The organism is Pseudomonas fluorescens, assembly GCF_000968015.1.
GTDB classification, from domain to species: Bacteria; Pseudomonadota; Gammaproteobacteria; order Pseudomonadales; family Pseudomonadaceae; genus Aquipseudomonas; species Aquipseudomonas fluorescens_W.
Genome location: NZ_LACH01000002.1, coordinates 1 through 110,022, shown reverse-complemented (window position 1 = coordinate 110,022; position 110,022 = coordinate 1). Strand labels below are relative to the sequence as shown.

Below are 110,022 nucleotides of genomic sequence, written 5' to 3'. Positions count from 1 at the left end.
AACCTGTGGGAGCGTGGCTTGTCGGATCGCCGCACCGCCGCGATGGCGTCGGCCCAAACGCAGAAAATCTCAGGGTTTGGCTTCAGCCTTTGCCACCGTCACCCACCACGGCGTGTGCTGTTCGATCTGCACCGGCAGGGTCGGCAGCAGGGCGCTCAGGGCCAGATCGGTGTCGTGCAGCGGGAAGCTGCCGGTGATTCGCAGGTCAGCGATTTCTGGTGCAACGCCAAGATGCCCGCGGCGATAGCGACCGAGTTCATGGACCAGGTCTTCCAGCCGCGCGTTGTCCACCACCAGCATGCCGCGCGTCCAGGCATCGGCGCCGAGGTTGAGCGCGACGATCGGCCCGAGGCCATTGCTGCGCATCATGACTTGCTGGCCTTCACGCAGAATCTGTTCTTCAGGGCTCGACTCAGGATGGGCCGCCACCGCCGATTTCAGCACGCTCAGGCGCGTACCTTCGTCTTCGCGCTTGACCAGGAACCTTGTCCCCAGTGCGCGCATGCTGCCTTCGCGGGTTTCGACGATAAACGGCCGGGCGTCGCCATGACCGGTTTCGACGAGAATTTCCCCTTCCTGGAGGATGATCAGCCGTTGTTTTTCATCGAAACGTACATCCACGGCACTGTGGGTGTTGAGGTTGATCAGCGTGCCGTCGGTCAGGCGCAGGGTGCGTTGCTCACCGGTGGCGGTGCGCTGGTCGGCCAGCCAATAGTCGATTGGCAGATAACGATCACCGGCGAACAGCGCCAACCCGATCACCGCGACGATGCTGGCCACGCCGCTGCCAAGTTTGCGCAAACGCCGGCGAATGCTTTCGCGCGATTGCAGTAAAGCAGTACGAGCCGGGCCGCTGGCAACGCTGAAACGCTGGTCGAGCATGCCCAATTGGCGCCAGGCCCGCGCATGTTCTTCGTGGGCAGCGTGCCATTTGGCGAACTCTTCGCGCTCCACCGGGTTGCCGGAGTCCAGGGACAATTGCCAGGCAATCGCGGCATCCAGCACCTGCACCGAGACGGGTTTGGAACTGACCGGACTCATACCGGCTCACCGTACAACGCGATGTAGCACTGACGAATGCCCTGGGCCAGGTACTGACGCACCCGCGGTACTGACACGCCCAGGCGCTCGGCGATTTCGGCGTGGCCGAGGCCGTCGAGCCGGTTGTAGAGAAAAGCTGCCCGGGCCTTGCTTGAGAGCTTGCCGAGCAGGCGGTCAATGGCTTTGAGGTCCTCGAGGATCAGTTGCTGTTCCTCCACTGACGGTTGTTCACCTGCGGGGATCAGCATCAGTTCGGTGAGGTAGGCCTGTTCCAGCGCGGCGCGGCGGAAATAGTCGAACAGCAGACCCTTGGCAATCGCCACCAGAAACGCGCGCGGTTCACGCGGCTCCTTCAGTTCCTCACGACCCAGCAAACGCACGAAAGTGTCCTGACTCAGGTCTTCGGCTCGTTGCGGACAGGCGACATTGCGTCGCAGCCAGGCCAATAGCCAACCGCGATGGTCGCGATACAACGCACCAACGAGCTCACTTTGAGGGCTTTGGACTGACGACACGTAGCATCACCGATTGGGAAGTATTAACTAACGAGAATTGTTCGCGATTGTGGCAGAGGCGGGGGAGGTAAGCAATTGGCGCTGGTCGGGTGGCCGCCAACGTCGGTGTATTGGCGCAAAAACCCCTGTAGGAGTCTTTTAGAAAGAAGGCGCTTGCTGCCGCCGCTTCCACTGATTCACCCGTTGCTGCAAATTCAACGGGCTATGAATCTGCATCTGTCGCGCCCGGCTGAACAGAATCAACGCCAGTTCAGCGGTGGCCAACGCATCGGCACTGGCATTGTGACGCTCGAATACTTCCAGTTTGAACCAGTCGATCCACTGATCCAGCCCGGCGTCGCGAATGTGCGCCTGAGGGCAAAGCAACGGCGCGATATCAGCCACATCCAGAAATGGATGCTGCAACTTGTAGCCCAGATGATCTTTCAAGGCGCGCCCGAGCATGTGCTGATCGAACGGCGCATGAAATGCCAGCACCGGGCTGTCGCCGACGAACTCCATGAGTTCGACCAGGGCTTGAGCCGGATCACTGCCCGCGGCAATCGCACTCGGCGCCAGGCCATGGATCAACACGCTGGGAGCCAACTTCATATCGGCGCATTGCAACGTGCGTTCGAACTGCTGGCTGAAATCGATCGCCCCGTCCTCGATCACCACCGCGCCGATGGACAACACCCGATCCTTGTTCAGGTTCAGCCCGGTGGTTTCCAGGTCGAGCACCACCCAGCGTTGTTCGCGCAGGCTGCATTCGCCGAGCTCTGCCGCCGGGGGCAAGCGTTGCAGACGTTGTTGGAGTTCGCCGGGAAGGCTCGGACCTGCCGGGCGCAGCCATGAAAACAGGCTCATAGCTGATACCGCAGGGCCAGGCTGCTTTGCAGGCGTTGTGCCTGGCGCAGGGATTCACGCAGGATACGTCGATCCAGATGATTGAGACTGTCCGGATCGACTCGGTTGGAGTAGGGCAAATTCTCTCGGGTCTGTAGCTGATGTTGCTGCATGCGGGCTTGCTGGATGAAGTGATAGGCCTCTTCGTACGCCGCACCGTCCAGCCGTTCGATGACTTCTTTGTCCACCAGTTGGCGAAAGCGATCCAGCGTGTTGTTCGCCTCGATCCCATGGGCCAGCGCGAGCAGTCGGGCACCGTCGACGAAAGGCGCCAGGCCCTGGATTTTCAAGTCCAGAGTGGCTTTCTCGCCATTCTTGCGAGCCAGTACGAACTCACGGAAACGTCCTACGGGCGGACGGTTGCGCAGGGCGTTCTCGGCCATCATCCGTTGGAACAGCCGGTTGTCATTCACCTGGTTGAGAATGCCCTGACGCAGCTGCTCGCAGCCTTGCTCGTCACCCCAGACCACCCGCAAGTCGAAATAAATGCTCGAACCCAGCAGGTTCTCCGGCGTTGCCTCGCGAATAAACGCCGCAAAACGTCGCGACCATTCGGCCCTGGACAGGCACAGCTCCGGGTTGCCGGCCATGATGTTGCCCTTGCACAGGGTAAAACCGCAGAGCGCCAGGCTCTGGTTGATCTGCTGGGCAATGGGCAGCAATTTGCCGCGAATCTCGGCGGCGTGGGCCGCGTCCCGGGCTTCGAACAGAATGCCGTTGTCCTGATCGGTGTGCAGCGTCTGCTCGCGGCGGCCTTCGCTACCGAAGCACAGCCAACTGAACGGAATGCCGGGGTCACCTTTCTCGGCAAGGGTCAGTTCGATCACCCGGCACACGGTGTGGTCGTTGAGCAGGGTGATGATGTGCGTGATCTGGGTGGAAGAGGCGCCGTGGGCCAGCATGCGCTCTATTAGTTGGCCGATTTCGCCGCGCATCGCGACCAGATTTTCCACTTTCTGGGCGCTGCGGATAGTCCGCGCCAGATGAACCAGATCGACCCGTTGCAGGGAAAACAGGTCACGTTCCGAGACCACGCCGCACAGGCGATGATCCTTGACCAGGCAGACGTGGGCGATGTGCCGCTCGGTCATGGCAATCGCCGCATCGAAGGCGCTGTGGTCCGGCGACAGGTAAAACGGCGCCTGGGTCATGTGCCGTTCGATGGCTTCGTTGAAGTCGTTAGTGCCGTCGGCCACCACATGGCGCAGGTCGCGCAGGGTGAAAATCCCCAGCGGCGCTTTATGTTCGTCGACCACCACGATGCTGCCGACTTGCTGCTCATGCATCAGGGTCACGGCTTCACGCAGCGGCGTGGCCGGGCTGCAGGTCACCGGGTGGCGCATGGCCAATTCGCCCAGGCGAGTATTGAGCGAGTACTGGGTGCCGAGGGTTTCCACGGCTTTTTGCTGGACTTGCTGGTTGACCTGATCCAGCAGGCTGCTGACGCCGCGTAGGGCAAAGTCGCGAAACGTGTTGGAAAGTGCGAACAGCTTGATGAACGCCAGCTTGTTCAGCTGTAGGCAAAAGGTGTCTTCGCCGGCCAGGTGCTCGGTGCGGGTCGCGCGCTCACCCAGCAGCGCGGCAAGGGGGAAACACTCGCCAGTGGTGATTTCGAAGGTGGTTTCGGTTCCGCCCTTGGCCGTATGGGGGCGTTCACCCACGACCCGGCCTTGTTTAACGATGTAGAAATGCTCAACCGGGCCGTCGGCGGGCTTGATGATGCTCTCGCCGGGTGCATAAAAACGCAGCTGACACTGCTCGACCAGGTACGCCAAGTGGGCGTGTTCCATTTGATTGAAGGGCGGGAAGCGCTGAAGGAATTGCAAAGTGCCCTGGATGTTCTGCAACACCGCGGTTTTCCCTGCCTGTGTGAAGGCGTCCGCTTTACTCATAACCATTACCGCAGTCTTTTTTGAATTGTTGTTGTCGGATGACTCAGCCATGGTCGGCCCCTGCGCGCGGGGTGCCCATTGGACGTAAGTCTAGGTAGGCAGTGAAGCTGTCGGTATTTGGGAAATGTCTGACGCAACTGTGGGAAAAACCTCCTACATTGGCTATAGGAAACTTTTCCGACGACGTGCACATTGAAGGTCTGCTTAGCGATGTCTGACGGATGTGCTAGGGAATAGAAATGAAAACGTAGAGTAAGCCATGTCCGACCACGATATTTTGAGTGACGCCGAGCGCAAGGCGCTGAGCGACGTCATGCTGGAACCTGACCTGCCGCCGCAGCGGGTGCTGATCGTCGACGACGATAAAGACGCGCGCGAGTTGCTGTCGGAGATTCTGGCGCTGGACGGGGTGCGCTGCATGACTGCCGCCAGTGGCGAAACGGCACTCAAGATGTTGGAGACGATGCCATCGATTGGCCTGGTGATTACCGATCTGCGGATGGGAAATGTCGATGGTCTGGACCTGATCCGGCAGGTCCGTGAATCGGTTCGGGCGGCAATGCCGTTCATCATCGTTTCCGGTGACGCTGACGTAAAAGATGCGATCGCCGCGATGCATTTGAGCGTGGTCGACTTCCTGCTCAAGCCTGTCGATACCGGCAAGCTATTGGCGCTGGTCAAGCATGAGTTGGGAATGGATGTGTAGGAACCGATTTGAAACAAAAAGGCCCTGATCTTTCGATCAGGGCCTTTTTTTGTCCGGCGTCAGCGCTTAGTTACAGGCCATTGGCAGCCTTGAACTCGCGGCGGCGACGGTGCAGAACCGGCTCGGTGTAGCCGTTCGGCTGTTTGGTGCCTTCGACCACCAGTTCGACCGCCGCCTGGAAGGCGATGTTGCTGTCGAAGTTCGGCGCCAATGGACGGTACAGCGAGTCATTGGCGTTCTGACGGTCAACCACTGGCGCCATGCGCTGGAGGCTTTCCATGACCTGATCTTCGGTGACGATGCCGTGACGCAGCCAGTTGGCGATGTGCTGGCTGGAAATCCGCAGCGTCGCACGGTCTTCCATCAGGCCGACGTCGTTGATGTCCGGCACTTTCGAACAGCCCACGCCCTGATCGATCCAGCGCACCACGTAACCGAGAATGCCCTGGGCGTTGTTGTCCAGTTCGTTCTTGATCTGTTCTGCAGTCCACTGCTGGTTCACTGCCAATGGAATGGTCAGGATGTCGTCCACCGAAGCGCGTGCACGTTTGGCCAGTTCGGCCTGACGAGCGAACACATCGACCTTGTGGTAGTGCAGCGCATGCAGCGCGGCAGCGGTCGGCGATGGAACCCACGCAGTGTTGGCGCCGGCCATCGGGTGAGCGATTTTCTGTTCGAGCATCGCTGCCATCAGGTCCGGCATGGCCCACATGCCTTTACCGATCTGCGCGCGACCTTGCAGGCCGGTGCTCAAACCGATATCGACGTTCCAGTTCTCGTAGGCGCCGATCCACTTCTCAGCCTTCATGTCCGCCTTGCGCACCATCGGGCCGGCTTCCATGGAGGTGTGGATTTCATCGCCGGTACGGTCGAGGAAACCGGTGTTGATGAACACTACACGCTCGCTGGCAGCCTTGATGCAGGCCTTGAGGTTGACCGTGGTACGGCGCTCCTCGTCCATGATCCCGACTTTCAGCGTGTTGCGCGGCAGACCGAGTACTTCTTCGATGCGACCGAACAGCTCGTTGGTGAACGCCGCTTCTTCCGGGCCATGCATCTTCGGCTTCACGATGTAGACCGAGCCAGTGCGGCTGTTCTTGCGCGAGTTGTTGCCGTTGAGGCTATGAATTGCCGCGAGGCTGGTGACCAGACCGTCGAGGATGCCTTCCGGCACTTCGTTGCCATCCTTATCCAGGATCGCGTCGATGGTCATCAGGTGACCGACGTTGCGCACGAACAACAGCGAGCGACCGTGCAGGCTCAATTCGCTGCCATCGAGAGCGGTGTAGGTGCGGTCGGCGTTCATGGTGCGGGTAAAGGTCTGACCGCCCTTGGAGACTTCTTCCGACAGATCGCCCTTCATCAGGCCGAGCCAGTTGCGGTAGATCACCACTTTGTCATCGGCATCGACGGCGGCGACGGAGTCTTCGCAGTCCATGATGGTGGTCAGCGCGGCTTCCATCAGGATGTCTTTGAGGCCGGCAGCGTCGGTCTGGCCGACCGGGGTGCTGGCGTCGACCTGGATTTCGAAGTGCAGGCCGTTGTTTTTCAGCAGGATCGCGGTCGGTGCGGCGGCATCGCCGTGGAAACCGATCAGCTGTGCATCGTTGCGCAGGCCGGTATTGCTGCCGCCTTTAAGGGCGACCACCAGTTTGCCCTCAACGATCTTGTAGCCGGTGGAATCGACGTGAGTGCCGGCAGCCAATGGCGCCGCTTCGTCGAGGAAGGCACGGGCGAAGGCGATGACCTTGTCGCCGCGAACCTTGTTGTAGCCTTTGCCTTTTTCCGCGCCGTCAGCTTCGCTGATGGCATCGGTGCCGTAGAGCGCGTCATACAGCGAACCCCAACGGGCGTTCGAGGCATTGAGCGCGAAACGGGCGTTCATCACCGGAACCACAAGTTGTGGGCCGGCCATGCGGGCGATTTCGTCATCGACGTTTTGCGTCGTTGCCTGGAAATCGGCCGCTTCTGGCAGCAGATAACCGATGTCTTGCAAGAAGGCTTTATAAGCCACGGCATCGTGCGCCTGGCCGGCACGGGATTGGTGCCAGCCATCGATACGAGCCTGGAAATCATCGCGTTTGGCGAGTAGGGCTTTGTTCTTCGGCGCCAGGTCATGAATGACCTTATCGGCACCGGCCCAGAACTTATCGGCGGTGAGGCCGGTACCGGGAATGGCTTCGTTGTTCACGAAGTCGAACAGGACTTTGGCGACCTGCAGGCCACCGACTTGAACGTGTTCAGTCATTGCTTGCCTCACTCTGCTCAGCTATTTCGCTTTTCAGCTCTTCAATTTAACAATGAAGCCTCTGGCATTTAAACCACAAACCTCTTGACCAGTACATGCCGTTGCGGGCGGCTGGGTTATGACCAATCAACGGCGTTGAGGCCTTGCTGACGGGGCTTTCGGGTTTGTGGCTGCACCTGCGGCAGACATCGATCCAGCGTTATGTAGTGCGCGCTGCGGCATACTACATGATGAATTGCGCTTGTGAAAATTAGACTAATTACGTCGTTCTGCGACCCCATGACGCATTGCAGTCACGTCGGGGATCGGGATGTTCTCAAAAAACCATTAGATTGTTCCAGTTAAATATCAAAACTTGTACACGATTTGTTTTCGGCAGGTTCATTGGTGGCGGCCCAATCGCGAGCAAGCTCGCTCCCACAAAGGCCTGCACGATCCTTGTGGGAGCGAGCTAGCTCGCGAAGGCTTCAGACGCATCAGCGAAGGCCCAGCCCTTGCCTATACTTGCTTTTCTATAACAAAAGTCATGACAAGAGGGCTGCGCCATGGACCACCTCGTACTCACTGTTTTCGCTCCGGACAAGCCAGGGCAGGTCGAGCGCATTGCCCAATGCATCGCCGAGCACGGCGGCAACTGGCTGGAGAGCCGCATGTCACGCATGGCCGGGCAGTTCGCCGGGATTCTTCGTGTGGGTGTGCCGGCCGAGGCCTACGATGAATTGGTGGATGCCCTACAGGCATTGTCCGCCCATGGCATTCGCGTGCTGATTGCCGAAAGCGGCATCGAGCAATCCTGCACCTGGAAACCGATTGCCATGGAATTGGTGGGCAATGATCGCCCGGGGATCGTACGCGACATCACGCGTCTGCTGAGTGAGCAGGGGGTGAACCTGGAGCGTCTGGTGACCGAAGTACGTCCGGCGCCGATGAGCAGCGAGCCTTTGTTTCACGCTGAAGCGATTCTGGCCGTGCCGCTGACGTTGTCCCTGGACGTGCTGCAATCGCGCCTGGAAACCCTGGCGGATGATTTGATGGTCGAGTTGGTGCTGCGCAGTGAACCCTGAAAAGGTTATCCAAGTTATACGTGCACCTGCCTGTGGATAACCTGTAGAGACAGCCCGCCAGGCCACGTCGGCCGGGGGTCTTCAGGATTTGATCAAAAAACCAGCAGTTTCAGGGACTTGCGCACAAACGCCGGGGATCACGTTGTGGATAACCTTGGGAAGGATCGATGCAGGCCACGTGAGCCGTGGCTTGCAGAGGTTTGTGCGTTTTTTGATCAGCTACGGCGGCGCAGACTTATCCACGCGTCGATGCTGTAAACCGCCAGGCCCGCCCAGATAAAGATGAACGCTACCAGTGTGCTCGACGACAAATGCTCACCAAACAGCAGAACAGCCTGCAACAGCACCAGCGTCGGTGCCAGGTACTGGAGAAATCCTAACGTCGTGTAGGGCAAATGCCGTGCAGCGGCGTTGAAACACACCAGCGGCACCAGCGTTACCGGACCGGCGGCCACCAGCCACCAGGCTTCGGACGTAGTCCAGAACTCGGCTTGAGCGCTGCTCGCGGTGGGGTTGAACAACAACCACGCGACGGCAATCGGCACCAGCATCCAGGTTTCCACCACCAGCCCAGGCAGCGCCTTGACCGGTGCCTGCTTGCGGATCAGTCCGTAGAAACCGAAGGTCAGCGCCAGCACCAGCGACACCCACGGCAGACTGCCGACTTGCCAGACCTGCTGCGCGACGCCGACCGCCGCCAGGCCAACCGCCAGCCATTGCATGCGCCGCAGTCGTTCGCCCAGGATCAGCATGCCCAACAGCACGTTCACCAGCGGGTTGATGTAGTAACCGAGACTGGCTTCGAGCATGCGGCCGTTGTTCACCGACCAGACGTAGGTCAGCCAGTTGGCCGCGATCAGCGTGCCGCTCAGGGCCAGGATCGCCAGGCGTTTGGGGTTATCACGCAACTCTCGCCACCAGCCTGGATGTTTCCACACCATCAGCAGCAAGGCGCCGAACAGCGCGGACCACAGTACTCGGTGGATGATGATCTCCACGGCGGGCACGCTGGCGATGGCTTTGAAGTAGAGCGGGAAAAGTCCCCAGATGATGTAGGCACTCAGGCCCAGAATGTACCCGCGACGCGGGTTGGCGGCTTGCATGCAGAATCCTTGCTTAGGCAGCTAACAAAGAGGGGATTGTAAGGAGATTATTCGGAATATGTCGCGGACCTTGTGGGAGCGAGCCTGCTCGCGATGGCGGTGTATCAGGCAAAAAATCAGCAAATGACAGACCGCTATCGCGAGCAGGGTCGCTCCCACAGGGTTTCGAGGTGAATCAGAAGAGTTTTAGGGGTTCTTCGTTGAGCGCAGCCAATTGTTCACGCAACGCCAACACTTGGTAGCCCCAATACCGTTCACTGCCGAACCACGGAAAACTGTGCGGGAACGCCGGGTCGTCCCAGCGGCGGGCGAGCCAGGCGCTGTAGTGCATCAGGCGCAAGGCGCGCAGCGGTTCGATCAACGCCAGTTCCCGCGGATCGAAGTCGTGGAACTCGCTATAGCCGTCCATCAATTCCGACAACTGACCGAGACATTCCTGACGATCACCCGCCAGCATCATCCAGATGTCCTGCACCGCCGGGCCCATGCGGCAGTCGTCCAGGTCGACGATGTGGAACATCTCGTCGCGGCACATCATGTTGCCGGGGTGGCAGTCGCCGTGCATGCGAATGTTCTTGTGCGGCGTAACGTTGTAGACCTCTTCCACCCGTTTGAGCAGGTCGCGGGCCACGGACTCGTAGGCCGGCAGCAGGCTTTTGGGTACGAAATTGCCTTCGAGCAATGTCGTCAGCGAGTCATGACCGAAGTTTTTCACGCCCAGTGCTTCGCGGTGTTCGAACGGTTTTGTAGTGCCGACGGCGTGCAGACGACCGAGCAGTTGCCCCAGGCGATACAGCTGATCGAGATTGCCGGGCTCCGGCGCACGGCCACCACGGCGGGGGAATAGGGTGAATCGGAAACCGTTGTGTTCGTGCAGGCTGGCACCGTTGTGAATCATCGGTGCGACCACCGGTACATCGCACTCGGCCAGTTCGAAGGTGAATTGGTGCTCTTCGAGAATGGCTTCATTGGTCCAGCGCTGCGGACGATAGAACTTGGCGATCAGCGGTTCGGAGTCTTCGATACCGACCTGATAGACACGGTTCTCGTAGCTGTTGAGCGCCAGAATGCGCGCGTCGCTGAGAAAGCCGATGCTTTCGACGGCATCGAGCACGAGGTCTGGGGTGAGGGTTGCAAACGGGTGGGCCATGCTGACTCCTGCGCGCAGCAGGCTGCCGCGTCCGGCCAAGCATGGTAGCGCAGACGGGGCTTCTTTAGGGGGTGGGCTTGAGTTCAGTGTTGTCTGGGCTGACGCTTTCGCGAGCAGGCTCACTCCTACAGGGATCTTGAGTGTGCACACTATCTGTGTCACCCAGACAATCAACTGTGGGAGTGAGCCTGCTCGCGATAGGGCCTTATCAGGCGCCGACGATCCCACCGTCCTCACGGGAAATCGCCATCACCGAAGACCGCGGCTTGCCATTCGGCAGATGCTCAGGGAACGTCGACCCGCCGTTTTCCCCCGGATGCTGAATCCCGACAAACAAGGTCTTCTGATCCGGCGAAAAGCTGATCCCCGTCACCTCGCAACCCACCGGCCCGACCATGAAGCGACGAATCTCCCCGGTCACCGGATCAGCGCAGAGCATCTGATTGTTGCCCATGCCCGCGAAATCACCGGCATTGCTCGAATCGCCATCGGTGAGAATCCACAACCGCCCAGCTTTGTCGAAACCCAAGCCGTCCGGGCTGTTGAACATGTTCTGCGGCGTGATGTTCGACGAGCCACCCTTCGGCGTGCCGGCGTGGACGCCCGGGTTGCCGGCGACCACAAACAGGTCCCAGGAAAAGCTTTTGGCACCGTGATCGTCACGGTCAGTGCGCCAGCGCAGAATCTGCCCGTAGACGTTCTTCTCGCGTGGGTTCGGCCCGCCCACCGGCTGACCATCCTCGCCACGTTTGGCGTTGTTGGTCAGCGTGCAATAGACCTGACCATCCTTGGGGCTGACGACGATCCATTCCGGGCGGTCCATGCGCGTGGCTTTCACCACACTGGCCGCGAGGCGTGCGTGAATCAGCACTTCGGCCTGATCGGCGAAACCGCTGCTGGCGTCGATGCCGTTTTTGCCGTGGGTCAGTTCGATCCACTCGCCCTGGCCTTTCGGGTGATCGGCATTGCCGTCGCCCGCGTCGAAGCGCGCCACGTACAAGGTGCCGTGGTCCAGCAGGTTGCGGTTGGCCTTGGGGTTTTTGTGGTTGATCTTGTCGCGGCTGACGAATTTGTAGATGAACTCACCGCGCTCATCGTCGCCCATGTACACCACGGCGTGACCGTCACTGGTTTCGGCCAGGGCGGCGTTTTCATGTTTGAAGCGACCCAGCGCAGTGCGTTTGACCGGCGTCGATTGCGGATCGAACGGGTCGATCTCCACGACCCAGCCGTGACGGTTGAGTTCGTTGGGGTTTTTCGCCAGGTCGAAGCGCTCGTCGTGTGGGTGCCAGTTGATCTCTTTGCTGGCCGCCACCGCGCCGTAGCGTTTCTGCGCTGCGTCGAATTTTTGCTCGGCATTGCTGCTGCCGAAGCAGTCAGTGAAGTTTTCTTCGCAGGTCAGGTACGTGCCCCACGGCGTCTTGCCGTTGGCGCAGTTCTGGAAGGTGCCGAGGACATTTTTGCCGTGCGGGTCGGCACTGGTTTTCACCAAGGCGTGGCCGGCGGCCGGGCCGCTCAGGCTGATCGGCGCGTTGCCGTGAATGCGTCGGTTGTAGCGCGAGCCCTGGACGAAATGCCACTGGTCGTTTTTGCGCTGCACCTCGATCACCGACACGCCTTCGCAGGCCAGTGCCTTGCGTACCTCTTCGGCCGACTGCGGCATGCCGCCGTGGGCGTAGAGGTAGCGATAGTTGGTGTATTCGTTATTGATCGCCATCAGCGCCCGGTTGTGGTCACCGGGAAATTCAAACAGGCTCATACCGTCGTTGTTGTCGCCGAACTGGGCTTCCTGATGTTCGGCCGAGCCGTTGCCACTTGGGTCGAACGCCGGGCCGTTGTTCTGCAGGGGTTGGCCCCAGCTAATTAATACCGAAGATTTGTAACCCGGCGGCAGGGTGATGGCGTCGCTGGTGGCGGCGGGAATACTGTCAAAGCCCAACAGTTTGCTGGAGCCGGCGCTGACGCTGGCGGCCAGCACGCTGCGGCTCAGCAGGTTGCCGCCCAGGAACATCGCTGCACCGCAAAGGGCGCCCGCGCTGATGAAGCCACGACGGCTGAGGCCGACCATTTTCTCGAGGTCGGTGGATTGATTGTCTTCTAATAGGCTCACATCAGGCTCCCTGCGGGTTTTTGCAGTCACCTTAATGGTGGTCGATGAAGCTTTTGTTGCAGCCGCCTCGTAGGAGCTGCCGAAGGCTGCGATCTTTTGATCTTAAAATCAGGATCAGAAGATCGCAGCCTTCGGCAGCTCCTACAGCGGTGTGCCGAGCAACACGTTGGACGGCGCGAACTGCACCAATACGGGTTTGTCAGTCGTCAGTCCGAGGGTTCTCAGGTGCAACGGTTCGGCCAGCGCGCAGAGTGTCTGGCCATTGGGCAAGCCGATGCGCACTTCGCTGGGGCCGTCCTCGGCGTCGAGAATTTCTTCGATGATGCCCTTCAGGCAATTATTGCCGGGTGTTGCCACTTGATCGATGCCCAGCAACTCCAGCCAGCCGGCCTTGATCAGTGCGACCACTTCGGTGCCGGTTTCCAGTTCCAGACGCATGGTGCTGTCGTGAGTGATCTGCGCATCGATGCTCAAGCCTTCGGCCAGTTCGAGGCGAATCCGGTCGTTGTGCCCTTGGGTATCAATCGCCACGACCTTGCCATGCAGTTGATTGCGCGCGCTGGTTCTGAGCATCAGTCGGCCGAGCAGGTCGAGATCGCTGGCATCTTCGGCGGCTTCCAGCACCTGAGCCTGCAAGGCTTGCAGCTTTTGATACAGGCGCAATACGCGCTCGCCTTCTCTGGAGAGTTTGGCGCCACCGCCGCCCTTGCCGCCGACACTGCGCTCTACCAACGGCTTTTGCGCGAGGTTGTTCAGCTCATCGATGGCGTCCCACGCAGCTTTGTAACTCAGCCCCGCGCTTTTCGCGGCGCGGGTGATCGAGCCCTGTTCGGCGATGTGTTGCAGCAACGCGATGCGCTGCGGACGGCGGACAATGTGCTGGGACAACAACGTGGGCAGGGACATGGCAAGGTGCTTTGACTGATGACGATGGGAAGACGTTGGCGGCTTGCCGCGAGGGAGTCAAGTCAGGCCGCATTTCTTGTGGGAGCGAGCCTGCTCGCGATGGCGTCGGTATAGCCGACATCGATGCTGAATTTTATGGCCTCATCGCGAGCAGGCTCGCTCCTACAGGTTTCGGTGTTCTTTACTCAAGTGACGTCACCGGGTTTGGGGGTGCGGGCCAGGCAATAGACGTCCACCCGAGCAGCGCCGGCATCCATCAACAGACGAGCCAAGGCTTGCGCCGTGGCGCCGGTGGTCAGTACGTCATCCACTAGTGCCAGGTGACGACCGTTGATGAACGCATCGGGAGTCAGAGCGAAGGCGTTACGCAGGTTCTTTTTGCGGGCCTCGGCATTCAGGTCCTGTTGGGCGCTGGTGTCCTGTGTCCTCAGCAACAGCGTTTCATCGCACTGAATGTCGAGGCTACCGCTGAGCCAGCGGGCGAGCATTGCGGCCTGGTTGAAACCCCGTTTGCGCAGTCGTTTGGAGGCCAGCGGAACCGGGATGAGCGCGTCGGGTCGATTCAGGTCTTCATCGAAGCGATGTTGCAGGAACTGAGCGAGAAGTTCGGCGAGCAGGCGACCAAACGGCCACTTCGCTGAGTGTTTGAAGCGTGTGATCAACGTGTCCACCGGAAAGCTGTAAGTCCAGGGCGTCGCGACCCGTTCAAAGGCTGGCGGTTGTTGCACGCATTGACCGCAGGTCAGGCCTGCAGTGGGCAACGGCAGAGCGCAGGTTTGGCATTGATCGCCCAACCAGGGCAGCTCCGTTTCACAGGCCATGCAGATGGGTGTGCATTCATCGGCGGGTTCTGAACAGAGCAAACAGTGTTGTTCGTTTTTTAACCAGATGTAAACCGGTCCTTCGTATCGTGGTTGACAGCGCATGAGTCTTCCTTAAATATGCCGAACATCCGTGTCGCGTCTGTGGGTATTCCATTCCCCAGCCGCTTGCCAAGCATAAAACAAAGGAAACACCCATGAGCGCCAGCACCACTGCAACCCTGCGTCATGACTGGTCTTTGGCCGAAGTCAAAGCACTCTTCGTTCAGCCATTCAATGACCTGTTGTTTCAGGCGCAGACGGTGCACCGCGCGCATTTCGACGCCAATCGGGTCCAGGTGTCGACGCTGCTGTCGATCAAAACCGGTGCCTGCCCGGAAGATTGCAAATATTGTCCGCAGTCCGGTCACTACAACACCGGCCTGGAAAAAGAAAAGCTGATGGAAGTGCAGAAGGTCCTCGAAGAGGCCGCTCGCGCCAAGGCCATCGGTTCGACCCGTTTCTGCATGGGCGCGGCGTGGAAACATCCGTCGGCCAAAGACATGCCTTACGTGCTGGAAATGGTCAAAGGCGTGAAAGCCATGGGCCTGGAAACCTGCATGACCCTCGGTCGCCTGGATCAGGACCAGACCGTTGCTCTGGCTGACGCCGGCCTCGACTACTACAACCACAACCTCGATACCTCGCCTGAGTTCTACGGCAGCATCATCACCACCCGTACTTACAGCGAGCGTCTGCAGACCCTGGCCTACGTGCGTGAATCGGGGATGAAGATCTGCTCCGGCGGCATCCTCGGCATGGGTGAGTCCCTCGATGACCGCGCCAATCTGCTGATCCAGCTGGCCAACCTGCCAGAGCACCCAGAGTCGGTGCCAATCAACATGTTGGTGAAAGTCGCCGGTACGCCGCTGGAAAATGCTGACGATATCGATCCGTTCGACTTCATCCGCATGCTCGCTGTCGCACGTATCCTGATGCCGCAATCCCACGTGCGCCTGTCCGCCGGCCGCGAAGCGATGAACGAGCAGATGCAGGCCCTGGCTTTCTTCGCCGGTGCCAACTCGATTTTCTACGGCGAAAAACTGCTGACTACCGCCAACCCGCAGGCCGACAAGGACATGCAACTGTTCTCGCGTCTGGGCATCCTGCCGGAAGCGCGTGAAGAGCACGCTGACGAAGTCCATCAGGCCGCGATCGAACAAGCGCTGGTTGAGCAGAAGAGCAGCGAGCAGTTCTATAACGCGGCTGTCTGAAGCCTTCGCCGATTCCTCTGAAGGAATGCAAAACACTGTGGGAGCGAGCTTGCTCGCGATAGCGATCTGTCAGTCGACAGTTATGTCGAATGTGCCACCGCTTTCGCGAGCAGGCTCGCTCCTACAAGGTACAGCGATCGCTTCTGAATTCTGATCCACGAGGTCCGCATGTCTTTCGATCTCAGCGCGCGCCTTGCTGCCCGTCGTGCCGAAAATCTCTACCGCCAACGCCCATTGCTCGAAAGCCCTCAAGGCCCGCAAGTAGTGGTCGATGGTAAGCCGTTGCTGGCGTTCTGTAACAACGACTACCTGGGCCTGGCCAATCACCCGCAAGTGATCGAAGCCTGGCGTGCAGGTGCGGCCCGTTGGGGCGTCGGCGGCGGGGCGTCGCATTTGGTCATCGGTCACAGCAGCCCGCATCACGCGCTGGAAGAGGCCCTGGCCGATTTCACCGGTCGCCCGCGCGCGCTGTTGTTCACCACCGGTTACATGGCCAACCTCGGCGCAGTCACCGCGCTGGTCGGGCAGGGCGATACGGTGCTGGAAGACCGGCTCAATCACGCGTCCTTGCTGGATGCGGGTCTGTTGTCCGGAGCGCGCTTCAATCGCTATCTGCACAACGACGCGGCGAGTCTGGCCAAGCGTCTTGAGAAGGCGACCGGCAATACCCTGGTGGTCACCGACGGTGTGTTCAGCATGGACGGCGACATCGCCGACCTGCCAGCGTTGGCTCGGGAGGCGAAAGCCAAAGGTGCATGGTTGATGGTCGATGACGCTCACGGCTTTGGCCCGCTGGGCGCCAATGGCGGCGGGATCGTCGAGCATTTCGGTCTGAGTCAGGAATATGTGCCGGTTTTAGTCGGCACGCTCGGCAAGGCATTCGGAACGGCCGGGGCTTTTGTCGCCGGCAGCGAAGAGCTGATCGAGAGCCTGATCCAGTTCGCCCGTCCCTACATTTACACCACCAGCCAGCCGCCGGCGCTGGCCTGCGCGACGCTGAAAAGCCTCGAATTGCTGCGCACTGAACACTGGCGTCGTGAGCATCTGAAGACGCTCATTGCCCAATTCCGCCATGGCGCCGAACAAATCGGCCTGGAGTTGATGGACAGCTTCACGCCGATCCAGCCGATCATGATCGGCGATGCCGGGCGTGCGGTTCGACTGTCGCAGATGCTGCGCGAACGCGGTCTGATGGTCACGGCGATCCGTCCACCGACCGTCCCCGCCGGCAGCGCCCGACTGCGTGTAACCCTGACTGCCGCGCACAGCGAGGCACAGGTGCAGCTATTGTTAAATGGACTGGCCGATTGTTTTCAACAACTGGGACCGGAGCCAAGCCATGCGTGATCGTCTGATTCTGCTGCCCGGCTGGGGCCTCGGAATTTCTCCACTGGAGCCCTTGGCGGCGGCGTTACAAGGACTGGATGAACACTTGCGGGTCGAGATCGAGCCGTTGCCGGAGCTGGAATCAAGCGATCTTGAGGAGTGGCTCGATGAGTTGGATTCGACGTTGCCACAGGATGCCTGGCTCGGTGGCTGGTCGCTCGGCGGCATGCTCGCTTCAGAGTTGGCAGCCCGGCGCGGCGATCGCTGCTGCGGCTTGCTGACCCTGGCGAGCAATCCTTCTTTTGTCGCCCATGAGCAATGGCCGAGCGCGATGCCTGCCGAAACCTTCGATGCGTTTTTGGCCGGCTGCAAGGCTGATCCGCGCATGACGTTGAAACGTTTCTCGCTGCTCTGCGCTCAGGGTGCCGAAGACCCGCGCGGGTTGTCTCGGCTGTTGCTCGGTGGCGCGCCACACACTTCGGCAGAGGTGCTAATGAGCGGCCTGGAGTTGCTCGCACAGCTGGATACCCGCCAGGCTTTGCAGGCGTTTCGCGGCCCGCAACTTCATTTGTTCGCCGGCCTCGATGGACTGGTTCCAGCCGAAGCAGCGGGCGACCTGCTGACGTTGTTGCCGGATGTTGAAATCGGTCTGATCGAGCAGGCCAGTCACGCGTTTCTTCTGGAAGACCCTCACGGTGTGGCGGGGGCGATTCAGGCCTTTTTGCATGAGTCCGGTGATGACTGATTTATCCCTTCCCAACCTGCCCGGCGGTTTGCCCGACAAACGCCAGGTGGCGGCATCTTTTTCCCGTGCGGCGGCAAGCTACGACAGCGTGGCCGAATTTCAGCGCGACGTTGGCAGTGAATTATCGAGTCGTTTGCCTGAGGACTTCGTGCCGGGTGTGTGGCTGGATCTGGGCTGCGGAACCGGGCATTTCAGTCGCGCATTGGGCGAGCGATTTCCTGTCAGTCACGGACTGGCACTGGACATCGCCGAAGGCATGCTCAAACACGCCCGGCCGTTGGGTGGCGCAACGCATTTCATCGCCGGCGATGCCGAGCGGTTGCCGTTGCAGGATTCGACCTGCGATCTGATCTTCTCCAGCCTGGCGGTGCAGTGGTGCGCGGACTTCGCTTCGGTGCTCAGTGAAGCCAATCGCGTATTGAAACCTGGCGGAATTTTCGCGTTTGCTAGTCTGTGCGTGGGCACACTGTTAGAGCTGCGTGACAGCTGGCGTCAGGTGGATGGCATGGTGCACGTCAACCGCTTCCGCGAATTCGGGGTTTATAAACAGCTTTGCGCGAACAGTGGGTTGAGCGTCGCGAGTCTGGAAACCCGACCGCACGTGTTGCACTACCCGGATGTGCGCAGCCTGACCCATGAGCTGAAGGCGCTGGGTGCACACAACCTGAACCCCGGTCGGCCGGGTGGTTTGACCGGCAGGGCGCGGATCCTCGGATTGATCGAGGCTTATGAGCAGTTTCGTCAGGCCGAAGGATTGCCGGCGACTTATCAAGTGGTCTACGCCGTGTTGGAGAAACCTTTATGAGCGCAGCCTATTTCATCACTGGCACTGACACCGATGTCGGCAAGACCACCATTGCAGCAGGTTTGTTGCATGCCGCGCGGTCAGCCGGTTTGAGCACGGCGGCAGGCAAACCGGTCGCCTCCGGTTGCGATGTGACGCCCAAGGGTTTGCGCAACGCTGATGCATTGGCGCTGATGGCGCAGTGCTCGTTGCCTTTGACTTATGCGCAGGTCAACCCAGTGGCATTCGAACCACCGATCGCACCGCATCTGGCAGCGCGGGAGGCCGGCGTGGCATTGACGGTGCAATCACTGTTGACGCCCATGCAGGACATTCTCGATATGCAAGCGGACTTCACCTTGATCGAAGGTGCTGGAGGCTGGCGAGTGCCTTTGGCGGATCAGGACAATCTGTCGGACCTGGCGATGGCGCTGGATCTGCCGGTGATCCTGGTGGTGGGTGTGCGTCTGGGTTGCATCAACCATGCGCTGCTGACAGCCGAGGCGATTGCTCAGGACGGTTTGCAGTTGGCGGGGTGGGTGGCCAATATCATCGACCCGAAGACTGCGCGCCTGGAAGAAAACCTTGCAACACTTGCTGAGCGGATCCCGGCACCGTGCCTTGGGCGAGTGCCGAAACTCAAGTTGGTGACGGCTGAAGCGGTGGCGGAGCATCTGCAACTGGACTTGCTGGACTGAGTTTTCTGGCAGTGGTTTTAACTATGACAAGGCACTGTGCCATTAGTGTTTTTGTCGGGTCTTTTGTCAGTGGGTCTGCTTCAATGGCCGCTGTTGATCCTTTGTAGGACGAGTTCTCCCATGGAAATCTCAGGAAACACCGCTTTTTATGCCGGTCTGAGCACTATTCAGACAGGGCAGAACCGTGCCGATCAGGCCTCTGGCCAGATCGCCAACACGACGATCGAGCGTTCGGTGACGAGCCAGTCTTCCGAAGCTCAGGTCGATCGTCTGCGTTCGGTAGATCGCAGTCAGCAGTCGGACCTGGCCAGCAATATGGTCGAGATGTCCCAAGGCAAATTTCAGGTTGAACTGGGTGTCAAAGTCGCCAAGGCATCCGACGAAATGCTCGGTACGCTGATTGATACCTACGCTTGAACCCTCGCTGAACCCGCTCCCTCAACGCCGCGACTATTCGCGGCGTTTTTCTGCGTGAATCCTTCTCCCTCAACTAATCTTTCCTCCACCGCGTATTGCTCAGGCGACGGTGTTGCGTTGCTGTGGGTCTGGTATTTGCCTCATGTGATGACGAACGGCAAAAGATCGGCGCTTGACAAGATTTGGGCGTAAACGTATGTTTCAAACAACTGTTTGACCGTCACAACAAATCAACACGGTCGTTCATTCCCGGTTACATCAGCAGAGGTTTATCGCTATGCCTGACTACAAGGCCCCCTTGCGTGATATTCGCTTCGTTCGTGACGAACTGCTCGGTTACGAAGCGCACTATCAGAGCCTTCCGGCTTGTGCAGACGCAACTCCAGACATGGTTGACGCCATTCTCGAAGAAGGCGCCAAGTTTTGTGAGCAGGTGCTGGCGCCGCTGAACCGCGTGGGTGACACCGAAGGCTGCACCTGGAGCGAGTCCGGCGTTAAAACCCCGACGGGCTTCAAAGAAGCCTACAAACAATTCGTCGAAGGCGGCTGGCCAAGCCTGGCCCATGACGTAGAGCACGGCGGCCAAGGCCTGCCGGAGTCTCTGGGTCTGGCCGTCAGCGAAATGGTTGGCGAAGCCAACTGGTCGTGGGGCATGTACCCTGGCCTGTCCCATGGCGCGATGAACACCATTTCCGAGCACGGCACGCCTGAGCAGCAAGAGGCTTACCTGACCAAGCTGGTTTCCGGCGAATGGACCGGCACCATGTGCCTGACCGAACCGCATTGCGGCACCGACCTGGGCATGTTGCGCACCAAGGCTGAACCTCAGGCCGACGGTTCCTACAAAGTATCCGGCACCAAGATCTTCATCTCGGCCGGCGAACACGACATGGCTGACAACATCGTCCACATCGTGCTGGCACGCCTGCCGGATGCACCGGCTGGCACCAAAGGCATTTCGCTGTTCATCGTGCCCAAGTTCATGCCGAACGAAGACGGTTCGGTCGGCGCACGCAACGCTGTGACCTGTGGTTCCCTGGAACACAAGATGGGCATCCACGGTAACGCCACCTGCGTGATGAACTTCGACTCGGCCACCGGTTACCTGATCGGCCCGGCGAACAAAGGCCTGAACTGTATGTTCACCTTCATGAACACCGCACGTCTGGGCACCGCGCTGCAAGGTCTGGCTCACGCCGAGATCGGCTTCCAGGGCGGTCTGAAATACGCTCGTGATCGTCTGCAAATGCGCTCGCTGACTGGCCCGAAAGCGCCGGAAAAAGCCGCTGACCCGATCATCGTTCACCCTGATGTACGTCGCATGCTGTTGACCATGAAGGCCTTCGCCGAAGGCAACCGTGCGATGGTTTACTTCACGGCCAAGCAAGTCGACATCGTCAAATACGGCGTGGACGAAGAAGAGAAGAAGAAGGCCGACGCACTGTTGGCGTTCATGACGCCGATCGCCAAAGCCTTCATGACTGAAGTCGGCTTCGAATCCGCCAACCACGGCGTGCAAATCTACGGCGGCCACGGCTTCATCGCCGAGTGGGGCATGGAACAGAACGTTCGCGACAGCCGCATTTCGATGCTGTACGAAGGCACCACCGGTATCCAGGCACTCGACTTGCTGGGCCGTAAAGTGCTGATGACTCAAGGCGAGGCCCTGAAAGGCTTCACCAAGATCGTCCACAAGTTCTGCCAGACCAACGAAGGCAACGAAGCGGTCAAAGAGTTCGTCGAGCCGTTGGCTGCGCTGAACAAAGAGTGGGGCGAGCTGACCATGAAGGTCGGTATGGCGGCCATGAAAGATCGCGAAGAAGTCGGCGCGGCGTCGGTGGATTACCTGATGTACTCCGGTTACGCCTGCCTGGCTTACTTCTGGGCTGACATGGCGCGTCTGGCTGCCGAGAAACTGGCTGCCGGCACTACCGAAACGGCGTTCTACACCGCCAAACTGCAGACTGCGCGCTTCTACTTCCAGCGCATCCTGCCGCGTACCCGCACTCACGTTGTCACCATGCTGTCGGGCGCTAACAACCTGATGGACATGAAAGAAGAAGACTTCGCGCTGGGTTACTAAGCCTTAACGCAGTCCTTCGAAATAAACCGCCGCTCCTTCGGGAACGGCGGTTTTTTTTTGCTCCATCCTGACTCGTCAGACCTTACTCACCATGGGGTTGGCTCTAAAGGGCCGACTCCAGTCGGAGTGCTCGTGCCTTCCCCGTTGCGTATGAACGGCAGGTGCCAGAAGTCGTTCGGAACCACTGGATCGCCGGGTTTGACGCCTTCCGGGAAGATGAACTCGAACACCGGTGCCACGTATTGTCCTGCAGTCAAACCGTTGGCTACGGTCAGCCGGCTGGCGTTTTGAATGCAATTGTCCACGGCGGTCTGGGAAAGGGACAATTGTGGAGCGCACATTGAGCGCGCAACGACCCGCAAGGTACGCGTCGGCTGGCTGAGCAGTCCGGCCGGGGCCTTGGCTGCCCGAATCCTGGCACGTTGTGGCTGGGCACCCAGGTTTTGGGTCGTGATGCCGCCCGAGGCTCCCAGGCAACTGGCGGCAAGGCCTGCCGCAGGGTCGCATTCACCCGTCATCTCAAAGGGGGTCACCCAGCGATTGGTCTGGGCGCCCGTCGATGGATTGACATCGATCAGATAAATATCGACCGGGGTCTTGATGTCGGTGGTCGAGGCTTCAAGGAATATCCGGTCCTGCGTTTCCTGGGCTGCGCCACCGATAGCGGTCGCCGCAGGGTCGGCAGTACCCACACCGAATTCTCCGATAGACAGGTAGCTGGGTTGAGTCCCCGGTTGAGTGTAGATCCCGACATTGGCCTCGATGGTGTGCGCTGAGATGAAGTCAGGGCTGCCCGACGTCGCCGATTTGAACAGCGTGCCGGAATAGCTGATGAAGTCGCCGACCTCGAATGGAGCCTGTTGCGTCGGGTCAGGATCGGTCGCGGTGCGCGTCGCATCGCTGAACCGCTTCATGACGAACTGACTGCAAAAGACCTGACCTACCGCCGGTGCTGAAAGCTCTCCGCTGGCCGGCAGTGTCACGCCGGCCTGGCTGAAGTTGCGGCAGTTGTTGGTGGTCGTCGTGGTGACCACCTTAGGCCGGTTTTTCTGCGGGCAGAGGGTGTCGTCCCCGGATATGGTACGCGGCACACACATCGGATAACCGGTGGCGGCATGAATGGTGGGGTTGGCGTCGTCGACGGAGAAGCGCGGGTCGGGGCTTTGCGGGCGGCCAAAACGTCCGTTCGGATCGTTTATCTGGATGATCGTCGGCAGCGAAGGGTTGCCGCTGTCGACTTCGATGTTGCCGTTGGTGTAGTCGATTCGGGAAATGTAGCCATTGCCAGCATTGGCAGATTGCTGCGAGACAAAGATCAGACCGGCAATTTTCTTGTCGGCAATGAAGTTGCCCACCACATGGATCTCGAACGAAGGATAAGCCGGTGGTGTTTTGTTGAGCGCCAATGGGCCGCCATGGACAAAGTCCGCCCAGCTCAGGGTGTTGGCTGGCATCTGCATAATCGTGTTGCAGGGGACGGTTATCGTCACGCCGTTCAGTTGGACGGTGCCCCCATAGCGACCAGGGTCGGTGGTGTTAGGGCAGTTAACGTTGGTGGGGTCCAGAGTCATGTTTTGGATAAATCCGGTGATGTCGAAGCCATGAACCGCATTCGGATTGGCGAATACCGGGTCGGGTAGGGTGGGCGTCGAGAACGGCGGGGTTGCGCCCTTGACGGGTGGTTTGGCCGTCCCGTTTTTAGCCAACGCAGGGTCTGCTGCTCCAAAGGCCAATGCCATGAAAACGGCACAGGCCAGAAGCCCGTGGCGACATGACAAGGCATTGGGTCGCTTGTGGAGCGGCGGTATAGCGAGCGCTTTTGCAAGTGTGGATAAGCTCATGGATCTCTCCAATTTCATGCAGAACCAGTTGCCGGCCTATCGACTTGCAGACCTGCCAATGCGTTGAACCCTGCGCAGAAGAAGCGGGAGGTCGTGTGCGTCGAATTGGGCTCGATCCAGAGAGAAAGTGTCCATGTACAGTGGCTGCACGAATGACACTTACCCTTCAGGTGCTTTCTATCTGCGTTGCGTCGGCCGGTTACGGACGCAAACGCGAGAGACATTTCCTTGAGCCTGAGGCGTACAAAGCAGTTGTCGTGCCGGTTTTGAAACAATTAGACACAAACAATCACCGGCGCACTAAGAATGCGGGCTGCGCGGCCAAGGATGGTATTGCGGATAACACTATCGAATTAATACCCCCGGCACAGGGGGGGACATATACCCAAGTTTGGGAGTGTGTGAAATGACGTGCAGTTACTCACTGGTTGAGTTTGATCCTAAGTGCTGAATGAGAAATATTGTCTATACCTACTCCGGGCGGAACAACATTGCAAGAGAAATGTATTTAGGTGTTGGTCATAAGACTTTTTTGTATTGATGTTAAATAAAATACATAGCTCACGCAGTGTAACTTGTACACGCGTGAAGTGGGGGCTAATCATGTAGGTACTGAGTAAGTGGATCTGGCGTGCCGGGAGATTAAATAGCGGGCGCCCTTTGCTACTGAGTTAGCAATTAATTTGCCGGAGTTTTGCATAGATGATTGTTATACATAAGTGATTGTAAATATTGATATTAATTTGTATTGTTGATTGCATTTAGATAGCCGTTGGGGGATATAACCCAGAAGTGGGGGTGGAAGTACACCAAAATTGAGGGGGGTTAGTCGCACTTGAGAGGGGCTGCTATTAACACAAAATAACTAACACCTGGCCGAAAAAAATATTCGTTTCCGCTTTTGAAATTTTTTGTTACAGCTAGAGTGAAGTTAAGCGCTCTCGTCGGCGCGACAAAAAAAGTGTTTCTATCAAACCTGAGCCAAGAGAGTACTTTGCCAGTTCGGCATCTCCGCGTCGTACCCAACTTAGAGTTGGTGTAATGGCTCGTGCGAGTAGCACGATTTATGGCCGTGAGTTCATCTCGTAACAGGAAAACCCCGGAGCCCGGCTACTCCGTACTGAATCGAGAATGTCATCATGGTAAAACCCTTGAGCATCCTTCGTACTCCCCGCTTGGCCTGCGTGATCGCGGGCAACCTGATCGCAGTCAGTCTGGCTTGCAACAGCGCTTTTGCCGCTTCAGCGCCAGAGGTTGTCACGCCCGCGCCGGATGTGCCCAGCCTGCAGTCGCTGCACGGGATGACACCGCCTGACCCCGCGGGAACAGAGGGCGGGCGCAAAGTCGACTTGATGACCGACTATGTGCTCAATCGCTCGGCGGCGATTCTATTGGGCAAGGCGCTTTTCTGGGACATGGAGATCGGTAGCGATGGCTCGACGGCGTGTGCGTCTTGCCACTTTCACGCAGGGGTCGATCACCGGATCACCAACCAGATCAACCCGGGCCAGGCCAGCACCCATGCAAACGTTGCGTCGATCTTCAACAAGCCGTTCGTAGCCGCCGATATTCCAGGCGATGTCTCTTCCTACGCGACTCTGTCCGCCGGGAAGGGGGGACCGAACTACACGCTCAAGAAAACCGACTTCCCGACTCATGTGCTGGCCGATCCGCTGGATCGCAATTCGCCGATTGTCTACTCGACCGACGATGTGATTGGCTCGCAAGGGGTGTTCGACGCCAACTTCGTCAAACCCAGGCAAGCGCGGTTCGACAAGTGCATTCAGCAACCGGACGGTATCTTCCAGGTGGGTGGCATCAACGTGCGGCGCAGCACGGGACGCAATGCTCCGACGGTGATCAATGCCGCGTTCAACGTTCGCAACTTTTGGGACGGTCGGGCCAATAACGTGTTCAACGGCTTCTCGCCGTTCGGTAATCGCGACCCTGACGCCGGGATTTTCGTCACCAGCGACCGCAGTGGGGTGGCGACCAAGGTTCGGTTGGCGCTCAACGATGCGTCTGCCGCCTCGCAGGCTGTGGGCCCACCCGGCAGCCCGGTTGAAATGTCCTGCGGCGGTCGCACCTTCGCGGACATTGGACGACGCATGCTCGATACGCTGATGCTTAAACAGCAGAGGATTTCATCCACCGATTCGGTGCTCGGCCCCGTTTCCGGTGCCCGCCGGCCCACCTACAGGGAATTGATCAAGGCGGCTTTTTATCCTCGACTGTGGAACGCCACAAAGCAGGTTTCACTCGGCGACGCTCCTTATACCCAGATGGAAGCCAACTTCCCGCTGTTCTTCGGGCTGGCGATTCAGATGTACGAATCCACCCTGATTTCCGACCAGGCACCGCTGGATGCCTACCTGCAAGGCAATCAACAGGCAATGAATGCCCAGCAAGTCCAGGGGATGAATCTGTTCCTTGGCAAAGGCAAGTGCATCAGTTGTCACGGCGGCGCGGAATTGACCAATGCCGCCAGCCGGTTGCTGTTCCATCCCCGTGAGCGGATCGAACGTATGGTGATGGCTGACAGCTTGACCGCACTGTACGACAACGGCTTCTACAACACCGGTGTGCGCCCGACGTCGGAGGACCTGGCACTCGGCGGATCGGACGCGTGGGGCAACCCGCTGTCGTTCACTCGTGAGTACAACACCCAACTGCAGGGCCGCAATGTGCCGGATCCGCTGGACGTTGATGTGTGCACCTTCGAAGCGCTGCTGAGTGCGGGAATCCCCTGCGACTCGACGCTCAAGCCCAATGTGGGCTTCCACGATGCGGTTGATGGTGCATTCAAAACCCCGACCCTGCGCAACATCGCGTTGACCGGGCCTTATTTCCACAATGGCAGCCGCGCGACGCTCAAACAGGTCATGGAGTTCTACAACCGGGGCGGCGACCGGCGCGGCTCGGAGGCGAACAACACCAGCGGATTCGATCATCCGAGTGTGAATCAGCACAACACATCGAACCTCGATCCAGACATGACAGCGCTGAACCTGACTCCCGATGAAGTGGATGCTCTGGTCAAGTTCATGGAGGTCGGGTTGACCGATCCGCGAGTCGCCTGGGAGCAGGCGCCATTCGATCATCCATCGCTGGTCATTCCACAAGGCGAGGTGGGTGACGAAAACTCCGTGACGATACGGCCAGTCAATCCGAAGATAACCACCCGACAGGCGATGGATGCGCTAATAACGCTCAAACCCGTAGGTGCAGAAGGTCGCAAAGTTAAAGAGGGACCGTTGCTGCCGTTCTACAACGATCTTTGATTGAACGACGTGACTGGCCGCGCGGCTTGCGGCCAGCCACGCACCTGCTAAAAAAACCTGACAAATCGCTCAGTAAGCCGGCGTTTCTGCCGTTACAGTAGGTGGGCACAATGCCATCTATTGATATGACGGGTCGGAGCGTTACCCTTGCCGCGTTCTTCCGCTGTACGTTTCAGCCATTTCCTGCCGTCATTACTGCTGTTGCTCGCGGGGCTGGCGGCTGCGTACGTGAAGGATCTGAACGTCTTTTTCACCTCGCTGTTCAACGTACTGCCCACCCTGGTGTTGTTGCTCGGCGGTGCTTACTGCGCGGTTTACCGACGCCAGCGTGAGCTGTTTCTGATGGTCACGGTGTACATCGCCTACTACCTGCTCGACACCCAGACCGACTATTACCGCGACTACGGCAAGGTTCGTGAAGACGCCGCGGTGGTCTTCCATCTGTGTTGCCTGTTGCTGCCGCTGCTATTCGGTGTGTTCGCCGCCTGGCAGGAGCGCACCCACCTGTTCCAGGACATGGTGGCGCGCTTCGCTGTGTTGCTGGCCTTCGGTAGCGTGGCGTTGGGGCTGGAACAAAGTTACCCACAGGCGCTGTTGATGTGGCTGGCGGAGATCCGCTGGCCAGCCTTGCATGGCGCCTGGATGAGCCTGATCCAGCTGTCTTATCCGGTGTTCATCGCCTCGTTTGTATTGCTGGCCTGGCAATACTGGCGCAACCCGAGACCCTTGCATGCTGCCCAATTGGTGGGCCTGCTCGGGTTGTTCTGGATGTTGCCGAAAACCTTCATCCTGCCGTTCACCTTGAACATCATGTGCAGCCAGGTGATGTTGATGATTGCCGCAGCGGTCGCCCATGAGGCCTATCAAATGGCCTTCCGCGACGAGCTTACCGGTCTGCCGGGCCGCCGCGCCCTGAACGAGCGGATGCAGCGGCTCGGCCGCAATTACGTGCTGGCGATGAGCGACGTCGATCACTTCAAGAAATTCAACGACACCCACGGTCACGATGTCGGCGACCAGGTACTGCGACTGGTCGCCAGCAAGCTGTCGAAAATCGGCGGAGGCGGTAGGGCGTATCGCTACGGCGGAGAGGAGTTTGCGTTGGTGTTCGCAGGCAAGACCCTCGAAGAGTGCATGCCGCACCTGGAAGTCATCCGCGAGTCCATCGCCACCTACAACATTCAACTGCGCAATCAGGACAGCCGTCCTCAGGATGACCAGCAAGGTCGTCAACGTCGCGCGGGGGCGGGCGCCTCAAGTGTGTCGGTCACCGTCAGCATCGGCGTGGCCGAACGACTGGAGCAGCGCACCCCCGAAAAAGTGCTCAAGTCCGCTGACGAGGCGCTCTACAGTGCCAAGGGCGCGGGGCGCAACTGTGTGGTGGCGTTCGGTCAAAACCGTCGTGGCGCGGTGCGCATGGACGCCGCTACTGATTGAGTGATGATGGCGCATTCAGCGTCTGGACTGTGATTGTGAGGCCGGGTGCGCAGCAGTAGGTTTGGGGAATCTGCTGCCGGAGAAATGACCATGCCTGAGTACAAAGCTCCCCTGCGCGACATGCGCTTTCTGATCGACCACGTCTTCGATTTTCACAGCAACTACGCCGCGCTGGGCGCCATCGATGCCAGCCCGGACATGGTCAATGCGATCCTCGAAGAAGGTGCAAAATTTTGTGAGAACGTTCTCGCACCGCTGAACCGCAGCGGCGACGAAGAAGGCTGCCATTTCGACAATGGCGTGGTCACGACGCCTACAGGCTTCAAGCAGGCATTCGCACAATACGTTGAAGGCGGCTGGCACGGTCTGGCGGCTGATCCGGCTTACGGTGGCCAGGGTTTACCGAGTTCACTGGGGCTGGTGATCAGCGAAATGGTCGGCTCCAGCAACACCTCCTGGGGCATGTACCCCGGCCTGACTCACGGTGCAATGTCGGCAATCCACGCCCATGGCACTGAAGAACAGAAACAGACTTACCTGAGCAAACTCACCGCTGGCCAATGGACCGGCACCATGTGCCTGACCGAAGCCCATTGCGGCACCGACCTGGGCATCATCAAAACCCGCGCCGTGCCTGCGGCTGACGGCAGCTACGCGATTTCCGGCAGCAAGATCTTCATCTCTGCCGGCGAGCACGACATGAGTGAAAACATCATTCACCTGGTGCTTGCCAAACTGCCGGACGCACCAGCCGGCACCAAAGGTATTTCGCTGTTTATCGTTCCTAAATTCTTACCCAATGACGAGGGTGAGGCGGGCGAACGTAATGGCGTTTCCTGTGGCTCGATCGAACACAAAATGGGCATCAAGGCCTCGGCCACCTGTGTGCTGAACTTCGATGAGGCCAAGGGTTTCTTGATCGGTGAGCCGAACAAGGGTCTGAACTGCATGTTCACCATGATGAACCACGCGCGGCTGGGCACCGGCATGCAGGGTTTGTGTCTGGGGGAGGCGAGCTTTCAGGGCGCGATCAAGTACGCCAACGACCGTCTGCAGATGCGCGCCCTGACCGGCCCGAAAGCACCGGATAAACCTGCCGACCCGATCATCGTTCATCCTGACGTGCGCAGGATGTTACTGACCATGAAGGCCTTCAACGAAGGCAACCGGGCGCTGACCTATTTCACTGCGCAGTTGCTGGACGTGGCACATCTGAGTACGGATGAGACGGCGCGTCAGGATGCCGAAGACCTGCTGGCGTTCCTCACGCCGATCTGCAAAGCCTTCATGACCGATACCGGGCTGGAAGTGACCAACCACGGCATGCAGGTGTTCGGTGGTCACGGATTCATCCGCGAATGGGGCATGGAGCAGTTGGTTCGTGACTGCCGGATCGCACCGATCTACGAAGGCACCAACGGTATTCAGGCGCTGGACTTGCTCGGAAGAAAAGTCCTCGGCAGCCAAGGGAAATTGCTGCGGGGCTTTACCAAAATAGTTCACAAATTCTGTGCGGCGAACGCTGAACATCCGCAACTCGCCAGCTACGTGGCGCAGCTCAACGACCTGAATCAGCAGTGGGGAGAGGTCACCACCAAGGTCGGAATGGCGGCGATGAAAAATCCGGATGAAGTCGGCGCGGCTTCGGTGGATTACCTGATGTACAGCGGTTACATCATCCTCGGCTATCTGTGGCTGCGCATGGCGTTGGTCGCTCAGGCGCAGCTCGATTCGGGCAGTGGCGATGCCGATTACTGCCAGGCAAAACTGGCGACCAACGAGTTTTACTTCAAGCGTTTGCTGCCACGCACGGCGGCTCATCGGGCGGCCATCGAAGCGGGCAGCGATTGTCTGATGAACCTGCCTGCGGAGTTATTCGCACTATAGTGTTTCAAGCCGACGCAAAGGAGCCCGCCTAGTTGCGGGCTTCTTTAATAGTTCGCTTTTCAGTGACTAAAAATAACAAAACGGTCATGAGCTGACCCTATGTGTCGTAAAAGTTGTTGGGTTACACTCAAACCCAACGAAAGCACCACTCCTACGAATCACCTGTTTAGATCTTGCGAGGTTTGCCATGGCTGACTACAAAGCGCCCCTGCGCGATATGCGCTTCGTCCTCAATGAAGTTTTCGAGGTCGCCAAACTCTGGGCCGAGCTGCCAGCGCTGGCCGAGACTGTCGATGCTGAAACGGTCGAAGCCATTCTTGAAGAGGCCGGCAAGGTCACCAGCAAAAGCATCGCGCCCCTGAGTCGTGCGGCTGACGAAGAAGGTTGCCATTGGGCGGACGGTGCCGTCACCACGCCGGCAGGTTTCCCACAGGCTTATCAGACTTACGCTGAAGGCGGTTGGGTCGGTGTCGGCGGCGATCCGACCTACGGCGGCATGGGCATGCCCAAGGCTGTTTCGGCGCAGGTCGAAGAAATGGTCAACTCCGCCAGCCTGTCGTTCGGTCTGTATCCGATGCTGACCGCAGGCGCCTGCCTGTCGATCAACGCCCATGCCAGCGATGAGCTGAAAGCCGCGTACCTGCCGAACATGTACGCCGGCGTCTGGGCCGGCTCCATGTGCCTGACCGAGCCACACGCCGGTACTGACCTGGGGATCATCCGTACCAAGGCCGAACCTCAGGCTGACGGTTCCTACAAAGTCAGCGGTACCAAGATCTTCATCACCGGCGGTGAGCATGACCTGACCGAGAACATCATCCATCTGGTGCTGGCCAAACTGCCAGACGCACCGGCGGGGCCCAAAGGCATTTCGCTGTTCCTGGTGCCCAAGTTCATGGTCAATGCCGATGGCAGCCTGGGCGCACGCAACCCGGCGACCTGCGGCTCGATCGAACACAAGATGGGCATCCAGGCGTCCGCGACCTGCGTGATGAACTTCGATGAGGCCGTGGGTTATCTGATCGGCGAGCCGAACAAAGGCTTGGCCGCGATGTTCACCATGATGAACTACGAGCGTCTGGGTGTGGGTATCCAGGGCCTGGCCAGCGGCGAGCGCTCGTACCAGAACGCCGTCGAATACGCCCGCGACCGTCTGCAAAGTCGTTCGCCGACCGGCGCGCAGAACAAGGACAAGGTCGCTGACCCGATCATCGTCCACCCGGACGTGCGTCGCATGCTGCTGACCATGAAAGCCTCGAACGAAGGTGGTCGTGCCTTCTCGACGTACGTGGCCATGCAACTCGACACCGCCAAGTTCAGCGAGGACGCCACGACCCGCAAACGCGCAGAAGATTTGGTGGCCTTGCTGACCCCGGTGGCCAAGGCGTTCCTGACCGACCTGGGTCTGGAAACCACGATTCACGGCCAGCAGGTTTTCGGCGGCCACGGTTACATCCGTGAGTGGGGCCAGGAGCAACTGGTTCGCGACGTGCGCATCACTCAGATCTACGAAGGCACCAACGGCATTCAGGCGCTGGACCTGGTAGGACGCAAGATCGTCGGTACCGGCGGGGCGTTCTACAATCTGTTTGCCGACGAGATCCGTCATTTCACCGCGACTGCCAGTGCTGATCTGGCCGAGTTCACCAAACCGCTGAACGATGCCGTGACCACCCTCGACGAACTGACCGCCTGGTTGCTGGATCGGGCGAAAAGCAACCCGAACGAAATCGGCGCTGCCTCGGTCGAGTATCTGCAAGCTTTCGGTTACGTGTCGTATGCGTACATGTGGGCACTGATGGCCAAGGCCGCTTTTGGTAAAGAGGCGCAGGACGATTTCTACGCGAGCAAGATGGGCACGGCGCGCTTCTATTTCGCACGTCTGTTGCCGCGCATTCACTCGTTGAGCGCGTCAGTGAAGGCCGGCAGCGAGTCCTTGTTCCTGCTGGACGCAGGACAGTTCTGACACTGTAACGTCATGTAAGCAATCTCTTACATGACGTGCTGCTTTTCTCCCATAGATGCAGATTGGATCCACAGCTAATCTACTTCACATGGACGTCGCGCAGGAAGCGCAAAGCAACAACACGGACACGTAGGATTCTGCCAGGACGGCGGAGTGAAATGGATGTCAGGGAAACAGTCTGCAAAGCCCCGCTTCGGCGGGGTTTTCTTTTGCCTGCAGAAAAGTGCTCAGCTCATCTCATCCAGTGTTGCCGGGTTGATCAAACGCCCCTCCGAGCCATTCATCACTTCTTCCAGCAACGTACGCAATAAGGCCAGCGAAGCCTGTTGCCGCTGCACATCCCGACACACCAAGCCCACTTTCAGCGGCACCCTCGGCTCGCTCAATGGTTTCCACAACAGTTCCTTGTTGCCGTGTGCCTGTTGCGAGCGTCCGGGCAGCACCGTCGCCAGACGCGTGTGCGGCAGGCTGTCGAGAATCCCCGCCATGTTGTTGAGTTCTGCCTGTACCTGCGGACGTCGTCCCAGATTGGCCAGTTGCGCCTGCCAGATCTGTCGCACTTGAAACTCTTCACCCAGCAACAACATTGGCAATTCGGCGGCCTGACTCATCGAGACTTTCTTGAATTCCCGCAACGGGTGATCCGCCGGGATGACCAGGGTCAGCTCGTCTTCGTACAGCATCACGCCGTGCAACCCCGGCTGACGAGGCGGCAGATAGCTGATGCCGATGTCCAGAGAACCGTTGAGCAAGCGCCGCTCGATTTCCAGCCCCGTCAGTTCATAGATCTGCACCACCAAGTGAGGCTGCGCCTTGCGCACGCGTTCGAGCATCTGCGGCACCAGGCTGGTATGGACGGTCTGCAATACACCGATGGCCAATGTACGCAGTGCCTGGCCCTTGAAGTTGCCCAAGGCTTCCCGTGCCCGCTGCAATCCATCCAGCAAGGGCAGGGCATGGTTGTACAACGTATGAGCAGCCAGGGTTGGCAGCAGCCGTTTGCTGCTGCGTTCGAACAGGCTCACATCGAGGTTTTGTTCGAGGTGGCGGATCTGCTGGGACAGTGCCGGTTGGGAGATTGAAAGCCGCTCGGCGGCCCGGCCCACATGACCTTCTTCGTAGACCGCGACGAAATAACGCAGTTGCTTGAAATCCATAAGGTGTGCTTATCGAAAATGCTGGGAAATCGAAATGGCTCAAGGCCTTGCCTGAGCCTAGTCTAACCGCATTGACAAGGCTTACAGGGCCACAGAGCGCGATGAATACCGTTCCCTTCGATGGTGTTTACATAGGTAAGGCAAAAAACCTCACACGAGGTTTGATCAGATGAACCTGTTTAATTTGCGGCGCACTCCTCCGAGTCTTGATGACCTGGCGGTGGGCCCCTACTTGCCGTCCCAAGGCGACAATCTTTCCAGCGAGTGCCTGATGCCCAGTGTCGAGCGACCGAAACAGATATTCGTGCGCGGCCAGGGCTCATGGTTGTGGGACAGCGATGACCGCGCTTATCTGGATTTCTCACAAGGTGGCGGGGCCAATAGCCTCGGACACAGCCCTTCAGTGCTGGTCAACGCCATCGCGGCGCAGGCTCAGTCGCTGATCAACCCCGGTTTCGGCCTGCATAACCGCGGCATGCTCAATCTTGCTGAACGACTGTGTTCCAGCACCGGGAGTGATCAGGCGTACCTGCTCAACAGTGGCAGCGAAGCCTGTGAAGCGGCGATCAAACTGGCACGCAAATGGGGCCAACTGCATCGGGGCGGGGCTTCGCGGATCATCGTTGCCAGCAACGGTTGCCATGGTCGTAGTCTGGGGACGATTTCGGCGTCGGACAGTTCGAATCTGACTAACCGATTCGAACCGTTGCTTCCGGGCTTCAGTCACGTGCCGTTCAATGACCTTCCGGCCTTGCATGCAGCCGTCGATGCCCAGACCGTGGCGATCATGCTCGAACCGATCCAGAGCGAAGCCGGGGTGATACCGGCCACCGAGCATTACCTCAAAGGGGTCGAGCGCCTGTGCCGTGAGCTGGGCATTCTGCTGATCTTCGACGAAGTGCAAACCGGCCTCGGTCGTTGCGGCACTTTGCTCGCCGAACAATCCTACGGCGTGCGGGCAGATATCGTTGTTCTCGGCAAAGGGCTGGGCGGTGGCGTGCCATTGGCGGCATTGCTGGCGCGGGGCAAAGCCTGCTGTTTCGACGTCGGCGAAGTGACGGGAACTCATCATGGCAATGCGCTGATGACGGCTGCCGGGCTTGCCGTGCTCGACAGCGTGCAGGACAAGGGGTTTCTCGATCATGTCAGGGAAACCGGTCAGCACTTGAGCGAAGGTCTGCAGCGTTTATCCCATCGCTATGGTCATGGCGAGTTGCGCGGGCAAGGACTGTTCTGGGGCCTTACCTTGTCCGACGAATCGGCTGACGCCGTCGTCAAAGCGGCGTTGTACGAAGGCTTGCTGCTTAACGCGCCGCAGCCCGATTGCCTGCGCTTTACCCCGGCCCTGACCGTCAGCAAAGCCAACATCGACGAAATGCTCCTGCGCCTGGCCCGCGCCTTCTCCCGCGTGCGCACTGCGCAACTGCAGTGCCGCAAAGGGATTGCCGTCTGATCAGACCTGCCCTACACGAATTCCCGAACCGTCTCGCGGTATAACGCATCGCCCCATGCCTGATTCTTTTGGCGTGGGGCGTTTTTTTGTCTCTGCGTTTTGCCAAATGCATTTCAGTGCTTGAGCCGGATCGGGATCAATGGCTTTTTAGAGGGTATCGGCAAGGAGTGCCGGTGCCAGCGAAACAATATGTTGGTGGACCTGGCTTTGAGTTCTGTACCACTGAGTGGTATGTTTTGAGGAAGGGATGCCAATGTCACCAAGGTTATTCAAGACAAAGCGTTTTACGATGCAGGCCGGTAAGGCCTGGGTCGGTGATGAAGAGCTTCGGGAGGCATTCACTGAAATGCTCGATGGCCAGGCAGACAATCTCGGCGGCGGGGTCTGGAAAAAACGTTTGAATGCGAACCGCCATCGGTCGATTGTTTTGGCCAGAGGTGGCCGTTACTGGATTTATCAGTTTCTGTATGCCAAGAAAGACCAGAGCAATATCAGTCCGAGGCAGTTGGCCGACTTACGCGAGTTAGCCAAGACATATGGAGGGCTAACCGAGATGGATATCCAGCGTTTGTTGGATATGAAGGAGTTTGTGGAGATACCTCATGAGTAAAAAATTCAAAAGTGAAATGTCGGAATCGATACACGAGTCAGCCAGTGCCTTGTTTGCCATCGGTGCAATCAGCAAGGCAACCATGCGCGAATTCGATGAATCATGTCTTGCAACGGTTCCAGACGCGATCCCCGCTGAGCAGATCAAAGCGCTACGCGAACGCAACAACGTAAGCCAGCCAGTGTTCGCGCGTTATCTGAACACTAGCGCCTCGACGGTTAAACAATGGGAAGCGGGAGACAAGCACCCCAGCGGCATGGCGCTGAAGTTGCTGAGCATCGTTCAGAAACACGGGCTTGAGATACTGGCCTGAAGAACCGCACTGAACCCTGACAAACGGCAAAGGTCGATTAGCTGTAGGCTCACACGAGCCAACTTTAATCAGGAGCTGACCCCATGGACTTTATTCGCATCATCATCGCCATTCTGTTGCCGCCACTGGGTGTGTTTCTGCAAGTCGGTTTCGCCGGGGCGTTCTGGCTGAATATTCTGCTGACGTTGTGCGGTTACATCCCCGGGATCGTGCATGCGGTGTATATCATTGCCAAACGCTGAGTTTCGCGGCGTCAGATAGATCGCTTTCGCGAGCAGGTCGAATCGTCGCACCGTCGCTCCCACAGGGATTTCTGTACACCACAGATCCATTGTGGGAGCGAGCCTGCTCGCGAATGGGGCGACACACTTCCTGCACGGCCGCAGACTTCACGCCAACGCCATCACCCTTCGATAAAACACCCACTCCTGCTCCAGCGCATGGGCCTGATTGCCGGCCTTGCGAAAGCCATGGCGTTCGTCAGCGTAGTAATGCGCTTCAACCAGAATGCCATTGTCCTGTAGTGCCGAGACCATGTCGCGGGTCTGTTGCGGCACCACCACTGCGTCCAGTTCACCCTGAAAGAAAATCATCGGAACACTGATGTTGCCCGCGTGCAGCAACGGCGTTCGAGCGGCGTAGCGTTCGGCATCCTGCACCGGATCACCAATCAGCCAATCCAGATAATCGCCTTCGAACTTGTGAGTCGTCCGGCCCAGCGCCGCAGGATCACTGACGCCATACAGGCTGGCGCCAGCGCGAAAGACGTTGTGGAACGCCAATGCGCAAAGAGTGGTGTAGCCACCGGCACTGCCACCGCGAATAAACGCCTGGTTGCCGTCGATCAGTCCGCGATCAGCAAGATGAGCGACGACGGCGCAGGCGTCTTCCACATCCACTTCGCCCCAGCTCAAATGCAACGCTTGCCGATAAGCCCGGCCATAGCCACTGCTGCCGCGGTAGTTGAGGTCGGCCACGGCGAAGCCACGTTGTGCCCAGTACTGGATACGCGGATCGAGCATGGGGTAGCAGGCCGATGTCGGTCCGCCGTGGATAAACACCACCAGAGGCGGTTTCGCGTCACCGGTCATTGCTGGGTAGAAGAAGCCGTGCGCCTCGCCCGAACCGCTCGGGTAGCTCAGAGTTTGCGGGACGCTGATCTGCTCGGCCGGCAACGGTGCAATACCGCCGGCCAGTATTTTGACTTGCCGGGTCTGGCGGTCGATGGCAACGACTGACGATGAACTGACTGGCGAAGCGGCGATGCAGTAAATGAACTGCTCATCCAGTGCGAGAGAGCGGAAGCGGCTGTAATCGCCCGTGAAATCTTCACGGGCGTCACCACAAATACCCAGTTTGCCAAACCCGCCTTCGGTCCAGCTCGCCAGATAGCGGCCTTCGCTCAGTGGCAACCAGGTGCAGCCACCCAGCTGCCACGGCGCTGGCCCATGATCCGCTGCGGCACTCGGCAGCGGGCTCAAACCGTCTGCCGATTCCACCCAAGGCTGCCAGTAGCCACCGCGATCAGTCAGGCAAAACAGACGGCCGCTGGTATCGAACCTCGGTTGTTGCAGCGATTCCTCGGCGTCTCCGCCAGCCACGCAACGCGGCGGAGCAAAACGGCCATCGTTCTGGCGTTCTGCAATCATCAGGCGAGTCGCGGTCCATGGCTGATCCGGGCGGCTCCACTCGATCCACGCCAATCGTTGCGCGTCGGGACTCAACGTCGGCGCGGCATAGAAGTCGGCGCCTTCGGCCAGCAGATGAAGTGCCCCGTCAGCCACATCGATAGCCACCAGACGATGTCGATTGCGGTTTTCTTCCACCGCCAAGACCTGCCCGTTAGCGAACTGCAGATCACCGTATCGGCATTCGCCTGAGCTCAGCAACTCAGGCGTCTCGCCGGCCAGCGACTGCCGATACAGCTGTTGGTCCGCCTCGTTGACGAACACGATCCCGTCATCGGTCAGACAGAACGCGCCGCCGCCGTATTCGTACACCCGACTGCGCACGCTGAAGCCCGCAGGCGTCAGGCAGTGCGCCTGACCGTCACGCCAATGCCAGATTCGGCAGGCGGCGTCCTCGGGGCGGTACTCGTTCCAGAACAAGCCATTTTGGCTGACTTGCAACTCGGCGAAATCGATGCCGGCCGCAACAGCCTTGGCAGCGCTGAAGGGTTCAGCTTTTAGCGATGAGTCGTGAATTTCGTTCATTGCGAAAGGCCAGTTGTTCGATGGTATGGGTCGCGTGCTCGGCTTCTTCGCGAGCCTTGAGGATCACGCCGTGATGTTCCGATTTGCTGCACACCGGGTCGGCGTTGCTCGCGTCACCTGTGAGCATGAACGCCTGGCAGCGACAGCCGCCGAAGTCTTTTTCTTTCTCGTCGCAGGAACGGCACGGCTCGGGCATCCAGTCGTAACCGCGGAAGCGGTTGAAGCCGAACGAGTCGTACCAGATGTGCTGCATGCTGTGGTCGCGCACGTTGGGAAACTGCACCGGCAGCTGTCGGGCGCCGTGACAGGGCAGGGCAGTTCCGTCCGGCGTGACCGTCAGAAAAATACTGCCCCAGCCATTCATGCAGGCTTTCGGGCGCTCTTCGTAATAGTCAGGGGTGACGAAAATCAGCTTGCACGGATGCCCTTCGGCTTCGAGTTTGGCGCGGTATTCATTGGTGATGCGTTCGGCGCGGACCAGTTGCTCCTTGGTCGGCAACAGACCGACCCGGTTGAGCTGCGCCCAACCGTAGAACTGGCACGTGGCGAGTTCCACAAAGTCCGCCTCAAGGGCGATGCACAGCTCGATGATCCGGTCGATCTTGTCGATGTTGTGCCGATGGGTCACGAAGTTCAGCACCATCGGATAGCCATGGGCTTTCACAGCGCGAGCCATTTCCAGCTTCTGGGCGAAGGCCTTTTTCGAGCCGGCCAGCAAGTTGTTCACTTGCTCGTCGCTGGCCTGAAAGCTGATCTGAATGTGGTCCAGGCCGGCCTTCTTGAAGTCGCTGATTTTCTGCTCTGTCAGGCCGATGCCCGAGGTGATCAGGTTGGTGTAGAAACCCAACTTGCGCGCCTCGGCAATCAGCTCGGCGAGGTCCTGACGCACCAGCGGTTCGCCGCCGGAGAAGCCCAACTGCGCCGCGCCCATCTCCCGCGCTTCGCGGAACACTTTGATCCACTGCTCGGTGCTCAGCTCTTTGCCTTGCTCAGCGAAATCCAGCGGATTGGAGCAATACGGGCATTGCAGCGGGCAGCGATAGGTCAGCTCGGCCAGCAGCCACAAGGGCAGGCCGATTTCCGGTTTGGGCGGTAACGTGTCTGACGCGGAATCAGGCAAGTTCGATCCAGTGCTGAGCACGGGCGACCTCCATGAATTGCTCGATGTCGTCACCGAGTTCGGGCACGCCGGGGAACTGCGCGTCCAGTTCGGCGATGATCGCCGCGACGTCACGCTCGCCGTCGATCAAACCGCCGATCAGCGCGGCGCTTTCGTTGAGTTTGATCATGCCTTCCGGGTAGAGCAGCACATGACCTTTCTGCGCCGGTTCGTACTGGAAGCGGTAGCCGGGACGCCAGGTCGGGGTCTTGCTGCGATCAAAACTCATAAGGTGATTCCTTTATGCCAGACCCGTTGCTCGGTCACGCTGTGATACGGCGGGCGTTTCAGTTCGTAGGCCATGCTCATGGCATCGAGCATGCTCCAAAGAATGTCCAGTTTGAACTGGAGAATTTCCAGCATGCGCTCTTGGCCGACCCGCGTCGTGTAGTGCTGCAACGTGATCGCCAAGCCGTGTTCCACGTCGCGGCGTGCCTGACCCAGGCGGGTGCGGAAATATTCGTAACCAGCCGGGTCGATCCAGGGGTAATGCTGCGGCCAGCTGTCCAGGCGCGACTGGTGGATCTGCGGCGCAAACAGTTCGGTCAGCGAGCTGCTGGCCGCTTCCTGCCAACTGGCCCGTCGAGCGAAGTTGACGTAGGCATCGACGGCGAATCGCACGCCGGGCAGTACCAATTCCTGCGAGCGCAACTGATCCGGGTCGAGGCCGACGGCTTGGCCCAGGCGCAGCCAGGCTTCGATGCCACCGTCTTCGCCGGGGGCGCCGTCATGGTCGAGCAGGCGCTGAATCCACTCACGACGTATCTCGCGGTCCGGGCAGTTGGCGAGGATCGCGGCGTCCTTGAGCGGGATGTTCACCTGATAATAGAAACGGTTGGCCACCCAGCCCTGGATCTGCTCGCGCGTTGCCCGGCCTTCATACATCGCCACGTGATACGGGTGATAGATATGGTAATAGGCGCCCTTGGCGCGCAGGGCCGCTTCGAACTCGGCGGGGGACATTGCGGTGTCAGTCATGTCGGTTCTCCGGGAACAACCGGTGGATTCTTTGGTGTCTGTTCGGACGCCATCGCGAGCAAGCTCGCTCCCACAGGGGTATGCGATCAACTGTGGGAGCGAGCTTGCTCGCGATAGACCGCGCAGCGGTCTTGATTTCCTACAGCACAATACTCATGCCGTCGTAAGCCACTTCAACATTGCGCCGAGCCAGTTCTGCGCGCTCCGGCGAATCCTCATCAAGAATCGGGTTGGTGTTGTTGATGTGGATAAGCACTTTGCGCTGTTTGGGCAGTTGTTCCAGCACTTCCAGCATGCCGCCGGGGCCGTTTTGTGCCAGGTGACCCATTTCCCGACCGGTTCGGGTGCCGACGCCACGGCGCTGCATTTCATCGTCATCCCACATCGTGCCGTCCACCAGCAGGCAATCGCTGCCGGCCATGATCTCCAGCAACGGTGCGTCGACCTTGCCCAGGCCCGGGGCGTAGAACAGTTTGCCGCCGGTGTTGAGGTCTTCAACGATCAGGCCGATGTTGTCGCCGGGGTGCGGGTCGAAGCGGTGCGGTGAGTACGGCGGTGCGGCGCTGCGCAGCGGCAGCGGGGTGAAGCGCAGGCTCGGGCAGACCGGGATGGTGAAGCTGCGGTCGAGCTCGATCTGGTTCCAGGTCAGCCCGCCGTTCCAGTGGGTCAGCATGGTGAACAGCGGGAAACCGGTGCTCAGGTCTTCGTGGACCATGTCGGTGCACCAGACCTGGTGCGGGCAACCTTCGCGCAGGCTGAGCAGGCCGGTGGTGTGGTCGATCTGGCTGTCCATCAGGATGATCGCGTTGATGCCGGTATCGCGCAGGGCGCGGCCCGGTTGCATCGGGGCGAAGCTCTGGAGTTGGGCGCGGATGTCCGGCGATGCGTTGCACAACACCCAGTTCACGCCGTTATCGGAAATTGCGATGGACGACTGGGTCCGCGCCTTGGCGTTCAGGCTGCCATCGCGAAAACCGGCGCAGTTCACGCAGTTGCAGTTCCACTGGGGGAAACCACCGCCGGCGGCGGAACCTAGAATCTGGACAAACATGGCCGCTCCATCATTCGAAAACTGAAAATAAAAACGCCTCGGCGAGCCGAGGCGTTGCACTGCGCTACAAAAAGATTAGCGGCTTGCGAAGTACATGGTGACTTCAAAGCCGATACGCAGGTCGGTGTAAGCAGGTTTGGACCAGGACATAGAAGCGCTCCTTCAGGTGATGGGACAGTTGAGATCTATACATATAGTCCACCTCCAGCCGGAGATGTTCAGATAGTTAGGTGGCTATGTTACTCAAAATTTCAGGGCGATTGGCCGGGAATCTTTGAGAAAGCTAATTGCAGCACCGGTAATGATCATTTTGCCGCTTGCCAAGGCGAGGCCGGGCACGGTCCGCTGGCCAGGCAGCGGCAACCGCCTTCGGCCTGATTCAGTCGTTGTGCTGCGGCCAGTAACGTTTCGCGGTCGATCATCAGAATTGCCTGAGGCAGTTGAGTCAGATATTCCGACGAGCGGCCGGCCAGTTTGCCCTGCCAGAGCAGTTCAGCGGCCTGCGCATTGGGTAACGCTGCGCTATCGAATTGATCGGCCAGTGCCTGGCGCTGGTCGATGAAGGTCTCGTCATTGATGTCTTCGATCATCCCGGCCAATCCGCTCAGGAAGTGTTCGATGTGTTCCAGCAGGTCCAGAGGGGCGACGCTCGGGGATTGCACGCCGAACAACAATCCTGACTGCCCATGAATCTGCCGCAGGGCGCTGAACACCGCATAACCGAGCTGCAGTTCTACCCGCAGGCGCTGGTAAAACGGCGTTTGGCAGACGTGAGCCAGCAAGCGCCAGGCGGCTTCGTCAGCGATGTCCGCGGTTGCCGTCGGGCAAAAGAGCAACAACGCGTGTTCGCTGGACCCGGTATCGACCGCGCTCCAGAGATGCTGCGCGTTTATCGGCGAGGGCGGCGTCAGTTGATTGTCCGCAGTGCCGGGTACACGACTCAAGGCAAGGCCCATCGCCGCCTGAGTCTGGGCAGACAGGCCGGTCGCCAGACCATCCCAGCGTGCGCTGGACCAAAGCTGAGCCAGGTCGTCCGAGTCAGCGGTGCGCTCAAGGCAGTGATCGGGCAGCGCTTTAAGCAACTGCCGAATCGGCATCAACGCAACGCTCGGAGGCTCTTCCTGTGAGAAACCGGCATCAGGTGTTGTCAGTTCTTTCAGCGCATGTTCGAGGACGGTCGGCATCGGCTCCTGTAGCCCGGTCATTTTCAGCAGCCATTCATTGCCCGATGCGCTGAAGGAAAAATCGACACCTGCCTGACGAGCGTCTTCACGCAACGGCTGAAGGCGGTTTTCCAGGCTCGCCTGAAGGTTGCTGTGAGGTGCCAAGTCCAGACGCCAGCGCAGGTAAACGGCACCTTCGGCACTGTTATCCGGTAACGCCTGACTGAACTGCATGGGCGAACGTTCACGACGACCGCGTGAGCGATCCTGGGCAAAGGTTCGCAAGCCTCGGTGTTTGCTGGTCTGGCCGCGGATCAGTCCAGCACTCGGGGCCGGAGCCTCGGCGCGTAAAAACGGATTAGGTGTGGGCAGTTGCCATTGGCCGGTGAAGTTATCCACAGCACCGATTTTTTTCAGGACTTCCTTGAGGGCTGCAACGCCCGATTCGGATAACCCTGTTTCACGCTGTTCGCTGTCCAGTCGAGCCAGTTGCAGGGCGCCGCTGACTTGCTGTTGGCGTTGCAGCAGGGCGGCGTATTCTTCGCGCAATCCGGTCCAGGGTTGTTGTGAGGCAAAGAATCCAAGCCAACCCAGTAGCTGTTCGCGGATCCCGTTGGGCGTCGCGTCGGCAGGCAACGTGAATTCGATGTGCAACAAAGCCTGGCCGGCGAACTGATACAACGGCGCAGCTTTCAGGCAGTCAGCCAGCCCGCACTCGCGCAATTGCGCCAGCAGACCGCCAGGTTTCGCGGCGTTCAGCCAATGACACAGAAACGCCAGCGCCTCGGGCGATGAATCGGGCAACGCTTCGAAGGCAAACAGCAGATCCATTCGACGCGCTCCAGCCTGTTGATAACTTTTGTCCGAGGAATCCATCAGCGATGCAGGCGCTTGCTGCGGGACCTTTTCCCCTACGGGAATAGCCGCGCCAAAGCGCTGAGCCATCGCCCTCAACTCATCGAGACTCTGCGAACCGGTCAGGCTCAAGGTCATTTGCCCGGTCTGATAAAACCGCTGATAGAAACCCTGCAAGGCTTGCTGAAACTCAGGTTGCGGCACCGGCAGGCTGTAGCGGTTGCCGGCATGAAACGCCCGCAGTGGGTGCGCCACCGAAAGGCCGTCGAACAGCGCGAATTGCTGCTGAGCGGTCGTGTCCCGAGACCATGCAACAAATTCTGCGTGCAGCACTTCCCGTTCCCGCCGCTGATCGTCCGGATTCATACGCGGATGAGCGAGCATGTCCGACAGACGTTCCAGTCCCCCGGTAAACGCCTGAGGCGGTAACTCGAAAAAGTAATCCGTGGTGCGTTCGCTGGTCCGCGCATTCACCTGACCGCCATGACTCTGGACGTAGGCCATCAGTGCTTGGTCTGCGGGAAAGCGCTCTGTGCCGAGAAACAGCAGGTGTTCAAGAAAGTGCGCCAGCCCGGGCCAGGCCGCCGGCACATCATGGCTGCCCGCCGCGACGCGCAACGCCGCAGCACTGCGCTTCAAATCGGGAACATGACGCAGCGTCACCCGCAGGCCGTTGGCCAGGGTTTCAGTGTGAGGGCGAGGGTGATTCAGCGCAGACATGAGCACTTCCAGAACAGAGAAGTGCCAATGCTAGCGGATAACGATGGATCAGCGCTTGTTCAGCTCGCCATAAAGCTCGGGGCGGCGATCGAGGAAGTAGCGATTAGCGGCACGGGAATTGACCATCAATTGACGATCCAGCTCGCCGACAATCAGTGCTTCATCAAGGCCCGCCTGGGCGATGCGATTGCCATCCGGTGCGGCAATGCTGCTCTGGCCGCAATACTGGATCTCGCCTTCGTTGCCGCAATAGTTGGCGTAAGCCACATAGCACTGGTTTTCGAAGGCCCGGGCGCGGACGGTGACGTCGGCGATGAAGTCGTAAGGAATCATGTTAGCCGTCGGCACCAGAATCAGCTCGGCGCCGGCCAGGGCCAGGCGTCGGGCGTTTTCCGGAAATTCCAGGTCGTAGCAGATCAGGAAACCGAGCTTCCAGCCATTGAGTTCAACCAGCGGAAACTCATCCGGCCCGGCGCTGAACATCGAGTGATCGAGGTCGCCGAACAGGTGAGTTTTTCGGTAGTTGCACAGGCGTTCGCCATTGGCGTCGATCAACTGCACGGCGTTGTAGATCTGACCGTCTTCGGTGCGCTCGGGGTAGCCATACAGAATGGCGATCCCGGCCGTCTTGGCGATGCGCGCGATCTGCTGCGCCGACTCACCGTTGTGCACTTCCGCCAGCACGCTGACGGCATCGAGGCCGATGTTGTAGCCGGTCAAAAACATCTCCGGCAGCACCAGCAAATCCGCGCCCTTGGCCTCCAGCGCCAATTGATGCAGACGTTGCAGATTGCCTGCGACATCCAGGGGCAGCGGTGGACATTGGTAAAGGGCTACGCGCATTTCGGACTCCTCTTACTCGGGCAAGGCGATCGGACCGATCTCGTTGAACACATCTCCTGGACCCGGGTTCTCGGCGTGAGTTTCACCGCCGAAGTGTTTCATGATGCCCCACACCGCATTGAGCGAGGTCTGTACCGCGCCTTCGACCCACGCAGGCGTCCACGAAACGTCGTCGCCGGCGATGAAAATCCCGCGTTGCTCGGCCGGCATGTCAGCCTGCATGAAGTGCGCGTACATGCGCTGGTTGTAGCGGTAATGGCCGGGCAGGGCGCCTTTGAAAGCACCGAGGAAATGCGGATCGGCTTCCCAGGACACGGTGATCGGATCGCCGATGATCCGCGCCGCGATGTCGACTTTCGGGTAGATCTTCTTCAACGCATCCAGCGCCAGTTTCACGCGTTTTTCCACAGGCTGCGGGAGCATTTTCAACGCGTCGCTCATCCACGAGTACGACAGGCAAATCACGCCTGGCTTGTCGTCGCCGTTGTCGAACAGATAGGTGCCGCGGGTCAGGCGATCGGTGAGGGTCATGCTCATCAAGTCGCGGCCGGTTTCCGGATCCTTGTCTTTCCAGAATGGCCGATCGACCATCACGAAAGTTTTCGACGATTGCATGTAGCGGGTGCGGTCGAGGGCCATCCACATCTTTTGCGAGAACAGGGTTTCGTCGCATTCGATCTGGGTGGTCAGCAGCCAGCTCTGGCAGGTGGTCAGCACCGCTGCGTATTCGCGGGTGTCGCCCCAGTTGTCGGTGACGGCAAAGCGCCCGTCTGCCGCGTGGGCAATTTTTTTCACGCCGGTACGCGGTGCGCCGTTGTGCAGGGAGCTGAGGCTGGTGCCTTCCGGCCAGTGCACGCAACGTTCCGGCACATGACGCCAGATCCCCAATGGCACTTGCTCCACGCCACCGACCACCAAATGCTGGTGATCGTCGCAGTTGGTCATGACGACGCGGAAGATTTCCAGCATCGAGTTCGGGAAGTCCGAGTCCCAGCCGCCGGTGCCGAAACCGACCTGACCAAATACTTCGCGGTGATGGAACGAGAGTTTGGCGAAGGCTTTGGAAGTGGCAACGAAGTCGTAGAAGGTGCGGTCGTCCCACAGCGGCACGAGGGTGTTCCACAGCTCTTTGAGGCGCGGCACGTCCCGGTCGCGGATCGCTTGCTGGATGTCAGAGAACTGAGAACCGGCTTCCAGCGCGTCGGCCCAGGCGTCGGCGACTTCCTGGAACAGTGCAGGAAGATCCGCCAGCTTCTGTGCGTAATGGGTCTGGCCTTCGAGGTCGATCACCGTGCTGCCCGAGGCAGGTGTCAGCGGGTTCGGGAAAGGTTTGGTTTCAAGGCCGAGCTTGTCGACGTAGTGATAAAACGCGGTGGACGAGACCGGGAAGCGCATGCCGCCGAGTTCGGCGATGATGCCTTCAGCGCCGTTGAATGCCTGGGAGCGCAGACGGCCGCCCATTTTCGAGGCTTCGTAGACGACGGGCTTGAGGCCCAGTTTCATCAATTCGTACGCGGCCACTAAACCTGCGATACCAGCACCGACGATCGCGACCTCAGTGCCATGATTGTGCGCAGGGATGCTGCCCAGGCCGGCCGGGTGCTCGATCCAGTCGTCGAAGGCGAAGGGAAAGTCCGGACCAAAAATGGTGACTGGTTTTTTACCGTCTGCAGGATGGCGATTGTTCTTGTTCATGGCTGACCTTGCTGGCGACCGGACGCGGAGTGCGCGTCTGAGTATAGGAAAAGATGGCAGCCATTCTAGAGAGCGTAGAACACGTTAATAAGACGCAATGTGTCGTCGTTTTGCTAATTATTTGATCAGAATGACGATGGATTGCTACACACCGTCAATGTGGGAGCCGAGCTTGCTCGCGATGACGCCCTGCCAGACACCAAAGGACTATCGGCAAAAACTCAAACCGGCTGCCCCCGATCAATCTTGCTACTCAAGATGATCGACGTAGTCGTTTTCTCCACCCCATCCACACTGCCGATCTGATCCAGCAACTGATCCAGCTGCTCAGGTGAGTCGGTGCGCAACCACGCCACATAATCAAATTCGCCACTGACCGCGCACAACTGCTGCACCTGAGCCATCGCGCTGAGACGTCGCAACACTTCCTTGCCCGAGCGCGGTTGCACCGTGATCCCGACGTACGCCTGCAAGCCACCATCCACGACGCGTTGACCCAAGCGCACGCCGTAACCGGTGATTACTCTGGCCTTTTCCAGCCGGGCCAGCCGCGAAGTCACGGTGGTGCGAGCAATGCCCAATTGCCGCGCGAGCATGGCCACGCTTTCGCGGGCATTGATCTGCAGGGCTGCAATCAATTGGCGGTCGATTTCGTCAAGAACGGGCGGGCGAGTGTCAGGCAAAGGTCGTCTCCAGCGGCACAGATCAATGAGTTGGCATGTTACAGCACGGCTCGCGCAGCGGATGTTTGATCTGGCCTTCAGTACCGTTCAGGACATTTTTACCTGCGACAAATTGCCATAAGTAACTAGGTAGTACATTATTCCGCGCTTGTCACAAATGGGGAAAATTTCCGACATGAATAATTCTGGGGCTGCCGGCGGCGGCAAATGGTTGCTGTTGGGGCTGGGTGTCCTGATTGCGTTGATCGGGCTCGGCCTGGCCGGTGGCGGCGGCTATCTGGTCTCGCTCGGCGGTAGCTGGTATTTCCTGCTGATGGGCCTGGCGATGCTGGTTTCCGGGTTGATGATCGCTCGCTGTAAACCGCTAGGTGCGTGGCTGTATGGTTTGGCGTTGATCCTGACCGCGATCTGGGCGGTGTGGGATTCCGGTTTGGAATACTGGCCGTTGGTCTCGCGGGTACTGACGTTTGCCGTGATCGGTCTGGTTGTCGCGCTGATCTATCCGACGCTGGTGCGTGCTTCGGGTGCGACCTCGGGCCGTGGCGCTTTCGGCCTGGCCGGTATTCTGGGCGTTGCTGTCGTGGCAACGCTGGCCTACATGTTTGTGCCGACCCATGTGGTCAAGGCCAGCAGTGAGCCTGCGGTGACACCGGTCGCGCCTGGCACCGAGCAGAAAGACTGGGCTCATTGGGGTAATACCACCGCGGGCAACCGCTTTGCCGCGCTGGATCAGATCAACAAAGGCAACATCGACAAGCTGCAAGTCGCCTGGAGCTTTCGCACCGGCGACATCCCGCAAAGTACTGGCGCCGGTGCCGAGGACCAGAACACCCCGCTGCAAATCGGCGACACGGTCTACACCTGCACCGCCTACGGTAAAGTCTTCGCCCTGGATGCCGACACCGGCGCCCAGCGCTGGAAGTTCGACCCGCAAGGCACCGCGCCAAACTGGCAACGCTGCCGGGGTCTGGGTTACTCCGAAACCCCCGCATCTTCGGACAATCAGCCAACCGCTTGTACGAAACGTCTGTTTCTGCCGACCGGCGATGCGCGTCTGATCGCGATCAATGCTGAAACCGGCAAACCCTGCGAGGAGTTTGGCAGCAAAGGCACCGTCGATCTGACAACCGATATGGGCGAAGTAAAGCCGGGCTACTACCAGCAAACCTCGACCCCATTGGTCGCAGGTGACGTGGTAATCGTCGGTGGTCGCGTGGCCGATAACTATTCCACCGGCGAACCGCCAGGTGTGGTCCGCGCCTACGATGTGCGCAGTGGTGAGCTGGTCTGGGCGTGGGATCCGGGCAACCCGAACACCACCAAACGTCCGCCAGCGGGTGAGACCTATACCCGTGGTACGCCGAATGTGTGGTCGGCCATGTCCTACGACGCCAAACTCGGTCTGGTTTACCTGCCAACCGGCAACGCCACCCCGGACTTCTTCGGCGGTCAACGTACGGAATTCGACGACAAGTGGAACTCGTCCATCGTCGCCATCGACGTGAAGACCGGTCAGGTGCGCTGGCATTTCCAGACCACTCACCATGATCTGTGGGACTTCGACCTGCCTGCACAACCGCTGCTGTACGACGTCCCTGACGAGAAGGGTGGAATGCAGCCGGCCTTGGCGCAAGTCACCAAGCAGGGCGAGATCTTCCTGCTCAACCGTGAAACCGGTGTGCCGATTGCGCGCGTCGAAGAGCGCCCGGTGCCTCAGGGCAACGTGCCCGGCGAACGCTACTCGCCGACCCAGCCGTTCTCGGTGGACATGCCGTCAATCGGCAACAAGACACTGACCGAGTCCGACATGTGGGGCGCGACACCGTTCGATCAATTGATGTGCCGCATCCAGTTCAAAGGCATGCGTCACGAAGGCGTCTACACCCCGCCGGGCATGGACCGCGCCTTGCAATTCCCGGGCTCGTTGGGCGGTATGAACTGGGGCAGCGTCTCGGTTGATCCGAACACGAATTACATGTTCGTCAACGACATGCGCCTGGGCCTGGCCAACTACATGATCCCGCGCAACAAGATCGCCGCCGGGGCCAGTGGTATTGAAATGGGCGTCGTGCCTCAGGAAGGCACGCCGTTCGGTGCGATGCGCGAACGCTTTCTTTCGGCGGCGGGCATTCCGTGCCAGAAACCACCGTTCGGCACGATGTCTGCCATCGACCTCAAGACCCACAAATTGATGTGGCAAGTCCCGGTCGGCACCGTGCAAGACACCGGCCCGCTGGGCATCCGCATGCACCTGCCGATCCCGATCGGCATGCCGACCCTCGGCGCTTCCCTGGCCACCCAGTCGGGCCTGCTGTTCTTCGCCGGCACCCAGGACTTCTACCTGCGCGCCTTCGATACCGGCAACGGCAACGAAATCTGGAAGGCCCGCTTGCCCGTCGGTAGTCAGTCTGGCCCGATGACTTACGTTTCTCCCAAGACCGGCAAGCAGTACATCCTGCTCACCGTTGGCGGTGCGCGTCAGTCGACGGATCGGGGGGACTACGTGATTGCCTACGCCTTACCCAAGTAAAGGCTGAATCGCAGGTACGAAAAAGCCGCGCAATTGCGCGGCTTTTTTTGTTGTGCGGATTAACCGCTCCAAACCTCTGCCACCCTCGTCCGACCCTGACTAGGTCGCCAGGATGGACATCAACAGTAACTCATAGTCGAATGCGCAACAGGGCTTTGACACGAGGCGATGGAAATGACGAGGAAGATGCCTTCCGCTGTTCGGGAACATGCATTGCAGATAGCCAATCACGAAATGGCGCACTACGTCATTGCCCGAGCCTTGGGATTTGAAACAGGCGACGTGACCCTGACAGTGACCATGGACTTAAGGCATCAAGGCGGGGCGTCCATTAGCTTGGTGCGGTCAATTTCGTCGATGGAAGCCATGAAGGAACATCTGGAAGCGCGGATGATGGTCCTGTTTGCTGGCGCTATGGGGCAGACATTAGCTTCAAAACATTCGCCCGATAAACACGTCGATAAGTCGAAAGCGACAGCCATCCTCAAAGGAGCGCTTGGTGCGGAACAGGATTACGCAAAAATAAGGGAGTTACGGCACTTGCTGCGCAATATCGCCTACCCCGATACGGATCCTGTGTCGTCTGACCGCATCACGGCTGAGCTGAAAGAGATAACTGACCGCGTGTGGTTTCGGACTCAAAAAGTCGTAGAGGCATTGGCCGATACGATTACCGAGTTGGGAGAGGTGGTGGTAGACGGCATGGTCATCGTGGAGCAGTGGGGTAGGGCGGCGGATACGTATGAGGTCGTGTTGACGGGTGCAATGCTTGAACGACTGCGACCCGTGCAGGCTATTCCGGCGTTAGCTATTGCTTCTAGAAGTTGTAGGTGATCTGCGCGTATGAAGATTGGAAGCCCCGAAAAATCGGGGAGTATTTCAAGGAAGAGCTATCGGTATTCTTCGGACTTCGCCGCAGTCCGGGCAGGTCAACGTGTCAGCACCTTCACCACATCATCAATCACAGCTTTACTCATTGCCGTCAGATAGTGGGCGGCCCACGCATGGCGGTCGGTGTCTTTTGCGTACGCGGCATCCACAGCAAACGCTTTGGCTAAGAAAAGAAAATCAGAAGCCTGTGCCAGCGCGTCGCTGATAGGGACGCCGGCGCGGACATTGAACAGCGCTTGATTCGAGCAAAAAATCAATGGGGTGAAGCCGATGGTTTTTAGTTCTGAAGGTTCGGACTGGTTTGTTTTGCTCATGGTCTAGCTCCTTGACTCGAGGAGCTGCCGCGTTCGTTACCAAACGAATGGGTGGCAGCTGTGCGCAGGTTGGTAAACCGGGAGTCAAGGAAACCGGCACACCCGAAGGCGTCCCACGCGCAGCCGCCATAATTCAAAATTGCAGGGGCAGAAAAACGACTGCAATCATGATGGGGCGCTGTTGCGCCTAACTCGCCGGGTTACCAAGCCCGATCACTGCATTGGCAGCGACGTCCGAAGAGTATCCCGTCGAAGAAAAGCGCAACATGGCAGCAAAGTGCCCAAATGCAATTTTCGGAGTTTGCCTACAAGGTCCTCAGGCGTCATCCGATATTTCGACACCTTAAGTAAACACAACCAAACGCCAGGCACCGAACACCCAGATCCAACCAGAAACCACCGTTAACAATTTCATTGGCAACCAAGGTGGTCGCACGGCCGTTAAAGCCTAGAGTTATTCCCTTGAGATCATATTCCTTGGGTGGCATATTGGTATGGGCTGGGAGATTGAATACACCGATGAATTTGAAGGTTGGTGGGAGGGGTTGGATGCAAGGGAGCAAGCCTCGGTTTCAGCCAGCGTCGATCTGCTGGGGTTTTTCGGGCCGGGTCTGCGTTACCCGCATAGCAGCGATATTAAAGGCTCACGACTGGGCAATCTCCGAGAGTTGCGGGTCCAGCATGCGGGTCGGCCTTATCGTGTGCTCTATGCGTTTGATCCACGCCGATGCGCGTTACTTTTAATCGGAGGGGACAAAACCGGTCGAAACCGTTGGTATGACGAGCATGTCCCGCAGGCGGAAACATTGTATGACGACCATTTGGAAACATTGCGTAAAGAGGGCCGCAACGATGGCTAAAAAATTTGCTGAACTTCAAGCTCGCATGACGCCGGAGTCTCGCGCTAACGCAGAGCGGTTGTTCCAGCAGCACCTGAAAGAAATGCCTCTGCACGAACTGCGTAAGGCCCAAGAGCTGAGTCAGGAAACGCTGGCCAAGACGTTGCACGTCAACCAGGCAGCGATCTCCAGAATGGAGCGGCGCACAGACATGTATATCAGCACCTTGCGAAACTACATCCGCGCCATGGGCGGCGAACTGGAAATTATCGCGACCTTTCCTGAGGGCCAGATCAGAATCGAGAATTTCGCCAACTGAGTGATGTTTCGGCAGGCGCCCGTCGCGATTGAGTATTCCAACAGACACGAAAAAGCCGCGCATTGCGCGGCTTTCTTGTTTGGTGGGCCCACACGGACTTGAACCGTGGACCAAAGGATTATGAGTCCTCTGCTCTAACCAACTGAGCTATAGGCCCTCAGTAGGCCGCGGATTATAGCGACGGTTTCTCGGCTGTGCTATCCGAAAAGTCTGAAATGGCTATACGAAGAAACGTTGCGGCAAACTCTTCCGGTGACAAGGGCAGGCTGACGATGTAGCCCTGGATCTGTTCACAGCCTTCCTCAGCGAGGAATTGCTGCTGCGCGAGGGTTTCGACGCCCTCGGCAATAATGGTGAATTGCATACTGCGGCCCAAGGCGATGATGGCGCGAACGATGGCCGCATCATGGGGATCATCCGGCAGGCCGCGGACGAAAGACTGGTCGATCTTGAGAATATCCAACGGCAGGCGTTTGAGGTAACTCAGGGACGAGTAACCGGTGCCGAAGTCGTCGATCGCCAGTTGCACACCCAGGTGTTTGAGTTGATGCAGCACTGCAAGCGCTTCTTCAGCCTGGCTCATGATGAAGTTTTCAGTAATTTCCAGTTGCAGGAAACCGGGTTTGAGGCGGTTGTCCTTGAGCAATTGTTCGATCCGACCGAGCAGGTTCGGCTGGCGCAATTGAGCCCCCGCGAGGTTGACCGACAGCGGGCCGACGGGTTCGTAAACCTGATTCCACTCGAACATCTGCCGGCAGGCGGTTTCGAGAACCCAATCGCCGATTTGCAGGATCATGCCGTTTTCTTCGGCCAGCGGAATGAAGTGCTCCGGTGGCACATCGCCGAAGGTTGGGTGGCGCCAGCGAATGAGCGCTTCTGCGCCGACCAGGCGATGGTCGACCAGGCTGATCTTCGGTTGGTAATGGAGGTGCAGTTCGTTGCGCTCGATAGCGCGTCGCAGTTCATGTTCCAGTGCGACTCGCTCGCTGGCTTGAGCGGTGAGGTCGCGGGTGTAGCTTTCGACCCGGTTGCGACCCTTGGCCTTTGAGCGGTACATCGCGGCATCGGCGTTCTTGACCAGCGTGGCGACGTCGCAGCCATCCTTTGGATACAGGCTGGTGCCGATACTGGCGCTGATAAAAAACTCATGTTCGCCAGCCTGGAACGGTGCGCTGAAGCAATTGAGCAATTTGGTCGCGATGTTGTCGGCGTCACTGGATTGCTGCAGCCCGGGCAGCAGGATGATGAATTCGTCGCCGCCCAGGCGCGCCACGGTGTCGATGTCGCGCAACTGTTCTTTGAGGCGCACGGCAATGCCCTTGAGCAGCAGGTCGCCGACCGGGTGACCCAGGCTGTCGTTGATGTGTTTGAAACGGTCCAGGTCCAGGAACAGCACCGCGCCCTGGCCGCCGTTTTCCTGTTGGTTGTTGAGCGCAGTCAGCAATCGGCTCTCGAACAGCGTGCGATTTGGCAGCCCGGTCAGCGGGTCGTGGTGTGCCTGGTAATCGAGCTTGGCCTGGGCATGTTTGAGGCTGGAAATGTCCGCGAACACCGCGACAAAATGGGTGACGAATCTGTCTCGGTTGCGCACCGCACTGATGGTCAGCCAACTCGGATAGAGCTCGCCATTCTTGCGCCGGTTGGAAATTTCGCCTTGCCAATGACCTTCGGCGGTCAGTTGATGCCACATGGCGGCATAAAACGCGCTGTCGTGCAGGCCCGAGGCGAGCAGGCGAGGGGTGTGGCCCAATGCTTCGCTCTCGCTGTAGCCGGTAATTTCTGTAAACGCACGGTTGACCGCGCTGATGTGCTGTTGAGTGTCGGTGATCAATACACCTTCGGCGGTGCTCTCGAATACCGTGGCAGCCTGTTGCAGTTTCTCCTGCATCAGGTGTCGCTCGGTGATGTCCCGGGCGATGGTCAGCATGCAATCTTCATCGCCGATCGGCAGCGGACGGCTGGACACCTCGCAGAGGCGGATCTGTCCGTCGCTGCGGCGTATATGGCAACTGAAGTCGCGGACGAAACCGTCCCGGTGGAGCAGATCGAGCATCTGTTTGCGTTCGTTGAGATTGACCCAGATTCCCAGCTCGAGGGCGGAGCGATCCACGGACATCGCGCTGTTGAAACCGGTAATGCGGCTGAAACCTTCGTTGACCTCAATCAGTAAACCGTCGCTCTGCCGTGACAATAGCAAGCCGTCAGGTGAGGCATGGAAGGCCTTGGCGAATTTCTCTTCGGAGGTTTGCAGCTGTTTCTGGGTTTCCTTGAGCTGGCTGATGTCCCGAACGACCACTACCAGCGCAGGGGTTGTATCGAGGTCGAATGGTTCAGCGGAAATCAGGCCGGTAAACACTTGGCCATTGTTGCGGCGAAAGGGCATCTCCAGGTTACGGATGCTGCCGGCCTGCAGCCGTTGCAACAAGCCCGGCCCGACGCCGGGTATGCCCCAGATGTTCAGGTCGGTGGCCGTCTGGCCGATGACGTCTTCGGCCTTGAGACCGATCTGTTCTTCGAACGCTTCATTGACCTCCAGCAGGCAGCCGTCGGAGAGTCGCGCGATGACGAGTATGTCCGGGCATTGCTGGAACACCGAGGCGAACTTCTGTTCCGACAGGCGCAACGCCTCTTCGGTGCGCTTGGCTTCGCTGATGTCGATCATCAGCCCGCGCATCACCGGTTCATGGCCGTGCTCGATCAGGCTGACGATATCTCGCACCCAAATGCAGCGCCCATCGGCGGTGATGACCCGGTAATCGAGGCTGTGATCGCGTCCGGCCAGTACTTCGTGATCGCAGAAAGTCTGGGCGCGGGTCAGGTCGGCCGGGTGAATAATGTTGCGCCAGAAGCCCGGAATCAGCCAATGAGACAAGGGGTAGCCGAGCAGATCCTCGGCATGGGGGGACACATAGCTGTAGGTGAAATCGCTGATCCGCGCTTCCCAGGCGATGGCCGAAAGGCTCTCCACCAGCCCGCGGTAATGGTATTCGCTGCTGCGCAGTTCTTGCTCCAGGTCGACCCGGCGGGAAATTTCTGAACTCAACCGGCGGTTGATCCGGATGACCATCGCCAGCACGATGATCAGCAGCAGCAATCCCGGCAGACCGTAAACCAGCAGGTCGTTCCAGAATGTTCGATGATCGAGGACGTTGCCGACCCAGTGTTCCTGAATCGCATTGATTTCGCTTGGGGTCATGTCCGCCAGGACTTTATCCAGAATGCCGACCAGTATCTTGTTGTCCCGGGGCACGCCCATCGCCAATTGATAGCGATAGGGGGTTTCACCGCTGACGTAGAGCCCGTCGAGCTTGAGCTGGCGCAGGCTCCAGACGCTGGAGGCGAGATCGCCGACCACTGCATCCACTTCATCGGTGGCCAGCGCCTGCAGCGCTGAGCTGACGTTAGGCAGCGCCACCAGGTTGAGGTCGGGATTGTGGGTGCGTAACAGCTCGTGGGGGGCGTAGTTTTCCACCACGGCGACTTTCAGCCCGTACAAGTCTTCGAGTTTGCGTGGTTGGGGGCCTCCGACATGGGCAAGGATGACAATCGGAAAGTCCAGATAGGGGCGGGTGAATGACAGGTAAGTCTGGCGCTCCGGGGTCGACATGATGCCGGGCAACAGGTCCAGCTTGGCTTGTTTGGCCTGTTCCAGGACGACGGTCCAGCTGACAGGCTCGATGGGCGTGAGCTTGATGGCCAGGCGTTGGCGGATCCGGTCGATATAGTCCGCTGCAAGGCCCTGATAGCGGCCGTGATCGTCGCGAAACTCGAAGGGTGGCCATGACGCATCGACACCCAGGCGCAAATCCGGGTGAGCCGCCAGCCAGCCACGTTCTTCGTCGGTCAGAGTCAGCGCGCCAGCCGTTGCGGTCCAGGTCAATAGCGACAGCAAAAAAAGCACGGTCGGCAGTCTGGGCATAACGGTCTCGTTATGGCTCGGGGAATGTTTCGAGTGTAGACGGGCAATTCGGAGGGAGGGAGGTGCGGGGGATTTAATCTGTATAAAAGCAAAACCCCCGGCCTGGGCCGGGGGTTTTGTTATTACTCGTCGAGGAAGGAGCGCAAATGCTCGCTTCTCGTCGGGTGGCGCAGCTTGCGCAGCGCCTTGGCTTCGATCTGACGAATCCGTTCACGGGTCACGTCGAACTGCTTACCAACCTCCTCGAGGGTGTGGTCGGTATTCATGTCGATACCGAAGCGCATGCGCAGAACCTTGGCTTCACGGGCAGTGAGGCCGGACAGAACTTCGCGAGTCGCTTCTTTAAGGCTCTCAACAGTGGCGACATCGATTGGCGACTGCATGGTCGAGTCTTCGATGAAGTCACCCAAATGGGAGTCTTCGTCATCACCGATCGGGGTTTCCATGGAGATCGGCTCTTTAGCGATCTTCAATACCTTGCGGATCTTGTCCTCAGGCATTTCCATGCGTTCGCCCAGCTCTTCCGGGGTCGGTTCGCGACCCATTTCCTGCAACATCTGGCGGGAAATGCGGTTGAGCTTGTTGATCGTCTCGATCATGTGCACCGGAATACGGATGGTGCGGGCCTGGTCGGCGATCGAGCGAGTGATCGCCTGACGGATCCACCAGGTGGCATAAGTCGAGAACTTGTAGCCGCGGCGGTATTCGAACTTGTCTACCGCTTTCATCAAACCGATGTTGCCTTCCTGGATCAGATCGAGGAATTGCAGACCGCGGTTGGTGTACTTCTTGGCGATGGAGATCACCAGACGCAAGTTCGCTTCTACCATCTCTTTCTTCGCGCGGCGGGCCTTGGCCTCACCGATCGACATGCGACGGTTGATGTCCTTGATCTCGGCGATCGTCAAACCGGTTTCGGTTTCCAGCGCGGTCAGCTTCTGCTGGCAACGAATGATGTCCGGTTGCAGGCGACCAATGGCTTCAGCGTATTTGCTTTTGCCTTTGGCCAGTGCGTCGGACCAGCTTTCGTCGACTTCGTTGCCCGGGAACTGGCGCAGGAAGTCGGCACGCGGCATGCGGGCATCACGAACGCAAAGTTGCATGATCGCGCGCTCTTGCTGACGCAGACGATCCAGGGCACTGCGAACACGCTCGACCAGGCCTTCGAATTGCTTCGGAACCAGTTTGATCGGCATGAACAGCTCAGCCAGAAGCACCAGCTCGGCAATTGCCAGCTTGTTGCCACGACCGTGCTTTTTCAGCGCCTTGCGGGTGATTTCCATCTGATCGGAGACAGCGCCAAAGCGCTGAGCTGCGATGACCGGATCCGGACCGCTTTCGGCTTCTTCTTCGTCGTCGGTGCTGGCTTCAGCATCGTCGTCGTCGGTGTCGTCGTCCGCTTTCACGGCTTTCGGGTCGACAGGCGGCGGCACTTCTGCAGCAGGCGGCGCAATGCCGTCGTCCGGGTCGATATAACCGCTCAGGACGTCGGACAGGCGGCCACCTTCGGTGGTGACGCGAGTGTATTCGGACAGAATGTGGTCAACCGTGCCAGGGAAGTGCGCAATTGCGCCCATCACTTCGCGGATGCCCTCTTCAATACGCTTGGCGATTTCAATTTCGCCTTCACGTGTGAGGAGCTCTACCGTACCCATTTCACGCATGTACATGCGCACTGGGTCGGTGGTGCGACCAATGTCGGTCTCGACCGCTGCCAACGCTGCTGCTGCCTCTTCGGCCGCGGCTTCGTCGGTATCGGCGTCGGCCAGCATAAGGGAATCCTTATCTGGCGCAACCTCGAATACGTTGATCCCCATGTCATTGATCATGCGGATGATGTCTTCCACCTGTTCCGGATCTGAAATATCCTCCGGCAGGTGGTCGTTGACCTCCGCGTAAGTCAGGTAACCCTGCTCACGACCAAGTGTGATCAACTCTTTGATACGAGACTGCTGTTGCGCTTTTCCGGACATAACACCCTATCCACTGAAGGTCTTGGCGGGCAAAAAACAAGCCGAGGATTATACCTGAGCTATGACCTCACGCGCCAGTTGAGGTCGGGCTTGTTGCGGAAACATTGCGACTTAATAGGTCGCGCAGTTGGTTTTTCTCTTCGGTACTCAGTTCACTTTGACGTGCTTTCCTGAGAAGTTGTTCCAGGTTTCGCTCGCGTTGGCGAGCTGACAAGCTAGTAATGGTGTCGAAAAACTGTTGTTCAAGGTTATCTCCGTCAATCAGCCACTCCTTTTCCGCCAGCGCCTTGAGCAAACGTCCTTGCTCCGTACCGTGCCAGCGTGCAATCAACTGAAATGAGTTTAGCTTGGGATTCTTCTGTACGGCTTCGAGAAGGGCCACCAGTAATTGCGTATTGGTGTGATCCTCGGCAGCAAAGTGCCCGGCATCCTCGACTTTCTCGGCCAATTGCGGGTGATGCAATAGCGTGCGCAAGGCGGCCAGGGTCGGCGGCTCTACAGCGGCCGGCACCCGTGGCGCGCGGGGTTGATCGTGATCACCAGCGCGTTTGCCGTTTTTGTCCCACGGTTTTTTGTCCCATTTCTTGCCGCCGGCGCCGGGTTTCTTTGGCGTCCATTCCTGCTGCGGCGCATACATCTCTTGTGCCTGCGGCTGATGGTAGTCGCTGTAATCCGGCATGGCGTCGTAATCGATGCCCGGGTCGTACGCCGGCGGTGCTTCCTGGGGGGCGCTTTGTACCAGTTGGCTGACGGCTTCACCGCTAAGTCCGGTAATTTCGGTCAGGCGCTGACGCATCAGGATGCGCAGGTTCGCCCCCGGGACTTTGTCGATCAGCGGCGCGGCGAGGGTGGCCATGTGGGCCTTGCCTTCGAGCGAGCGTGGGTCCGATTCCTCGGTCAGCTGTTGAAAAAAATAATCTGCTAAGGGTTGGGCGTGCTGGTTGATTCGTGCGCGGAAGGCGTCAGTGCCTTCGGAGCGGACCAGCGTGTCCGGGTCCTCGCCTTCGGGGAGGAACAGAAAGCGTGCGCGCCGCCCGTCCTGCAGGCTCGGCAGCGCTGCCTCCAATGCCCGCCAGGCAGCATTTCGACCTGCCTGATCGCCGTCGAAACAGAACAACACGTTGGGCACGACGCGGAACAGGCGCTTCAAGTGCTCTTCGCTGGTGGCGGTGCCCAGGGTCGCGACAGCATTGCGCAGGCCTTGCTGGGCGAGGGCGATAACATCCATGTAGCCTTCGACAACAATGATTTCATCGAGGTTGCGGTTGTTCTTGCGTGCTTCATAAAGGCCGTAGAGTTCCTGGCCCTTATGGAATACCGGGGTTTCCGGTGAATTCAGGTATTTCGGCTTGTCGTCGCCCAATACCCGGCCGCCGAAGGCGATGATTCGCCCACGGCTGTCGCGGATCGGGAACATCACGCGATCGCGGAAGCGGTCATAGCGTTTGCCGGTTTCGGCGTTCTCGATCAGCAGGCCGGCATCGATCATGGCTTTCTGTTGAAGGGTGTCGCTGCTCAAGTGCTTGAACAGATTGTCCCAGCCGGGTGGGGCAAAGCCGAGGCCGAAGTCTCGGGCGATTTCGCCGGTCAGTCCGCGGCCTTTCAAGTAATCCACAGCTGCTTTTCGCGATGGATGGCTTTTCAGTGCCTGGCGGTAAAAGTCGGCGGCGGCGGTGAGCAAGGGGTAGAGCGGCGAATCGGTCGGCTGCCGCGGTTTGTGCGGTCGTCCGCTTTCTTCGCGGGGGATTTCCATGCCGGCGGCTTTGGCCAGTTCTTCGACAGCCTGGACGAAATCCAGGTTGTCGTGGTCCATCATGAAGCCGAGGGCGTTGCCGCCAGCGCCGCAGCCAAAGCAATAATAGAACTGCTTGTCGGGGCTGACGCTGAAGGAGGGGGTTTTCTCTTTGTGGAACGGGCAGCAAGCAGTGTAATTCTTGCCGGCCTTTTTCATTTGCAGGCGCGAGCTGACCACATCGACGATGTCGGTGCGGTTCAGAAGGTCGTCAATGAAGCTCTGGGGAATTAGCCCGGCCATGGCGTTCTCGTCATCTGCGCTGCAATGAATCCGAAACGAAGAGCGGCTGAGCGCGGGTCGTTGTTTGAGGCGCGCAAAATGTGCGGCTCGACCAGTGTCGTCTGCGTAATCGCTGTCGGGAAGTGTATCTGCCGAAAATCCACTGACGTTAGTACCAATCAGTATTCGACTATTTGAAAGTGTTGCGCTGAAATCCGCTGCGGCCAGTCGATGGCCTTGGATCGCTCATAAGCGGGCACGCAAGAAGGTGCCTTGGGCTGATCGTCGTGAGAGGAATCAGTGGGTGTGCTCGTCAGTAGCCTTGGAAGGCTCGTCAGAAAAGACGTGCACCGCTGGCAAAAGAGCCAGGTCTGACGCTGTGAAGCAGATTTGTCTCTGTCGCGTGTGCGGCTTTGACGGTGAAGCATCAAGCGTTTTCCGCAAATGCCATTAGCCCGGCTGAGGGCCGGGCTTGGCAGAAGCTTGCTACGAACGTCTGTGTATTAGTACAGACGAACGGCGCGGCGCTGTTCGCGCTGAACTTTCTTGGCGTGACGCTTAACAGCGGCTGCTGCTTTGCGCTTACGCTCAGAAGTAGGCTTCTCGTAGAATTCGCGGCTACGAACTTCAGCCAGTACACCGGCTTTTTCGCAGGAGCGCTTGAAACGACGCAGAGCTACGTCGAAGGGTTCGTTCTCTTTTACTTTGACGGCTGGCATCCAGAGCTACCTTCATTCATTACCGGGGTCAACATCCTCGTGGCAAAAGAGCACTTGAAGACGTCGGTTTTTAAGGGTTGCGGATGTTAACCCCTCATCGCTCGGAATGCAAAGCCTCTGATCGAAAACCGCTAGTCGGGGCATCCCATGGCGACTATTATGCGCGCCTTCGAATTCAGCCTAAACAAGGCGCAAACCCATGCTAGTACTGGGATTAGAAACCTCCTGCGACGAAACCGGTGTCGCATTATATGACAGTGAGCGCGGCCTGCTGGCCGACGCGCTGTTCAGCCAGATCGACCTGCACCGCGCCTATGGCGGGGTCGTGCCGGAGCTGGCCTCACGTGACCACGTCAAACGCATGCTGCCCTTGATTCGTCAGGTGTTGGCCGAAGCTGACTGTGTGCCGACCGAGATCGACGCCATCGCTTATACCGCGGGTCCTGGCCTGGTCGGTGCCTTGCTGGTGGGCGCCTCTTGCGCCCAGGCGCTGGCCTTCGCCTGGGGTATTCCGGCGCTGGGTGTGCACCACATGGAAGGTCACCTGCTGGCGCCGATGCTGGAGGCGCAACCACCGGAATTCCCGTTCGTCGCTTTGTTGGTGTCGGGCGGTCATACGCAGCTGGTTCAGGTCGACGGGATCGGTCAATACACGTTGTTGGGAGAGACCCTCGACGATGCCGCCGGTGAAGCGTTTGACAAGACCGCGAAGATGATGGGGCTCAATTATCCGGGTGGCCCGGAAATCGCTCGGCTGGCGGAGCAAGGGGTTGCAGGACGTTTCACTTTCCCGCGTCCGATGTGCGACCGTCCAGGACTGGCTTTCAGTTTCAGTGGTTTGAAAACCTTCGCCCTGAACACCTGGCAGCAGAGCGTCAGCGCCGGGGACGACAGCGAGCAAGCCCGTTGCGACATCTCGCTGGCGTTCCAGCAGGCCGTGGTGGAGACTTTGACCATCAAGTGCAAGCGAGCCCTGAAACAGGCCGGTATGACGCGTCTGGTGATCGCTGGCGGCGTCAGCGCCAACAAGGCACTGCGTACCTCACTGGAGAAGATGCTCGGCGACATGAAGGGCGATGTTTTTTATGCTCGTCCGGAGTTCTGCACCGACAACGGCGCGATGATTGCCTTTGCCGGCTGCCAGCGTTTGCAGGCCGGTCAGCATGAAAGCCTGGCAATCAGCGTGCAGGCGCGTTGGCCGATGGAGCAATTGTCGGCGCTGTGATGATGTGCGGGATGAGTCGCGCTCACGTCCGGTATTTAAAAATGCCGTTCGCGCCCGGCAAACAGGTCGCGTAGATTGCCCCGATGGCGCCAGACGATAAGACCCGTGAGTGCGCTCATGGGCAGCAGCGCCGCCGGTTCTTGCCAGGCCAGTAGCGGCAGGGTCAGCGGAGTGGCGATCAAGGCCGCCAGAGAGCTGGTGCGAGTCAGGTAGAACGTCAGCAGCCAGGCGCAGACCGCCAGCAGTGCTGCGGGCGGGTACAGCCCCAGCAGCATGCCGGCAGCGGTGGCGACACCCTTGCCGCCGCGGAAGCGAAAGTACAGCGGGAACAGGTGGCCGATGACGGCGCAGACGCCGATCCAGGCCTGCTCCTGAAGCGAAAGGCCCGCAACACTGGCGATCAGTACGGGTAGCAGGCCTTTGAAGAGGTCACCGGTCAAGGTCAGGACGGCGAGTTTTTTGCCGGCCAGGCGCAACATGTTGGTGGCGCCGGCATTGCCCGAGCCACTCATTCGCGGATCGGGGTTACCGGTCAGGCGGCTGAGCAAAATGGCGAAGGACAGAGAGCCGAGCAGGTAGGCGAGGGTCGCCAGTAACCAAAACATGCTAACTATTCCGGGCGAGGACGCCCTGATTCTAACGGCGCATTGCGCCCTTGTCGTGCAGCGGAGAAAAGTGCTTGGACAGAGTGTTTATCGAGGGCCTGGAAGTCGACACCGTGATTGGTGCCTACGACTGGGAGCGAGGCATCCGACAGTGCTTGCGTCTTGATCTGAGTTTCGCCTGGGACAATCGCCCGGCCGCCGCCGGTGATGACCTGACGCTGGCGCTCGATTACGCCAGTGTGTCGTCGCGAATCCAGGCCTTTGCCGAGCAGGCGCAGTTCCAGCTGGTCGAGACGTTCGCCGAGCGTCTGGCTGAAGTCCTGATGAGCGAATTCAACATCACCTGGATGCGCCTCAAGCTGACCAAGCCAGGCGCCATCCCGGCTGCCACGGGCGGTGTGGGCGTGGAGATCGAGCGCGGATGTCGCTGACTCAGGTGTATCTCGGGCTCGGTAGCAATATCGAGCGCGAATCCCATTTGCAGGCTGGCCTGGAAGCTTTGGCAGGTTTTCTGGTGGATATTCGCTGCTCGGCGGTGTTCGAAAGCCAGCCGGTGGGGATCAAGAGCGGGCCGTTCTTCAATTTTGTGGTGTCGGCGTTTACCGATTTGCCGTTGATGGAGCTGGATCGCCGGCTGAAATTCATCGAGGCGGACAATGGCCGTTATGCACCGGATCGCAAGGGTTTGCCGCTGGATATCGACGTGCTGCTGTTCGGCGATCTGGTAGGCAACTTCGATGGCTTGATCCTGCCGCGGGCAGAAATTCTGAAAAATGCCTTCGTGCTGTGGCCGTTGTCGCTGATTGCGCCTGATCGCGTGCATCCGGGTGTAGGCAAGAGCTTTGCGGCTTTGTGGCGCGAGGCGCAGATTGATCAGGTGTTGGCGCCGGTGGCTTTCGAGTGGCGCGGTGAGCAGTTGACCCCTTCGAATATGTTGTGATGCGGATAACGCCATCGCGAGCAAGCTCGCTCCCACCCTGGATTGTGTGAGCACCAGAGATCCAATGTGGGAGCGAGCTTGCTCGCGATGCTTTTCAGGCAGACGCCAACTCTTTGTAAACCTTCAGCGCCTTGAGCCGTTCGCGTTTGATCGCCTCTCCGAGGTCCGGCCCCTTGAATCCCTTCTCCAGCAACGGCTGAACCGCAACGCTACGAGCCGCATTCGCCGCCCCCCGCAAATAATCCGCCTGTGGATAACTTCGCTGCTCCAGCCCTTTGCGTCCACGCGCGTCCATTTCGCACGCCGCGATAAATTCCTCGAACCGTTGCGGCCGACGGTAAACGTCAAAACTCTGCAGCAACTCCATCAACGTCGACGGCTTCAGCTCCAGGGCGCGATGGCCGTGGGTGTGATATTCGCCCACCAGCAGGGCCAGCTCCTGACAGTCCTTCGGCGCCTTGAAGCGTTCGTTGACCGCTCTGATCAGCTTCAAACCCTTGTGCTCATGAGCAATGTGTCGAGGCCACTCTTCCTCGGGCGTCAGTCCTTTGCCGAGGTCGTGCAGCAGGCAGGCCCAGCGTACGGTTAGTGGTTGTTTATGCTTTGCCGCTTGCTCCAGCACGCTCAGGGTGTGCACGCCCGTGTCGATTTCCGGGTGGTGGGCTTCCGGTTGCGGTACGCCGAACAGGGCATTGACTTCCGGCATCAATACCTTGAGAGCGCCACACTCGCGCAGCACTTCGATGAACACCTGTGGCTGATCTTCCATCAGGGCGCGGGAAATTTCCTTCCAGCTGCGTTCCGCGGTCAAGGCTTCCAGTTCACCTGATTCGCTGAGTTGGCGCATCAGTTCCAGTGTCTCCGGCGCCACAGTGAAACCGAGTCCCGAATAACGAGCAGCGAAGCGGGCAACGCGCAGAACCCTGAGCGGATCTTCGGCGAACGCGGGGGAAACGTGACGCAGCAGGCGCGCCTTGAGATCGCGCTGGCCGTGGTAAGGATCGGTCAGGTTCTGCTGATCGTCTTCGGCCATGGCATTGATGGTCAGGTCGCGACGGATCAGGTCTTCTTCGAGGGTGACTTCGGGGCTGGCGTGAAAGGTAAAACCGCCGTAACCGCGTCCGCTTTTGCGCTCGGTGCGGGCGAGGGCGTACTCCTCACCGCTTTTCGGATGAAGAAATACCGGGAAATCCGAACCCACCGGGCGATAGCCCTTGGCGAGCATTTCTTCAGTGGTGGCGCCAACCACAACCCAGTCGATGTCGGTGACAGGCTTGCCCAGCAGGCGATCGCGTACCGCACCGCCGACTTTATAAATCTGCATAAAAAACCTCCGTTAGCCCGACAGAATAACCTTTGCGTCGAACCTCCGGAGGCAGAAACAGAATCAAAGATGGATGACAGCCAGGTCCAGCCGGCCGTAATCCCCCTCGCCGTGTTCACCTCTGGGCGGGACATGATGGACTTTCATCACCTGATCCCCTTGCAGGGTTTCCAGATGAATGTCGAAGCCCCAGAGGCGATGCAGGTGTTTGAGCACTTCCTCGGTGGACTCGCCCAGCGGTTTGCGATCGTGTTGCTGGTGGCGCAATGTCAGCGAGCGGTCGCCCCGCCGGTCGATGCTGTAAATCTGCACGTTGGGTTCACGATTGCCGAGGTTGTACTGCGCCGCGAGGGTTTCACGGATGATGCGGTAGCCCCCTTCGTCATGAATGGCCGGGACCAGCAGGTCGTCCTTCTGGTCGTCATCAAGAATGCTGAACAACTTCAGGTCACGGATCACCTGGGGTGACAGGTACTGCAGGATGAAGCTTTCATCCTTGAAGCTGCTCATGGCGAATTTGATGCTCGACAGCCAGTCGGTGCCGGCAATCTCAGGGAACCAGCGGTAGTCCTCTTCGGTAGGGTGTTCACACATGCGGCGGATGTCCCGGTACATGGCAAAACCCAGGGTGTAGGGGTTGATGCCGTTGTAGTAGGGGCTGTCGAAGCCGGGCTGGTAGACCACGCTGGTGTGGGACGTCAAAAACTCCATCATGAAGCCGTCGGTCACCAGGCCTTCGTCATACAGGTCGTTCATCAGGGTGTAATGCCAGAACGTGGCCCAACCCTCGTTCATCACCTGAGTCTGACGCTGCGGGTAGAAATATTGAGCGATCTTGCGCACGATCCGCACGATTTCCCGTTGCCATGGTTCCAGCAGCGGTGCGTGTTTTTCGATGAAGTAGAGGATATTTTCCTGAGGTTCGGCGGGGAAGCGCGCGTTGTCCTTGTCGCTGTACTTGTCTGCACCTTTTGGAATGGTCCGCCACAGATCGTTGATCTGCTTCTGCAGATGCTCTTCCCGATCCTTTTGCCGACGACGTTCTTCTTCGGCGGAAATCGGATACGGACGTTTGTAGCGATCGACCCCGTAGTTCATCAGGGCGTGGCAGGAATCCAGCAGGTCTTCGACCGCGTCGATACCGTGGCGCTCTTCGCACTGCATGATGTATTGCTTGGCGAAGACCAGGTAATCGATGATCGAACTGGCGTCAGTCCAGGTGCGGAACAGATAGTTGCCTTTGAAAAAGCTGTTATGTCCGTAGCAGGCATGGGCGACGACCAAAGCCTGCATGCAGATGGTGTTTTCCTCCATCAAATAGGCGATGCACGGGTCGGAGTTGATCACGATCTCGTAGGCGAGCCCCATCTGCCCACGGCTGTAGGATTTCTCGGTGCTGAGGAAGTGTTTGCCATAGGACCAATGGTGATAACCCAGCGGCATGCCGACAGAGGCATAGGCGTCCATCATCTGCTCGGCAGTGATCACTTCGATCTGGTTGGGGTAAGTATCGAGTGCGTAACGAGCCGCCAGGCGACTGATTTCCTTGTCGTAGGCCTGGATCAGCTCGAACGTCCATTCGGAGCCGGTGGAAATGGGTTGGCGCTTCTGCTCTTTGGCGGTCATGTCACTAACCTGCGCTGGAAGAGTTCACGGAAGACCGGATAGATATCCCCGGCCGAGACCAGTTGTTGCTGGGCAAAAGTGTCAGAGAAGGCTTCGGCAATGCGTTCGTACTCGAACCACAGGGCCTGATGTTCGCGCGGGGTGATCTCAACGTAAGTGTAGTACTGCACGAACGGCATGATCTGGTTGATCAGGATGTCGCGGCAGATCGGCGAGTCGTCGTTCCAGTTATCGCCGTCGGAGGCCTGGGCGGCATAGATGTTCCACTCATTGCTCGGATAGCGTTCGGCCATGATCTCCTGCATCAGTTTCAAGGCGCTGGAAACGATGGTACCGCCGGTTTCCCGGGAGTAGAAAAACTCTTCTTCATCCACTTCCCGGGCACTGGTGTGGTGGCGGATGAACACGACGTCGATCTTGTCGTAGTTACGCTTGAGAAACAGGTACAGCAGGATAAAGAAACGCTTGGCGATGTCCTTGGTCGCTTGAGTCATGGAGCCGGACACGTCCATCAGGCAGAACATCACCGCCTTGGAACTGGGGTTGGGTTGCTTGATGAGCAGGTTGTACTTGAGGTCGAAGGTATCGAGGAACGGTACACGATGAATGCGCGCACTGAGTTTTTCGATTTCTGCTTCGACTTCCTGAATATCGCCGAAGTTGTCGGGCTCATCACGTTTGAGTCGCAGCAGTTCTTCTTTCGCTTCGCGCAATTTTGCCCGGCTGCTGCCAGACAGGGCGATTCGCCGTGCATGGGCCGAGCGCAAGGTGCGGATAATGTTGATCCGCGACGGATTGCCCTCGTTGCTGATCCCGGCGCGAACGGTCTTGAAGGTGTCGGTGCCGGTCAGGTTGCGCTTGACCAGGTTCGGCAGCTCAAGGTCCTCGAACATGAATTCGAGGAATTCCTCCTGGGTGATCTGGAAGACGAATTCGTCCATCCCTTCGCCCGAGTTGCCGGCCTTGCCGGGGCCTCTGCCACCGCCACCTCCGGGCGGGCGGGCAATGTGCTCGCCGCTGGTGAATTCCTTGTTGCCCGGGTGCACGACGGTCTGCTTGCCACCGCGACCGTGGTGAAGCACCGGCTCGTCAATGTCGCGACCGGGGATGCTGATCTGTTCACCGTGCTCCATATCGGTAATGGAGCGCCGGCTGACCGCCTCTTCGACAGCCTTTTTGATGTGATCACGGTAACGCCGCAGAAACCGCTGACGGTTCACCGTGCTCTTGTTCTTGCCATTGAGACGTCGGTCGATCACATAGCTCATGACTGCTCCTTAGAAGCTGTCCTGAAAGGGGCGAGCGGTTATGCAGCATCGACGGTGCCAAGGGATGTTCACGCTCCCCCAAGCGCTTTTGGACGCTGCCTGAACCTCGCTACCGACTTTCGAACACCTTCCAGAGGTCTGTGTAACAGAAAATGCGAACACAGGCCTCTGGCTGACGACAACCGGTCTGACCGGCAGCGGGTTATTGTGATTTTCTGACCCGCAGGTACCACTCGGACAGCAGTCGTACCTGTTTGTCGGTGTAGCCCCGCTCGACCATCCGTGTGACGAAGTCGTTGTGCTTCTGCTGGTCCTCTTTGCTGGCCTTGGCATTGAAGCTGATGACTGGCAGGAGGTCCTCGGTGTTGGAGAACATTTTTTTCTCGATGACCACCCGCAGTTTTTCGTAGCTGAGCCAGGTCGGGTTCTTGCCGTTGTTGTTGGCCCGGGCGCGCAGTACGAAGTTGACGATTTCGTTGCGGAAATCCTTCGGATTGCTGATGCCGGCCGGTTTTTCGATTTTCTCCAGTTCTTCGTTCAGCGCTACGCGGTTGAGGATCTCGCCGGTTTCCGGGTCGCGGTATTCCTGGTCCTGGATCCAGAAGTCGGCGTACAGCACGTAGCGATCGAAGATGTTCTGGCCGTACTCGCTGTAAGACTCGAGGTAGGCGGTCTGGATTTCCTTGCCGATGAACTCGATATAGCGCGGTGCCAGGTACTCCTTGAGGAAGCGCAGATAGCGTTCGCGGGTTTCCGCCTGGAATTGTTCCTGCTCGATCTGTTGTTCCAGCACGTAAAGCAAGTGCACCGGGTTGGCGGCGATTTCGTGCGGGTCGAAGTTGAACACTTTCGACAGGATCTTGAACGCGAACCGGGTCGACAGGCCGTTCATGCCTTCGTCGACACCCGCGTTGTCGCGGTATTCCTGGATCGACTTGGCCTTCGGATCGGTGTCCTTGAGGTTTTCGCCGTCATACACGCGCATCTTGGAGTAGATGTTGGAGTTTTCCGGCTCTTTCAGGCGCGAGAGTACGGTGAACTGGGCAAGCATCTTCAGGGTGTCAGGCGCGCAGTGAGCCTTGGCCAGGGAGCTGTTGAACAAGAGCTTGTCGTAGATCTTCACTTCGTCGCTGACCCGCAGGCAGTACGGCACTTTGACGATGTAGATCCGGTCGATGAAGGCTTCGTTGTTCTTGTTGTTACGGAAGGTGTGCCATTCCGATTCGTTGGAGTGGGCCAGCAGGATCCCGGTAAACGGAATCGCCCCCAGACCTTCGGTACTGTTGTAGTTGCCTTCCTGAGTGGCGGTCAGCAGTGGGTGCAGCACCTTGATCGGCGCCTTGAACATTTCGACGAATTCCATCAGGCCCTGGTTGGCCCGGCACAGTGCGCCCGAGTAGCTGTAGGCGTCGGCGTCGTTCTGCGGGAATTCTTCGAGTTTGCGGATATCGACCTTGCCCACCAGTGCCGAGATGTCCTGGTTGTTTTCATCTCCCGGCTCGGTTTTGGCCACGGCGATCTGGTTGAGGATCGACGGATACAGCTTCACCACGCGGAACTGGCTGATGTCGCCGCCGAATTCGGCCAGGCGTTTGGTAGCCCATGGCGACATAATGGTGTTGAGGTAGCGCCGTGGAATGCCGAAGTCTTCCTCAAGGATCGCGCCATCTTCGGTGGCGTTGAACAGACCCAGAGGCGACTCGAATACCGGCGAGCCCTTGATCGCGTAGAAGGGCACTTTTTCGATCAGTTGTTTCAGCTTCTCGGCCAGGGATGATTTACCGCCACCCACAGGGCCGAGTAAATAGAGAATCTGTTTCTTCTCTTCCAGGCCCTGAGCGGCATGGCGGAAATACGACACGATCTGGTCAATGCATTCTTCCATCCCGTGGAAGTCTTCAAAGGCCGGATAGCGGCGGATTACCTTGTTGGAGAAGATCCGCGACAGCCTCGAGTTGGCCGAGGTGTCGAGAAGCTCCGGCTCACCGATGGCCAGTAACAGACGCTCGGCGGCGGAGGCGTAGGCGCTGCGGTCGCTTTTGCACAGTTCAAGATACTCTTGCAGCGAGAGTTCTTCCTGGCGTGTGGACTCGAAGCGTTGTTGGAAGTGGCTAAAGATACTCATGACGTCACCTCGCTCGATACGTGGAGCCGACGCCGGATCATTCAGTCGATGCTGGCAGCGACCGAATATGCAGTCGCTGTTTACCCCCCAGAACTCTTTCGAAGCTGACTACCCCGAAAGCTACTCCCGATGACCCGCGCGCCGGTGTACCGGCTCTCCCCTGTTTTGGATGGCCTGCGCTTAAGGATAGTTGGGAATTCGGGAGGTAAAGGCGAGATACGTAATTAGTTGTGGCAGACCGTTCGTCTGCCACCGCGCGAGCCCGCGGGGGCCGGGGCTTGCGCGTTACAAAAAAATTATTCGGAAGTGCCTTGCGCCGTTTCCGAAGGATAAGTCGTACGCCACAGCTCAAAACCGCCATCCATGCTGTAGACGTCGGAGAAGCCCTGACTAATGAGGTACGCAGCGGCGCTCTGACTGGAATTGCCGTGGTAGCAGACCACCACTGTCGGTGCGTCGAGGTCGGCAGCGCGGATGAAATCCGAAATGGAGTGGTTATCCACATGCTTCGAGCCGGCGATGTGCAGTGCGGCGAAGGTCGCTGGGTCGCGAACATCGACCACCACCGCGCCTTGTTCGCGCAGGGCCTGTGCCTGTTCTGGGGGGATACGTTTGAATTCGCTCATGGCGGGCTCCTGTGGCTCGGCTGAAAGCGCAGTCTAGCGCGGGGCGCTTGCTGACGATGGTTCGGGGATAAGTTCGGCGACTGGCGGCAGGGCAAGGCCATGCTCGTCGCATTTGCAAGACAGGCGTTCACCGCTGTCGACATTCATGAGGGTCAGGGCGCCACCCCAGACACAACCGGTGTCGAGGGCCGAGATGCCCGGCTCATTGCATTGGCCTTCCAGAGCGGCCCAGTGGCCGAAGATGATCTTCAGGCCCTTGGTCTTGCGCTCTTTGTGCTGAAACCAGGGTTTGTAGCCCGGTGGCGCATTGTCGAGGCCTTCCTTGCTTTTGAGGTCAAGCTTGCCCTCGGCGGTACAAAACCGCATGCGGGTAAAATAGTTGGTGATCACCCGCAGGCGTGTCACGCCTTTGAGGTCGCTGTCCCATTTCGCCGGATCGTTGCCGTACATGCCATCGAGGTAGGGCGGTAACAGGTTGTCATCGCGCAATGCCGTCTCGACTTCGGCGGCATGCTTCAAGGCCTTGCGCAGTGACCACTGGGGCGGAATGCCGGCATGTACCAGGGCAACATCGCGCTGTTCGTCGTAGTGCATGAGCTTTTGCTGACGCAGCCACTCCAGCAGTTCCGCACAATCGGGTGCTGCGAGAATCTCGAGCAGGGTGTCGGACTTCTTCAGGCGTTCGATGTTTTCCCCGGCGGCCAGCAAGTGCAGGTCATGGTTGCCGAGAACGCACACCAGCGATTCGCGGATGCTATAGAGGAAGCGCAAGGTGTCCAGGGATTGCGGGCCACGGTTGACCAGATCGCCGACCAGCCACAGACGATCCCGTGTCGGGTCGAAGGCGACTTGCTTGAGCAGGCATTGCAATGCTTGAAGGCAGCCTTGCAGATCGCCGACGGCGTACGTTGCCATCAGTGCAGGGCTCCGGGCACCGCCAGGCGGAATGGGGCGATGATGGCGTCGAAGTGTTTGCCGTCGTCGGCCACCATTTCATAAGTGCCCTGCATCGTGCCGACCTTGGAGGTCATGACGGTGCCGCTGCTGTAGGTGTGGCTTTCGCCCACGTCGATCAACGGTTGCTGGCCAACAACGCCCGCACCGCGAACCTCTTCGACATGCCCGTCACCGTCGGTGATCACCCAATGCCGCGACAATAGTTTGGCCGGTAGCTCGCCATTATTGTGCACGGTAATGGTGTAGGCGAAGGCAAAGCGGTTTTGCTCGGGTTGCGATTGTTCTGCCAGATAACGGGTGACGACGCTGACGTCGACCTGGTAACGAGGATCGGACATGCAAGAGGCCTTAAACGAAGCGGAACGCGGGGCGTAGCTGATAGAACTCAGTCTAGGCCAAGTATCGGGTAGTAAACCAGACATGAAGGCTGGTGTCCCACCCGATAACGCTCATTGCCTGTCAGTCGGCGGCGGGCGCCTGTAGGACTTGTTCGCTGAGCTTGTCGGCCAGGCGCACGAAGGCGGCCAGATCGAGCTGTTCGGGGCGCAGGCTGCCATCAACGCCAGCGGCTTCGATTTCAGCGTTGCTCAGCAGCAGCTTGAGGGTGTTGCGCAGGGTCTTGCGGCGCTGGTTGAAGGCTTCGCGCACGACACGCTCCAACAGCTTGTGATCCTTGGCCGGGTGCGGCAGCACCGCGTGAGGCACCAGGCGCACGATGGCCGAATCGACTTTGGGCGGCGGATTGAACGCGCCCGGGCCAACGTTGAACAGGTGCTCAACCCGGCAGTGATACTGAACCATGATCGACAAGCGACCCCAGTCACCGCCACCAGGGCCTGCTGCCAGGCGCTCGACCACTTCCTTTTGCAGCATGAAATGCATGTCGCGAATCAGACTGGCGTTATGCAGCAGGTGAAAAATCAGCGGCGTAGAGATGTTGTACGGCAGGTTGCCGACCACCCGCAGGCTGTTCGGCGCTGCGTTCAGGCTGGTGAAGTCGAACTTCAGCGCGTCGCCCTGATGCAGGTTGAAATTGCTCTTGCTGGCAAATTGCTGGTTGAGGATCGGGATCAGATCCTTGTCCAGTTCCACCACGTCCAGCTGGGCGCCGCTGTTAAGCAGGCCTTGAGTCAGCGCACCCTGGCCTGGGCCGATTTCCAGCAGACGGTCTTCGGGCTTGGCGTGGATGGCGCGCAGGATGCGGTCGATAACGCCGGCATCGTGCAGGAAGTTCTGGCCGAAGCGCTTGCGCGCCCGGTGTTGGTAATGCTCGGTCATAAACGGGTCTCGGCCATCTGGTAGGCGGTTTCCAGGGCGACTTGCAGGCTGCCGGTATCGATTTTGCCGCTGCCGGCCAGGTCCAGGGCAGTGCCGTGGTCGACCGATGTGCGGATGATCGGCAAGCCGAGGGTCACGTTGACTGCCGCGCCGAAGCCTTTGTACTTCAGCACAGGCAGGCCCTGGTCGTGGTACATCGCCAGCACTGCATCGCAGTGCTCCAGATACTTGGGGGTAAACAGAGTGTCGGCGGGCAGGGGGCCACGAAGGTCCATTCCTTCGCCGCGCAGGCGCTCTAATGTAGGTTCGATGATGTCGATTTCTTCATGGCCCAGGTGTCCGCCTTCGCCGGCATGGGGGTTGAGCCCACACACGAGGATGCGTGGCTGGGCAATGCCGAATTTTTCTTGTAGATCGGCGTGCAGAATTCGCGTGACCCGTTCCAGGCGCTCCGGTGTGATCGCATCGGCAATCTCGCGAAGAGGCAGGTGAGTGGTGACCAGCGCCACGCGCAATCCGCGAGTGGCAAGCATCATCACCACTTGTGCGGTATGGGTCAGGTCGGCGAGAAATTCTGTGTGACCGGAAAAGGCGATCCCGGATTCATTAATCACGCCCTTGTGCACAGGGGCTGTGATCATGCCGGCAAAATGCCCGTCCAGGCAGCCTTGGCCCGCTCGGGTCAGGGTTTCGAGGACGAAAGCCGCGTTGGCCTTGTCCAGTTGCCCGGCGGTGACCTTGGCGTTGAGCGGTGTATCCCAGACATACAGGCTGTTGGCTGGCGCGGGTACATCCGGCCAGTTGTCCGGGGTAACCGGCAGCAAATCGACAACCACGCCCAGCTGCACGGCCCGCTCAAGGAGCAGGTCGCGGCTGGTAATGGCAATCAGGGGATGTGGCTGGGCTTGCGAGGCGAGCAGCAGGCACAGGTCAGGACCTATGCCGGCCGGTTCGCCGGGTGTCAGCGCGAAACGTTTGGGTTTCACTGTGCTGCCTGGTCTGCACCAGGGAGTTTGATCTCTACGTACGCTTCGTCACGGATCTGACGCAGCCAGGTTTGCAGCTCTTCGTCATATTTGCGGTTACGCAATACGGTCATTGCTTGCTGCTCGCGGGCCTGGGTGGTGCTGTCAGTGGCGCGACGGCCAAGGACTTCCAGAACGTGCCAGCCATATTGGGTCTGGAACGGCTTGGACAGCTGACCTTGCGGGGTCTTGGCCATCACTTCGCGGAATTCAGGCACCAATGCATTCGGGTCGATCCAGTTCAGGTCGCCACCGTTGAGGGCGGAACCCGGATCTTCCGAGAAGCTTTTCGCCAGTTCGCCGAAATCTTCGCCCGCTTCGATACGGGTGTAGAGCGACTCAGCCAGCGCCTTGGTTTTTGCTTCGTCGCGGATCGGGCTCGGCTTGACCAGGATATGACGCACGTGCACTTCATCGCGTGTCTGGGTTTCGCCACCACGCTTGTCGAGGATCTTCAGGATGATGAAGCCGCCCGGCGTGCGCATTGGCTGGGTAATGTCACCAACGGTCATGGTGCTCAGCATGCGATCGAACGGAGGTGGCAGTTGACCGGCTTTACGCCAGCCCATGTCGCCACCTTCCAGTGCGGTTTCGCTGGCGGATTTGGCGATTGCCAACTGACCGAAGTCAGCGCCTTGCTTGAGCTGCTGGTAGACCGCATCCGCTTGTTTGGCCGCACTCTGAATCGCGTCGGAGTTGGCGCTTTCCGGTGTAGGGATCAGGATGTTGGCCAGGCGGAATTCTTCGGACAACTGCATTTTGCCAAGGTCGGAAGCGAGGAAGTTCTTCACTTCCTGTTCGGACACCTGGATACGCTCGGCCACACGACGCTGACGCACACGGCTGATGACCATCTCGCGGCGAATCTGGTCGCGGGCGTCGTCGTAAGACAGACCGTCGCGAGTCAGGGCGGTGCGAAATTGTTCAATCGACATGTTATTGCGCTGGGCAATGGTGCCGACAGCCTGGTTCAGTTCTTCATCGGTAATGCGGATGCCGGAACGCTCGCCGATCTGCAGTTGCAGGTTTTCGACGATCAGACGTTCAAGTACCTGCTGATTCAGCACGTTGGCCGGTGGTACGGCAGTACCGCGCTTGGCGATGGTTTGCTGAACTTCATGAACACGTTGGTCCAGTTGGCTCTGCATGACCACGTCGTTATCGACAATGGCCACCACTTTATCGATGGATTGTACCGCGGCGTTCGCCGCGGTACCCAGGAACAACGCGCCCAACACTAGCGGGCGCAGACAATCAGAAAGCTTGGTCTTCACGTTCACGATAACCTTGGATGCCTTTGTCGAGGAAGCTCTCTACTTTGGCGCCGGTGAGGCCGCCGAGACCTTTCAGAACGATTTGTAGGAAGATGCCGTGGTCGCCTTTTTCGTTTTGCGGGGCGTCCTGGCTAAATTCGTGGTAGCCGACGAAATAGCGGTTGATCAAACGCAGTTTCCAGCAGCAGTTGTCGTACTCGAAACCACCGAAAGCTTCCAGGGTACGGTTACGGTTGTAGTCATACTGCCAGCGGCTGATGGCGTTCCACTGCGGCACGATCGGCCAGATCACCGAGAAATCGTGCTGCTTGATCTTGTAGTAGTCCTTCACGAAGCCAGGTTGGCCCGGGGTGCCATAGTCACCACCGCCCACCGACCATTTACCGGTGTTCTGGTCGTAACGGACCTGGTCATTTCGATAGCGATAGCCGGCGTTGATGACCTTGTTCGGGTTGTCTTCAGGCTGGTAGTGGAACATCGCGCTGCCCGAGCGAGGGCTACGGCTGTCCGGGTCCCAGTTGTAATCGGCCGTGGTGCGCCAATCACGGTTCCAGCGGTATTCGTATTCCAGCGCATAGGGCGAAACGTTGGCGTGTGCGTCGTCGCGGGTTTTCGCGTCGATCCCCGGCAACTGGACTTCGCGGTCCTTGAAGTACAAGGCCTGGCCGACACTGATGCGTTGGCGTTCGAAGCCGTTGTCTTCGATCCAGCGGTTGGTAATGCCCAGAGACAGTTTGTTCTCGTCGCCGACGCGGTCGGAGCCGGAGAAGCGGTTGTCACGGAACAGCGACGCGTAGTTGAAGGTGTATTCGCCGGTGTCGAAAACAGGAATGTCTTCCTGATCCTTTTCGGGGACATAGAGGTAGTACAGGCGCGGCTCAAGTGTCTGGCGATAGTTTTTACCGAACCATTGGGTGTTGCGATCGAAGTACAGGCCGCTGTCGATGCTGGCGATCGGAACGCCGCGGCTCTGGTTGCTGCCGAAATGACCATTGATATTTTCAGTCCCGGCTGCAGCTGCGGCTTGATCTTGAGCCACGATCTGGTTTTTGCCGATACTGTCCAGGTCCAGTTGGTACTGCGTGTACTGGTACTTGAGCGATGGCTTCAGGAAACCATAGCTGGCATTCATCGGATAGCTGATAACCGGGGCGACGTTCAGACGATCACCGGTAGCGCGCGCCAGGCCTTGAACGTTGGTGTCCAGACGTGGACTGACATTGCCGTCTTCATCAGTGAAGGTGCCATTTTCCAGGTCACGATCAAACCGCACGATTTCAGTGTTGTAAGCGAAATCCAGTCCGCCCGGATGCTCCGGCAGCGCACCGTCGAAGGTGATCTGCGGCAAACGATTATACGGCGTGATGTTGGAAACGGTCGCCAGCTGGTAAGCCTGGGCGTTGAGACGGGCAGTGTAGCTGTCGCCACGATAGGTGACCGAGCCCTGCTGGTTCACGTAATCGGCTCTTTTTACACCGATCTGATCAGTTTGCAGATCCTGGAAGTAGTAAGGATCGCTGATCTTGGTGTAGTCGACTTGCGTGAAGACGCGCGAGTCGAGACCACCCTTGTGCTGCCAGTTATACATGTAGCGGTTTTTCTGGTAGTCGGTCTGCTTGCTGCGATCAGTGTCTTCGTCGTTGAGGTACGCGGCGCCGAACTGACCTTCGCTGGACGGGGTCAGGTAACGGAATTCGCCTTCCATCAACAGCCCGTGCTTGGCCATGTAGCGCGGATACAACGTGGCATCGTAGTTCGGTGCCAGGTTGAAGTAATACGGTGTGACCAGCATGAAGCCGGTTTTGCTGCCGGTGCCGATAGTCGGCGGCAGGAAGCCGGACTGGCGACGGTCATCGATCGGGAAATAGATGTACGGCGTGTACAGAATCGGAATGTCCTTGACCCGCAGCGTCACGTTGGTCGCGGTACCGAAACCGGTGGCCGGGTTCAAGGTGATGTTGTTGCCCTTGAGCTGCCAGGCGTTGCTGTTCGGTTCGCACGTGGTGTACGTACCATCCTTGAGGCGGATGATCGCGTTCTCGGCACGTTTGGCATACAGCGCATTACCGCGGATACGGGATTTGTGCATCACGTATTCGGCGTTGTCGACCTTGGTTTCACCGGTGTCGAGCTGCACGTCGGCGTGGTCGCCCACGATCAGCGCGCCGTTGTCGCGAACACGGACGTTGCCGCTCAGTTCGCCACGGCTCTCGGCCTGGTAAAGATTCGCTTCGTCGGCTTCGACCTGCATGCTGCCCTGACGCATGACTACGTCACCGGCCAGGGTCGCGACCTGCTCATCCTGCTTATAGCGAGAGGCTTTGGCGCCGAGAAAGGTCGGAGCGTCACTTTTATTCGTCTTGTCATTCATGCCAGGACGAATCGGTTCGATATAGGAACCAGAGCAGTAAGGACCGGTTTCGGCCAATTGCGCTGCAGTGAGCTTCTCGCGCGGAACCCAATCGAGGTGACTGTAGTCTTCGCTACGCGACTTCAGGCCGCGGCCCTTGGATTCGGTCACCAGCACAGGCTTGGCACCGGTGTCTTGACTTGAACCGCTGTCAGCCGGAGTCTCGCCGCTCGTGCTTACCGCCGCACTGCCGTCATGGACGGGGCGAGGTGGCAGCGCAGCTGCTGGAGATTTTGGCGCACAGTTCCAGGCCCCCGAAGCAGAGACTGAGCAGTCATACTGTTCCGCAGCGACCACGAACGAAGTGGCTAGAGGTTGCAGGGCCAGCAGACTGCCGGTAACCAACAACGGAAATTTTTTACGAAACGCGGGGGATTTCAATGCCATCTTATTAGTCCGGGCTTCCTGCGTGCCATCTGCCCGCGGTGTGGGCCGCACGCCTCTCGATGGTCTGAAAAAGATGCTGGATAATAAAGCATGACCCGCTTGACGGCTAGCGCCGTCGGAGACCCTTGCAATGCCTGACCAAGATGTACGTTTGCAACACCTGAAAGTTTGGCTCGATGAGCAATTGGCTGCCCTCTTTGCAGAACAGGGTTGGGGTGCCGTACCCCCGGCCACGTTGACCGCGGCCAGTAGCGATGCGAGTTTTCGACGTTATTTCCGCTGGGAAGGCGAGGGCAGAAGCTTCGTCGTGATGGACGCGCCACCGCCCCAGGAAAACTGTAAACCCTTCGTGGATATCGCTTTTTTGCTGGCGAAATCAGGAATAAATGTTCCGAAAATTTATGCCGAAGACCTCGAACGTGGTTTTCTTTTGCTCAATGACCTGGGCAACAAGACTTACCTGGACGTGATCGACAGCGAAAATGCCGACGATTTGTTCAAGGATGCCCTGCAAGCGCTGCTGGCTTTTCAGCAGTTGCCGATGGTTGCACCGCTGCCAGGTTATGACGTGGCGCTGCTGCGTCGCGAGCTGGAATTGTTCCCCGAGTGGTACGTGAAGCGCGAGTTGGGCATCGAGTTCGACTCGGCGCAGCAAATGCTTTGGCAGAACGTGACTGAGCTATTGATCGACAGCGCACTGGCCCAGCCTAAAGTGTTGGTGCACCGCGATTACATGCCGCGCAACCTGATGCTCAGCGAGCCCAATCCCGGTGTGCTGGATTTCCAGGACGCAGTCTATGGTCCCGTGACCTACGACGTGACCTGCCTGTTCAAGGACGCATTCCTCAGCTGGCCCGAGGAGCGTGTACGAGGTTGGCTGGAAGCTTACTGGCAGCAAGCGGGCGATCTCGGGATCCCGGTTCAGCCCGACTTCGAAGATTTCCTGCGTGCCAGCGACCTGATGGGCGTGCAGCGGCACCTGAAAGTGATCGGCATCTTTGCCCGCATCTGCCACCGCGACGGCAAGCCACGCTATCTCGGCGATGTACCGCGCTTCTTTGCTTATATAGACGCCGTGATCGCTCGCCGTCCTGAACTGGCCGAGCTGGATGTGTTGCTGCTGAGTCTGCGTGCTGGAGCGAATGCATGAAGGCAATGATTCTGGCGGCAGGGAAAGGCGAGCGCATGCGCCCGCTGACCCTGACCACGCCGAAACCGCTGGTTCGCGCGGGCGGTATTCCGTTGATTGAGTATCACTTGAAAGCCTTGGCGGTGGCGGGGTTCACCGAGGTGGTGATCAACCATGCCTGGCTCGGCCAGTTGATCGAAAACTACCTGGGCGATGGCTCGCAATACGGCGTACGTATTCAGTACTCGCCGGAAGGTGAGCCGCTGGAAACCGGAGGCGGGATTTTCCGCGCCCTGCCGTTGCTGGGTGACGAGGCCTTTATGGTGGTCAACGGTGACATCTGGACCGACTACGACTTCAGCGTATTGCACCAACCCATCACCGGGCTGGCGCATTTGGTGTTGGCGGACAACCCTGCTCATCACCCGACCGGCGATTTCAGCCTGATCGACGGGCAAGTCCGCGACGGTCAACCGGACACTGCAACCCTGACCTACAGCGGCATCGCGGTCCTGCACCCGCAGCTGTTCGACGGTTGCTCCGCCGGCGCCTTCAAGCTTGCACCGCTGCTGCGCAAGGCCATGGCCGATGGACGCGTCACCGGTGAGCACTTGAATGGACATTGGGTGGATGTTGGCACTCACGAACGTCTGGCTGAAGTCGAAACCCTGTTAGAAGCGAGTCGCTGAGATGCTGTGGCCAGGGACTCTGATTGGAGCCGGAGCGGGCTTTTACATCGCCAGTATTCCGGGGGCCATGCTGGGCGCCTTGTTGGGGCAGGCGCTGGATCGGCACTTGCACATACAGAGCTGGGCGCACTTGCGAGAAAAGCTCGGTGGCCGCTCGGTGCTGCGCAATGATGAATTGCTGTTTGTGTTGTTGGGACGTCTGGCCAAGAGCGATGGACGGGTGGTGGAGGGCCACATCCAGCAGGCCCGTCAGGAAATGCGTTCTCTGGAAATGACTGAGTCGGCCCAGCGTCGGGCCATTGCCGCGTTCAATCGCGGCAAGTCGGGAGATGATCGGTTGCGCGGTTATTTGCGCCGCTTGAGCGCTCAGCCCCATGCGGCCGAAGGCGTCTTGCGCGCCTGCTGGCGGATGATTTGGGCGGATGGCCGCGCCGGTAGCGCTGAGCGAGAGCTGATCAGACAGTGGGGGAAATGGCTGGGCTGGACGTCGTGGCAGGTGCAGGCGCTGTCGGCCGATTACGAGCAGCACAAGTTTGCACAGGCCAGCAGCGCGCTGACCTATCAAGATGCTTTGCGGCTTTTGGGCGTTTCGGCGACCAGCGAGCCGGCGCAGATCAAGCGTGCTTATCGACGCCTGCTGAGTCGCCATCACCCGGACAAGATCGCCGGCAGCGGTGCGACGGCGCTGCAGGTGCGCGAAGCCACTGACAAGACTCGCGAGCTGCATAGCGCCTACACATTGATTCGCGAGCGGCGGGATTTTCGGTAGTGGCCGGAAGATCAAAAGATCGCAGCCTGCGGCAGCTCCTACACCAGGTTATACGTACACCTGTAGGAGCTGCCGCAGGCTGCGATCTTTTGCTTTTGCTTAATTCGCGTTCTGCGGATTCAACCAGCCCCGCACCCGACGGAACAGCTGCTCTTGCTCAGCCTTGGAATTACCCGGCAATGCCTTGAGCGAGACCTGGCTGAACCCCGAAGTCTTCAAGCGTTTGCTGGCTTGCAAGCGTTCCAGCGCCAGGTTGCGATCCAGCGGCTTGTCCATATAGAAGATGTCTGCGGTGGGCAGCTTCAGGGTCGGTGTCAGTTCGGCCAGCTCTGGTTTGGCTTTCGCCGGCATCTGAGCGGCGACCATCACAAACTTCTCCACTTGCGAGGGCTGCTTCTCGCTCAGGTAGCGCGCGGCCCAGTAAGCGCCGGTGCCATGCCCCAGCACGACAATGCGGCGAGCGCTTTGCTGTTCGGCGTAGGCAATCGCGGCGTCGATGCGTGCAAAGATTCGTTCGGCGTCGGCTTTGGCCTGTTCCTCGGTGGTTTCGGCGATCGCCTTGTCCGCCACCTCCGCTTCACCGCCCGCCGCTTGTTCGATGGGCGCGGCAGTGGTCGAGTCTTTGCTGCCGGTGTCAGCGGCTTTTGGTGCGGGGGCGACTTCTACGATACGCGGCGCAATGGCATCGCTTTGCAGGTCCGGCAAGGTGATACTCAGGCTGCTCCATTCGGCGTCCGGCAATTTACGTCGCAATGGACCTATTGCTTGCGGCCAGTCAACGGTTTCGCCAGCGCCCGGGATGATAATCACCGCGCCTTTGGGTTCGGCGGTATTGGCCGGTTTCCACAAGGCCAGAAACGTGTCGCTGCCCGCTTGCAGTTGTTGCTGTTCCTGAGCCGGGATCTGTCGTTCGAGTGCAGACGCTTCTTCCTGACTACGCTCAAGCAGCGGCTGGCGCTCGACCGGTTTTCCTTCGGCGGGTGTTTCCGTTGCGGCAGGTACCGGGGCGGCGGCCTCGACAGAAAAGGCGCAAGGCAGGATCAGCGACAGGCACAATGCTGGCAGTGCCAGGCGGTAGACAGGGGGCATCGGATATTCCAGGCCAGAAGTTATTCCGGCAGCCTAATGGGTTGGTCAGTATTTGTCAGTGTGTGAGATTTCGATGATGCGTTTTCGCTGCCTGTGGGTTATCGGCTGTTTGTGGTTTCCCTTGATGGGCTGGGCGGCTCCCGCGCCACCGGTGCACGTCGCGCAATTGTCCGTGGGCCAGCAGCAATGGCTGGCGCAACATGGCGAATTGCGCGTGGGGCTGGTGTTGCAAGTGCCCTACGCCCAATACGATCGCCGCTTGCAGCGTTTGTCCGGGGTCAATGTCGAGCTGATGAAGTGGCTGGCCAAGGCGCTCAAAGTCGAGCTGAGCTGGCGCAACTTTCCCGACCTGACGCAGCTGGAAGATGCCGCGCGCGAGGGTGAAATCGACATCGCTCCGGGGCTGACCCAAACCCCCGGTGGTCTGCGGCTCTGGCAGTTTTCCGACCCGTATATGCGGGTGCCGCAACTGGTGGTCAGCGACCAGAAAAGCACCGGCGTGGTCGAACTGGAAAAACTCGACAGCCAGACCCGCGTCGCCGTGCGCATGCCCGGCGCCACCGCCGATTACCTGCGCAGCAATTACCCGCACCTGAACCTTCAAGGCGTACCGATCGAACGCCAGGCACTGCAACTGTTACTGAGTCAGCAGGCTAGTTACGCCGTGGTCGACGAAGCGCAGCTGGGGCGTTTGTCCGCCGAGCCGGAATTCTCCGGGCTGGTGGTGGTCGGCGATATCGGCCTGCCGCAACTGTTGCGAGTGGCCACACGCCGGGATTGGCCGGAACTGGCCGGCATCGTCGAAAGCGCCTTGCGGGCGATCCCGGCCAAGGACCTGGAGACGTTGCACAACCAATGGCTGCAACCCAAATACCCGCGCCTGACCGAGTCCCCTGGGTTCTGGCAAAACCTCTGTCTGCTGTTGGCAGTGCTGATGCTGAGCAGCATGGCCATTGTGTTCTGGCAGCGTCGGCAGCAGCACAGTCTTGAGCATCGTTTGCGGGCCGCGCGCGAAGACATTGCCCTGCGTGCCGCCAGCGAAGAAGCCTTGCGCCTCACCCAGTTTTCCATCGACCAGAGCACCGTCGGCATCCTTTGGGTCAACTGGGACAGCCATGTGCGCTACGCCAATCGCGCGGCCGAAACCATGCTGGGTTATCCGGCGGGCGGGATCATTGATCGGCCGCTGATCGACTTCGAGCCCGGCTTGCACATGGACCGCTGGCTGAACCTGTGGAAACGCGCCCGGGCCAGCGAGGAAGGCCCGCAAAGTTTCGAAACCAATTGCGTACGGGCGGATGGCAGCAACCTGCCGGTGGATGTTTCGCTGAGCTTTTTGCGATTTCGCGACAGCGAATACCTAGTGGTTTACCTCAACGACGTCACCGAGCGCCGTCGTGCATTGGCTGCGTTGCAAGAAAGCGAGGCGCGTCTGCAAGGGATCGCCGCCAACGTTCCAGGACTGGTCTTTCGTCTGGAACGGGCGCCGGTGACGGGGCAGATCGATTTTGCCTACATCAGTGAAGGCAGCGAGAGCCTGGTGGGTTACTCACCGGCCACCCTGGCCCATCGCGATAAAGGCCTGCGCAGCCTGGTACACCCGGACGACAAGGCCAGTTATCACCAAACCCAGGACCATGCGCTGGATACCGACAGTGACTGGTCGTGGCAGGGACGGATTCTCACCCGATCCGGCGAACAACGCTGGGCCGAGATCAAGGCGATCACCCGTCGACTCGAAGACGGCGCCTATGTCTGGGACGGGATCGTCTGGGACATCAGCGAGAGCAAGCGCATCGAACTGGAACTGGCCAGCTCTCGCGAGCAGTTGCGTGAGTTGTCCGCGCACCTGGAGAGCGTGCGGGAAGAGGAAAAGGCCCGCATCGCCCGGGAAGTTCACGACGAACTGGGTCAGATGCTCACCGTGCTGAAGCTGGAAACCTCCATGTGCGAATTGGCCTACGCCCAGCTCGACCCCGGTCTGAACGAGCGCTTGAACAGCATGAAGCGCTTGATCGCTCAGCTGTTCCAACTGGTTCGCGATGTAGCCACGGCACTGCGGCCGCCGATTCTCGACGCCGGGATCGCCTCGGCCATCGAGTGGCAGGCCCGCCGATTCGAGGCGCGCACGCAGATTCCGTGTCTGGTGCAGGTGCCGGAGAACCTGCCGGTACTCAGTGATGCCAAGGCGATTGGCCTGTTCCGGATCCTTCAGGAAGCGTTGACCAATGTCATGCGCCATGCCCAGGCGCATACTGTTGAACTGACATTGGCGCTGGAAGGCGACGAGTTGTGTCTGACCGTCAGCGATGATGGCGTAGGATTTATCCCTGCCACCGGTAGGCCAACATCCTTCGGGGTGGTCGGCATGCGCGAGCGAGTGTTGATCATGGGCGGACAGTTGTCGCTTGAGAGTGAACCGGGTGAAGGCACGACCCTGAGCGTGCGAGTGCCGTTGGATCAGGCCTGATGGATTTGTGTTGTTAGACTTGACGCCTTCGCGAGCAGGCTCGCTCCCACAGGAGTTCTTCTTGATGTCACAGAGAGTGTGCACACCAATGATCCAATGTGGGAGCGGGCTTGCTCGCGAATGATCTTGGCTCTGAAATAAGAAGAATGGAGAAGTCTGTGATCCGTGTACTGGTAGCCGAAGACCACACCATCGTCCGCGAAGGCATCAAGCAATTGATCGGCCTGGCCAAGGATTTGCTGGTGGTAGGGGAGGCGAGCAATGGCGAGCAGTTGCTCGAGACCTTGCGTCATGTTCCCTGCGAAGTGGTCTTGCTGGACATCTCCATGCCCGGGGTTAACGGGCTGGAGGCAATTCCGCGGATTCGCGCGCTGAACAATCCGCCGGCGATTCTGGTGTTGTCGATGCACGACGAAGCGCAAATGGCCGCCCGTGCGTTGAAGGTCGGCGCCGCGGGTTATGCGACCAAGGATAGTGATCCGGCGCTGCTGCTGACGGCGATCCGCAAGGTCGCGGCGGGCGGGCGCTACATCGACCCGGACCTGGCCGACCGCATGGTCTTCGAAGTCGGCCTGACCGACTCGCGGCCACTGCACTCGTTGCTGTCCGAGCGCGAGTTCTCGGTGTTCGAACGCCTGGCCCAGGGCGCCAACGTCAACGACATCGCCCAGCAACTGGCCTTGAGCAGCAAAACCATCAGCACCCACAAGGCGCGGCTGATGCAGAAACTCAACATCACTTCCCTGGCGGAACTGGTGAAGTACGCGATGGAGCACAAACTGCTCTAAGAACACCGCAGTCCCCTGTGGGAGCGAGCTTGCTCGCGATGACGGCAGCACATTCAACATTTCTGTGACTGACCCGCCGCTATCGCGAGCAAGCTCGCTCCCACAGGGGGGCTTCATTGGGAGTCTCGGCGGGGGGCATATCCAATAACGACATACCTTTAAATCCGCTTTTGCCCGTTCTTGCGGCTTGCAGCTTCAAGATGGCTGCTGCCCCTATCCATCCCCGCCATCCTTGTAGGGCAATCCCTACCCCCAACCTTCCATCCTGCTGAGGACATTCTCTCCTGCGCCCCGATTTGCGTGGTCAGCAGCGTCCACTAGGCTTAGTCCACAGCAGTCATCAACAACAAAGGTGTGGGTATGAGCCAGGTCGATTCAAGCGCAGGGGCCAGCGATATTCTGGTCAGCTTTCGTGGAGTACAAAAAAGCTACGACGGCGAGAACCTGATCGTCAAAGACCTCAACCTGGAGATTCGCAAAGGCGAATTCCTCACCTTGCTCGGGCCGTCCGGCTCCGGCAAAACCACCAGCCTGATGATGCTCGCCGGTTTCGAAACACCGACCGCAGGCGAAATCCAGCTGGCCGGGCGTTCCATCAACAACGTGCCGCCGCACAAGCGCGACATCGGCATGGTGTTCCAGAACTACGCGTTGTTCCCGCACATGACGGTTGCCGAGAACCTGGCATTCCCGCTGACCGTGCGCGGCCTGAGCAAGAGCGATGTTAGCGACAAGGTCAAAAAAGTCTTGAGCATGGTGCAGCTCGACACCTTCGCCCAGCGTTATCCGGGGCAACTGTCCGGCGGTCAGCAGCAGCGTGTGGCCCTGGCCCGGGCGTTGGTGTTCGAACCGCAACTGGTGCTGATGGACGAACCCCTCGGCGCACTCGACAAACAACTGCGCGAACACATGCAGATGGAGATCAAGCACCTGCACCAGCGCCTCGGCGTGACCGTGGTCTACGTGACCCACGATCAGGGCGAAGCCTTGACCATGTCCGACCGCGTGGCCGTGTTCCACCAGGGCGAGATCCAGCAGATTGCGCCGCCGCGCACTCTGTACGAAGAGCCGAAAAACACCTTTGTCGCCAACTTCATCGGCGAGAACAACCGCCTCAATGGCCGCTTGCACAGCCACACCGGCGACCGTTGCGTGGTTGAGTTGGGGCGCGGTGAAAAGGTTGAGGCCCTGGCGGTCAACGTCGGCAAGACCGGCGAACCGGTCACGCTGTCGATACGTCCCGAGCGCATTAGCCTCAACGGCGCAAGCAATCAATGCGTCAACCGCTTCTCGGGGAGGGTGGAGGAATTCATCTATCTGGGCGACCACGTCCGGGTTCGCCTGGAAGTCTGCGGCAAGACTGATTTTTTTGTGAAACAACCGATTGCCGAGCTCGATCCCGCGCTGGCCGTCGGCGACGTGGTACCGCTTGGCTGGCAGGTCGAACACGTTCGCGCGCTCGACCCACTTCTAGAGGCGCATTGATCGCCCCCCCTGCTTCAACAACACAACCCTGCACGTGGAGAGAACAATAAATGTTGAGATCCCTGAAATTCACCGCTTTGGTCATGGGCATGATCGGTGCGGCACACGCAATGGCGGCGGGCCCGGACCTGACCGTGGTGTCCTTTGGCGGAGCGAACAAGGCCGCGCAGGTCAAAGCCTTCTACGCACCGTGGGAAGCGGCAGGTAACGGCAAGATCGTGGCGGGCGAGTACAACGGCGAAATGGCCAAGGTCAAAGCCATGGTCGACACCAAGAGCGTGTCTTGGGACCTGGTAGAAGTTGAATCGCCAGAACTGTCCCGTGGTTGCGACGAAGACATGTTCGAGCAGCTTGATCCGAAGTTGTTCGGCAAGTCCGAAGACTACGTCAAAGGCGCCATCCAGCCATGCGGCGTGGGCTTCTTCGTGTGGTCGACCGTGCTGGCCTACAACGCCGACAAACTGGCTTCCGCACCGACCAGCTGGGTGGATTTCTGGGACACCAAGAAATTCCCGGGCAAACGTGGCCTGCGCAAAGGCGCCAAGTACACCCTGGAATTCGCTCTGATGGCCGACGGCGTTGCGCCGAAAGACGTCTACAAAGTACTGGCCGGCAAGGATGGTCAGGACCGCGCGTTCAAGAAGCTCGATGAGCTCAAGCCAAGCATTCAGTGGTGGGAAGCCGGCGCACAGCCGCCGCAATACCTCGCCTCCGGCGACGTGGTCATGAGCTCGGCCTACAACGGCCGGATCGCTGCCGTGCAGAAAGAAAGCAACCTGAAAGTCGTGTGGAATGGCGGTATCTACGACTTCGACGCATGGGCCATTCCAAAAGGTCTGGACAAGGCGCGGGCTGAAGCGGCGAAGAAATTCATCGCGTACTCGGTGATGCCGCAGCAGCAGAAGACCTACTCGGAAAACATCGCTTACGGCCCGGCCAATACCCAAGCCGTGCCGTTGCTGGCCAAGGATGTCCTGAAAGACATGCCGACCACCCCGGAAAACATCGCCAATCAGGTGCAGATCGACGTCAGCTTCTGGGCTGACAACGGTGAGCAACTGGAACAGCGCTTCAATTCCTGGGCTGCGAAGTAAGCAATACCCTGTGGTTTGAACACCGCAATCCTTGTGGGAGCGAGCTTGCTCGCGATAGCAGTGGGTCAGTCAACATTGATGTTGAATGTAATGCCCCCATCGCGAGCAAGCTCGCTCCCACAGGTTGTTTGTATGCCTCTGCAACGATCAAAGATTTCCGGAGTACGCCATGGCCACCGCCATTCCCCTGAACGCGGGCACCGACCCCACCTTGAAGCAGCGGCTCAAGCACGCCGAGCGGGTCAACCGCTGGAAAGCACAAGCCTTGATCGCGCCGTTGGTGCTGTTTCTGTTGCTGGTGTTCCTGGTGCCCATCGTGGCGCTGCTCTACAAAAGCGTTGGTAACCCGGAAGTGGTCGGCGGCATGCCGCGCACCGTGGCAGCTATCGCCAGTTGGGATGGCCGAGGCCTGCCCGCTGAACCGGTTTACAAGGCGACCACCGAAGACCTCGCTGAAGCCCGCAAGAATCAGACCTTGGGCGACCTGTCCAAGCGCTTGAACATGGAGTTGGCCGGCTACCGCAGCCTGCTGACCAAAACTGCACGTGCCTTGCCGTTCGCCACCGAACCGGCCTCCTATAAAGAAGCGCTGGAAGGTCTCGACGAGCGCTGGGGCGACCCGGCCTACTGGCAAGCCGTGCGCCGCAACACCAGCAGTATCACGCCTTATTACTTGCTGGCGGCGGTCGATCACCGTATCGACGACCTCGGCGAAATCGCCCCGGCCACGCCTGATCAAGCGATCTACCTCGACATCTTCGCCCGGACGTTCTGGATGGGGCTGATCATCACCGTGATCTGCCTGCTGCTGGCTTATCCGTTGGCCTACCTGTTGGCGAACCTGCCGTCACGGCAAAGCAACTTGCTGATGATCCTGGTGCTGCTGCCGTTCTGGACTTCGATTCTGGTGCGGGTCGCCGCGTGGATCGTGTTGCTGCAATCGGGTGGGTTGATCAATAGCGGCCTGATGGCGATGGGCATCATCGATAAACCGCTGGAGCTGGTGTTCAACCGCACCGGGGTTTACATCTCCATGGTGCACATCCTGCTGCCGTTCATGATTCTGCCGATCTACAGCGTGATGAAAGGCATTTCGCCGACCTACATGCGTGCCGCGATTTCCCTCGGCTGCCACCCGTTCGCCAGTTTCTGGCGGGTGTATTTCCCGCAGACCTATGCCGGTGTCGGCGCCGGTTGCCTGTTGGTGTTCATCCTCGCCATCGGCTACTACATCACCCCGGCGTTGCTGGGCAGCCCGAACGATCAGATGGTCAGTTACTTCGTCGCCTTCTACACCAACACCAGCATCAACTGGGGCATGGCGACCGCACTCGGTGGGCTGCTGCTGTTGGCGACCGTGGTGCTTTATCTGATTTACAGCTGGCTGGTGGGCGCCAGTCGCCTGCGCCTGAGCTAAAGGGAGAACGAAATGCTGAGTCCTTATATGTCGCCCATTGAGCGGGTGTGGTTCTACAGCTTGCGCATTCTCTGCGGGCTGGTCCTGTTGTTCCTGATCCTGCCAGTGCTGGTGATCATCCCGCTGTCGTTCAACTCAGGGAGTTTTCTGGTGTACCCGTTGCAAGGCTTTTCGCTGCACTGGTACCAGGACTTCTTCGCGTCGGCCGAGTGGATGCGTTCGCTGAAGAACAGCATCATCGTTGCTCCGGCGGCGACGGTGCTGGCGATGATCTTCGGTACGCTGGCGGCCATCGGCCTGACGCGGGGCGACTTCCCCGGCAAGCCGCTGGTGATGGCGCTGGTGATTTCGCCGATGGTGGTTCCGGTGGTGATCATCGGTGTGGCGAGCTATCTGTTCTTCGCGCCACTGGGTCTGGGTAACAGCTTCTTCTCGCTGATTGTGGTGCATGCGGTGTTGGGCGTGCCGTTTGTGATCATTACCGTGTCGGCGACCTTGCAGGGGTTCAATCAAAACCTGGTGCGTGCTGCTGCAAGCCTGGGGGCTTCGCCGCTGACGGCGTTCCGTCGAGTGACACTGCCGCTGATTGCGCCCGGCGTGATCTCCGGTGCACTGTTTGCTTTCGCGACTTCGTTCGATGAAGTGGTGGTGACGCTGTTCCTCGCCGGTCCCGAACAAGCGACATTGCCACGGCAGATGTTCAGCGGTATCCGCGAAAACCTCAGCCCGACGATTGCTGCCGCCGCGACGCTGCTTATCGCGTTTTCGGTGATCCTGCTGCTGACGCTGGAATGGCTGCGTGGGCGTAGCGAAAAACTGCGTACCGCCCAGGTTTAGTGGCGAACTGGAGAGCCACCCCTCACCCCAACCCTCTCCCCAGTGGGGAGAGGGGGAAAGGGGGCTGATCTCCAGCGTTTTCAGAACCTGAGTTCGGCCCGATATTTCAGGTCGATGTAACTTGAAAGTACACCTCGGTCAGTCCCCTCTACCCTCTGGGGAGAGGGTTAGGGTGAGGGGTCGATCCAACTGACCGCAAACCAACCGATCATTCACCCCCCAAATAGCAGACAATCCCAAATCCCCAGCTACTCTTGTGCCCAGCTCCCCTATCTATAAGAGGCTGCGCACATGAGTCTTTCCTCTTTCAAAATCGCTCACAAACTGATCACCGGCGCCGGTGCCATCGAGCAACTGGCGGCTGAACTGACACGCCTGGACATCGACAACCCGCTGATCGTCACCGATGCCGCACTGGTCAAGTCCGGCACGGTCGAGCTGGCGCTGGCGCAGTTGGGCGACCGAGCCTACGAAATTTTCGACCGTGTGTTGCCAGACCCGGAAATCGCCATCGTCGAAGACTGCATGCGGGCCTACCGCGAGGGCGGGCACGACGGACTGATCGGCCTGGGCGGCGGCAGTGCCATCGACATCGCTAAAAGTGTCGCGGCCTACGCCGGTTATCACGGGGCACTGGAGGATCTGTTCGGCATCGATCAGGTGCCGCGCAAAGGCCCGCCGCTGATCGCCATTCCGACCACCGCCGGCACCGGCTCGGAAGTCACTAACGTGGCGATCCTCTCCGACAAGGTCGCGCAGCTGAAGAAAGGCATCGTCAGCGACTATCTATTACCGGACGTTGCGCTGGTCAGCCCGCAAATGACCCTGACCTGTCCGCGCAGCGTTACCGCCGCCAGTGGCGTCGATGCGCTGGTGCACGCCATCGAGTCCTATCTGTCGCTCAACGCCTCACCGATTACCGACGCGCTGGCCATCGGCGCCATCAAGCTCATCGCCAAGGCGCTGCCGAAGGCTTACGCCAATCCGTCCAATCTCCAGGCCCGCGAAGACATGGCTACCGCCAGCCTGATGGCCGGTATGGCGTTCGGTAATGCCGGGGTCGGCGCGGTGCACGCGCTGGCGTATCCGCTGGGCGGTCGTTTCAACATTGCCCATGGCGTCAGTAATGCCTTGCTGCTGCCGTACGTCATGACCTGGAACAAAATGGCCTGCGTGGAGCGCATGCAAGATATCGCCGAGGCCATGGGGGTGAAGACCGCTCATCTGAGCGCCAACGCCGCGGCGGACAAGGCCGTAGAGGCGATGACCGAGTTGTGCGCTGCGGTGGAAATCCCGCCGGGCCTGCGCAGCTTCGGCGTTCCCGAAGACGCCATCCCGGCCATGGCCGTGGAAGCGGCGGGAATTGAGCGCCTGATGCGCAACAATCCGCGCAAATTGAGCGCCGTCGATATCGAGAAGATCTACCGGGCGGCCTACTGATCATCACGGCCACGGTGCGCGGGTCAAAGCATGAGGTATACAATGCGCGCCATCGTGATTTTGCTCAAAAAAGGTGCGTCATGCAGCCCTTCGTAATTGCTCCGTCGATTCTCTCCGCCGACTTCGCCCGCCTGGGTGAAGAAGTGGACAACGTCCTGGCCGCTGGCGCCGACTTCGTGCACTTCGACGTCATGGACAACCACTATGTGCCGAACCTGACCATCGGCCCGATGGTGTGTGCCGCGCTGCGCAAGTACGGCGTGACTGCGCCGATCGACGCGCACCTGATGGTCAGCCCGGTGGACCGCATCGTCGGTGACTTCATCGAAGCCGGCGCGACCTACATCACTTTTCACCCGGAAGCCACGCAGCACGTCGACCGCTCCCTGCAACTGATCCGCGAAGGTGGCTGCAAGTCCGGCCTGGTGTTCAACCCGGCGACCCCGCTGGACGTGCTCAAGTACGTGATGGACAAGGTCGACATGATCCTGCTGATGAGCGTCAACCCGGGCTTCGGCGGGCAGAAGTTCATCCCCGGCACCCTCGACAAGCTACGGGAAGCGCGGGCGCTGATCGATGCCTCCGGCCGTGACATCCGCCTGGAAATCGACGGCGGCGTGAACGTGAACAACATTCGTGAAATCGCCGCTGCTGGCGCCGACACCTTCGTCGCCGGCTCGGCGATCTTCAATGCACCGAACTACCAAGAGGTGATTGAAAAGATGCGTTCCGAACTGGCGCTGTCCCGTCCATGAGTGGCTTTGAGCAGCTGTTCCCGGGGTCTCTGCCGCGGCTGGTGATGTTCGATCTGGATGGCACGCTGGTCGATTCGGTCCCCGACCTCGCAGCGGCTGTGGATAACATGCTGCTCAAACTCGGGCGTCAACCTGCCGGCATCGAATCGGTGCGTAATTGGGTGGGCAACGGCGTGCACACGCTGGTACGCCGGGCCTTGGCCAACCACATCGACGCCGAGGGTGTCGATGAGGTCGAGGCCGAGTATGCCCTGGAGCTGTTCAACGGTTTTTACGAGGACGGTCACGAGCTGACGGTGGTTTACCCCGGCGTGCGCGACACCCTGAAATGGCTGCACAAGCAGGGTGTCGAGATGGCGCTGATCACCAACAAGCCGGAGCGCTTCGTCGCGCCGCTGCTGGATCAGATGAAAATCGGTCGTTACTTCCGCTTGATCATCGGCGGCGACACCCTGCCACAGAAAAAGCCGGACCCGGCAGCGCTGTTTTTCGTGATGAAAATGACCAACATCCCGGCGTCGCAATCCTTGTTCGTCGGCGATTCGCGCAGCGATGTGCTGGCGGCAAAAGCGGCGGGGGTCAAATGTGTGGCGCTCAGTTATGGCTATAACCATGGCCGGCCGATTGCCGAAGAGTCGCCGGCACTGGTAATCGACGATCTGCGCAAGTTAATTCCCGGTTGCCTGGATCCGGCCGCTGAGATAACGTTGCCCGACGCTGTTCAACCCCCTTCTGGAAACGCCATCGTGGTGGTCACTCGCAAACTCTGGATGAAAGTCATCAAGGCCCTGGCCCGCTGGCGTTGGCGCGCCTGACTTGTTCCTGGCCGGCATACCGGCGCGTTTGCATACCTGACTGTTAGACCCTCAAGCCACGAGGCTACCCCATGATCCGCGAAGAATTCCTGCGTTTGGCCGCTGCCGGCTATAACCGCATCCCGCTTGCCTGCGAAACCCTGGCCGACTTCGACACGCCACTGTCGATCTACTTGAAGCTGGCCGACGAGCCCAACTCCTACCTGCTGGAATCGGTGCAGGGCGGGGAGAAATGGGGGCGTTACTCGATCATCGGCCTGCCGTGCCGCACTGTGCTGCGGGTTCACGATCATCACATCAGCGTGACCCACGACGGCATCGAGATCGAAAGCCACGACGCCGAAGATCCACTGGCCTTCGTCGAAGCATTCAAAGCTCGCTACAACGTGCCGACCATTCCTGGCCTGCCGCGCTTCAATGGCGGCCTGGTGGGTTACTTCGGTTACGACTGCGTGCGTTATGTGGAGAAGCGTCTGGGCAAGTGCCCGAACCCGGATCCGTTGGGCGTGCCGGACATTCTGCTGATGGTGTCCGACGCGGTGGTCGTGTTCGACAACCTCGCCGGCAAAATGCACGCGATTGTCCTGGCCGATCCCTCGCAGGACGATGCTTTCGAGCAAGGTCAGGCGCGTCTGGAAGAGTTGCTGGAAAAACTCCGTCAGCCGATCACGCCGCGCCGTGGCCTGGATTTCAGCAAACAACAGTCTGCTGACCCGGTATTCCGTTCGAGCTTCACCCAGGACGATTACGAAAAAGCCGTCGACACCATCAAGGAATACATCCTGGCTGGTGACTGCATGCAGGTCGTGCCGTCCCAGCGCATGTCGATCGACTTCAAGGCCGCGCCGATCGATCTGTACCGGGCGCTGCGTTGCTTTAACCCGACGCCATATATGTACTTCTTCAACTTCGGCGACTTCCACGTCGTCGGCAGTTCGCCGGAAGTGCTGGTGCGGGTCGAAGACAACCTGATCACCGTGCGCCCGATCGCCGGCACTCGCCCACGCGGGGCCAACGAAGAGGCCGACCTGGCACTGGAAAAAGACCTGCTGTCCGACGACAAGGAAATCGCCGAGCACTTGATGCTGATCGACCTGGGCCGTAACGACACCGGTCGGGTCTCGGAAATCGGTTCGGTGAAACTCACTGAAAAGATGGTGATCGAGCGTTATTCCAACGTGATGCACATCGTTTCCAACGTCACCGGTCAATTGAAGGCCGGGCTGACGGCGATGGACGCACTGCGGGCGATTCTGCCGGCGGGCACCTTGTCTGGCGCACCGAAGATTCGCGCGATGGAAATCATCGACGAACTGGAACCGGTCAAGCGTGGTGTCTACGGCGGCGCCGTCGGCTACTTCGCCTGGAACGGCAACATGGACACCGCGATCGCGATCCGCACCGCGGTGATCAAGAACGGCGAACTGCACGTGCAGGCCGGTGGCGGCATCGTTGCCGACTCGGTGCCGGCGCTGGAATGGGAAGAAACCCTGAACAAGCGCCGCGCGATGTTCCGTGCGGTGGCCCTGGCTGAACAAACCCCGGAAAGCTGACCGCAGAACGTTACCCGTATGACATGTCGCTTTGACGGACAAAGCGCTGGACGCTGCGGGTCAATCATTCGAAGGCAGTATTTAAAGTCAGTGAATTCAAGAGGTTCTTAAGCCATGTTGCTGATGATCGATAACTACGACTCTTTTACTTACAACGTTGTGCAATACCTCGGTGAGCTCGGCTCCCAGGTCAAAGTCGTGCGCAACGATGAGCTCACCATTGCCGAAATCGAAGCCCTCAACCCTGAGCGGATCGTCGTTTCCCCCGGCCCTTGCACGCCGAACGAAGCCGGCGTGTCGATTGATGTGATCAAACATTTTGGCGGTAAATTACCGATTCTGGGCGTCTGCCTGGGACATCAGTCTATCGGCCAGGCCTTTGGCGGCGATGTGGTGCGCGCCCGTCAGGTCATGCACGGCAAAACCAGCCCGGTGTTCCACGAGGACAAAGGCGTATTTGAAGGCCTGAACCATCCGCTGACAGTCACCCGCTATCATTCACTGATCGTCAAACGCGAAACCCTGCCCGATTGCCTGGAGCTGACCGCCTGGACCCAGCTTGAAGACGGCTCGGTCGACGAGATAATGGGCCTGCGCCACAAGACACTGAACATCGAGGGCGTCCAGTTTCACCCTGAGTCGATCCTCACCGAACAGGGCCACGAGCTGTTCGCTAATTTCCTCAAACAAACCGGCGGCACGCGCTAAGGACTTTTCATGAATATCAAGACAGCCCTGAGCCGTATCGTCGATCAGCTCGACCTCAGCACCGATGAGATGCGCGATGTCATGCGCGAAATAATGACCGGTCAATGCACGGATGCGCAGATCGGCGCGTTCATGATGGCCATGCGCATGAAGAGCGAAAGCATCGACGAGATCGTCGGCGCCGTGTCGGTCATGCGCGAGCTGGCGGACAAGGTCGAACTCAAGACCCTCGACGGCGTCGTCGATGTGGTGGGTACCGGTGGCGATGGCGCAAACATTTTTAACGTCTCGACCGCTTCCTCATTCGTAGTCGCAGCGGCCGGGTGCACGGTGGCCAAGCACGGTAACCGTGCGGTCTCGGGCAAAAGCGGCAGCGCCGATTTGCTGGAGGCGGCGGGTATCTACTTGAACCTGACACCGGTTCAGGTCGCACGCTGCATCGACAACGTCGGCATCGGTTTCATGTTCGCCCAGACCCATCACAGCGCCATGAAGCACGCCGCCGGCCCGCGCCGGGAGTTGGGCTTGCGCACGCTGTTCAACATGCTCGGCCCGCTTACGAATCCGGCCGGCGTGAAGCATCAGGTGGTGGGCGTGTTCAGTCAGGCGTTGTGCCGGCCGCTGGCCGAAGTCTTGCAGCGTATGGGCAGCAAGCACGTGCTGGTGGTGCATTCGAAGGATGGTCTGGACGAGTTCAGTCTGGCGGCACCGACCTTCGTGGCGGAATTGAAGGATGACCAGGTCACCGAGTACTGGGTCGAGCCAGAAGACCTGGGCATGAAGAGCCAGAGCCTGCACGGTCTGGCAGTGGATAGCCCGGCGGCCTCGCTGGAGCTGATTCGCGACGCCCTGGGCAAGCGCAAGACCGAGAACGGTCAGAAAGCCGCGGAAATGATTATGCTCAATGCCGGTGCCGCGCTGTACGCCGCCGACCATGCCAGCAGTTTGAAAGAAGGCGTTGCCCTGGCGCACGATGCGCTGCACACAGGCCTCGCTCGGGAAAAACTGGAGGAGTTGGGTGCATTTACCGCGGTATTCAAAGTGGAGAATGAGGGATGAGTGTACCGACGGTTCTGGAAAACATTCTGGCCCGCAAAGTCCAGGAAGTCGCCGAGCGTAGCGCTCGCGTAAGCCTGGCGGAGCTGGAAAGTCTGGCCAAGGCGGCCGATGCACCCCGTGGTTTTGCCAAGGCATTGTTGGCTCAGGCCAAGCTCAAGCAGCCAGCGGTCATTGCAGAAATCAAGAAAGCTTCACCGAGCAAAGGCGTTATCCGCGAGAACTTCGTTCCTGCCGACATTGCCAAGAGTTACGAGAAGGGCGGCGCGACCTGTCTGTCGGTGCTTACCGATATCGATTACTTCAAGGGCGCCGATGCGTATCTGCAACAGGCGCGGGCGGCGTGCAAACTGCCGGTGATCCGCAAGGACTTCATGATCGATCCGTACCAGATCATTGAAGCCCGAGCGTTGGGCGCCGACTGCGTACTATTGATCGTCTCCGCACTGGATGATGTGAAAATGGCCGAGTTGGCTGCCGTCGCCAAAAGCGTCGGCCTCGATGTGCTGGTGGAAGTTCACGATGGCGACGAGCTGGAGCGGGCCTTGAAAACCCTCGACACTCCGTTGGTCGGCGTGAACAACCGCAACCTGCACACCTTCGAAGTCAATCTGGAAACCACCCTCGATCTGTTGCCGCGTATCCCGCGTGATCGCTTGGTGATCACCGAAAGTGGCATTCTCAACCGGGCCGATGTCGAGCTGATGGAAATCAGCGATGTGTACGCGTTCCTGGTGGGCGAAGCGTTCATGCGCGCCGAAAGCCCGGGCACCGAACTGCAGCGTCTGTTCTTTCCTGAGCGTGGTATCGCGGTGAGCGGTTCTACACTCGACTGAAAAAGCATCGCGAGCAAGCTCGCTCCCACAGTGATTGTTGGTGGACACAAAATTTGTGAGCACCCAGATCAAATGTGGGAGCGAGCCTGCTCGCGATGGCGGCATAAGTAGCACCTCAGACTTCCTGTCCAACGGAATACTTTATGACCTCAATCGTCTCTTTGACTGTCGAAGCCGGCCTGCAAGCCGAACAGGATCTCTTGGCGTCGGTCTGTGCCGGTGATGCTGAATTCGGTCTGCTGTTCTGGCAACCCAATGACCGCGCTCTGGTCATGCCGCGACGGTTGAATCGTCTGCCTGGGTTCGAGGCCGCGTGCGAGGTGTCGGCTGCGGCAGGTTGGCCGGTGTTGTTGCGTGAGACCGGCGGTGAGCCGGTGCCGCAATCGGCTTCAACGATCAACATCGCACTGGTCTACGCGCCACCGCGTAGCGAGGGTGACCAGAACCGCATCGAAACCGGTTATCGCCGACTTTGCGATCCGATTTGTCAGTTGCTCGATGAGCTGGGCGGCGTTTCGTCTTTGGGTGAAATAGAGGGGGCGTTCTGCGATGGGCGTTTCAACGTCAACCTTGATGGGCGCAAGATGGTCGGCACGGCTCAACGCTGGCGCCAGAGCAAGGGCGGTACGCGTCCGGTAGGGTTGGTGCACGGTGCTTTGTTGCTCGATAACGAGCGTGAGTCGATGGTTGCGGCGGTTAACCGTTTCAATGAAGCCTGTGGCCTGGAGCAGCGAGTTCGCGCCGAGAGCCACATTGCTCTTCATGAGAAATATGCAGCCCCTGATGCGTTGGGGCGACTCGACACGTTGTACCGCCAGTTGCTGGCAGACATGTTCAGGGTTTAGCGCGTACCGAAGACCACCATGGTCTTGCCTTTGACGTCCACCAGGTTGCGTTCTTCCAGGTCCTTGAGTACGCGACCGACCATCTCACGTGAACAACCGACAATCCGCCCGATTTCCTGACGGGTCACTTTGATCTGCATGCCATCGGGATGGGTCATTGCATCTGGCTGTTTGCACAGTTCCAAGAGGCAGCGTGCGACGCGGCCGGTAACGTCGAAGAAGGCAAGGTCACCCACTTTGCGAGTGGTGTTGCGCAGGCGCTGTGCGATTTGTCCGCTGAGCACGTAAAGAATGTCTGGATCCTGTTGGGACAACTCGCGGAATTTCGCGTAGCTGATCTCGGCGACTTCGCATTCGATCTTGGCGCGCACCCAAGCGCTGCGTTCCTGTTCCAGGCCGGCCTGTTCGAAAAGGCCCAACTCGCCAAAAAAGTCTCCGGAGTTCAGGTAGGCGATGATCATTTCGCGACCGTCGTCATCCTCGATCAGGATGGTGACCGAACCCTTGATGATGAAGAACAGCGTGTCCGAACGGTCGCCGGCACAAATGATGTTGCTTTTGGCCGCATAACGACGGCGCTGGCAGTGCATCAACAGCTTGTCGAGGTTCTTGATTTTGGGTGTTGGGGCAGTAGCAACCATGGTTGTATCCCGAAAAGACTTCACGGTGTGTTTGGTTTTCTTATGAGCCGCTGAGGTTGCTACAAAGCTGGCCATGCGCCAGTGAATTGGCGCCAGCTTAACAGACACTTCCTGCAATATTCGAGAATTTACCTACAGCGCAGTGGCTTGCGTCGTAGGAAGGCGAGACGCCGTCAATCAAGGCCCCTGTGCTAAGCTGGCGACCCTTTTTTATACAGTGGAGTCTTGGCGATGAAGGCACGCATCCAATGGGCTGGTGAAGCCATGTTCCTCGGCGAATCCGGCAGCGGTCATGTCGTGGTCATGGACGGTCCGCCCGATGCCGGCGGTCGCAACCTGGGTGTCCGGCCGATGGAAATGCTCCTGCTGGGTGTTGGCGGTTGCAGCAATTTCGACGTGGTCAGCATCCTCAAGAAGTCCCGTCAGGCCGTTGAAAGCAGCGAAGCCTTCCTCGAAGCCGAGCGTGCCACCGAAGATCCGAAGGTTTTCACCAAGATTCACATGCACTTTGTGGTCAAGGGCCGCGGCATGAAAGAAGCCCAGGTCAAACGCGCCATCGAGCTGTCTGCCGAGAAGTATTGCTCGGCGTCGATCATGTTGGGCGCGGCGGGCGTAGAGATCACACACGACTACGAGATCATCGAACTCGGTTGAATCGACATTCAACTATCATAAAGGCAGTGCAGACTGTGACGATCTAAAGCTCGCGTCTGCACCCGAACAAATAATTAAAATCGCCATCGCGAAGAGGTGTTGATCCGTCCTGCGCAGCTGCGTCGTTCGCATCTGACGGGCATGCTTGATCACGCGGCCAGTCCGCAATACACAGAGAGCGTCTAACGGTGAAAAGCAAACTCAAGCTCCATGGGTTCAATAACCTGACAAAGACCTTGAGCTTCAACATCTATGACATCTGCTATGCGCAAACCCCGCAAGACCAACAGGCTTACGTCGAGTACATCAATAAAGAGTACAACGCCAAGCGCCTGACGCAGATCCTCACAGAAGTTGTCGATATCATTGGTGCCAACATCCTGAACATCGCCAGTCAGGACTATGAACCCCAGGGCGCCAGTGTCACGATTCTGATCTCCGAAGAGCCGGTGACCCCGACCGACAGTCAGATCGAAGAGTCCCCGGGCCCGCTGCCTGAAATTATCCTGGCCCACCTCGACAAGAGCCACATCACGGTGCACACCTACCCGGAAATCCATCCGGACGATGGCATCGCGACATTCCGTGTGGACATTGATGTGTCGACCTGTGGCGTCATTTCACCGCTCAAGGCGCTCAACTTCCTGATCCACCAGTTCGATTCGGACATCGTGACCGTGGATTATCGTGTGCGCGGCTTCACCCGTGACGTGGAAGGCAAAAAACACTTCATCGACCACGAGATCAACTCGATTCAGAACTACCTTTCCGAAGACACCCGTGGGGCGTACCAGATGACCGACGTGAACGTGTACCAGGAAAACCTGTTCCACACCAAAATGCTGCTGAAGAACTTCGAACTCGATAACTACTTGTTCGGCGACGCCACCAGCAACCTGTCTTCTGAGCAGCGTGCCCAGGTGACCGAGCGGGTGAAACACGAAATGCTGGAAATCTTCTACGCGCGCAACATGTCGAGCTGATTTTCTGCGAGCAAAAAGAAAGGGCGCTGAAAAAGCGCCCTTTTTTGTGCCCGGGATTTTGGGGGGATCAGATCCGATAAGTACTCTTGGTCATGACCTTGGCCATCAGGCTCATGCCGAACTTTACCGGTGCCGGGAAGCGGAAACCTCCAGCCTCCAGCGCGCTTTCGGCGTGGTGTTCTTCATCAATGCGCATCTGTTCGAGGATCGCCCGGGACTTTTCGTCCTCGGCCGGCAGTTGCTCAAGGTGTTCGTTGAGGTGTTTGCACACCTGATGCTCGGTCGCGGCAACGAAACCCAGGCTGACTTTATCGCTGATCAACCCGGCCACCGCACCAATCCCGAACGACATGCCGTAGAACAGCGGATTGAGAATGCTGGTATGGCTACCCAACTGTTTTATGCGTTGTTCGCACCAGACCAGGTGGTCGATTTCTTCTTCGGCGGCGTGTTCCATGGCGGCACGCACTTGCGGCAGCTTGGCGGTCAGCGCCTGACCCTGATACAGCGCCTGGGCACAGACTTCGCCGGTATGGTTGATGCGCATCAGACCGGCGACGTGCCGGGTGTCTTCGTCGCTCATTTGCGCATCCGGCTGAACGATAGCGGGCGAAGGACGGTACGGCTGGCCACTGAAGGGCAACAAGGTACGCATCGCGGCATCGGCTTGCAGCAGAAGGCGGTCAATCGGCGAGTAGTGACGTTGGGTTGTCATGCTGACCTCCGGGAAGAATCTCGGCGGCCAGTTTAACCCAATCGGCCGGGGAAGGTTTGCGCTGGGTCATTGCGTCGCAGGTGCTTGTGGGAGCGGGGTTGCCCACCCCCACAGGGTTTATTGCAATCAGCCCGGCGGCCAATGCATCTGGCGCTGACCCAGCACGTGCATATGAATGTGATAGACGGTCTGCCCACCCAGTGGATTGCAGTTCATCACCACGCGGAAACCTTCTTCGCAGCCCAGTTCCAGAGCCAGACGCTGGGCGGTGAACAGAATATGCCCAGCCAATGCCTTGTCGTCCTCGGTCAGGTCGTTAAGCGTACGCACCGCTTTTTTCGGGATCACCAGAAAATGTACTGGTGCCTGTGGGGCGATGTCGTGGAAGGCCAGTACCTGGTCGTCCTCGTAAATGATCTTGGCCGGGATTTCCCGGTTGATGATCTTGGTGAACAGAGTATCCACAGCTGTTTTCTCCGTTGTTTGGGCTGGCCTGAGTGTAACCATGGGTTATGCCCGAGCCCAGCCTTTTACCTTGAGGGTGCGATCAGCGCGGGCAGTAAGCCTTGTTGACCATGCCGGCGATTGTCCGGGTCAGCCAGCGTGAGCCGAGTCGCGGCAGGAAGGCGCGCCAGCGGTTGCGTCGACCCGGAATAATGATCGCGCGATTTTTCTCCAGGGCTCGCACGGTGTAGAGCGCGACTTCCTCGGGGCTCATCAGCATTTTGCTGTCGACCAGTTTGCCAGCGTCCAATTGCGCGGTGCGGAAAAACGCCGTGCGGGTAGGGCCGGGGCAAAGCACCGACACCTTGACGGCACATTTTTTCAGTTCGACGCGCAACCCTTCGGAAAAGTGCAGCACATAAGCCTTGCTGGCGTAATAAGTACTCATCCACGGGCCGGGATGGAACGCCGCCACCGAGGCGACATTCAAAATTTGCCCGCCGCCCTGCAGCGCCATGCTGTTGCCGATCGCGTGACACAGGCGAGTGAGCGCGAGGATGTTCACTTCGATCAGGTCCTGCTCGGTCATCCAGTCCTGAGCCAGAAAAGGGCCGCAGGTGCCGATGCCGGCGCAGTTGACCAGCAAGTCGATCTGTCGGTCACCTTCCTCCAGCTCCAGCAGAAAACCGGACAGCCGTAGCGGCTCGCCGAGGTCACAGGCTCGGAACAACACTTCCACGCCAAAACGTTGAGTCAGTTCAATCGCAATACTTTCCAGCTGATCACGCTGACGGGCCACCAGAATCAGGCTGCGGCCGCGCCGGGCCAGCGCTTCGGCCATCGCCAGGCCGATGCCGCTGGAAGCGCCGGTGATCAGAGCGTAACGGGTCATGCATTTCTCCATCGCAACAGCTCCGCGCCGGCGACGCAGGTGTCACGGGCGGGGAGCGCTGTTCATTCTTTCGCAGAGTCTACAGGGGGCTGGGCGTCTTCGGCTGCATCGTCGGCTGAATTTGGCGCTGGCTCTGCTTCCACGGCGCTTTGATCTTCGATCTCTTCGGTGGTCACGGAGTCACTTTCATAGCTGCTCTGGGTGGCGCTTTCGTATTCGCTCTGAAGGGTAGTAAGGCCGCCGGTCAGTCCGCCGATGAACAGGATCGCGATAAGCACCAGCCACAATGAAGACAGGATCTTGACCGCGGTGCTGTTGGGCGGTGGGGGCGCACCGTATCGATTGGCGGTGTTATTACCCGGCACAATCACCATCACGAACGGAAAGAGGCTGCCCACGAACGGCACGAGCGTCAGCAGCCAGAGCCAGCCAGACCAGCCAATATCATGCAGGCGCTGGACACTGAACTGGATGCTGACGAGGCCGAGCGCCACGAAGCCGATCAAGGCCAGCAGGCCTCCGAGAATGAGGGCGATGGTCGAGTCCGTGTTGATGAGGGCCAAGGCGAAAACGGCGAGTAAAGAGCCAGCGCCAAGGGTCACCAGCGTCAGCGACATCGTCCAGGCCAGATAGCGCAAGCGGCCGATCCGACCCTCGAAGCTGAACGGCTTGAGTGTGGAAAACTCGGGCAAGGCTTCGCCAACGGTAGCCAGGGGTGGTGCGTAAGGGGATTCAGGATCTGCCGCGACCGCAGGGGCGTGTTCATGAACGTCGGACAGGTTCAGCTCGATCGAGGGTTCGGATTCGATCCGGGCATCGATACCGGTTTTGGTCAGCGCCTGGAGATAAATCTGCGCATCGGCCTGTGACAGCTCGCGTTTGAGCGCAACCGGCTTGCCACTAAATAGTCGCTCGATGGCAGCCACATCGCTTTTGAACAACTCGGCGAGATTGAGCTTGGCGGTGGTGGCGTCAACACCTGGCAGCAGAGCGCCGTCGAATACGATCTTGAAACGGTTTTCGCTCATTGCGAGGCATCCTTGTCGCGAGAGTGTCAGGGAGTATTGCGGGTGGAGTGTAAGGCCAGTCGAAATGGGCTGGCCAAGCGTTACATGTCAGCGTGGCCAGCGCTTGGGCAGCGCTGCCGCCAGCTCCAGTGCTTTGCGGTACTCGGCATCAAGGCGAGCGACCAATTGATCGACACTCGGCAGGTCATCGATCTCGCCGACCCCCTGGCCTGCCGACCAGACGGTTTTCCAGGCTTTGGCTTCATCGCTGACGGGCTTGAGTTTGGAGCCGAAGTCCACCTCGCCCTTGCCTTGCAGCGCTTTCATGTCGAAACCTGCAGCCTCAAGGCTCTGACGCATAAAGCTCGCCGGTACTCCCGACACCGCTGGAGTATGGACGATGTCCGCGGCTCTGGAAGTCAGCAGCATCTCTTTATAGGCGTCAGGCGCATGACTTTCGGTGGTGCCGATAAATCGCGTGCCGAAGTAGGCCAGATCCGCACCGAGCAATTGTGCCGCGAGAATCTCGTGGCCGTGGTTCAGGCAACCGGCCAGGAGCAGGGTCTTGTCGAAGAATTGGCGGATCTCGGCAATCAGCGAGAACGGACTCCAGGTTCCGGCGTGTCCACCGGCGCCGGCTGCCACGGCGATCAAACCGTCGACCCCGGCCTCGGCGGCTTTCTCTGCATGGCGACGAGTCGTCACGTCATGGAACACCAGACCGCCGTAGCTGTGCACGGCGTCGACCAGTTCTTTCACGGCGCCGAGGCTGGTGATCACAATCGGTACTTTGTGCTCGATGCAGATATCCAGATCTGCTTGCAGGCGCGGGTTGCTGTTGTGGACGATCAGGTTCACCGCATAAGGCGCCGGGTTCACCAATGTCGCCAATCCTGCTTCGATCTCTTCCAGCCAGGCCTTGAAGCCGCTGCTCTCGCGCTGGTTCAACGCGGGGAAGCTGCCCACCACGCCATTACGGCAGCAGGCAAGCACCAATTGCGGATTGGAAATCAGGAACATCGGCGCAGCCACCACAGGCAGACGCAAGCGTTGTTCGAGCAGTGCGGGCAGCGACATTGGAAGTACCCCGGCGAGTTGTGCGTATTGAAGTTAGAACGGTCGAACCACGACCAGAATTACGATAGCCAGCAATATCAGAACCGGCACTTCATTGAACCAGCGATAAAAGACATGGCTGCGGGTGTTCTCGCCACGGGCAAAACGTTTTACCTGAGCGCCACACATGTGGTGGTAGCCGATCAGGATCACCACCAGGGTCAACTTGGCGTGAATCCACGCACCCTGACTGAATATGCTTGGGTTCAGGCCGATCAGTGCGATGCCGAAAATCAGGGTGGCGATCATCGCCGGCCCCATGATGCCGCGGTACAGCTTGCGCTCCATGATGCTGAAGCGTTCTTTACTGACGGTGTCTTCGCTTTGGGCGTGATAAACAAACAGGCGCGGCAGATAGAACAGGCCGGCAAACCAGCAGACCATGCTGATGATGTGAAGCGCTTTGAGCCACAGATAAAGCATTTTTAGTTATTCCCAGGTTCACGGTAGCCCGGATAGTAGAGGCTTGAGCCGCCGCACGTCACCTTGCCGGTTGTCGCAGGACGATACGGGCCCTATTATCGACGGCTTTCCAGTGGGTTCGTTGAGGGCAGGTTTATGGTCAAGGTCGGTATCGTCGGCGGCACGGGTTACACCGGTGTCGAACTGCTGCGTCTGTTGGCGCAACATCCGCAAGCAGAAGTGGTCGTCATCACTTCCCGATCCGAGGCCGGTCTGGCCGTGGCTGATATGTATCCGAACCTGCGCGGTCATTACGATGGCCTGGCGTTCAGCGTTCCGGACATCAAGACGCTGGGCGCCTGCGACGTGGTGTTCTTCGCCACGCCTCACGGTGTTGCCCATGCGCTGGCTGGCGAACTGTTAGCGGCCGGGACCAAAGTCATCGACCTGTCGGCGGACTTCCGTCTGCAAGACGCCGATGAGTGGGCCAAGTGGTACGGTCAACCGCACGGCGCTCCGGAACTGCTGGAAGAAGCGGTTTACGGCTTGCCGGAAGTCAATCGCGAGCAGATCAAGCAGGCTCGTCTGATCGCCGTGCCGGGTTGCTACCCGACCGCTACGCAATTGGGTTTCCTGCCATTGCTTGAAGCAGGTCTGGCCGATACCACTCGCTTGATTGCTGACTGCAAATCCGGTGTCAGTGGTGCTGGTCGTGGCGCGTCTGTAGGTTCGCTGTACTCCGAGACGTCGGAAAGCATGAAGGCTTACGCCGTCAAAGGTCACCGTCACTTGCCGGAAATCCGCCAGGGCCTGCGTCGCGCAGCGGGCAAGGATGTCGGTCTGACGTTCGTTCCGCACCTGACGCCAATGATTCGAGGCATCCACTCGACGCTCTACGCGACTGTCGTGGATCGCTCCGTGGATCTGCAGGCACTGTTTGAAAAACGTTATGCCGACGAACCGTTCGTCGATGTCATGCCAGCCGGCAGCCATCCGGAAACCCGCAGCGTGCGCGGTGCCAACGTTTGCCGTATTGCGGTGCATCGTCCTCAGGATGGTGACCTGGTGGTGGTGTTGTCGGTGATCGACAATCTGGTCAAAGGCGCGTCGGGGCAGGCGGTGCAGAACATGAACATCCTGTTCGGGCTGGATGAACGCCTGGGTTTGTCTCACGCTGGCATGTTGCCGTAAGGCTTTAGCCCGCTCAGCAAAAAGGCCCGTCTGACGGGCCTTTTTGCATTCCGGGCTTACGATTGGGTTGATTGATATACCGTAACAATAGTTGACCGATTTTCTAGGAGAAGCGGATAATGCGCGTCATCACGCATTATGGCGGCGTAACGCCGGGAGATAGTTAGCATGAGCGTCGAATCCTTCACCCCCACGGCTTTGCAATTCACCCACGGTGCCGCGCACAAGGTGAAGAGCCTGGTCGATGAAGAGGGGAATGATCGCTTGAAACTGCGCGTATTCGTTACGGGCGGCGGTTGTTCAGGTTTTCAGTACGGCTTCACCTTCGATGAAGAAGTGGCCGATGACGACACCATTGTCGAGCGCGAAGGGGTGAGTCTGGTCGTTGACCCGATGAGCTTCCAGTACCTGGCAGGTGCCGAGGTGGATTATCAGGAAGGTCTTGAAGGTTCGCGCTTCGTGATCAAGAACCCGAATGCCAGCACTACATGTGGCTGCGGCTCTTCGTTCTCGATCTGATCGCGCTTCACGGCAGTATCAAGCGCCGCATGGCCTTATGGCTTTGCGGCGTTTTGCTGTGTGGCGTTTATGCCGGGTAGATAGCGCCGAGTACGCGCAGGCCGCGGGCGCCGGTGACGCTCGGGCGATTGGCAGCGATGCCTTCAAGGCAGCAATGGGCCAGCCAGGCGAAGGCCATGGCTTCGACCCAGTCCGGGTCTACACCGTAAGCCGCAGTGCTGCTGACCTTGGCGTTCGGCAGCAAGCGGGCCAATCGATTCATCAGCGTGGCGTTGTGCGCGCCGCCGCCGCAAACCAACAGTTCCTGGGTATCTGATTGAGCGCTTTGCAGTGACTCGACGATGGTCAGGGCGGTCAGTTCGAGCAGGGTTGCCTGTACGTCTTCGGCGGCGAAGGTCGGCAATTTCGATAGATGCTGTGTCAGCCATGGCAGGTTGAACACTTCGCGGCCGGTGCTCTTGGGGCCTTTGGTCACGAAAAATGGATCACTCAGCAGTTCGTTCAGCAGAACCGGTTCGACCTTGCCGCTGGCAGCCCATTGGCCATCGCGATCAAAGTTGTCGCCGTGTTGCTGGTGAATCCACGCATCCAGCAAGACATTGCCCGGGCCACAGTCGAAACCCGCTACCGGTTTACCAGGCTCGATCAGGCTGAGGTTGCTGAATCCGCCAATGTTCAATACCGCGCGATTGCCTGCGCGTTCTTCAAACAACGCTTCGTGAAAGGCTGGGACCAGTGGTGCGCCTTGTCCGCCAGCCGCAACATCGCGGCTGCGGAAGTCGCTGACCACGGTGATGCCGGTCAGCTCGGTTAGAAGGGCAGGGTTGCCGATCTGCACGGTGAAACCGCGCGCCGGTTCGTGGCGAATGGTCTGGCCGTGGCTGCCAATAGCACGAATGTCTTGGGGTTTCAGGTTTTGTTGGTCGAGGAGGGTATGAATACCCTGTGCTGCCAATTTCACCCAGTTTTGCTGAGCAATGGCGGAGCGGGCAATCTCGTCCGGGCCGCTGGCGCACAAGCCAAGCAGCTCGGCGCGCAGGGATTCAGGCATTGGGGTGTAGTGCGTGGCGATCAGGTTGATCGCCGGAGTCAGCTCGATCAGCGCAATGTCCAGGCCGTCGAGGCTGGTCCCGGACATCACACCTATATAGAGAGCCATGGCTTAGCGCTTGCTCGAAGCCAGCTGCGTGGACTTCTCTTGATCCATGCGGGCCATCAGTGGTTGGCTCTGCGCGAGGAAACGTGCGCGCTCGGCTTTGGAGATCGGATCCGCCATCGCCACCTTCTGGCCTAGTGGGTCGACGTGCACGCCATTGACCTGGAACTCGTAATGCAAATGCGGTCCGGTGGAAAGTCCGGTGGTGCCGATGTAGCCGATCACCTGGCCTTGTTTGACGCTACTGCCAGTCTGCACGCCTTTGGCAAAGCCCTGCATGTGGCCGTACAGCGTACGGTAGGTGTTGCCGTGCTGGATGATCACGGTATTGCCGTAGCCACCACGGCGACCGGCCAACAACACTTTGCCGTCACCGGCTGCCTTGATTGGAGTGCCGCGCGGCGCTGCATAGTCGACGCCTTTGTGAGCGCGGATCTTGTTCAGGATCGGGTGTTTGCGGCCCATGGAGAATTTCGAGCTGATACGGGCGAAGTCCACCGGAGTGCGGATAAACGCCTTGCGCATGCTGTTGCCGTCAGCAGTGTAGTAGCTGCTGTTGCCTTGTTTATTGGTGTAACGCACGGCGGTGTAGGTCTTGCCGCGGTTGGTGAAGCGAGCGGAAAGGATCGGTCCATTGCCGACAGCCTTGCCGTTGACGACTTTCTGTTCGTAGATGACATCGAACTCGTCACCCTGGCGAATATCCTGGGCGAAATCGACGTCATAGCCAAACACGCTGGCCATGTCCATGGTCAGGCTGTGGGACAAACCGGCGCGTGCAGCGGACTGCGACAGGGAGCTGTTGATCACGCCATGAACGTAGGCAGAGCGCACGGTCGGCTTGGCGGTAATGCGGTTGAATGCATAACCCTTGTCATTCTTGGTCAAGGTGATGCTTTCGACGTCGCTGACCTTGCTGTGCAGGTTGGTCAGCTGGCCATTGGGGCCGAGTTCGAATTCGAGTTTCTGGCCATGTTTGAGCTGGCTGAACTGCTTGGCCTGCTTGTCGCTGGCCAGCACTTCATGCACCGAAGCTGCTGGAAGGCCGACTTTTTCAAACAGTGTGGAGAGCGTATCGCCTTTAGAAACGATCACTTCCCTGTGGTTTGGAGACTTCTTTTCTTCGATCACCGGCGCCGGCGCTGGCGCGGCCTGAGCGGTTTCCTGGGGTTCTTCGGCGCTGTTTTCGATCTGCGCGAAAGGGGAAGCTGCTGGCTCATTTGTGGCCTGGACGGCTTCGGCAGCGTCTTGATCTTGTATCAGTTGTTCAGCAGGGCTTTCCAGTTCAAGACTCAGGGTCGTCTTTTTGGCTTCAACATCACTGGAAGGAAATACCAGAAGCGCCAGGCTCAGAAGGGCGGCGATGCCACTTGCTGCGAGCAGGTGGGTCTTCGGGTAAAGCGGCGGCGCTTTAGACGATTCTTTGGTCATGGGTAATTTTTGACTTTGAAAAAGATGAATTGGAAAAGATGAATGACATGATGAAGATGAAATAACTGTATAAAATATAACCAAATCATCTCTGAAGCAAGTCCGCGAGCGCTGTGTCCGTGGATTGGCGTCCGTGCGCCGGGCAAAACTTGTATTTGACGCGCGATCTTGTATGGTTGGTTCCCTTTGAATTCGAGCCTTGCGGGTCTGTTATGAAGTCGGTTGAAGAGCAGCTAGCGCTGATTAAACGTGGTGCGGAAGAACTGTTGGTCGAGTCCGAGCTGATCGAAAAGCTCAAGCGTGGCCAGCCGCTACGTATTAAGGCAGGCTTCGATCCGACCGCGCCGGATTTGCACCTGGGTCATACCGTGCTTATTAATAAGCTGCGCCAGTTCCAGGAGCTGGGGCATCAGGTGATCTTCCTTATAGGTGACTTCACCGGGATGATCGGTGATCCGAGCGGCAAGAGTGCGACGCGTCCTCCTCTTACCCGCGAGCAGGTTCTCGAGAATGCCGAGACCTACAAGACCCAGGTTTTCAAGATTCTTGATCCGGCGAAAACCGAAGTTGCGTTCAACTCCACCTGGATGGATCAGATGGGGCCGGCCGATTTCATTCGCCTGACTTCGCAATACACCGTGGCTCGGATGCTTGAGCGCGACGACTTCGACAAGCGCTACACGTCCAATCAGCCAATCGCTATTCACGAGTTCCTCTATCCGCTGGTTCAGGGTTATGACTCGGTCGCTTTGCGCGCGGATGTCGAGCTGGGTGGTACTGATCAGAAGTTCAATCTGTTGATGGGGCGTGAACTGCAGCGTGGATATGGTCAAGAGGCTCAGTGCATTCTGACCATGCCGCTGCTCGAAGGTCTGGATGGCGTGAAGAAGATGTCCAAGTCCTTGGGCAACTACGTGGGTATTCAGGAAGCACCGGGTGTGATGTACGGCAAACTGGTTTCCATTCCGGATGCGCTGATGTGGCGCTACTTCGAGTTGCTCAGCTTCCGCTCCATGGATGAGATCAATGCATTCCGTGCTGATGTTGAGGCGGGTGCCAATCCGCGTGATATCAAAATCAAACTGGCCGAAGAGATCGTTGCGCGTTTCCATGGTGAGGAGGCTGCGGCCAATGCTCACCGTGCAGCGGGTAACCGTATGAAGGATGGCGAGCTGCCGGACGATCTGCCGGAGATCGAATTGACTGCTACTGAAGACATGCCGATCGCTGCAGTCCTTAATAAGGCGGGCCTGGTCAAGAATTCGGCTGTCGCGCGAGATCTTCTGGGGTCTGGTGGTGTGCGTATAGATGGTGAGGTTGTCGATCGCACCTTTATATACGTACTGGGCGCGACCCATGTTTGTCAGGCCGGGAAGAAGGCATTTGCGCGTATTACGCTCAAATCCGAATAAAGCTCAAATTAGGGGTTGACGGTAGATTCTGGAAGTCTATAATT

The 110,022-nt window shown here is 59.0% G+C and carries 95 protein-coding genes and 1 tRNA gene; 46 read left to right on the top strand and 50 right to left on the bottom strand.

Features of this window, described 5'->3' with window-relative positions:
- Positions 1 to 69: 69 nt before the first annotated feature.
- The 4 genes from VD17_RS01705 to VD17_RS01690 form a co-directional block, all read right to left on the bottom strand.
- Positions 70 to 1,041 (bottom strand): FecR domain-containing protein, encoded by a 972-nt coding sequence (locus tag VD17_RS01705; RefSeq protein WP_046052411.1) that lies wholly within the window; start codon positions 1,039 to 1,041, stop codon positions 70 to 72.
- Positions 1,038 to 1,556 carry an RNA polymerase sigma factor gene (locus VD17_RS01700; protein ID WP_046052410.1) on the bottom strand — a complete coding sequence of 173 codons (519 nt, stop codon included), beginning with the start codon at positions 1,554 to 1,556 and terminating at the stop codon, positions 1,038 to 1,040. The genes VD17_RS01705 and VD17_RS01700 overlap by 4 nt, the downstream gene beginning before the upstream one ends.
- Before the next feature lie 138 nt (positions 1,557 to 1,694).
- Complete coding sequence (locus VD17_RS01695) at positions 1,695 to 2,402, bottom strand: 3'-5' exonuclease (RefSeq protein WP_046052409.1); 708 nt, start codon at positions 2,400 to 2,402, stop codon at positions 1,695 to 1,697.
- A complete protein-coding gene (locus VD17_RS01690) occupies positions 2,399 to 4,339 on the bottom strand; it encodes a putative nucleotidyltransferase substrate binding domain-containing protein (protein ID WP_046052582.1) in 1,941 nt (646 codons plus the stop codon). Before VD17_RS01690 ends, VD17_RS01695 begins: the two co-directional genes overlap by 4 nt.
- A 253-nt stretch (positions 4,340 to 4,592) precedes the next feature.
- Between VD17_RS01690 and VD17_RS01685 the strand changes: the two genes are divergently transcribed.
- Entirely contained in the window at positions 4,593 to 5,039 is a 447-nt protein-coding gene (locus tag VD17_RS01685; protein WP_046052408.1) for a response regulator, read from the top strand.
- A 70-nt stretch (positions 5,040 to 5,109) separates the two neighbouring features.
- Here the strand turns inward: VD17_RS01685 and VD17_RS01680 are convergent, their stop codons facing one another.
- Positions 5,110 to 7,287 carry a malate synthase G gene (locus tag VD17_RS01680; RefSeq protein ID WP_046052407.1) on the bottom strand — a complete coding sequence of 726 codons (2,178 nt, stop codon included), beginning with the start codon at positions 7,285 to 7,287 and terminating at the stop codon, positions 5,110 to 5,112.
- 545 nt (positions 7,288 to 7,832) lie between these two features.
- Between VD17_RS01680 and VD17_RS01675 the strand changes: the two genes are divergently transcribed.
- The gene (locus tag VD17_RS01675; protein ID WP_007947710.1) at positions 7,833 to 8,351 is read left to right on the top strand and encodes a glycine cleavage system protein R; all 519 of its coding nucleotides are present in this window, start codon (positions 7,833 to 7,835) and stop codon (positions 8,349 to 8,351) included.
- Positions 8,352 to 8,566: 215 nt separating this feature from the next.
- Here VD17_RS01675 and rarD read toward each other — a convergent pair whose 3' ends face one another.
- The 5 genes from rarD to VD17_RS01650 all read right to left on the bottom strand — a co-directional run bounded on the left by rarD (position 8,567) and on the right by VD17_RS01650 (position 14,546).
- Positions 8,567 to 9,454: an EamA family transporter RarD gene (gene rarD / locus VD17_RS01670; RefSeq protein WP_046052406.1), complete on the bottom strand. Its 888-nt coding sequence runs from the start codon at positions 9,452 to 9,454 to the stop codon at positions 8,567 to 8,569.
- Between the two features lie 175 nt (positions 9,455 to 9,629).
- The gene (locus VD17_RS01665) at positions 9,630 to 10,604 is read right to left on the bottom strand and encodes a serine/threonine protein kinase (RefSeq protein WP_046052405.1); all 975 of its coding nucleotides are present in this window, start codon (positions 10,602 to 10,604) and stop codon (positions 9,630 to 9,632) included.
- Positions 10,605 to 10,812: 208 nt separating this feature from the next.
- The gene (locus VD17_RS01660; protein WP_046052404.1) at positions 10,813 to 12,714 is read right to left on the bottom strand and encodes a PhoX family protein; all 1,902 of its coding nucleotides are present in this window, start codon (positions 12,712 to 12,714) and stop codon (positions 10,813 to 10,815) included.
- A 141-nt stretch (positions 12,715 to 12,855) separates the two neighbouring features.
- Positions 12,856 to 13,620, bottom strand: a complete 765-nt coding sequence (locus VD17_RS01655; protein WP_046052403.1) for a TOBE domain-containing protein — start codon at positions 13,618 to 13,620, stop codon at positions 12,856 to 12,858.
- Positions 13,621 to 13,805: 185 nt separating this feature from the next.
- Entirely contained in the window at positions 13,806 to 14,546 is a 741-nt protein-coding gene (locus VD17_RS01650; RefSeq protein ID WP_046052402.1) for a ComF family protein, read from the bottom strand.
- A 92-nt stretch (positions 14,547 to 14,638) separates the two neighbouring features.
- Between VD17_RS01650 and bioB the strand changes: the two genes are divergently transcribed.
- The 7 genes from bioB (at position 14,639) to VD17_RS01615 (ending at position 21,747) form a co-directional block, all read left to right on the top strand.
- Positions 14,639 to 15,694 (top strand): biotin synthase BioB, encoded by a 1,056-nt coding sequence (gene bioB / locus VD17_RS01645; RefSeq protein ID WP_008147151.1) that lies wholly within the window; start codon positions 14,639 to 14,641, stop codon positions 15,692 to 15,694.
- A 168-nt stretch (positions 15,695 to 15,862) separates the two neighbouring features.
- Entirely contained in the window at positions 15,863 to 17,041 is a 1,179-nt protein-coding gene (gene bioF, locus VD17_RS01640; RefSeq protein WP_046052401.1) for an 8-amino-7-oxononanoate synthase, read from the top strand.
- On the top strand, positions 17,034 to 17,765 hold the full coding sequence (locus VD17_RS01635; RefSeq protein WP_046052400.1) for an alpha/beta fold hydrolase: 732 nt from the start codon (positions 17,034 to 17,036) through the stop codon (positions 17,763 to 17,765). The genes bioF and VD17_RS01635 overlap by 8 nt, the downstream gene beginning before the upstream one ends.
- On the top strand, positions 17,758 to 18,570 hold the full coding sequence (gene bioC / locus VD17_RS01630; protein ID WP_046052399.1) for a malonyl-ACP O-methyltransferase BioC: 813 nt from the start codon (positions 17,758 to 17,760) through the stop codon (positions 18,568 to 18,570). The genes VD17_RS01635 and bioC overlap by 8 nt, the downstream gene beginning before the upstream one ends.
- Positions 18,567 to 19,247: a dethiobiotin synthase gene (gene bioD, locus VD17_RS01625; RefSeq protein ID WP_046052398.1), complete on the top strand. Its 681-nt coding sequence runs from the start codon at positions 18,567 to 18,569 to the stop codon at positions 19,245 to 19,247. Before bioC ends, bioD begins: the two co-directional genes overlap by 4 nt.
- Positions 19,248 to 19,367: 120 nt before the next feature.
- Entirely contained in the window at positions 19,368 to 19,664 is a 297-nt protein-coding gene (locus VD17_RS01620; RefSeq protein ID WP_046052397.1) for a hypothetical protein, read from the top strand.
- 277 nt (positions 19,665 to 19,941) lie between these two features.
- A complete protein-coding gene (locus VD17_RS01615; RefSeq protein ID WP_046052396.1) occupies positions 19,942 to 21,747 on the top strand; it encodes a phenylacyl-CoA dehydrogenase in 1,806 nt (601 codons plus the stop codon).
- Between the two features lie 86 nt (positions 21,748 to 21,833).
- Here VD17_RS01615 and VD17_RS01610 read toward each other — a convergent pair whose 3' ends face one another.
- Positions 21,834 to 23,588 (bottom strand): hypothetical protein, encoded by a 1,755-nt coding sequence (locus VD17_RS01610; RefSeq protein WP_046052395.1) that lies wholly within the window; start codon positions 23,586 to 23,588, stop codon positions 21,834 to 21,836.
- Positions 23,589 to 24,790: 1,202 nt separating this feature from the next.
- On the opposite strand from VD17_RS01610, the gene VD17_RS01605 reads away from it, so the two are divergent.
- From VD17_RS01605 to VD17_RS01590, 4 genes are all read left to right on the top strand, one after another.
- Positions 24,791 to 26,869, top strand: a complete 2,079-nt coding sequence (locus tag VD17_RS01605) for a cytochrome-c peroxidase (RefSeq protein ID WP_440130552.1) — start codon at positions 24,791 to 24,793, stop codon at positions 26,867 to 26,869.
- A gap of 147 nt (positions 26,870 to 27,016) precedes the next feature.
- The gene (locus tag VD17_RS01600; RefSeq protein ID WP_046052394.1) at positions 27,017 to 28,306 is read left to right on the top strand and encodes a GGDEF domain-containing protein; all 1,290 of its coding nucleotides are present in this window, start codon (positions 27,017 to 27,019) and stop codon (positions 28,304 to 28,306) included.
- A 90-nt stretch (positions 28,307 to 28,396) separates the two neighbouring features.
- Positions 28,397 to 30,193 carry an acyl-CoA dehydrogenase C-terminal domain-containing protein gene (locus VD17_RS01595; RefSeq protein WP_046052393.1) on the top strand — a complete coding sequence of 599 codons (1,797 nt, stop codon included), beginning with the start codon at positions 28,397 to 28,399 and terminating at the stop codon, positions 30,191 to 30,193.
- A gap of 187 nt (positions 30,194 to 30,380) precedes the next feature.
- Positions 30,381 to 32,159: an acyl-CoA dehydrogenase C-terminal domain-containing protein gene (locus tag VD17_RS01590; protein ID WP_046052392.1), complete on the top strand. Its 1,779-nt coding sequence runs from the start codon at positions 30,381 to 30,383 to the stop codon at positions 32,157 to 32,159.
- A gap of 227 nt (positions 32,160 to 32,386) precedes the next feature.
- Here the strand turns inward: VD17_RS01590 and VD17_RS01585 are convergent, their stop codons facing one another.
- Positions 32,387 to 33,316: a LysR family transcriptional regulator gene (locus VD17_RS01585; RefSeq protein WP_046052391.1), complete on the bottom strand. Its 930-nt coding sequence runs from the start codon at positions 33,314 to 33,316 to the stop codon at positions 32,387 to 32,389.
- Between the two features lie 169 nt (positions 33,317 to 33,485).
- Here VD17_RS01585 and VD17_RS01580 point away from each other — a divergent pair, with 169 nt between their 5' ends.
- The 4 genes from VD17_RS01580 to VD17_RS31370 all read left to right on the top strand — a co-directional run bounded on the left by VD17_RS01580 (position 33,486) and on the right by VD17_RS31370 (position 35,934).
- Complete coding sequence (locus tag VD17_RS01580) at positions 33,486 to 34,769, top strand: aspartate aminotransferase family protein (protein WP_046052390.1); 1,284 nt, start codon at positions 33,486 to 33,488, stop codon at positions 34,767 to 34,769.
- Positions 34,770 to 35,022: 253 nt separating this feature from the next.
- Entirely contained in the window at positions 35,023 to 35,379 is a 357-nt protein-coding gene (locus tag VD17_RS01575) for a type II toxin-antitoxin system RelE/ParE family toxin (RefSeq protein ID WP_046052389.1), read from the top strand.
- A complete protein-coding gene (locus tag VD17_RS01570) occupies positions 35,372 to 35,692 on the top strand; it encodes a helix-turn-helix domain-containing protein (RefSeq protein WP_046052388.1) in 321 nt (106 codons plus the stop codon). The genes VD17_RS01575 and VD17_RS01570 overlap by 8 nt, the downstream gene beginning before the upstream one ends.
- An 83-nt stretch (positions 35,693 to 35,775) precedes the next feature.
- The gene (locus VD17_RS31370) at positions 35,776 to 35,934 is read left to right on the top strand and encodes a YqaE/Pmp3 family membrane protein (protein WP_007904205.1); all 159 of its coding nucleotides are present in this window, start codon (positions 35,776 to 35,778) and stop codon (positions 35,932 to 35,934) included.
- Between the two features lie 147 nt (positions 35,935 to 36,081).
- Here the strand turns inward: VD17_RS31370 and VD17_RS01560 are convergent, their stop codons facing one another.
- From VD17_RS01560 to VD17_RS01520, 10 genes are all read right to left on the bottom strand, one after another.
- The gene (locus VD17_RS01560) at positions 36,082 to 37,905 is read right to left on the bottom strand and encodes a S9 family peptidase (RefSeq protein ID WP_046052387.1); all 1,824 of its coding nucleotides are present in this window, start codon (positions 37,903 to 37,905) and stop codon (positions 36,082 to 36,084) included.
- A complete protein-coding gene (gene pqqE / locus VD17_RS01555) occupies positions 37,871 to 39,025 on the bottom strand; it encodes a pyrroloquinoline quinone biosynthesis protein PqqE (protein ID WP_185753087.1) in 1,155 nt (384 codons plus the stop codon). The genes VD17_RS01560 and pqqE overlap by 35 nt, the downstream gene beginning before the upstream one ends.
- Positions 39,018 to 39,293, bottom strand: coding sequence for a pyrroloquinoline quinone biosynthesis peptide chaperone PqqD (pqqD, locus tag VD17_RS01550; RefSeq protein ID WP_008024193.1), 276 nt, complete (start codon positions 39,291 to 39,293; stop codon positions 39,018 to 39,020). Before pqqD ends, pqqE begins: the two co-directional genes overlap by 8 nt.
- A complete protein-coding gene (pqqC, locus tag VD17_RS01545; RefSeq protein WP_046052385.1) occupies positions 39,290 to 40,042 on the bottom strand; it encodes a pyrroloquinoline-quinone synthase PqqC in 753 nt (250 codons plus the stop codon). Before pqqC ends, pqqD begins: the two co-directional genes overlap by 4 nt.
- A gap of 139 nt (positions 40,043 to 40,181) precedes the next feature.
- Positions 40,182 to 41,093, bottom strand: coding sequence for a pyrroloquinoline quinone biosynthesis protein PqqB (gene pqqB / locus VD17_RS01540; RefSeq protein WP_046052384.1), 912 nt, complete (start codon positions 41,091 to 41,093; stop codon positions 40,182 to 40,184).
- A gap of 75 nt (positions 41,094 to 41,168) precedes the next feature.
- On the bottom strand, positions 41,169 to 41,243 hold the full coding sequence (pqqA, locus tag VD17_RS31365; RefSeq protein WP_009045898.1) for a pyrroloquinoline quinone precursor peptide PqqA: 75 nt from the start codon (positions 41,241 to 41,243) through the stop codon (positions 41,169 to 41,171).
- A gap of 155 nt (positions 41,244 to 41,398) precedes the next feature.
- Entirely contained in the window at positions 41,399 to 43,831 is a 2,433-nt protein-coding gene (gene pqqF, locus VD17_RS01535; RefSeq protein ID WP_046052383.1) for a pyrroloquinoline quinone biosynthesis protein PqqF, read from the bottom strand.
- A gap of 48 nt (positions 43,832 to 43,879) precedes the next feature.
- Positions 43,880 to 44,674, bottom strand: a complete 795-nt coding sequence (locus tag VD17_RS01530; protein ID WP_046052382.1) for a carbon-nitrogen hydrolase family protein — start codon at positions 44,672 to 44,674, stop codon at positions 43,880 to 43,882.
- 12 nt (positions 44,675 to 44,686) lie between these two features.
- Positions 44,687 to 46,369 (bottom strand): flavin monoamine oxidase family protein, encoded by a 1,683-nt coding sequence (locus tag VD17_RS01525; protein ID WP_046052381.1) that lies wholly within the window; start codon positions 46,367 to 46,369, stop codon positions 44,687 to 44,689.
- Between the two features lie 221 nt (positions 46,370 to 46,590).
- Positions 46,591 to 47,052 carry an Lrp/AsnC family transcriptional regulator gene (locus VD17_RS01520; RefSeq protein WP_008067391.1) on the bottom strand — a complete coding sequence of 154 codons (462 nt, stop codon included), beginning with the start codon at positions 47,050 to 47,052 and terminating at the stop codon, positions 46,591 to 46,593.
- A gap of 175 nt (positions 47,053 to 47,227) precedes the next feature.
- Here VD17_RS01520 and VD17_RS01515 point away from each other — a divergent pair, with 175 nt between their 5' ends.
- Together VD17_RS01515 and VD17_RS01510 are read left to right on the top strand one after the other, a co-directional pair.
- On the top strand, positions 47,228 to 49,582 hold the full coding sequence (locus VD17_RS01515) for a glucose/quinate/shikimate family membrane-bound PQQ-dependent dehydrogenase (RefSeq protein WP_046052380.1): 2,355 nt from the start codon (positions 47,228 to 47,230) through the stop codon (positions 49,580 to 49,582).
- A 174-nt stretch (positions 49,583 to 49,756) separates the two neighbouring features.
- Positions 49,757 to 50,416, top strand: a complete 660-nt coding sequence (locus tag VD17_RS01510; RefSeq protein ID WP_046052379.1) for a peptidase M41 — start codon at positions 49,757 to 49,759, stop codon at positions 50,414 to 50,416.
- A 95-nt stretch (positions 50,417 to 50,511) separates the two neighbouring features.
- Here the strand turns inward: VD17_RS01510 and VD17_RS01505 are convergent, their stop codons facing one another.
- Entirely contained in the window at positions 50,512 to 50,787 is a 276-nt protein-coding gene (locus tag VD17_RS01505) for a DUF3077 domain-containing protein (RefSeq protein WP_046052378.1), read from the bottom strand.
- A 494-nt stretch (positions 50,788 to 51,281) separates the two neighbouring features.
- Between VD17_RS01505 and VD17_RS01500 the strand changes: the two genes are divergently transcribed.
- Entirely contained in the window at positions 51,282 to 51,647 is a 366-nt protein-coding gene (locus tag VD17_RS01500; RefSeq protein WP_046052377.1) for a type II toxin-antitoxin system RelE/ParE family toxin, read from the top strand.
- Complete coding sequence (locus tag VD17_RS01495) at positions 51,640 to 51,945, top strand: helix-turn-helix domain-containing protein (protein WP_046052376.1); 306 nt, start codon at positions 51,640 to 51,642, stop codon at positions 51,943 to 51,945. The genes VD17_RS01500 and VD17_RS01495 overlap by 8 nt, the downstream gene beginning before the upstream one ends.
- Positions 51,946 to 52,025: 80 nt before the next feature.
- Here VD17_RS01495 and VD17_RS01490 read toward each other — a convergent pair.
- From VD17_RS01490 to rpsU, 5 genes are all read right to left on the bottom strand, one after another.
- Positions 52,026 to 52,102, bottom strand: a tRNA-Ile gene (locus VD17_RS01490).
- A 15-nt stretch (positions 52,103 to 52,117) separates the two neighbouring features.
- Positions 52,118 to 55,864, bottom strand: coding sequence for a bifunctional diguanylate cyclase/phosphodiesterase (locus VD17_RS01485; protein ID WP_046052375.1), 3,747 nt, complete (start codon positions 55,862 to 55,864; stop codon positions 52,118 to 52,120).
- A 122-nt stretch (positions 55,865 to 55,986) separates the two neighbouring features.
- Positions 55,987 to 57,837 carry an RNA polymerase sigma factor RpoD gene (gene rpoD, locus VD17_RS01480; RefSeq protein ID WP_046052374.1) on the bottom strand — a complete coding sequence of 617 codons (1,851 nt, stop codon included), beginning with the start codon at positions 57,835 to 57,837 and terminating at the stop codon, positions 55,987 to 55,989.
- A gap of 67 nt (positions 57,838 to 57,904) precedes the next feature.
- Complete coding sequence (dnaG, locus tag VD17_RS01475; RefSeq protein ID WP_046052373.1) at positions 57,905 to 59,872, bottom strand: DNA primase; 1,968 nt, start codon at positions 59,870 to 59,872, stop codon at positions 57,905 to 57,907.
- A 482-nt stretch (positions 59,873 to 60,354) separates the two neighbouring features.
- Positions 60,355 to 60,570, bottom strand: coding sequence for a 30S ribosomal protein S21 (rpsU, locus tag VD17_RS01470; RefSeq protein WP_002551877.1), 216 nt, complete (start codon positions 60,568 to 60,570; stop codon positions 60,355 to 60,357).
- 199 nt (positions 60,571 to 60,769) lie between these two features.
- On the opposite strand from rpsU, the gene tsaD reads away from it, so the two are divergent.
- On the top strand, positions 60,770 to 61,795 hold the full coding sequence (gene tsaD / locus VD17_RS01465) for a tRNA (adenosine(37)-N6)-threonylcarbamoyltransferase complex transferase subunit TsaD (protein WP_046052372.1): 1,026 nt from the start codon (positions 60,770 to 60,772) through the stop codon (positions 61,793 to 61,795).
- A 35-nt stretch (positions 61,796 to 61,830) separates the two neighbouring features.
- Here tsaD and plsY read toward each other — a convergent pair whose 3' ends face one another.
- Positions 61,831 to 62,400: a glycerol-3-phosphate 1-O-acyltransferase PlsY gene (gene plsY, locus VD17_RS01460; protein ID WP_046052371.1), complete on the bottom strand. Its 570-nt coding sequence runs from the start codon at positions 62,398 to 62,400 to the stop codon at positions 61,831 to 61,833.
- Between the two features lie 74 nt (positions 62,401 to 62,474).
- Between plsY and folB the strand changes: the two genes are divergently transcribed.
- The gene (gene folB, locus VD17_RS01455; RefSeq protein ID WP_008008297.1) at positions 62,475 to 62,831 is read left to right on the top strand and encodes a dihydroneopterin aldolase; all 357 of its coding nucleotides are present in this window, start codon (positions 62,475 to 62,477) and stop codon (positions 62,829 to 62,831) included.
- Positions 62,822 to 63,340, top strand: a complete 519-nt coding sequence (gene folK / locus VD17_RS01450; protein ID WP_046052370.1) for a 2-amino-4-hydroxy-6-hydroxymethyldihydropteridine diphosphokinase — start codon at positions 62,822 to 62,824, stop codon at positions 63,338 to 63,340. Before folB ends, folK begins: the two co-directional genes overlap by 10 nt.
- Before the next feature lie 94 nt (positions 63,341 to 63,434).
- Here the strand turns inward: folK and VD17_RS01445 are convergent, their stop codons facing one another.
- The 11 genes from VD17_RS01445 to VD17_RS01395 all read right to left on the bottom strand — a co-directional run bounded on the left by VD17_RS01445 (position 63,435) and on the right by VD17_RS01395 (position 77,640).
- Positions 63,435 to 64,664: a multifunctional CCA addition/repair protein gene (locus VD17_RS01445; protein ID WP_046052369.1), complete on the bottom strand. Its 1,230-nt coding sequence runs from the start codon at positions 64,662 to 64,664 to the stop codon at positions 63,435 to 63,437.
- 63 nt (positions 64,665 to 64,727) lie between these two features.
- Positions 64,728 to 66,290 carry a SpoVR family protein gene (locus VD17_RS01440; protein WP_046052368.1) on the bottom strand — a complete coding sequence of 521 codons (1,563 nt, stop codon included), beginning with the start codon at positions 66,288 to 66,290 and terminating at the stop codon, positions 64,728 to 64,730.
- Positions 66,287 to 67,558, bottom strand: a complete 1,272-nt coding sequence (locus VD17_RS01435) for a YeaH/YhbH family protein (protein ID WP_033056219.1) — start codon at positions 67,556 to 67,558, stop codon at positions 66,287 to 66,289. Before VD17_RS01435 ends, VD17_RS01440 begins: the two co-directional genes overlap by 4 nt.
- A 202-nt stretch (positions 67,559 to 67,760) precedes the next feature.
- Entirely contained in the window at positions 67,761 to 69,683 is a 1,923-nt protein-coding gene (locus VD17_RS01430; protein ID WP_033056218.1) for a PrkA family serine protein kinase, read from the bottom strand.
- Positions 69,684 to 69,979: 296 nt separating this feature from the next.
- Positions 69,980 to 70,309 (bottom strand): thiosulfate sulfurtransferase GlpE, encoded by a 330-nt coding sequence (gene glpE / locus VD17_RS01425; RefSeq protein WP_046052367.1) that lies wholly within the window; start codon positions 70,307 to 70,309, stop codon positions 69,980 to 69,982.
- 33 nt (positions 70,310 to 70,342) lie between these two features.
- A complete protein-coding gene (locus VD17_RS01420) occupies positions 70,343 to 71,224 on the bottom strand; it encodes a symmetrical bis(5'-nucleosyl)-tetraphosphatase (protein WP_046052366.1) in 882 nt (293 codons plus the stop codon).
- Positions 71,224 to 71,604, bottom strand: coding sequence for a Co2+/Mg2+ efflux protein ApaG (gene apaG / locus VD17_RS01415; protein WP_046052365.1), 381 nt, complete (start codon positions 71,602 to 71,604; stop codon positions 71,224 to 71,226). Before apaG ends, VD17_RS01420 begins: the two co-directional genes overlap by 1 nt.
- Positions 71,605 to 71,725: 121 nt before the next feature.
- Positions 71,726 to 72,544, bottom strand: a complete 819-nt coding sequence (gene rsmA, locus VD17_RS01410) for a 16S rRNA (adenine(1518)-N(6)/adenine(1519)-N(6))-dimethyltransferase RsmA (RefSeq protein ID WP_046052364.1) — start codon at positions 72,542 to 72,544, stop codon at positions 71,726 to 71,728.
- Positions 72,541 to 73,530 carry a 4-hydroxythreonine-4-phosphate dehydrogenase PdxA gene (gene pdxA, locus VD17_RS01405; RefSeq protein ID WP_046052363.1) on the bottom strand — a complete coding sequence of 330 codons (990 nt, stop codon included), beginning with the start codon at positions 73,528 to 73,530 and terminating at the stop codon, positions 72,541 to 72,543. The genes rsmA and pdxA overlap by 4 nt, the downstream gene beginning before the upstream one ends.
- Complete coding sequence (gene surA / locus VD17_RS01400; protein ID WP_046052362.1) at positions 73,527 to 74,843, bottom strand: peptidylprolyl isomerase SurA; 1,317 nt, start codon at positions 74,841 to 74,843, stop codon at positions 73,527 to 73,529. Before surA ends, pdxA begins: the two co-directional genes overlap by 4 nt.
- A complete protein-coding gene (locus tag VD17_RS01395; RefSeq protein ID WP_046052361.1) occupies positions 74,824 to 77,640 on the bottom strand; it encodes an LPS-assembly protein LptD in 2,817 nt (938 codons plus the stop codon). The genes surA and VD17_RS01395 overlap by 20 nt, the downstream gene beginning before the upstream one ends.
- A gap of 130 nt (positions 77,641 to 77,770) precedes the next feature.
- Between VD17_RS01395 and VD17_RS01390 the strand changes: the two genes are divergently transcribed.
- From VD17_RS01390 to VD17_RS01380, 3 genes are read left to right on the top strand one after another with little or no spacing between them, the layout of a single operon-like run.
- Positions 77,771 to 78,790: an aminoglycoside phosphotransferase family protein gene (locus VD17_RS01390; RefSeq protein ID WP_046052360.1), complete on the top strand. Its 1,020-nt coding sequence runs from the start codon at positions 77,771 to 77,773 to the stop codon at positions 78,788 to 78,790.
- Positions 78,787 to 79,458, top strand: coding sequence for an N-acetylmuramate alpha-1-phosphate uridylyltransferase MurU (gene murU / locus VD17_RS01385; protein ID WP_046052359.1), 672 nt, complete (start codon positions 78,787 to 78,789; stop codon positions 79,456 to 79,458). The genes VD17_RS01390 and murU overlap by 4 nt, the downstream gene beginning before the upstream one ends.
- A gap of 1 nt (position 79,459) precedes the next feature.
- Positions 79,460 to 80,227, top strand: coding sequence for a TerB family tellurite resistance protein (locus VD17_RS01380; protein WP_046052358.1), 768 nt, complete (start codon positions 79,460 to 79,462; stop codon positions 80,225 to 80,227).
- A gap of 99 nt (positions 80,228 to 80,326) precedes the next feature.
- On the opposite strand, the gene VD17_RS01375 is transcribed toward VD17_RS01380, so the two are convergent.
- A complete protein-coding gene (locus VD17_RS01375; protein WP_046052357.1) occupies positions 80,327 to 81,316 on the bottom strand; it encodes an alpha/beta hydrolase family protein in 990 nt (329 codons plus the stop codon).
- Between the two features lie 73 nt (positions 81,317 to 81,389).
- On the opposite strand from VD17_RS01375, the gene VD17_RS01370 reads away from it, so the two are divergent.
- From VD17_RS01370 to VD17_RS01305, 14 genes are all read left to right on the top strand, one after another.
- Entirely contained in the window at positions 81,390 to 83,786 is a 2,397-nt protein-coding gene (locus VD17_RS01370; protein WP_046052356.1) for a PAS domain-containing sensor histidine kinase, read from the top strand.
- Between the two features lie 158 nt (positions 83,787 to 83,944).
- A complete protein-coding gene (locus VD17_RS01365) occupies positions 83,945 to 84,574 on the top strand; it encodes a response regulator (protein ID WP_003210977.1) in 630 nt (209 codons plus the stop codon).
- Between the two features lie 360 nt (positions 84,575 to 84,934).
- On the top strand, positions 84,935 to 86,059 hold the full coding sequence (locus VD17_RS01360; RefSeq protein ID WP_046052355.1) for an ABC transporter ATP-binding protein: 1,125 nt from the start codon (positions 84,935 to 84,937) through the stop codon (positions 86,057 to 86,059).
- Between the two features lie 50 nt (positions 86,060 to 86,109).
- On the top strand, positions 86,110 to 87,153 hold the full coding sequence (locus tag VD17_RS01355; protein WP_046052354.1) for an ABC transporter substrate-binding protein: 1,044 nt from the start codon (positions 86,110 to 86,112) through the stop codon (positions 87,151 to 87,153).
- A 169-nt stretch (positions 87,154 to 87,322) separates the two neighbouring features.
- A complete protein-coding gene (locus tag VD17_RS01350) occupies positions 87,323 to 88,570 on the top strand; it encodes an ABC transporter permease (protein ID WP_046052353.1) in 1,248 nt (415 codons plus the stop codon).
- A 12-nt stretch (positions 88,571 to 88,582) separates the two neighbouring features.
- A complete protein-coding gene (locus VD17_RS01345) occupies positions 88,583 to 89,407 on the top strand; it encodes an ABC transporter permease (RefSeq protein WP_046052352.1) in 825 nt (274 codons plus the stop codon).
- A 291-nt stretch (positions 89,408 to 89,698) separates the two neighbouring features.
- Entirely contained in the window at positions 89,699 to 90,847 is a 1,149-nt protein-coding gene (locus VD17_RS01340; RefSeq protein WP_046052351.1) for an iron-containing alcohol dehydrogenase, read from the top strand.
- A gap of 80 nt (positions 90,848 to 90,927) precedes the next feature.
- Positions 90,928 to 91,602 (top strand): ribulose-phosphate 3-epimerase, encoded by a 675-nt coding sequence (rpe, locus tag VD17_RS01335; RefSeq protein ID WP_046052350.1) that lies wholly within the window; start codon positions 90,928 to 90,930, stop codon positions 91,600 to 91,602.
- Positions 91,599 to 92,417, top strand: coding sequence for a phosphoglycolate phosphatase (locus tag VD17_RS01330; RefSeq protein WP_046052349.1), 819 nt, complete (start codon positions 91,599 to 91,601; stop codon positions 92,415 to 92,417). Before rpe ends, VD17_RS01330 begins: the two co-directional genes overlap by 4 nt.
- A gap of 71 nt (positions 92,418 to 92,488) precedes the next feature.
- Positions 92,489 to 93,970, top strand: a complete 1,482-nt coding sequence (gene trpE / locus VD17_RS01325) for an anthranilate synthase component I (RefSeq protein WP_046052348.1) — start codon at positions 92,489 to 92,491, stop codon at positions 93,968 to 93,970.
- Between the two features lie 114 nt (positions 93,971 to 94,084).
- Positions 94,085 to 94,678, top strand: a complete 594-nt coding sequence (locus VD17_RS01320) for an aminodeoxychorismate/anthranilate synthase component II (RefSeq protein ID WP_033056198.1) — start codon at positions 94,085 to 94,087, stop codon at positions 94,676 to 94,678.
- Positions 94,679 to 94,687: 9 nt separating this feature from the next.
- The gene (trpD, locus tag VD17_RS01315) at positions 94,688 to 95,737 is read left to right on the top strand and encodes an anthranilate phosphoribosyltransferase (RefSeq protein WP_046052347.1); all 1,050 of its coding nucleotides are present in this window, start codon (positions 94,688 to 94,690) and stop codon (positions 95,735 to 95,737) included.
- Positions 95,734 to 96,570: an indole-3-glycerol phosphate synthase TrpC gene (gene trpC, locus VD17_RS01310; RefSeq protein ID WP_046052346.1), complete on the top strand. Its 837-nt coding sequence runs from the start codon at positions 95,734 to 95,736 to the stop codon at positions 96,568 to 96,570. Before trpD ends, trpC begins: the two co-directional genes overlap by 4 nt.
- A gap of 143 nt (positions 96,571 to 96,713) precedes the next feature.
- Positions 96,714 to 97,415 (top strand): lipoate--protein ligase family protein, encoded by a 702-nt coding sequence (locus VD17_RS01305; RefSeq protein ID WP_046052345.1) that lies wholly within the window; start codon positions 96,714 to 96,716, stop codon positions 97,413 to 97,415.
- Here the strand turns inward: VD17_RS01305 and crp are convergent.
- Entirely contained in the window at positions 97,412 to 98,056 is a 645-nt protein-coding gene (gene crp, locus VD17_RS01300) for a cAMP-activated global transcriptional regulator CRP (protein ID WP_046052344.1), read from the bottom strand. The two genes, VD17_RS01305 and crp, sit on opposite strands and share 4 nt — an antisense overlap.
- A 231-nt stretch (positions 98,057 to 98,287) precedes the next feature.
- Between crp and VD17_RS01295 the strand changes: the two genes are divergently transcribed.
- A complete protein-coding gene (locus VD17_RS01295) occupies positions 98,288 to 98,710 on the top strand; it encodes an OsmC family protein (protein ID WP_046052343.1) in 423 nt (140 codons plus the stop codon).
- Between the two features lie 188 nt (positions 98,711 to 98,898).
- Positions 98,899 to 99,693, top strand: coding sequence for an adenosylmethionine decarboxylase (gene speD / locus VD17_RS01290; RefSeq protein ID WP_046052342.1), 795 nt, complete (start codon positions 98,899 to 98,901; stop codon positions 99,691 to 99,693).
- Positions 99,694 to 99,760: 67 nt separating this feature from the next.
- Here the strand turns inward: speD and coq7 are convergent, their stop codons facing one another.
- From coq7 to hemJ, 6 genes are all read right to left on the bottom strand, one after another.
- Positions 99,761 to 100,408 carry a 2-polyprenyl-3-methyl-6-methoxy-1,4-benzoquinone monooxygenase gene (coq7, locus tag VD17_RS01285; protein WP_008147238.1) on the bottom strand — a complete coding sequence of 216 codons (648 nt, stop codon included), beginning with the start codon at positions 100,406 to 100,408 and terminating at the stop codon, positions 99,761 to 99,763.
- A 126-nt stretch (positions 100,409 to 100,534) separates the two neighbouring features.
- Positions 100,535 to 100,873, bottom strand: coding sequence for a histidine triad nucleotide-binding protein (locus VD17_RS01280; protein WP_008147240.1), 339 nt, complete (start codon positions 100,871 to 100,873; stop codon positions 100,535 to 100,537).
- Positions 100,874 to 100,955: 82 nt separating this feature from the next.
- On the bottom strand, positions 100,956 to 101,744 hold the full coding sequence (locus VD17_RS01275) for an SDR family NAD(P)-dependent oxidoreductase (RefSeq protein WP_046052341.1): 789 nt from the start codon (positions 101,742 to 101,744) through the stop codon (positions 100,956 to 100,958).
- 62 nt (positions 101,745 to 101,806) lie between these two features.
- Positions 101,807 to 102,772, bottom strand: a complete 966-nt coding sequence (locus VD17_RS01270; protein WP_046052340.1) for a DUF805 domain-containing protein — start codon at positions 102,770 to 102,772, stop codon at positions 101,807 to 101,809.
- Positions 102,773 to 102,859: 87 nt separating this feature from the next.
- Positions 102,860 to 103,828, bottom strand: a complete 969-nt coding sequence (locus VD17_RS01265) for an NAD(P)H-dependent flavin oxidoreductase (RefSeq protein ID WP_046052339.1) — start codon at positions 103,826 to 103,828, stop codon at positions 102,860 to 102,862.
- Between the two features lie 33 nt (positions 103,829 to 103,861).
- Complete coding sequence (hemJ, locus tag VD17_RS01260) at positions 103,862 to 104,290, bottom strand: protoporphyrinogen oxidase HemJ (protein WP_046052338.1); 429 nt, start codon at positions 104,288 to 104,290, stop codon at positions 103,862 to 103,864.
- A gap of 135 nt (positions 104,291 to 104,425) precedes the next feature.
- On the opposite strand from hemJ, the gene argC reads away from it, so the two are divergent.
- Positions 104,426 to 105,460, top strand: coding sequence for an N-acetyl-gamma-glutamyl-phosphate reductase (gene argC / locus VD17_RS01255; RefSeq protein ID WP_046052337.1), 1,035 nt, complete (start codon positions 104,426 to 104,428; stop codon positions 105,458 to 105,460).
- Between the two features lie 168 nt (positions 105,461 to 105,628).
- Positions 105,629 to 105,979, top strand: a complete 351-nt coding sequence (erpA, locus tag VD17_RS01250) for an iron-sulfur cluster insertion protein ErpA (protein ID WP_007947969.1) — start codon at positions 105,629 to 105,631, stop codon at positions 105,977 to 105,979.
- A 67-nt stretch (positions 105,980 to 106,046) separates the two neighbouring features.
- Here the strand turns inward: erpA and VD17_RS01245 are convergent, their stop codons facing one another.
- Together VD17_RS01245 and VD17_RS01240 are read right to left on the bottom strand one after the other, a co-directional pair.
- A complete protein-coding gene (locus VD17_RS01245) occupies positions 106,047 to 107,138 on the bottom strand; it encodes an anhydro-N-acetylmuramic acid kinase (RefSeq protein ID WP_046052336.1) in 1,092 nt (363 codons plus the stop codon).
- Between the two features lie 3 nt (positions 107,139 to 107,141).
- On the bottom strand, positions 107,142 to 108,566 hold the full coding sequence (locus tag VD17_RS01240; protein WP_046052335.1) for a peptidoglycan DD-metalloendopeptidase family protein: 1,425 nt from the start codon (positions 108,564 to 108,566) through the stop codon (positions 107,142 to 107,144).
- Positions 108,567 to 108,778: 212 nt separating this feature from the next.
- On the opposite strand from VD17_RS01240, the gene tyrS reads away from it, so the two are divergent.
- Positions 108,779 to 109,978, top strand: coding sequence for a tyrosine--tRNA ligase (tyrS, locus tag VD17_RS01235; RefSeq protein ID WP_046052334.1), 1,200 nt, complete (start codon positions 108,779 to 108,781; stop codon positions 109,976 to 109,978).
- Positions 109,979 to 110,022: the final 44 nt, after the last annotated feature.

Excerpts from the sequence above, each read along its gene's own strand:
- VD17_RS01560 (WP_046052387.1), bottom strand. The coding sequence starts at position 37,905 with ATGAACGAAATTCACGACTCATCGCTAAAAGCTGAACCCTTCAGCGCT.
- dnaG (WP_046052373.1), bottom strand. The coding sequence starts at position 59,872 with ATGGCCGGGCTAATTCCCCAGAGCTTCATTGACGACCTTCTGAACCGC.
- apaG (WP_046052365.1), bottom strand. The coding sequence starts at position 71,604 with ATGTCCGATCCTCGTTACCAGGTCGACGTCAGCGTCGTCACCCGTTAT.
- pqqB (WP_046052384.1), bottom strand. The coding sequence starts at position 41,093 with ATGTTTGTCCAGATTCTAGGTTCCGCCGCCGGCGGTGGTTTCCCCCAG.
- VD17_RS01395 (WP_046052361.1), bottom strand. The coding sequence starts at position 77,640 with ATGGCATTGAAATCCCCCGCGTTTCGTAAAAAATTTCCGTTGTTGGTT.
- VD17_RS01685 (WP_046052408.1), top strand. The coding sequence starts at position 4,593 with ATGTCCGACCACGATATTTTGAGTGACGCCGAGCGCAAGGCGCTGAGC.
- VD17_RS01305 (WP_046052345.1), top strand. The coding sequence starts at position 96,714 with ATGACCTCAATCGTCTCTTTGACTGTCGAAGCCGGCCTGCAAGCCGAA.
- VD17_RS01360 (WP_046052355.1), top strand. The coding sequence starts at position 84,935 with ATGAGCCAGGTCGATTCAAGCGCAGGGGCCAGCGATATTCTGGTCAGC.
- VD17_RS01695 (WP_046052409.1), bottom strand. The coding sequence starts at position 2,402 with ATGAGCCTGTTTTCATGGCTGCGCCCGGCAGGTCCGAGCCTTCCCGGC.
- VD17_RS01445 (WP_046052369.1), bottom strand. The coding sequence starts at position 64,664 with ATGCAGATTTATAAAGTCGGCGGTGCGGTACGCGATCGCCTGCTGGGC.
- rarD (WP_046052406.1), bottom strand. The coding sequence starts at position 9,454 with ATGCAAGCCGCCAACCCGCGTCGCGGGTACATTCTGGGCCTGAGTGCC.
- VD17_RS01675 (WP_007947710.1), top strand. The coding sequence starts at position 7,833 with ATGGACCACCTCGTACTCACTGTTTTCGCTCCGGACAAGCCAGGGCAG.
- VD17_RS01275 (WP_046052341.1), bottom strand. The coding sequence starts at position 101,744 with ATGACCCGTTACGCTCTGATCACCGGCGCTTCCAGCGGCATCGGCCTG.
- VD17_RS01585 (WP_046052391.1), bottom strand. The coding sequence starts at position 33,316 with ATGGATTTCAAGCAACTGCGTTATTTCGTCGCGGTCTACGAAGAAGGT.
- rpe (WP_046052350.1), top strand. The coding sequence starts at position 90,928 with ATGCAGCCCTTCGTAATTGCTCCGTCGATTCTCTCCGCCGACTTCGCC.
- VD17_RS01420 (WP_046052366.1), bottom strand. The coding sequence starts at position 71,224 with ATGGCAACGTACGCCGTCGGCGATCTGCAAGGCTGCCTTCAAGCATTG.
- VD17_RS01705 (WP_046052411.1), bottom strand. The coding sequence starts at position 1,041 with ATGAGTCCGGTCAGTTCCAAACCCGTCTCGGTGCAGGTGCTGGATGCC.
- bioC (WP_046052399.1), top strand. The coding sequence starts at position 17,758 with ATGACTGATTTATCCCTTCCCAACCTGCCCGGCGGTTTGCCCGACAAA.
- VD17_RS01435 (WP_033056219.1), bottom strand. The coding sequence starts at position 67,558 with ATGAGCTATGTGATCGACCGACGTCTCAATGGCAAGAACAAGAGCACG.
- VD17_RS01265 (WP_046052339.1), bottom strand. The coding sequence starts at position 103,828 with ATGTCGCTGCCCGCACTGCTCGAACAACGCTTGCGTCTGCCTGTGGTG.
- VD17_RS01245 (WP_046052336.1), bottom strand. The coding sequence starts at position 107,138 with ATGGCTCTCTATATAGGTGTGATGTCCGGGACCAGCCTCGACGGCCTG.
- VD17_RS01350 (WP_046052353.1), top strand. The coding sequence starts at position 87,323 with ATGGCCACCGCCATTCCCCTGAACGCGGGCACCGACCCCACCTTGAAG.
- VD17_RS01240 (WP_046052335.1), bottom strand. The coding sequence starts at position 108,566 with ATGACCAAAGAATCGTCTAAAGCGCCGCCGCTTTACCCGAAGACCCAC.
- VD17_RS01355 (WP_046052354.1), top strand. The coding sequence starts at position 86,110 with ATGTTGAGATCCCTGAAATTCACCGCTTTGGTCATGGGCATGATCGGT.
- VD17_RS01295 (WP_046052343.1), top strand. The coding sequence starts at position 98,288 with ATGAAGGCACGCATCCAATGGGCTGGTGAAGCCATGTTCCTCGGCGAA.
- crp (WP_046052344.1), bottom strand. The coding sequence starts at position 98,056 with ATGGTTGCTACTGCCCCAACACCCAAAATCAAGAACCTCGACAAGCTG.
- VD17_RS01330 (WP_046052349.1), top strand. The coding sequence starts at position 91,599 with ATGAGTGGCTTTGAGCAGCTGTTCCCGGGGTCTCTGCCGCGGCTGGTG.
- murU (WP_046052359.1), top strand. The coding sequence starts at position 78,787 with ATGAAGGCAATGATTCTGGCGGCAGGGAAAGGCGAGCGCATGCGCCCG.
- VD17_RS01340 (WP_046052351.1), top strand. The coding sequence starts at position 89,699 with ATGAGTCTTTCCTCTTTCAAAATCGCTCACAAACTGATCACCGGCGCC.
- VD17_RS01320 (WP_033056198.1), top strand. The coding sequence starts at position 94,085 with ATGTTGCTGATGATCGATAACTACGACTCTTTTACTTACAACGTTGTG.
- hemJ (WP_046052338.1), bottom strand. The coding sequence starts at position 104,290 with ATGCTTTATCTGTGGCTCAAAGCGCTTCACATCATCAGCATGGTCTGC.
- trpC (WP_046052346.1), top strand. The coding sequence starts at position 95,734 with ATGAGTGTACCGACGGTTCTGGAAAACATTCTGGCCCGCAAAGTCCAG.
- tsaD (WP_046052372.1), top strand. The coding sequence starts at position 60,770 with ATGCTAGTACTGGGATTAGAAACCTCCTGCGACGAAACCGGTGTCGCA.
- trpD (WP_046052347.1), top strand. The coding sequence starts at position 94,688 with ATGAATATCAAGACAGCCCTGAGCCGTATCGTCGATCAGCTCGACCTC.
- erpA (WP_007947969.1), top strand. The coding sequence starts at position 105,629 with ATGAGCGTCGAATCCTTCACCCCCACGGCTTTGCAATTCACCCACGGT.
- VD17_RS01370 (WP_046052356.1), top strand. The coding sequence starts at position 81,390 with ATGATGCGTTTTCGCTGCCTGTGGGTTATCGGCTGTTTGTGGTTTCCC.
- VD17_RS01530 (WP_046052382.1), bottom strand. The coding sequence starts at position 44,674 with ATGCGCGTAGCCCTTTACCAATGTCCACCGCTGCCCCTGGATGTCGCA.
- VD17_RS01595 (WP_046052393.1), top strand. The coding sequence starts at position 28,397 with ATGCCTGAGTACAAAGCTCCCCTGCGCGACATGCGCTTTCTGATCGAC.
- VD17_RS01390 (WP_046052360.1), top strand. The coding sequence starts at position 77,771 with ATGCCTGACCAAGATGTACGTTTGCAACACCTGAAAGTTTGGCTCGAT.
- bioF (WP_046052401.1), top strand. The coding sequence starts at position 15,863 with ATGTCTTTCGATCTCAGCGCGCGCCTTGCTGCCCGTCGTGCCGAAAAT.
- VD17_RS01440 (WP_046052368.1), bottom strand. The coding sequence starts at position 66,290 with ATGACCGCCAAAGAGCAGAAGCGCCAACCCATTTCCACCGGCTCCGAA.
- VD17_RS01690 (WP_046052582.1), bottom strand. The coding sequence starts at position 4,339 with ATGGTTATGAGTAAAGCGGACGCCTTCACACAGGCAGGGAAAACCGCG.
- VD17_RS01430 (WP_033056218.1), bottom strand. The coding sequence starts at position 69,683 with ATGAGTATCTTTAGCCACTTCCAACAACGCTTCGAGTCCACACGCCAG.
- VD17_RS01500 (WP_046052377.1), top strand. The coding sequence starts at position 51,282 with ATGGGCTGGGAGATTGAATACACCGATGAATTTGAAGGTTGGTGGGAG.
- glpE (WP_046052367.1), bottom strand. The coding sequence starts at position 70,309 with ATGAGCGAATTCAAACGTATCCCCCCAGAACAGGCACAGGCCCTGCGC.
- VD17_RS01505 (WP_046052378.1), bottom strand. The coding sequence starts at position 50,787 with ATGAGCAAAACAAACCAGTCCGAACCTTCAGAACTAAAAACCATCGGC.
- VD17_RS01515 (WP_046052380.1), top strand. The coding sequence starts at position 47,228 with ATGAATAATTCTGGGGCTGCCGGCGGCGGCAAATGGTTGCTGTTGGGG.
- VD17_RS01270 (WP_046052340.1), bottom strand. The coding sequence starts at position 102,772 with ATGAGCGAAAACCGTTTCAAGATCGTATTCGACGGCGCTCTGCTGCCA.
- VD17_RS01635 (WP_046052400.1), top strand. The coding sequence starts at position 17,034 with ATGCGTGATCGTCTGATTCTGCTGCCCGGCTGGGGCCTCGGAATTTCT.
- VD17_RS01495 (WP_046052376.1), top strand. The coding sequence starts at position 51,640 with ATGGCTAAAAAATTTGCTGAACTTCAAGCTCGCATGACGCCGGAGTCT.
- VD17_RS01650 (WP_046052402.1), bottom strand. The coding sequence starts at position 14,546 with ATGCGCTGTCAACCACGATACGAAGGACCGGTTTACATCTGGTTAAAA.
- VD17_RS01485 (WP_046052375.1), bottom strand. The coding sequence starts at position 55,864 with ATGCCCAGACTGCCGACCGTGCTTTTTTTGCTGTCGCTATTGACCTGG.
- pqqC (WP_046052385.1), bottom strand. The coding sequence starts at position 40,042 with ATGACTGACACCGCAATGTCCCCCGCCGAGTTCGAAGCGGCCCTGCGC.
- tyrS (WP_046052334.1), top strand. The coding sequence starts at position 108,779 with ATGAAGTCGGTTGAAGAGCAGCTAGCGCTGATTAAACGTGGTGCGGAA.
- folK (WP_046052370.1), top strand. The coding sequence starts at position 62,822 with ATGTCGCTGACTCAGGTGTATCTCGGGCTCGGTAGCAATATCGAGCGC.
- VD17_RS01665 (WP_046052405.1), bottom strand. The coding sequence starts at position 10,604 with ATGGCCCACCCGTTTGCAACCCTCACCCCAGACCTCGTGCTCGATGCC.
- rpoD (WP_046052374.1), bottom strand. The coding sequence starts at position 57,837 with ATGTCCGGAAAAGCGCAACAGCAGTCTCGTATCAAAGAGTTGATCACA.
- VD17_RS01590 (WP_046052392.1), top strand. The coding sequence starts at position 30,381 with ATGGCTGACTACAAAGCGCCCCTGCGCGATATGCGCTTCGTCCTCAAT.
- VD17_RS01610 (WP_046052395.1), bottom strand. The coding sequence starts at position 23,588 with ATGAGCTTATCCACACTTGCAAAAGCGCTCGCTATACCGCCGCTCCAC.
- trpE (WP_046052348.1), top strand. The coding sequence starts at position 92,489 with ATGATCCGCGAAGAATTCCTGCGTTTGGCCGCTGCCGGCTATAACCGC.
- VD17_RS01345 (WP_046052352.1), top strand. The coding sequence starts at position 88,583 with ATGCTGAGTCCTTATATGTCGCCCATTGAGCGGGTGTGGTTCTACAGC.
- VD17_RS31370 (WP_007904205.1), top strand. The coding sequence starts at position 35,776 with ATGGACTTTATTCGCATCATCATCGCCATTCTGTTGCCGCCACTGGGT.
- plsY (WP_046052371.1), bottom strand. The coding sequence starts at position 62,400 with ATGTTTTGGTTACTGGCGACCCTCGCCTACCTGCTCGGCTCTCTGTCC.
- VD17_RS01680 (WP_046052407.1), bottom strand. The coding sequence starts at position 7,287 with ATGACTGAACACGTTCAAGTCGGTGGCCTGCAGGTCGCCAAAGTCCTG.
- VD17_RS01615 (WP_046052396.1), top strand. The coding sequence starts at position 19,942 with ATGCCTGACTACAAGGCCCCCTTGCGTGATATTCGCTTCGTTCGTGAC.
- coq7 (WP_008147238.1), bottom strand. The coding sequence starts at position 100,408 with ATGACAACCCAACGTCACTACTCGCCGATTGACCGCCTTCTGCTGCAA.
- VD17_RS01575 (WP_046052389.1), top strand. The coding sequence starts at position 35,023 with ATGTCACCAAGGTTATTCAAGACAAAGCGTTTTACGATGCAGGCCGGT.
- VD17_RS01510 (WP_046052379.1), top strand. The coding sequence starts at position 49,757 with ATGACGAGGAAGATGCCTTCCGCTGTTCGGGAACATGCATTGCAGATA.
- VD17_RS01570 (WP_046052388.1), top strand. The coding sequence starts at position 35,372 with ATGAGTAAAAAATTCAAAAGTGAAATGTCGGAATCGATACACGAGTCA.
- pqqD (WP_008024193.1), bottom strand. The coding sequence starts at position 39,293 with ATGAGTTTTGATCGCAGCAAGACCCCGACCTGGCGTCCCGGCTACCGC.
- bioD (WP_046052398.1), top strand. The coding sequence starts at position 18,567 with ATGAGCGCAGCCTATTTCATCACTGGCACTGACACCGATGTCGGCAAG.
- VD17_RS01525 (WP_046052381.1), bottom strand. The coding sequence starts at position 46,369 with ATGAACAAGAACAATCGCCATCCTGCAGACGGTAAAAAACCAGTCACC.
- VD17_RS01580 (WP_046052390.1), top strand. The coding sequence starts at position 33,486 with ATGAACCTGTTTAATTTGCGGCGCACTCCTCCGAGTCTTGATGACCTG.
- pqqF (WP_046052383.1), bottom strand. The coding sequence starts at position 43,831 with ATGTCTGCGCTGAATCACCCTCGCCCTCACACTGAAACCCTGGCCAAC.
- bioB (WP_008147151.1), top strand. The coding sequence starts at position 14,639 with ATGAGCGCCAGCACCACTGCAACCCTGCGTCATGACTGGTCTTTGGCC.
- VD17_RS01380 (WP_046052358.1), top strand. The coding sequence starts at position 79,460 with ATGCTGTGGCCAGGGACTCTGATTGGAGCCGGAGCGGGCTTTTACATC.
- VD17_RS01620 (WP_046052397.1), top strand. The coding sequence starts at position 19,368 with ATGGAAATCTCAGGAAACACCGCTTTTTATGCCGGTCTGAGCACTATT.
- VD17_RS01655 (WP_046052403.1), bottom strand. The coding sequence starts at position 13,620 with ATGTCCCTGCCCACGTTGTTGTCCCAGCACATTGTCCGCCGTCCGCAG.
- rsmA (WP_046052364.1), bottom strand. The coding sequence starts at position 72,544 with ATGACCGAGCATTACCAACACCGGGCGCGCAAGCGCTTCGGCCAGAAC.
- VD17_RS01375 (WP_046052357.1), bottom strand. The coding sequence starts at position 81,316 with ATGCCCCCTGTCTACCGCCTGGCACTGCCAGCATTGTGCCTGTCGCTG.
- rpsU (WP_002551877.1), bottom strand. The coding sequence starts at position 60,570 with ATGCCAGCCGTCAAAGTAAAAGAGAACGAACCCTTCGACGTAGCTCTG.
- argC (WP_046052337.1), top strand. The coding sequence starts at position 104,426 with ATGGTCAAGGTCGGTATCGTCGGCGGCACGGGTTACACCGGTGTCGAA.